This is a genomic window from Ruegeria sp. AB9 (genome assembly GCF_056542585.1).
The window spans coordinates 1-81,856 of sequence record NZ_JBQGAA010000017.1 but is presented as its reverse complement, the minus strand read 5'-3'; the positions used below and the strand labels follow the sequence as shown (position 1 = coordinate 81,856).

At 57.0% G+C, this 81,856-nt stretch carries 87 protein-coding genes and 3 pseudogenes; 39 read left to right on the top strand and 51 right to left on the bottom strand.

All coding sequences use genetic code 11. The annotated features are described in order from the left end of the window. The 4 genes and pseudogenes from ACR0K5_RS22270 to ACR0K5_RS22255 all read right to left on the bottom strand — a co-directional run. Positions 1-255, bottom strand: a 255-nt coding sequence (locus ACR0K5_RS22270) for a transposase (RefSeq protein WP_480631734.1), incomplete at its 3' end; no start/stop codon positions are given. Between the two features lie 62 nt (positions 256-317). Then, positions 318-677 (bottom strand): annotated as a pseudogene (locus tag ACR0K5_RS22265) (TrlF family ATPase); the annotation flags it as partial. 330 nt (positions 678-1,007) lie between these two features. Then, positions 1,008-1,538 (bottom strand): hypothetical protein, encoded by a 531-nt coding sequence (locus ACR0K5_RS22260; protein WP_480631733.1) that lies wholly within the window; start codon positions 1,536-1,538, stop codon positions 1,008-1,010. After that, on the bottom strand, positions 1,538-2,365 hold the full coding sequence (locus ACR0K5_RS22255; protein ID WP_480631732.1) for a hypothetical protein: 828 nt from the start codon (positions 2,363-2,365) through the stop codon (positions 1,538-1,540). The genes ACR0K5_RS22260 and ACR0K5_RS22255 overlap by 1 nt, the downstream gene beginning before the upstream one ends. A gap of 158 nt (positions 2,366-2,523) precedes the next feature. Between ACR0K5_RS22255 and ACR0K5_RS22250 the strand changes: the two genes are divergently transcribed. Then, positions 2,524-3,195, top strand: a complete 672-nt coding sequence (locus ACR0K5_RS22250) for a hypothetical protein (RefSeq protein ID WP_480631731.1) — start codon at positions 2,524-2,526, stop codon at positions 3,193-3,195. A 238-nt stretch (positions 3,196-3,433) separates the two neighbouring features. Here the strand turns inward: ACR0K5_RS22250 and gyrB are convergent, their stop codons facing one another. Continuing rightward, positions 3,434-5,851 (bottom strand): DNA topoisomerase (ATP-hydrolyzing) subunit B, encoded by a 2,418-nt coding sequence (gene gyrB / locus ACR0K5_RS22245; RefSeq protein ID WP_480631730.1) that lies wholly within the window; start codon positions 5,849-5,851, stop codon positions 3,434-3,436. 114 nt (positions 5,852-5,965) lie between these two features. Then, positions 5,966-6,538 (bottom strand): TetR/AcrR family transcriptional regulator, encoded by a 573-nt coding sequence (locus ACR0K5_RS22240; protein ID WP_480631729.1) that lies wholly within the window; start codon positions 6,536-6,538, stop codon positions 5,966-5,968. 100 nt (positions 6,539-6,638) lie between these two features. Here ACR0K5_RS22240 and ACR0K5_RS22235 point away from each other — a divergent pair, with 100 nt between their 5' ends. Beyond that, positions 6,639-7,205 (top strand): carboxymuconolactone decarboxylase family protein, encoded by a 567-nt coding sequence (locus tag ACR0K5_RS22235; RefSeq protein WP_480631728.1) that lies wholly within the window; start codon positions 6,639-6,641, stop codon positions 7,203-7,205. On the opposite strand, the gene recF is transcribed toward ACR0K5_RS22235, so the two are convergent. From recF to mutM, 6 genes are all read right to left on the bottom strand, one after another. Then, the gene (gene recF, locus ACR0K5_RS22230) at positions 7,202-8,299 is read right to left on the bottom strand and encodes a DNA replication/repair protein RecF (RefSeq protein WP_480631727.1); all 1,098 of its coding nucleotides are present in this window, start codon (positions 8,297-8,299) and stop codon (positions 7,202-7,204) included. The two genes, ACR0K5_RS22235 and recF, sit on opposite strands and share 4 nt — an antisense overlap. 57 nt (positions 8,300-8,356) lie before the next feature. Next, positions 8,357-9,478 carry a DNA polymerase III subunit beta gene (gene dnaN / locus ACR0K5_RS22225; protein ID WP_155146635.1) on the bottom strand — a complete coding sequence of 374 codons (1,122 nt, stop codon included), beginning with the start codon at positions 9,476-9,478 and terminating at the stop codon, positions 8,357-8,359. Positions 9,479-9,704: 226 nt separating this feature from the next. Further along, positions 9,705-11,090, bottom strand: a complete 1,386-nt coding sequence (dnaA, locus tag ACR0K5_RS22220) for a chromosomal replication initiator protein DnaA (RefSeq protein WP_480631726.1) — start codon at positions 11,088-11,090, stop codon at positions 9,705-9,707. 556 nt (positions 11,091-11,646) lie between these two features. Further along, positions 11,647-11,910: a 30S ribosomal protein S20 gene (gene rpsT, locus ACR0K5_RS22215; RefSeq protein ID WP_480631725.1), complete on the bottom strand. Its 264-nt coding sequence runs from the start codon at positions 11,908-11,910 to the stop codon at positions 11,647-11,649. A 223-nt stretch (positions 11,911-12,133) separates the two neighbouring features. Further along, positions 12,134-12,910 (bottom strand): enoyl-CoA hydratase, encoded by a 777-nt coding sequence (locus ACR0K5_RS22210; RefSeq protein WP_480631724.1) that lies wholly within the window; start codon positions 12,908-12,910, stop codon positions 12,134-12,136. A 66-nt stretch (positions 12,911-12,976) separates the two neighbouring features. Continuing rightward, positions 12,977-13,828: a bifunctional DNA-formamidopyrimidine glycosylase/DNA-(apurinic or apyrimidinic site) lyase gene (gene mutM / locus ACR0K5_RS22205; RefSeq protein WP_480631723.1), complete on the bottom strand. Its 852-nt coding sequence runs from the start codon at positions 13,826-13,828 to the stop codon at positions 12,977-12,979. A gap of 86 nt (positions 13,829-13,914) precedes the next feature. Between mutM and ubiE the strand changes: the two genes are divergently transcribed. Together ubiE and ubiB are read left to right on the top strand one after the other, a co-directional pair. Next, positions 13,915-14,667 (top strand): bifunctional demethylmenaquinone methyltransferase/2-methoxy-6-polyprenyl-1,4-benzoquinol methylase UbiE, encoded by a 753-nt coding sequence (gene ubiE, locus ACR0K5_RS22200; protein ID WP_480631722.1) that lies wholly within the window; start codon positions 13,915-13,917, stop codon positions 14,665-14,667. Between the two features lie 3 nt (positions 14,668-14,670). After that, positions 14,671-16,200: a 2-polyprenylphenol 6-hydroxylase gene (gene ubiB, locus ACR0K5_RS22195; protein ID WP_480631721.1), complete on the top strand. Its 1,530-nt coding sequence runs from the start codon at positions 14,671-14,673 to the stop codon at positions 16,198-16,200. A 97-nt stretch (positions 16,201-16,297) separates the two neighbouring features. Here the strand turns inward: ubiB and ACR0K5_RS22190 are convergent, their stop codons facing one another. After that, positions 16,298-17,473, bottom strand: a complete 1,176-nt coding sequence (locus tag ACR0K5_RS22190; protein WP_480631720.1) for an acetyl-CoA C-acyltransferase family protein — start codon at positions 17,471-17,473, stop codon at positions 16,298-16,300. Positions 17,474-17,589: 116 nt separating this feature from the next. On the opposite strand from ACR0K5_RS22190, the gene ACR0K5_RS22185 reads away from it, so the two are divergent. From ACR0K5_RS22185 to ACR0K5_RS22160, 6 genes are all read left to right on the top strand, one after another. Further along, the gene (locus ACR0K5_RS22185) at positions 17,590-18,153 is read left to right on the top strand and encodes a helix-turn-helix domain-containing protein (RefSeq protein ID WP_480631719.1); all 564 of its coding nucleotides are present in this window, start codon (positions 17,590-17,592) and stop codon (positions 18,151-18,153) included. Between the two features lie 110 nt (positions 18,154-18,263). Continuing rightward, complete coding sequence (locus ACR0K5_RS22180; protein ID WP_480631718.1) at positions 18,264-19,451, top strand: glycine C-acetyltransferase; 1,188 nt, start codon at positions 18,264-18,266, stop codon at positions 19,449-19,451. Continuing rightward, a complete protein-coding gene (locus tag ACR0K5_RS22175; RefSeq protein WP_480631717.1) occupies positions 19,448-20,398 on the top strand; it encodes a PLP-dependent cysteine synthase family protein in 951 nt (316 codons plus the stop codon). Before ACR0K5_RS22180 ends, ACR0K5_RS22175 begins: the two co-directional genes overlap by 4 nt. 19 nt (positions 20,399-20,417) lie before the next feature. Further along, positions 20,418-21,446 (top strand): L-threonine 3-dehydrogenase, encoded by a 1,029-nt coding sequence (gene tdh, locus ACR0K5_RS22170; RefSeq protein ID WP_480631738.1) that lies wholly within the window; start codon positions 20,418-20,420, stop codon positions 21,444-21,446. A 64-nt stretch (positions 21,447-21,510) separates the two neighbouring features. Beyond that, a complete protein-coding gene (locus ACR0K5_RS22165) occupies positions 21,511-22,395 on the top strand; it encodes a tryptophan 2,3-dioxygenase (protein WP_480631716.1) in 885 nt (294 codons plus the stop codon). 3 nt (positions 22,396-22,398) lie between these two features. Then, positions 22,399-23,226, top strand: coding sequence for an alpha/beta hydrolase (locus ACR0K5_RS22160; protein ID WP_480631715.1), 828 nt, complete (start codon positions 22,399-22,401; stop codon positions 23,224-23,226). A gap of 69 nt (positions 23,227-23,295) precedes the next feature. Here ACR0K5_RS22160 and infB read toward each other — a convergent pair whose 3' ends face one another. From infB to pip, 6 genes are all read right to left on the bottom strand, one after another. Further along, positions 23,296-25,770 carry a translation initiation factor IF-2 gene (gene infB / locus ACR0K5_RS22155; RefSeq protein ID WP_480631714.1) on the bottom strand — a complete coding sequence of 825 codons (2,475 nt, stop codon included), beginning with the start codon at positions 25,768-25,770 and terminating at the stop codon, positions 23,296-23,298. Positions 25,771-25,778: 8 nt separating this feature from the next. Next, positions 25,779-26,402, bottom strand: coding sequence for an RNA-binding protein (locus ACR0K5_RS22150; protein WP_480631713.1), 624 nt, complete (start codon positions 26,400-26,402; stop codon positions 25,779-25,781). A gap of 22 nt (positions 26,403-26,424) precedes the next feature. Beyond that, entirely contained in the window at positions 26,425-28,047 is a 1,623-nt protein-coding gene (gene nusA / locus ACR0K5_RS22145) for a transcription termination factor NusA (protein ID WP_480631712.1), read from the bottom strand. Next, complete coding sequence (rimP, locus tag ACR0K5_RS22140) at positions 28,047-28,637, bottom strand: ribosome maturation factor RimP (protein ID WP_152459779.1); 591 nt, start codon at positions 28,635-28,637, stop codon at positions 28,047-28,049. The genes nusA and rimP overlap by 1 nt, the downstream gene beginning before the upstream one ends. Before the next feature lie 158 nt (positions 28,638-28,795). Next, positions 28,796-29,617, bottom strand: coding sequence for an ABC transporter substrate-binding protein (locus ACR0K5_RS22135; protein WP_480631711.1), 822 nt, complete (start codon positions 29,615-29,617; stop codon positions 28,796-28,798). Then, on the bottom strand, positions 29,614-30,591 hold the full coding sequence (pip, locus tag ACR0K5_RS22130; RefSeq protein ID WP_480631710.1) for a prolyl aminopeptidase: 978 nt from the start codon (positions 30,589-30,591) through the stop codon (positions 29,614-29,616). Before pip ends, ACR0K5_RS22135 begins: the two co-directional genes overlap by 4 nt. 48 nt (positions 30,592-30,639) lie before the next feature. On the opposite strand from pip, the gene ubiG reads away from it, so the two are divergent. Further along, positions 30,640-31,386: a bifunctional 2-polyprenyl-6-hydroxyphenol methylase/3-demethylubiquinol 3-O-methyltransferase UbiG gene (ubiG, locus tag ACR0K5_RS22125; RefSeq protein ID WP_480631709.1), complete on the top strand. Its 747-nt coding sequence runs from the start codon at positions 30,640-30,642 to the stop codon at positions 31,384-31,386. A gap of 395 nt (positions 31,387-31,781) precedes the next feature. Here ubiG and ACR0K5_RS22120 read toward each other — a convergent pair whose 3' ends face one another. Genes ACR0K5_RS22120 through ACR0K5_RS22105 form a run of 4 tightly spaced genes read right to left on the bottom strand, consistent with a single transcriptional unit; the run spans position 31,782 to position 34,125 of the window. Next, on the bottom strand, positions 31,782-32,222 hold the full coding sequence (locus ACR0K5_RS22120) for a MarR family winged helix-turn-helix transcriptional regulator (protein WP_480631708.1): 441 nt from the start codon (positions 32,220-32,222) through the stop codon (positions 31,782-31,784). A 12-nt stretch (positions 32,223-32,234) separates the two neighbouring features. After that, complete coding sequence (locus ACR0K5_RS22115) at positions 32,235-33,065, bottom strand: carbon-nitrogen hydrolase family protein (protein ID WP_480631707.1); 831 nt, start codon at positions 33,063-33,065, stop codon at positions 32,235-32,237. Then, entirely contained in the window at positions 33,065-33,322 is a 258-nt protein-coding gene (gene grxC, locus ACR0K5_RS22110; RefSeq protein ID WP_480631706.1) for a glutaredoxin 3, read from the bottom strand. Before grxC ends, ACR0K5_RS22115 begins: the two co-directional genes overlap by 1 nt. A 38-nt stretch (positions 33,323-33,360) precedes the next feature. Further along, a complete protein-coding gene (locus tag ACR0K5_RS22105; RefSeq protein WP_480631737.1) occupies positions 33,361-34,125 on the bottom strand; it encodes a double zinc ribbon domain-containing protein in 765 nt (254 codons plus the stop codon). On the opposite strand from ACR0K5_RS22105, the gene ACR0K5_RS22100 reads away from it, so the two are divergent. Further along, entirely contained in the window at positions 34,106-34,936 is an 831-nt protein-coding gene (locus tag ACR0K5_RS22100; protein WP_480631705.1) for a methyltransferase domain-containing protein, read from the top strand. The two genes, ACR0K5_RS22105 and ACR0K5_RS22100, sit on opposite strands and share 20 nt — an antisense overlap. A gap of 56 nt (positions 34,937-34,992) precedes the next feature. Beyond that, complete coding sequence (gene hemH, locus ACR0K5_RS22095) at positions 34,993-36,042, top strand: ferrochelatase (RefSeq protein WP_480631704.1); 1,050 nt, start codon at positions 34,993-34,995, stop codon at positions 36,040-36,042. A 72-nt stretch (positions 36,043-36,114) separates the two neighbouring features. Here hemH and ACR0K5_RS22090 read toward each other — a convergent pair whose 3' ends face one another. Then, complete coding sequence (locus ACR0K5_RS22090; RefSeq protein WP_117870963.1) at positions 36,115-36,297, bottom strand: hypothetical protein; 183 nt, start codon at positions 36,295-36,297, stop codon at positions 36,115-36,117. Between the two features lie 139 nt (positions 36,298-36,436). Further along, positions 36,437-37,036: a L,D-transpeptidase gene (locus ACR0K5_RS22085; protein WP_480631703.1), complete on the bottom strand. Its 600-nt coding sequence runs from the start codon at positions 37,034-37,036 to the stop codon at positions 36,437-36,439. A 169-nt stretch (positions 37,037-37,205) separates the two neighbouring features. On the opposite strand from ACR0K5_RS22085, the gene dalA reads away from it, so the two are divergent. After that, positions 37,206-37,721, top strand: a complete 516-nt coding sequence (gene dalA / locus ACR0K5_RS22080) for a divisome-associated lipoprotein DalA (RefSeq protein WP_480631702.1) — start codon at positions 37,206-37,208, stop codon at positions 37,719-37,721. Positions 37,722-37,777: 56 nt separating this feature from the next. Here the strand turns inward: dalA and ptsN are convergent, their stop codons facing one another. From ptsN to ACR0K5_RS22045, 7 genes are all read right to left on the bottom strand, one after another. After that, a complete protein-coding gene (gene ptsN / locus ACR0K5_RS22075) occupies positions 37,778-38,242 on the bottom strand; it encodes a PTS IIA-like nitrogen regulatory protein PtsN (protein WP_117872900.1) in 465 nt (154 codons plus the stop codon). Positions 38,243-38,300: 58 nt separating this feature from the next. After that, positions 38,301-38,864 (bottom strand): ribosome hibernation-promoting factor, HPF/YfiA family, encoded by a 564-nt coding sequence (gene hpf, locus ACR0K5_RS22070; RefSeq protein WP_152459767.1) that lies wholly within the window; start codon positions 38,862-38,864, stop codon positions 38,301-38,303. A gap of 252 nt (positions 38,865-39,116) precedes the next feature. Continuing rightward, positions 39,117-39,875, bottom strand: coding sequence for an LPS export ABC transporter ATP-binding protein (gene lptB / locus ACR0K5_RS22065; RefSeq protein WP_480631701.1), 759 nt, complete (start codon positions 39,873-39,875; stop codon positions 39,117-39,119). Next, positions 39,875-40,315: an LptA/OstA family protein gene (locus ACR0K5_RS22060; RefSeq protein WP_480631700.1), complete on the bottom strand. Its 441-nt coding sequence runs from the start codon at positions 40,313-40,315 to the stop codon at positions 39,875-39,877. Before ACR0K5_RS22060 ends, lptB begins: the two co-directional genes overlap by 1 nt. Before the next feature lie 54 nt (positions 40,316-40,369). Continuing rightward, a complete protein-coding gene (locus tag ACR0K5_RS22055) occupies positions 40,370-40,969 on the bottom strand; it encodes an LPS export ABC transporter periplasmic protein LptC (protein ID WP_480631699.1) in 600 nt (199 codons plus the stop codon). Positions 40,970-40,980: 11 nt separating this feature from the next. After that, the gene (locus ACR0K5_RS22050) at positions 40,981-41,949 is read right to left on the bottom strand and encodes a KpsF/GutQ family sugar-phosphate isomerase (protein WP_480631698.1); all 969 of its coding nucleotides are present in this window, start codon (positions 41,947-41,949) and stop codon (positions 40,981-40,983) included. Continuing rightward, entirely contained in the window at positions 41,946-42,560 is a 615-nt protein-coding gene (locus ACR0K5_RS22045; RefSeq protein WP_480631697.1) for a ribonuclease D, read from the bottom strand. The genes ACR0K5_RS22050 and ACR0K5_RS22045 overlap by 4 nt, the downstream gene beginning before the upstream one ends. 133 nt (positions 42,561-42,693) lie before the next feature. Between ACR0K5_RS22045 and ACR0K5_RS22040 the strand changes: the two genes are divergently transcribed. The 8 genes from ACR0K5_RS22040 to ACR0K5_RS22005 all read left to right on the top strand — a co-directional run bounded on the left by ACR0K5_RS22040 (position 42,694) and on the right by ACR0K5_RS22005 (position 49,862). Further along, positions 42,694-42,951 (top strand): metal-sensing transcriptional repressor, encoded by a 258-nt coding sequence (locus ACR0K5_RS22040; RefSeq protein WP_480631696.1) that lies wholly within the window; start codon positions 42,694-42,696, stop codon positions 42,949-42,951. Between the two features lie 3 nt (positions 42,952-42,954). Next, a complete protein-coding gene (locus ACR0K5_RS22035; protein WP_480631695.1) occupies positions 42,955-44,274 on the top strand; it encodes an MFS transporter in 1,320 nt (439 codons plus the stop codon). A 52-nt stretch (positions 44,275-44,326) separates the two neighbouring features. Continuing rightward, positions 44,327-44,755 carry an Lrp/AsnC family transcriptional regulator gene (locus tag ACR0K5_RS22030; RefSeq protein ID WP_480631694.1) on the top strand — a complete coding sequence of 143 codons (429 nt, stop codon included), beginning with the start codon at positions 44,327-44,329 and terminating at the stop codon, positions 44,753-44,755. Between the two features lie 73 nt (positions 44,756-44,828). After that, on the top strand, positions 44,829-45,527 hold the full coding sequence (locus tag ACR0K5_RS22025; RefSeq protein WP_480631693.1) for a transglycosylase SLT domain-containing protein: 699 nt from the start codon (positions 44,829-44,831) through the stop codon (positions 45,525-45,527). A 9-nt stretch (positions 45,528-45,536) separates the two neighbouring features. Then, on the top strand, positions 45,537-47,624 hold the full coding sequence (gene flhA, locus ACR0K5_RS22020) for a flagellar biosynthesis protein FlhA (RefSeq protein WP_480631692.1): 2,088 nt from the start codon (positions 45,537-45,539) through the stop codon (positions 47,622-47,624). After that, positions 47,621-48,394, top strand: a complete 774-nt coding sequence (locus ACR0K5_RS22015; RefSeq protein WP_480631691.1) for a flagellar biosynthetic protein FliR — start codon at positions 47,621-47,623, stop codon at positions 48,392-48,394. The genes flhA and ACR0K5_RS22015 overlap by 4 nt, the downstream gene beginning before the upstream one ends. Further along, positions 48,391-49,479, top strand: coding sequence for a flagellar type III secretion system protein FlhB (gene flhB / locus ACR0K5_RS22010; RefSeq protein WP_480631690.1), 1,089 nt, complete (start codon positions 48,391-48,393; stop codon positions 49,477-49,479). The genes ACR0K5_RS22015 and flhB overlap by 4 nt, the downstream gene beginning before the upstream one ends. 29 nt (positions 49,480-49,508) lie before the next feature. Then, positions 49,509-49,862 carry a hypothetical protein gene (locus ACR0K5_RS22005; protein ID WP_480631736.1) on the top strand — a complete coding sequence of 118 codons (354 nt, stop codon included), beginning with the start codon at positions 49,509-49,511 and terminating at the stop codon, positions 49,860-49,862. A gap of 33 nt (positions 49,863-49,895) precedes the next feature. Here the strand turns inward: ACR0K5_RS22005 and ACR0K5_RS22000 are convergent, their stop codons facing one another. The 9 genes from ACR0K5_RS22000 to ACR0K5_RS21960 are packed head-to-tail and all read right to left on the bottom strand — an operon-like array spanning position 49,896 to position 54,425. Then, on the bottom strand, positions 49,896-50,402 hold the full coding sequence (locus ACR0K5_RS22000) for a flagellar basal body-associated protein FliL (protein ID WP_480631689.1): 507 nt from the start codon (positions 50,400-50,402) through the stop codon (positions 49,896-49,898). Between the two features lie 9 nt (positions 50,403-50,411). Beyond that, a complete protein-coding gene (gene flgH / locus ACR0K5_RS21995; RefSeq protein ID WP_480631688.1) occupies positions 50,412-51,143 on the bottom strand; it encodes a flagellar basal body L-ring protein FlgH in 732 nt (243 codons plus the stop codon). Then, positions 51,143-51,559 (bottom strand): flagellar basal body P-ring formation chaperone FlgA, encoded by a 417-nt coding sequence (flgA, locus tag ACR0K5_RS21990; RefSeq protein WP_480631687.1) that lies wholly within the window; start codon positions 51,557-51,559, stop codon positions 51,143-51,145. Before flgA ends, flgH begins: the two co-directional genes overlap by 1 nt. Continuing rightward, positions 51,559-52,344 carry a flagellar basal-body rod protein FlgG gene (flgG, locus tag ACR0K5_RS21985; RefSeq protein ID WP_480631686.1) on the bottom strand — a complete coding sequence of 262 codons (786 nt, stop codon included), beginning with the start codon at positions 52,342-52,344 and terminating at the stop codon, positions 51,559-51,561. Before flgG ends, flgA begins: the two co-directional genes overlap by 1 nt. A 21-nt stretch (positions 52,345-52,365) precedes the next feature. Beyond that, positions 52,366-53,076, bottom strand: coding sequence for a flagellar hook-basal body complex protein (locus ACR0K5_RS21980; RefSeq protein ID WP_480631685.1), 711 nt, complete (start codon positions 53,074-53,076; stop codon positions 52,366-52,368). Next, entirely contained in the window at positions 53,076-53,348 is a 273-nt protein-coding gene (locus ACR0K5_RS21975; RefSeq protein ID WP_480631684.1) for a flagellar biosynthetic protein FliQ, read from the bottom strand. The genes ACR0K5_RS21980 and ACR0K5_RS21975 overlap by 1 nt, the downstream gene beginning before the upstream one ends. Positions 53,349-53,352: 4 nt before the next feature. Then, the gene (gene fliE, locus ACR0K5_RS21970; protein WP_480631683.1) at positions 53,353-53,643 is read right to left on the bottom strand and encodes a flagellar hook-basal body complex protein FliE; all 291 of its coding nucleotides are present in this window, start codon (positions 53,641-53,643) and stop codon (positions 53,353-53,355) included. 12 nt (positions 53,644-53,655) lie between these two features. Continuing rightward, positions 53,656-54,042: a flagellar basal body rod protein FlgC gene (gene flgC, locus ACR0K5_RS21965; RefSeq protein WP_480631682.1), complete on the bottom strand. Its 387-nt coding sequence runs from the start codon at positions 54,040-54,042 to the stop codon at positions 53,656-53,658. Continuing rightward, positions 54,042-54,425, bottom strand: a complete 384-nt coding sequence (locus tag ACR0K5_RS21960) for a FlgB family protein (RefSeq protein WP_480631735.1) — start codon at positions 54,423-54,425, stop codon at positions 54,042-54,044. Before ACR0K5_RS21960 ends, flgC begins: the two co-directional genes overlap by 1 nt. An 87-nt stretch (positions 54,426-54,512) precedes the next feature. Between ACR0K5_RS21960 and ACR0K5_RS21955 the strand changes: the two genes are divergently transcribed. From ACR0K5_RS21955 to ACR0K5_RS21930, 6 genes are all read left to right on the top strand, one after another. Beyond that, a complete protein-coding gene (locus tag ACR0K5_RS21955) occupies positions 54,513-55,850 on the top strand; it encodes a FliI/YscN family ATPase (protein WP_480631681.1) in 1,338 nt (445 codons plus the stop codon). Between the two features lie 87 nt (positions 55,851-55,937). Further along, complete coding sequence (locus ACR0K5_RS21950; protein WP_480631680.1) at positions 55,938-56,777, top strand: flagellar motor protein MotB; 840 nt, start codon at positions 55,938-55,940, stop codon at positions 56,775-56,777. Between the two features lie 91 nt (positions 56,778-56,868). Next, positions 56,869-58,164: a flagellar hook protein FlgE gene (locus ACR0K5_RS21945; RefSeq protein WP_480631679.1), complete on the top strand. Its 1,296-nt coding sequence runs from the start codon at positions 56,869-56,871 to the stop codon at positions 58,162-58,164. A gap of 32 nt (positions 58,165-58,196) precedes the next feature. Continuing rightward, positions 58,197-59,648 carry a flagellar hook-associated protein FlgK gene (gene flgK / locus ACR0K5_RS21940; protein ID WP_480631678.1) on the top strand — a complete coding sequence of 484 codons (1,452 nt, stop codon included), beginning with the start codon at positions 58,197-58,199 and terminating at the stop codon, positions 59,646-59,648. An 8-nt stretch (positions 59,649-59,656) separates the two neighbouring features. Continuing rightward, entirely contained in the window at positions 59,657-60,658 is a 1,002-nt protein-coding gene (locus ACR0K5_RS21935; RefSeq protein WP_480631677.1) for a flagellin, read from the top strand. Next, complete coding sequence (locus ACR0K5_RS21930) at positions 60,655-61,749, top strand: flagellar basal body P-ring protein FlgI (RefSeq protein WP_480631676.1); 1,095 nt, start codon at positions 60,655-60,657, stop codon at positions 61,747-61,749. The genes ACR0K5_RS21935 and ACR0K5_RS21930 overlap by 4 nt, the downstream gene beginning before the upstream one ends. Before the next feature lie 41 nt (positions 61,750-61,790). Here ACR0K5_RS21930 and ACR0K5_RS21925 read toward each other — a convergent pair whose 3' ends face one another. The 8 genes from ACR0K5_RS21925 to ACR0K5_RS21890 all read right to left on the bottom strand — a co-directional run bounded on the left by ACR0K5_RS21925 (position 61,791) and on the right by ACR0K5_RS21890 (position 69,196). Next, positions 61,791-62,438 carry a DUF1523 family protein gene (locus ACR0K5_RS21925; protein WP_480631675.1) on the bottom strand — a complete coding sequence of 216 codons (648 nt, stop codon included), beginning with the start codon at positions 62,436-62,438 and terminating at the stop codon, positions 61,791-61,793. An 11-nt stretch (positions 62,439-62,449) separates the two neighbouring features. Beyond that, a complete protein-coding gene (locus ACR0K5_RS21920) occupies positions 62,450-62,716 on the bottom strand; it encodes a hypothetical protein (RefSeq protein ID WP_480631674.1) in 267 nt (88 codons plus the stop codon). Beyond that, complete coding sequence (locus ACR0K5_RS21915) at positions 62,717-64,054, bottom strand: DUF6638 family protein (RefSeq protein WP_480631673.1); 1,338 nt, start codon at positions 64,052-64,054, stop codon at positions 62,717-62,719. 57 nt (positions 64,055-64,111) lie between these two features. Then, entirely contained in the window at positions 64,112-64,387 is a 276-nt protein-coding gene (locus ACR0K5_RS21910) for a hypothetical protein (protein WP_480631672.1), read from the bottom strand. Then, positions 64,377-64,745, bottom strand: coding sequence for a hypothetical protein (locus tag ACR0K5_RS21905; RefSeq protein ID WP_480631671.1), 369 nt, complete (start codon positions 64,743-64,745; stop codon positions 64,377-64,379). Before ACR0K5_RS21905 ends, ACR0K5_RS21910 begins: the two co-directional genes overlap by 11 nt. After that, a complete protein-coding gene (locus tag ACR0K5_RS21900) occupies positions 64,742-66,673 on the bottom strand; it encodes an AAA family ATPase (protein ID WP_480631670.1) in 1,932 nt (643 codons plus the stop codon). The genes ACR0K5_RS21905 and ACR0K5_RS21900 overlap by 4 nt, the downstream gene beginning before the upstream one ends. Positions 66,674-66,730: 57 nt before the next feature. Then, positions 66,731-67,849 carry a hypothetical protein gene (locus ACR0K5_RS21895; protein ID WP_480631669.1) on the bottom strand — a complete coding sequence of 373 codons (1,119 nt, stop codon included), beginning with the start codon at positions 67,847-67,849 and terminating at the stop codon, positions 66,731-66,733. A gap of 267 nt (positions 67,850-68,116) precedes the next feature. Next, positions 68,117-69,196: a hypothetical protein gene (locus ACR0K5_RS21890; protein WP_480631668.1), complete on the bottom strand. Its 1,080-nt coding sequence runs from the start codon at positions 69,194-69,196 to the stop codon at positions 68,117-68,119. Positions 69,197-69,480: 284 nt separating this feature from the next. Here ACR0K5_RS21890 and ACR0K5_RS21885 point away from each other — a divergent pair, with 284 nt between their 5' ends. The 9 genes from ACR0K5_RS21885 (at position 69,481) to ACR0K5_RS21845 (ending at position 79,696) form a co-directional block, all read left to right on the top strand. Further along, positions 69,481-70,956 carry an NAD-dependent succinate-semialdehyde dehydrogenase gene (locus tag ACR0K5_RS21885; RefSeq protein ID WP_480631667.1) on the top strand — a complete coding sequence of 492 codons (1,476 nt, stop codon included), beginning with the start codon at positions 69,481-69,483 and terminating at the stop codon, positions 70,954-70,956. 106 nt (positions 70,957-71,062) lie between these two features. Beyond that, positions 71,063-72,091: a GlxA family transcriptional regulator gene (locus ACR0K5_RS21880; RefSeq protein ID WP_480631666.1), complete on the top strand. Its 1,029-nt coding sequence runs from the start codon at positions 71,063-71,065 to the stop codon at positions 72,089-72,091. Between the two features lie 89 nt (positions 72,092-72,180). After that, the gene (locus ACR0K5_RS21875) at positions 72,181-73,320 is read left to right on the top strand and encodes an aromatic ring-hydroxylating oxygenase subunit alpha (RefSeq protein WP_480631665.1); all 1,140 of its coding nucleotides are present in this window, start codon (positions 72,181-72,183) and stop codon (positions 73,318-73,320) included. Then, positions 73,317-74,858, top strand: a complete 1,542-nt coding sequence (betC, locus tag ACR0K5_RS21870) for a choline-sulfatase (RefSeq protein WP_480631664.1) — start codon at positions 73,317-73,319, stop codon at positions 74,856-74,858. The genes ACR0K5_RS21875 and betC overlap by 4 nt, the downstream gene beginning before the upstream one ends. After that, positions 74,842-75,642 carry an SDR family NAD(P)-dependent oxidoreductase gene (locus ACR0K5_RS21865; protein WP_480631663.1) on the top strand — a complete coding sequence of 267 codons (801 nt, stop codon included), beginning with the start codon at positions 74,842-74,844 and terminating at the stop codon, positions 75,640-75,642. Before betC ends, ACR0K5_RS21865 begins: the two co-directional genes overlap by 17 nt. 10 nt (positions 75,643-75,652) lie before the next feature. Then, positions 75,653-76,588, top strand: coding sequence for a 3,5-dioxohexanoate:acetyl-CoA acetone transferase (gene kce, locus ACR0K5_RS21860; RefSeq protein ID WP_480631662.1), 936 nt, complete (start codon positions 75,653-75,655; stop codon positions 76,586-76,588). An 11-nt stretch (positions 76,589-76,599) separates the two neighbouring features. Then, the gene (locus ACR0K5_RS21855; protein ID WP_480631661.1) at positions 76,600-78,018 is read left to right on the top strand and encodes an aminobutyraldehyde dehydrogenase; all 1,419 of its coding nucleotides are present in this window, start codon (positions 76,600-76,602) and stop codon (positions 78,016-78,018) included. Beyond that, positions 78,018-78,758 carry an SDR family NAD(P)-dependent oxidoreductase gene (locus ACR0K5_RS21850; RefSeq protein WP_480631660.1) on the top strand — a complete coding sequence of 247 codons (741 nt, stop codon included), beginning with the start codon at positions 78,018-78,020 and terminating at the stop codon, positions 78,756-78,758. Before ACR0K5_RS21855 ends, ACR0K5_RS21850 begins: the two co-directional genes overlap by 1 nt. Beyond that, entirely contained in the window at positions 78,758-79,696 is a 939-nt protein-coding gene (locus tag ACR0K5_RS21845; protein WP_480631659.1) for a 3-hydroxyacyl-CoA dehydrogenase NAD-binding domain-containing protein, read from the top strand. Before ACR0K5_RS21850 ends, ACR0K5_RS21845 begins: the two co-directional genes overlap by 1 nt. 477 nt (positions 79,697-80,173) lie before the next feature. On the opposite strand, the pseudogene ACR0K5_RS21840 reads toward ACR0K5_RS21845, so the two are convergent. Then, positions 80,174-80,365: pseudogene (locus tag ACR0K5_RS21840) on the bottom strand (transposase); the annotation flags it as partial. Here ACR0K5_RS21840 and ACR0K5_RS21835 point away from each other — a divergent pair. After that, the gene (locus tag ACR0K5_RS21835) at positions 80,283-80,570 is read left to right on the top strand and encodes a hypothetical protein (RefSeq protein WP_480631739.1); all 288 of its coding nucleotides are present in this window, start codon (positions 80,283-80,285) and stop codon (positions 80,568-80,570) included. The pseudogene ACR0K5_RS21840 and the gene ACR0K5_RS21835 overlap by 83 nt on opposite strands. Before the next feature lie 371 nt (positions 80,571-80,941). After that, the gene (locus tag ACR0K5_RS21830; RefSeq protein ID WP_480631658.1) at positions 80,942-81,259 is read left to right on the top strand and encodes a putative quinol monooxygenase; all 318 of its coding nucleotides are present in this window, start codon (positions 80,942-80,944) and stop codon (positions 81,257-81,259) included. 377 nt (positions 81,260-81,636) lie between these two features. On the opposite strand, the pseudogene ACR0K5_RS21825 reads toward ACR0K5_RS21830, so the two are convergent. Further along, positions 81,637-81,856, bottom strand: a pseudogene (locus tag ACR0K5_RS21825) (IS110 family RNA-guided transposase); the annotation flags it as partial.

The following is an 81,856-nucleotide window of genomic DNA, read 5'->3' as shown; positions in this document are numbered from 1 at the left end:
GCCGTGTTCGGCAGCCAGACCCGCCATCATCCGGGCGAAGACGCCCTTGTCACTCCACCGTTTCCAGCGGTTGTAATGCGTCTTGTGCGGGCCGTAGGCAGCGGGCGCGTCGCGCCAGCGCAAGCCATTGCGATTGATGAATATAATCCCACTCAATACGCGTCGGTCATCGACCCGTGGTTTGCCGTGTGACTTGGGAAAGAAGGGGTCAAGTCGCGCCATCAGCGTCTCACTCAACCAGAAAAGGTCAGACATGTTCACCGCTCGTTTTGAGCCCCGTGAAACACGAGGTTAAGCGGAAATCAATGGGTCCTGAGCCTAAGCGCGTCAAACTCCACAGCGCCTTTGATCCAGGAGAAGCGATTATCGGCAGGCTGGCCGACGGATTTCTGGTCATGGGAGTCGCTACCATGGAGACACGGTTTGCACCCGTTGTAGCGAGCCCTTAGCTCTTCGAGCGCCACGCCTCGCTGACCGATCCAAAACTCCCGCTGCGCCGGGCTGCTCGAAAAGATGATGTGCGCGAACTTTTCAATTTCCTGACGGATAGTGGCGTCAGCGGCTTGCCTGACTCCCGACGAGCCTTCCCCGGAGCCGCCGGCGACTGCGATAAGGATGTTCTTCTTCGCCTATTCGCTTTCATCAATTACCTTCCGAAGCTGGTCAAAGTTGACTTTCCGGTGAACTTACCATCTCTGCCGCCGTCGGGACCGGGCGCGAATGGCGTCACGCCTTCGCCTAACCAATCGACTGAAATCTTGACACAAAGGTCTTCAAAATCATCGTCGCTGAGTTCGTGTAGACGGAAGTCTCTGCGCATAAATAGCCTGAATTAGAAATAGTCTGCTCAACCCTAACGTTAGGGGATAGGAATTCACTAAGTCAAACCGTTTTACATTTCGTTTGTTAGTCATGATCGCAATTTGAATGCTGGCTTTCCTTGTTGGCGTACCGAATCCCCTTTAGTCGCGTAGTTTCTCATAGAGGAATTAATTCAGTAACTTGTGTCAACTTTCGAAGCCTTCTGCTTCTTCTGCAATCGCGTCTGTCGACACATCCTCAGCAGTCGGTTTTTCTTGCTTTATCCTCGGTGCGGCCTTCTTCCAAACAGCGAGGTTCGAGCCCACTTCGCCGTAAAATAGAGGAACAACATCTTCTAAGTCAGATATGAAGTTGGCCTGTTGTGTGAACCGCCCGCCGAGGCGCTTGGATAAGAAAACGTGGAAGCCGTGCGTAACCAGGTGGTCCTTGCCTTCTTGGCAGATATCAATGTCTTCCCGGAGTTCTGAGGCCAAGTGCTGCGTCGGCTCGCTGGCGCCAGGCCAAAGCAAACGAATATACAGCCCTTCCATATTGTCGACCTTGATCTGTCGCAGCAGCCAATTCAGCCTGGCTTTAGTCGACTTCTTATCTTCAGGCGCTCGGATGGTCATACCTACGTCGACACATCGCCGCTTCAGGTCTGCGGTGACTTCGATAGGGGCGGCCGTATCCGGGACATCTAATGTGCATTGGAGCTGGTGGCGTTCGCGAAGCATCAGCAGCTCATCTTTTTTCGCTGAGCCGGATCGTTGATGTGCTTGCGCGACAGTTTTTCACTGACGGATGTTTCGACCAATCGGCTCAATATCAGCGACAGGTCTCGGGTTTCCTGATGCCAAGCGTCAATCACGACCTGAGCTTCGGGCGACCGCGCTGGAATGACACCGCCGGAAGACACTAGTTTGTTGAGATCACCCCATTCCTTGGGCATCCTATGGAAGCCCTGTACGCCAGCGCTCTCATGGTTGAGGAAGCGCCGAAGCTCATTCAGCAACAGTAGCTGGTCCTTGTCCTCGACTTGCTCATTGCTGATCAGCAACTCCGCGGTCGTGACTACATGCATCCATGACCAGTGATATACGGGAATCTTGGACCTGCTCTTCCTGACTTCCTCAACAGGATGCGCGGTCGGCGTAGTCGCGAATTGATTGGATATCGTGATGACGCAATCGACGCCGTTCTCTTTGGCAAGAGCACGGTATCTTTCAATTTGCTCAGCATCGAGGGTGTTGTTCCCAACTTTGGTTTCTATAAGGGCCTTCCACTCCCGGGACCCAACCTTCAGAACAATCAATCCGTCGGGTCGATCCTTGATTGTCTTGGATTGGTTCTTGAACACAACCTCAGTGAATGCACGTACCTGAGCCCGTTTCCCGCGCTTCTGGCCTACTGATTGGAGCAACGCGGCTCCCAACTCTTCAATCTGAACCATGCAGGCCAGCACAATGGACGTTGTGCGACCTTCCTTTGAAGTGGTTGAGAGAACGGGGAACAAACGTGCAGCTTCGCCTTGAGCCAGGTAATCTGGCAGCTTCTCAGTCATCTACATGCCTACAACTTGAAATTGAATATTATGTCTCAAATAGACAGCTCCAGCAGCTTTCCGTCAAGTTTTCAATGAAGTACCGTTCTCAGAACGAATAAGGGAACGGCCTCTAGCGTGCTTGATAGACCACGCTCTGATAGGAGCAGCGCAATTCAATGAAGTTTCACTCGGATTGGAAGTTCACCCAATGGCAGTCTGTCGAACGAGTTGCCAACAATGACTTAACGCGGGTCGTCGCATTGGTGCCAATCATTGGTTATCTCATCCTATTCAACGACCAAATTGCGGAAATCGCTTCATTTCGGGTGATCGCTGGAGTTGAGCTTGGCGCAGAAACACCGTTTTTTCTAACTGGTGTAGCAAAGATGAGGCTGGTTTTCTTTGGAAGTCTGCTCCTTCTGATTTCCAACCTAATATTTAAGGCCTTTCGCCCACATGTCTTGGAGCTTGCCAAGGGAGACATGGAGTTTGCAGCCAGAGTGGGAGAACGCTACAGCGTCCATGAACTTGCAGCAATGGAAGCACAAGTATTTTCCGATCATTGGAAACCGAGATTGCCTTTGTTCTGGAAAGTGCACGACAAGTTCAGGAACAAGAAGCCGCTGGTTTCAGGCTACCGGCCTGATGTGCGAACATTTATGTTCAACAAGCATGGCGACTACATCAGCTACCTTTCGCGAGAATGGTGGACCGGCGAGATGCATACATTCCGTTTTGCGCGCTTCGTGTCACTAAGTCTGGGTGTCGCCGGAATTTTACTATTAGCAATTCCGACGCTAGATATCACGCTAGCCGTGGTCAGAGACGTTCTTCTGAAACTTTGGTAAGTTGGTTAGCGGCCGCATCTGATGTCGGTTCAAGAACAAGTGGCTGCGTTGGGCTGGAAGCGGCAAACTTCAAGCTTCACGGGAGCCACGATCATGGCATGGATCCAACTAAGATTTGCACTGTGCACAATTATCTTTGGATGCCAAATTCAGTGGGTGTCTATTGCGCCCAAAGTTTTGGGCCAAAGATGCAAATCTTTAGGCGAAATGCAAAGCTATGGGCGCACCTACAACCTGATCAGAAATCCAGATTTTCGACACTCAAAGCGTTTTGCTGGATGAATTCCCGGCGAGGCTCCACGACGTCGCCCATCAACTTGGTAAACAAATCATCGGCCTCAACCATGTCATCCACGCGCACCTGCAACAGCGTACGTGCATCAGGGTCCAGTGTCGTTTCCCACAATTGATCCGGGTTCATCTCGCCCAAGCCTTTGTAGCGCTGCAACGACAGGCCCTTTTCACCCTCTTCCAGGATGGCGCGCAATAAGTCCAGCGGGCCGTGGATCATCTGGCTGCGATCACGGCGGATCAAGGTGGCCGGAGTGTTATAGACCTCTTGCAGACTCTGCGTGAAGCTTCCGGTCTTGCGGGCCTCACCCGAGCGTAGCATCGGGCCGTCCAGCGTGCGAACCTCTTCGACACCACGCAGAATACGGGCCAATCGGATGCCGTGATCCTGTGTGATCCGGCCCTGCCAACCGCGCTCGTATTCCAGCGCGATCAGATCCAACCGTGCTGCGACCTTGTCCGCCACACCTTGCAGGTCAGCATCAACAGCGCCGGGCACAAAGGCTCCGGCAACTGCGGCCTGTTCCAGAATGTGGCGCGGGTAATGCGTCGGGAACGCATCCAGCACACGTTTCAGCTGACGCGCCTCGTCGACCACGCGGGTGAGGTCTTGGCCAATGATTTCTTCACCCGAGCCGAGTTTCAGAACCGCGCCCTCGACGCCCTGATTGATCAGGTAGTCATCCAGAGCGGCCTGGTCCTTCAGGTATACCTCTGACTTTCCGCGTGAAACCTTATAGAGTGGTGGCTGAGCGATGTAGAGGTACCCCCCCTCGATCAACTCCGGCATCTGCCGATAGAAGAAGGTCAGCAGCAACGTCCGGATATGCGCGCCATCTACATCCGCGTCGGTCATGATGACGATCTTGTGGTAGCGCAGTTTCTCGATGTTGAACTCATCGCGGCCAATGCCCGTGCCCAACGCCATAACAAGGTTGCCGATTTCCTGAGACGACAGCATCCGGTCAAACCGGGCACGTTCGACGTTCAGGATTTTCCCGCGTAGCGGCAGAACCGCCTGTGTCAGCCTGTCCCGACCCGTCTGAGCGGAACCACCGGCCGAGTCACCCTCGACCAGAAAGACTTCGGTCTTTGACGGATCCTTCTCGGAACAGTCCTTCAACTTACCAGCCAGGTAATTCACGTCCATCGCAGTCTTGCGGCGGGTCAGTTCACGGGCCTTGCGCGCAGCTTCCCGGGCCAGCGCCGCTTCGATGATTTTGCCAACGATGCCCTTGGCTTCGTTCGGGTTTTCTTCAAACCACTCCGCCAGTTTCTCGTTCATCAAACTTTCGACCGCCGGGCGGACTTCGGATGAAACCAGCTTATCCTTGGTTTGAGATGAGAATTTCGGATCGGGCACTTTGACCGACAATACACAGGTCAGACCCTCACGTGCGTCGTCGCCGGTGAAGCTGACCTTTTCCTTTTTCGCAATACCACTGGACTGGGCGTAGTTATTGATCGTCCGGGTCAGCGCGCCGCGGAAACCAGCCACATGGGTACCACCATCCCGCTGCGGGATGTTGTTGGTGAAGGGCAGAACCGTCTCGTGGTAGCTGTCATTCCACCACATCGCGATCTCGACACCGATTTCGTCGCGTTCACCCTTGATATAGATCGGTTCGGGCATGGCCGGAGTTTTAGACCGGTCGAGGTATTTGACGAATTCTTTGACGCCGCCTTCATAGAACAGCTCGGTTTCCAGCCGCTCTGCGGGGCGTTCATCGATCAGGATGATCCGCACCCCCGAATTCAGGAAGGCCAGTTCGCGCAGACGCTTTTCCAGAGTTTCAAACGAGTATTCGAGGTTCGAGAACGTGTTCGTTGACGCCAGAAACCGCACTTCGGTCCCTGTACGATTGCCACACTCACCGACAACCTTCAGATGTTCCGCTGTTTCGCCACCCTCAAAGCGCGCAACGTGCTCCTTGCCCGCACGCCAGATACGCAGCTCCAGCCAATCTGACAGCGCGTTAACCACCGAAACACCCACACCGTGCAGACCACCCGAAACTTTGTAAGAATTGCTGTCGAACTTACCGCCAGCGTGCAGTTGGGTCATGATGACCTCGGCTGCGGACACGCCTTCTTCGGGGTGGATATCAACCGGAATTCCGCGACCGTTGTCGCTGACCGATACACTGGAATCCGCGTGGATCTTCACCGTCACATGGTCAGCATGACCCGCCAGGGCTTCGTCGATCCCGTTGTCGACGACCTCATACACCATGTGGTGCAGTCCCGAGCCATCATCCGTGTCCCCGATATACATGCCGGGGCGCTTGCGAACAGCCTCCAAGCCTTTGAGAACCTTGATGGAATCAGCGCCGTATTCTTGGGGGGCCTGTGCGTCTTCGGACATTCAGTCAGTACCTATATTATTTTGGTAACTTATACGTTTTCTGGTGGGGATTGTCACGCGATCCCCCAACATTTTGTGTTTGATCGCGTTGTTTTTTGCCTTTCCGAATCCGGCTCACAAACGGTCAATATCAAAAGCGATATCCGCCGCGATTTCCAGTGCATCGACATCCTTGCGTTCGGCCGACAAACGCAACCCAAGAATGTCCGACTGATACCGCGCTGCCAGCCGATCTGGATCATGTTCGGGCCGGATTTCACCAGCATCCTGAGCGCTGCGAAACAGCTCAGCGAAACATGTTTTCATTTCTGCCATGTGACGCGCAGCCTGACCCGCGAGTTCGTGATCCTTCGCTTGCAACTCCGCATATGTCTTTGCCAACATGCAGGCTTTCGTCGGGTTCTCGACCGCCTCAATCACCAATCGAGGTTGCGCTTTTAGCGCTTCTTTCGGGCCCAGTCTTTCCGCGAGGGCCTTCAGGCGCGCCACACCTTCCTGCGTGTAGCTTTCAAGCGTTAACGCATAGAGCGCATCCTTCGATCCGAAAGCCGCATAAAAACTACCGGGTTTCAGTTTCAATTCCCGCTCCAGATCCTTCAGCGATGTACCAGCCCATCCCTGACGCCAGAAGATATCCTTCGCCTTCTCGATCAACGCGCCACGATCATATGCGGGTTTTCGGGGCATCAGCATCACCTATTCTTGAACGTTCGCTCAAATATATACTTGAGTGATCGCTCAAGAAACCCTAAATACGACCCATCACGCCAGAAACAGGAGTTCCAATATGGCCAATTTCCCGTCTCATGACCTCGAATCCGCACCCGAGGCGTCCAAACCGTTGCTGGAAAAGTCACAGGCAGCCTTTGGCCGTTTGCCCGGTCTGCACAAGGTGATGGCGGAAAGCCCTCAGCACCTTGAGGGCTATCAGGTTCTGCACGGTCTGTTCCTGCAAACTGATTTTGACAACGATGAAAAAACCGTCGTCTGGCAGACCATCAACGTGGAAAACGAATGCCATTACTGCGTGCCCGCACACACCGGCATCGCAAAGATGATGAAGGTATCAGACGCGATAACTGAGGCTTTGCGCAATGAAACCCCACTGCCTTCGCCCAAGCTCGAAGCGCTGCGCACCTTCACCCTGCAAGTGATGGAAACCCGTGGCAACCCGACCGAGGAACAGCTTCAGGCGTTCTTCGACGCGGGCTATTCGCATCGTGCGGTTCTGGACGTAGTGCTGGGCCTGGCACAAAAAACCATGTCAAACTACGTCAACCACATGGCCAAAACACCGGTCGATGAAGTCATGCGCGGTTTCCTGTGGGAGCGCAAAGTCAACGAACCGGCCTAAGCCGCCACGACTGATCCGTCATCGCCTTCGGTCACGATCAGCGTCTGGGCCCGGTCACCCAACTCTGCAAACAGTTCAGGCCCGGTGCCCGTCATCCAGGCCTGAGCACCCAACGCGCAAATTTCGTTGTAAAGTGCTGCGCGCCGACCCGCGTCCAGATGGGCGGCCACCTCATCCAGCAAGACAATCGGCGGCGCACCCACCATCTCGGCCAATGCACGCGCGTTCGACAGGATCAGTGAAACCAGCAGTGCCTTTTGCTCACCGGTCGAACAATCCTTGGCTGAAACGCCCTTGGCGGCAAACACACCATAGAGATCCGACCGATGCGGCCCAACCAAAGTCCGGCCCGCCGCCAAGTCTCTAAAGCGGCTTTCCTTGAGAGCTTCACGCAAATCATCAACCGACTCGGGCATCGCGCCTTCGGTTTGCACCAATTCCAACTCGGCAGAAGGAAAAGTCGTTTCTGCTTGTTCCTGTGCGGCGCGCAAATGATTAAGCGCCGTTACCCGCGCTGTATGAATACGGTGCCCCATCTCGGCCAACTGGCCCTCAAGCGCGGCGTACCAATGCGCATCCCGCACCTGCTCTTTCAGCAAACGGTTACGCTCGCGCATCGCTTTTTCGTAAGCCAGCGAAGCCTCTGCATGAGACGGATCAAAACTGAGCGCAATGCGATCAAGAAACCGGCGCCGACCTTCGGCCCCTTCAATCCACAGGCGGTCCATGGATGGAACCAGCCAGACCACCCGCGCAAGTTTACCCAGATCAATCTGGGTGGCGGGTTTTCCATCAATCCTCACCTGCCGTGCGGCACCACCCTCAGACCAGGTTTCGATTTCGAAATTCTGACCCTGCGATTGCAACAGTCCCGACAGTTTCCAGCCCAACGCCTCGGGCCGCCGCGTCATCTCGGCCGCGCTTGCCCGCCGCATCCCGCGACCGGGTGAAAACAAGGATACTGCTTCCAGAATATTGGTCTTGCCCGCCCCGTTCGGCCCGTGAATCGCCACCGGCCGCCCGTCCAAAGGCAACCGCGCCAGCTTGTGAGACCGAAAATGCGAGACCGTAAGCTCGGTCAGGGCCAATCCCATGACCCCTCCCTTCATCTTTTCAAAAATACTCCCGCCGGAGGCATCGCGCGTCCGCGATCAGACGCGCATTGGCATGACGACATAAACTGCGCTCTGATCATTGCCTTCGCGCATCAGGGTCGGATCACCGGCTGAATTGAACATGAACACCGCATTCTCTCGATCCACTTGCGAGGCGATCTCCAGCAAGTACTTGGCGTTGAACCCGATCTCCAGCCGCTCGTCGCCATAGGCCACGGCCAGTTCTTCCTCTGCCGCGCCACTATCCGGTGCGTTCACCGACAGGACCAGCTTGTCGCCATCCAGTTGCAGCTTCACCGCACGCGACCGTTCCGAAGACACCGTCGCCACCCGGTCCACGGCCTGTGCGAACTCGGCAGCATCCACTTCCAGCTTGCGTGTATTTCCCTGCGGGATAACGCGTGTGTAATCGGGGAAGGTACCATCAATGACCTTCGACGTCAGGGTGATATCCGGCGTGGCAAAGCGGACCTTGGTTTCGCTGACTGACACGGCGATATCCATCTCGTCATCATCCAGCAGCTTGCGCAGCTCGCCCACGGTTTTTCTGGGAACGATAACGCCTGGCATGTCCGCCGCACCGTCTGGCAGATCGGCATCGATCCGAGCGAGACGGTGACCATCGGTGGCCACACAGCGCAGCACCTTGCCGCCTTCTGACCCGTCGGCCACATGCATGTAGACACCGTTCAGATAGTACCGGGTTTCTTCCGTCGAGATTGCGAATTTCGACTTGTCGAACAACCGGCGCAACAGCGCGGCGGATGCGGTGAAATTCGATTGGTATTCCGAGGACGCCATAACCGGAAAGTCCTCTTTCGGCAGTGTCGCCAAGGAGAAATTCGATCTGCCGGCCTCAACCGTCAGACGCCCTGCTGCGCTGTCCGCGGTCAGCGTGACCAACGCTCCGTCGGGCAGTTTGCGCACGATCTCATGCAGGGTGGTTGCAGCAACTGTCGTGGCCCCTGCTTTTTCGACCTGTGCCGGGGCCTTGTCGACCACTTCGATATCCAGGTCGGTCGCCCGAAACAGGGCCTGATCGCCTTCCGCCTCTATCAGCACGTTCGCAAGTATGGGAATGGTATTGCGACGTTCCACAACGGATTGGGCTTGCGAAACGGCCTTGAGAAGGGTGCCGCGTTCGATGCTGATCTTCATACCCTCAGTTCCTCTGACTTGCGTACCGACATGGGCGGGACTGGCACGTTAGCGGTTCCACCCTGAGGCACAAGGATTTTTTACGGATTTCTGGGTTGGAATGCCCCCAGCGTCAAGGGCAGCGTGCCCCATACGCCTCAGTTCTGTTCCAACCGTGGATTAATGCGCACAAGAATTCGCCCCGGGCGCGAAGACCCGGGGCGTTTTCTTGCAATGCAGGCGCAAATCAGGCTTCGAGTGACCGGCGCAGCATTTCCACATCCTCGGCGATCTGACCATCGGTCAGCTTCAGCTCTTCAATGCGCTTCACGCCGTGCATGACGGTTGTGTGGTCGCGCCCACCAAAACGGCGGCCAATCTCAGGCAGGGACCGGCTGGTCAATTGCTTGCACAGATACATCGCCACCTGACGCGGACGCGCGTAGGAACGCAGTCGCTTGGGTCCGATGATGTCGGACAGGCGGATGTTGTAGTAATCCGAAACCTTGCGCTGAATCTCTTCGACCGTGATCTTGCGCTCGGACGCGCGCAGAACATCGGCCAGACAATCCTGCGTCAGTTCCATGTCGATCTCGCGGCCAACCAGCGACGCGAAAGCGAACAGGCGGGTCAACGCGCCTTCGAGCACGCGCACATTGGTCGAGATACGATGGGCCAGAAACTCCAGGACACCGTCAGCAATGGTCAAGTCAGGATAGGTCGAGCTGTATTGCTGCACCTTGTTTTGAAGAATGCCAAGACGCAGTTCGTAGTCGGTCGGGTGCAGGTCGACCACCAGACCACATTGCAGGCGGGATTTTACCCGATCTTCCAGATCCTTGATCTCGCCCGGGGCGCGGTCGGCCGAAATGATGATCTGTTTGTTCTGATCCACCAGTGCGTTGAACGTGTGGAAAAACTCTTCCTGTGTAGAATCCTTGCCAGCGATGAACTGCACATCATCAACCATCAAAACGTCTACCGAGCGGAACAGGTGTTTAAAGTCCATCATCCGACGCTCGCGCAGGGCTTGCACGAACCGGTACATGAACTGTTCCGCTGAAAGGTACAGAACGTTCAGTTCAGGATGTTTGGTTTTCAGCTCCCATGCGATGGCGTGCATCAGGTGGGTTTTACCCAAGCCTACGCCACCATACAGAACCAGCGGGTTAAAGGTCACCGGGCCACCTTCGGACACACGACGCGCAGCAGCGTGGGCCAGTTCATTGGGTTTGCCGACTACAAAACTGTCAAAGGTAAAGCGGGAATCCAACGGCGCAGCCTGCAGCGACTCCAATGCGTCCTGTGCTGTATCCACGACAGGCGCGGTGACAGGTTCAGGCTGCGCTTCAGGTGCTGCTGTTGCTGCAGTCTTCGGACGCACAGGCGAGTTTGCGGCAACGCGGAAATCCAGGCGCCGCACAGTTTCACCTGCGGTATTCAGTTCGTACAATATGAGGTCAGCAAAATTCTGACTAACGTAATTGCCCATAAAATTGGTCGGCACGGAGAAAACCGCCACGCCATCCTGAAGCTCTTTAAATTCCAAAGGCTCGATCCAGGTCGTGTAATTGTTCCGACCGATGGCCTTTAGCAATTTGTTGCGTAGTAGTCCCCATTTCTCTTGTGTCATTCAGCGCCTCACGCATCCCATTCTTATTGGCCTGTCGGCCTTATTCATACGAAGCCGGTTTTCCGGTCATGTATTCACGCGCCCAAAGGTGTCCCATCACCAAACCTGACGGCTTGGCGGGACTGTCCCGGAAAGCTTGTACAACCTCTGGCTTGACGCTCAGCAATATCTGAGCGCCCCGTTAAGCGGGTTGCACGTCGCAATCTCAATTTTTAGACAGGGCCGAGATTACCGGGTAAAACCCGGAAATCACGGCAGATCGGCAGCCTGGCTCATGCCAGTCGTCGACAATTGTCCCCAGATCGTTCTGATGCCCGTCAGTTCGATCGGGTAAACAGCCTGTCCCCCCAAGCGAGTGAATCGCTGACATCAGTGGTAGCAATTCGAAGCGGGGCGCGGCAATGAAACTCTGTTATTGACTCGGTTCTTTGGCCGAAAGAATCTCTCGGTTTCGTGAAGGCGCGGTTTTCTGGCAACACGAAAAAAGGCGCCGCATTGTGCGACGCCTTTCAGAATAGTTCAGCCATTCTGACGTGACCTAGGGTCACCCAGAAGCTTAGCCCAGCGCTTTGACGCGCGAGGACAGGCGCGACATTTTGCGGGCCGCAGTGTTCTTGTGGAAAACACCTTTGGTAACGCCGCGCATCAGCTCGGGCTGAGCTGCACGCAGAGCTGCGGTCGCTGCGTCCTTATCGCCGGACGCGATTGCTTCTTCGACTTTACGCAGATAGGTGCGGATGCGCGAACGACGCGCTTTGTTGATTGCGAAACGCTTGTCATTCTGACGAGCGCGTTTTTTTGCCTGAGGCGAGTTAGCCATGTGATTCTGACCTTCGTTCGGTACGGTTATCTTGTGTTGCGCGCCACGGACATATCCGCACCGGATCAGAAATCACGAGTGTGAGTCGGGCCAGGCGGGCCGCACGCGCATGTATAGCGGCGGTCTTTAGCCAAGTTTACAGGGTTTGCCAAGTCGATTCTTCGAACCATGGCCGGGAATAAAGGGGCGGGCTTAGGCCCACCCAGCTTAGAGGCCCTGCGCGTTACTTGTCGCGGAATTGCGCTGTGCGCTTTTCCAGGAACGCTGCCATGCCTTCTTTCTGATCTTCGGTTGCGAACATCGAATGGAAGACACGGCGTTCGAACAACATACCTTCGCTTAGCGGAAGCTCGTAGCTGCGATTCACCGCTTCTTTCGCGGCCAGTGCGGTCAGCTGTGATTTTTCAGCAATTTTCTGCGCCGCACCTACAGCTTCTTCGATCAGTTTCTTGGCGGGTACAACGCGGCTGACAAGGCCCGCACGTTCAGCTTCGTCCGCATCCATGAATCGCCCTGTCAGGTTCATGTCCATCGATTTGGATTTGCCGACAAACCGCGTCAGACGCTGACTTCCACCCAGACCGGCAATAACGCCCAAATTGATCTCGGGCTGGCCAAACTTGGCGGTGTCCGCCGCGATGATGAAATCGCACAGCATGGCAAGTTCACACCCGCCCCCCAATGCATAGCCTGCAACAGCTGCGATGATTGGCTTGCGGATTGCGGTGACACGATCGTTCGCGTCGGCAAAGAGGTTGACGTTGTAAACGTCGACAAAACTCATCTCGGACATTTCCTTGATGTCCGCGCCAGCCGCGAAGGCTTTGTCCGATCCGGTGATCACGATGCACCGCACCTTGTCATTGCTGTCCGCATCTTCCAGCGCGGTGCAAAGCTCACCCAGCAACTGAGTGTTCAGCGCGTTCAACGCGTCCGGTCGGTTGAGTTTGATAAGAGCGACGTGGTCTTCGATTTCGACGATGATCGTCTCAAAAGCCATGAGGTGAAAGCTTCCGGTTGTTCCGTTCAGGTACGATTCCTTACCACGCGAAAAACTTGGATCAAGTTATCTTTGGCATTGCGCACAATAGAAGGATGAGCGACCGGACTGGGTGATTCTCTTGATCGGCGCGCCGCATCCTTCGGTTCGGCATGCCTCGCCCTCGCGACCGTAGACATCAAATCTGTGCTGAAAATATCCAAGCTCTCCATCGGCTTGGCGGAAATCCCGCAGGGAGGAACCCCCGGCTTCGATGGCGTCCTGCAACACCTGCCGGATGATCGGAACAAGCGCCGCAACGCGGGGTGCAGAAATCTGACCGGCTTTGCGACGTGGCGACACTCGGCCGCGATAAAGAGCCTCGCAAACATAGATATTGCCCAAACCGGCAACGATTCCCTGATCCAGCAGGGCTGATTTGACCGGAGTGTTCTTGCCTTTGAACGCGTCGATCAGATGTTGGTCATGAAAATCGTTGCCCAATGGTTCGGGCCCCAGAACCGACAGCAGCTTGTGATCTTCAGCAGTGACGGTTTGCAACAGGTCCATCGCACCAAACCGGCGCGGATCATTGAAGGTGATGCGCGCCCCGTTGGCCATATGAAAGACCACATGATCATGCTTTTGCGCGGCAGGATGTTCATGCACGAACTGGCCCAAGGGATCTCCCGACACTGTCATCCGCCCCGACATACCCAGATGGATCAACAGTGTCTCACCGCTGCTGAGATCCGCCAGGATGTACTTCGACCGCCGCCGCAGGCGATCCACCCGCTGCCCGGTCAGCCGTTCTGCCATGCGCTCGGGGAACGGCCAGCGCAGATCGGGGCGATTCACGTCTGCCCGTTCGATCACAATCCCTTCCATTGCAGGGCTCAGACCGCGTCTTACTGTCTCGACCTCAGGTAATTCGGGCATTACACGGCTCCTAATTCAAAGGGCCGCATTGTGCCCGCCTCTCTTGGCCCTATAACAGAGGCGAAATTCGACAAACGGCAAGGCAAATGTCCGACAACAGCGACAAGACCACTCATTTCGGGTTCGAAACCGTGCGCGAGGCCGACAAGGCCGGGCGCGTGCAGGGCGTGTTCAACTCGGTTGCCTCGAAATATGACGTGATGAACGATGTCATGTCGATGGGCATCCACCGAGTCTGGAAAGACGCGATGATGGACTGGCTGGCCCCACGCCCCGGTCAACGTCTGCTGGATGTGGCGGGCGGCACCGGTGACATCTCATTCCGGTTCCTCAAACGCGCAGGCTATGGCCACGCGACCGTGCTGGACCTGACCGAGCCGATGCTGGTTGAAGGCCGGCAGCGCGCCGAGGCCGATCAGATGTCGGACAGTCTGAACTGGGTCGTAGGCGATGCCATGGCCCTGCCGTTCGAAGACAATACATTTGACGTCTATACGATCTCATTCGGCATTCGGAACGTCACCCGCCCGCAAGATGCTCTGAACGAGGCGTATCGTGTGCTGAAACCCGGGGGCCGCCTGATGGTTCTGGAATTCAGTCAGCTGCCCAGTGACGGGCTGCAGAAACTGTATGACCTTTACAGCTTCAATGTCATCCCGCGTATGGGGAAACTGATCGCCAATGACTATGACAGCTATCAGTACCTGGTCGAATCGATCCGAAAGTTTCCCGATCAGGAGACATTTCTGAACATGGTTCGCACCGCAGGCTTCGAAAATGCCAAATACCGCAACCTGAGCATGGGAATCGCTGCGCTGCATTCCGGCTGGAAAATCTGACACATGCGCGGCCCTCATAATATCATCCGCCTGATCCGTACAGGCGCCACGCTCGAGCGCACAGGCGCCATGAATGTGGTGCTGGATGCGTTCGAAGCTCCGCGCGCGGTTCGCATTCTGGCCCACGCATTAGGCAAGCCCTTTCAATGGCTTGGCTACAAAGGCGACCCCGACATGCCGCCCGCCACCCGAGCACTGACGGCACTGGGTCCTGCCTATATTAAATTCGGGCAAGTGCTTTCGACCCGTCCCGACGTCGTCGGAAATGAACTGGCAGAGCAACTGCGCGTTCTGCAAGACAAGCTGCCCCCTTTCTCTAAAGCCGAGGCCATGGCCGAGGTCGAGAAAGAGCTTGGCCAACCGATCTCAGAGATGTTCAGCGATTTCAGCGAACCCATCGCTGCTGCCTCAATCGCTCAGGTCCACAAGGCCAAGCTGGCCAGTTCCGGAGAAGACGTGGCCGTCAAGGTCCTGCGTCCCAACATCGAACGTGCCTTCCGCAAGGATGTGGATGCGTTCTACTTCGCAGCCCGCATCGTCGATTTGTTTGCGCCGGGCGCGCGCCGACTGCGTCCGATGGATGTGATCGAACATTTCGACGGTGTTGTGCGCGGCGAACTGGACCTGCGTCTGGAAAGCGCCGCCGCATCAGAATATGCCTCCAACACCAAGGACGACGCCGGTTTCTGGCTGCCGCCCGTTGTGTGGTCCCTGTCGGCGCGCCGTGTCATGACGCTCAGTTGGGCAGACGGTATTGCACTGGGTGACAACGAAGCGCTGGATGCCGCAGGCCACAACCGAAATGATCTGGCAGAACGTGTCCTGCGCCTGTTCCTTCTGCATGCCCTGCGCGACGGCTATTTCCACGCCGACATGCACCAGGGCAACCTGAAGGTGGCCGCGAACGGAGACATCATTGCCTATGACTACGGCATCATGGGTCATATCGATGAGTACACCCGCCGGGTCTATGCCGAGATTCTTTTCGGCTTCATTCGCCGCGACTACAAACGCGTGGCCGAGGTTCATTTCGAAGCCGGCTACGTTCCCGCCAATCAGGACGTAGACGAGTTTGCCCGCGCCCTGCGCGCAGTGGGCGAGCCCATCTTCGGAATGGACGCCACGCATATTTCCATGGGCCGATTGCTGAGCTATCTGTTCGAGGTCACTGAACGGTTCGGGATGGAAACCCGAACCGAGTTGATCCTGCTGCAACGCACCATGGTTGTCGTCGAAGGCGTCGCACGCTCATTGGATTCTCATATGAACATCTGGGAAGTTGCGCGCCCCGTGGTCGAAGACTACATCAAACAGTCCATCGGCCCCCGAGCGGTCCTGCGGGACTTCGGCAAAACGGCCATGGTTCTGGCTCGCTTCGGCCCGCGTCTGCCGGCACTGGTCGAAAACGCACTGATCGCGCAGACACAGAGGGACGAACCGCAGACACCCACCCTGTGGTCCCTTTTTCTGCCCGCCACGATCGGCGCCGCAGCAGGTGCAGCGCTGGTCTTGCTGGTCAACGCGCTCAGCTGAACCAACCCGCCTGCTTCATCTGGCCACAAATATCCTCGGGGGGAATCGCGCCCTGGCGCGATGGGGGGGCAGACAGCCCCCCCGTACCACTTCCGGGTCAGAGCCGCTCGATGGCGATGGCAATCCCCTGACCGCCCCCGATGCACATGGTGATCAACCCTTTGGACGCACCAGTACGTTCCAGCTCGTACAGTGCTTTCAGCGTAATGATCGCACCCGTGGCCCCAACCGGATGACCCAACGCGATCGCACCGCCGTTGGGGTTCACCTTGCTCGCGTCCAATCCAAGCTCCTGATTCACGGCCAGAGCCTGCGCCGCGAAGGCTTCATTGCTTTCGATCACGTCGAAATCTTCCGCTGACAGGCCCGTCTTCTTCAACAGGTTTTGCACTGCTGGAACCGGGCCGATGCCCATGACTTCTGGCCGCACGCCTGCATGCGCATAACCAATCACGCGCGCCTTCGGTTTCAAACCGGCCCTTTCGGCCGCATCCGCTGTCGCCAGCACCATCGCCGCCGCCCCGTCATTGATGCCCGAGGCATTCCCAGCCGTCACACGCCCGTCCTTTTTGAAAACCGGACGCAGACCGGCCAACGCTTCGGCGGTCGTCGCCTTTGGATGCTCGTCGACTTTGAAATCGACCATGTCCCGCTTGACCTTGACCTGAACCGGCGTGATCTGGCTTTCGAAGTATCCAGCCTTGATCGCCGCAGCCGCACGTGTCTGGCTGGCCATGGCGAACTCATCCATCTGTTCGCGGCTTATCTGATGTTCATCCGCTACGTTTTCGGCCGTCACCCCCATATGTCCTGTGCCGAAGGGGCAGTTCAGCGCGCCCAGCATCATGTCCAGCGAGGTGACGTCGCCCATCTTCGCGCCCCAACGCGCCTGCGGGACGATGTAAGGGCTTCGTGACATACTCTCTGCTCCGCCCGCGACGGCAAACTCAGCGTCGCCGAGCATCAACGACTGCACCGCCGAAACTATCGCCTGAGCACCCGAACCGCACAGACGATTCACGTTCATCGCCGGCGTGCCATTGGGAACGCCCGCCTGCATAGCGGCAACTCGCGACAGGTACATGTCACGGGGTTCAGTGTTGATCACATGACCGAACACCACATGCCCGATCTGAGCGCCATCTACACCCGAGCGCTCAAGGGCCGCTTCCGTTGCAACAGTGGCCAGATCAATCGGCGCGGTTGAAGCCAGCGCACCACCAAAAGTGCCAATCGCGGTGCGGGCACCGTCGAGAATAACGATATCGCTCATGAGCTACTCCTCCTGAATTTGACCACAGTATGCACGCGCAGAATCACACTGTCGCCCTAGACGTCCCGTCACAGGGGGAATTGACATTACATTACGCAACACGCATGGATTCCGTCATGACGGAAAACACAGACGATATCCTGAACCTTTTACCCGCCCGCTTGAAAGAGGCACGGCGGGCCAAGGGCCTGTCCTTGGAAGCAGTCGCCAATCTCAGCGGCGTTTCGCGGTCCATGGTCAGTCAGATCGAACGTGGAGAAAGCAGCCCGACGATCTCGACCCTGTGGAACCTGACACGCGCCTTACAGGTGGATTTTGCTGGTCTTTTGGAAGGCACAAAGGCCACTGACCAGATCGAGGTGCTCAGAAATTCCGAAGTGCCCAGTATCGACAATATGGGGCAGAATTGCCGAATTCTCATCTTGTCACCGCCCGAAGAGGCCGGAGGTCATGAAGTTTATGATATTGAGTTCGACGAAGACGGGGCATTGAACAGCCAACCTCACGCCCGAGGCGCGCGTGAACAACTCACTGTTCTGGAAGGCGCGGTCACAGTCACCTCGGGCAATGCCGTGGCTGAGCTGAACCAGGGAGACACCGCCCGATATGCTGCTGACATTGCGCATTCCATCTGTGCCAAAGGACCGGCCCGGGTTTTCCTGATCGTAAAGAACGCCTGATATCAGCAAATTTCCGCCTTCACGGAAATTTTTCCTTCATATTGTAATTCCCCTATTTGGGAAATTCATCCGCTATGTTAGATGTTCGACTCATTTGAACGGAGGTCGCAATGGCAGATGCATTCCTGTCCCATATCACGGACACACTCGCGCGGATCGAAGCTGAGGGTCTTTATAAACGCGAACGAATGATCACCTCGCCCCAAGGCGGTGAAATTACTGTGGGCGGCGAACAGGTGATCAACCTCTGCGCCAACAACTATCTGGGTCTGGCTGATCACCCCGCGCTGATCGAAGCCGCAACGAACGCGATGGGTCCGAAAGGCTTTGGCATGGCGTCGGTCCGGTTTATCTGCGGCACGCAGGACATACATCGCGAATTGGAACAGCGTCTTGCCAATTTCCTGAACAAGGATGACGCCATCCTGTTCGCCGCCTGTTTCGATGCCAATGGCGGGCTGTTTGAGCCTCTTCTGGGACCGGAAGACGCCATTATTTCGGATAGCTTGAACCATGCCTCAATCATCGACGGCGTTCGACTGTGCAAGGCCAAGCGCTATCGCTATCTGAACAACGACATGAACGACCTCGAAGCCTGGCTGAAACAAGCGCGTGAGGACGGGGCGCGGCACATCATGATCGCGACCGATGGCGTATTCTCGATGGATGGCTATCTGGCCAACCTGCCGAAGATTCGCGAATTGGCCGACAAGTACGATGCAATTGTCATGGTTGATGACTGTCACGCCACCGGTTTCATGGGCCCGAACGGTGCAGGAACACCGGATTATTTCGATGTAGATGTCGACATTCTGACGGGAACCTTGGGCAAGGCACTTGGGGGGGCAATCGGCGGTTATATCGCCGGGCCGCAGCCAGTGATCGACCTGCTGCGGCAGCGGGCGCGGCCCTATCTGTTCTCAAACTCGCTGCCGCCCTCCATCGTCGCTGCCGGACTGGAAGCGATCCGTCTGGTCGAAGAAGGCGACATGCTGCGCGCGCAATTGTTCGGAAACGCCAAGTACTGGCGCGCCGGTTTGGAAAAGCTGGGCTTTGACCTGCTGCCCGGTGAACACCCGATCATCCCGGTGATGCTGGGTGAGGCGACACTGGCGCAAGAAATGGCTTCTCGGCTGTTTGAGGAAGGCGTCTATGTTTCGGGGTTCTTCTTTCCGGTTGTCCCACGAGGGCAAGCGCGGATCAGAACACAGATGAATGCGGCTCTGACAAAGAATGAACTGGACCGCGCTTTGGCGGCTTTTGGCAAAGTCGGCAAAGAGCTTGGGATTATCGAATGATCCTGCCTTCGGTCATCGACGTGATCGGCGACACCCCAGTGGTTGAGCTGTCGCGCGTGTGTGCCCAGCTGAAGTTGAACGGGCGGATCGTAGCCATGCTGGACTACTTGCTGCCAGGTTTCTCGAAAAAGGACCGCGCGGCAAAGTCCATCGTCGAAACGGCGCGCGCAGACGGTACACTGTCACCGGGTCAAACGGTGGTTGAGTTGACCTCGGGCAATATGGGCACCGGGCTGGCTATTGTCTGCGGTGTTCTTGGGCATCCTTTCGTGGCGGTCATGAGCGCCGGAAACTCGGTCGAACGCGCGCGTATGATGCGGGCATTGGGGGCCGAAGTTGTGATTGTGCCCCAAGCCCCTGGCAGCAAACCCGGCGAAGTCTCCGGGGCTGATCTTGAACGGGTCGACGTCGAGGCCAAACGTATCACTGCAGAACGTAGTGCATTTCGTGCGGATCAGTTTGGTCATTCGGGAAACCCTAAAGCCCATGAAACTGGAACCGGGCCAGAGATCTGGGCGCAATCCCAAGGCGCCGTTACTGCATTCTGCGACTTTGCCGGATCTGGCGGAACGCTGGCTGGCGCGGCAGAGTATCTGAACCGGCACGGCGTGCGGTGCTATGCCGTAGAACCTAAGGGGGCACGCGCCTTGGCCGGCGAGACGGTTTCGACTCCGGACCACCCCATTCAGGGCGGCGGCTACGCCATGGGTGATCTGGTGCATCTTAAGGATACCCAATTGGCCGGGCACCTTGCAGTGTCGGGAGACGCCGCGAGAGACTGTACCCGGCTTCTGGCCCGAACCGAGGGGATATTCGCCGGCTATTCTGCGGGTGCAAACCTTGCCGCTGCGATTGAACTGCTTCGCGGCCCCGAGGAAGGCGGATGCGTCGCAATCGTGATGTGTGACAGCGGCCTGAAGTATCTTTCGACCGATTTGTGGGAGTAAACGCATGCGACCCAACACGATGAAAGCACTGGAAAAGTCCAGGCCCGAAGAGGGGCTGTGGATGGTGCGAGCCCCGGTCCCTGAAATTGGCCCGGATGAAGTGCTGATCCGCATTAACAAGACGGGGATCTGCGGCACGGACATCCATATCTGGAACTGGGACGAATGGGCCTCTCATACCGTTCCGGTCCCAACAATCACCGGCCATGAGTTTGCCGGGAAGATTGTTGAGATCGGACGCAATGTGACGGGACTGGAGGTCGGTCAGCGCTGCTCGGGCGAAGGGCATCTGATCGGCACGGACAGCCGCCAGAGCCGCGCAGGCAAGTTTCATCTGGACCCCGGTACTCGGGGCATCGGAGTGAATGAACAGGGCGCATTTGCTGAATACCTGAAACTACCCGCTTTCAATGTTGTCCCTTTGCCCGACGATATCACGGATGAGATCGGAGCCATCCTAGATCCGCTGGGCAATGCAGTGCACACAGCCCTCAGCTTTGATTTGTTGGGTGAGGATGTTTTGATCACGGGTGCGGGTCCGATCGGCATCATGGCCGCCGCTGTGGCTCGCCACGCGGGTGCTCGTAATGTGGTCATCACCGACATCAATGCTGATCGTCTGAAACTGGCAGAACATGTGGTTCCTTCGGTTCGAACTGTCGATGTGTCCACCGAAGATTTACAGGACGTTATAGCCGATCTTGGGATGAAAGAAGGGTTCGACGTCGGGCTTGAAATGTCCGGCTCACAAGCTGCCTTGGACCAAATGGTCGAGGCACTGGTGATGGGCGGAAAGATCGCACTGCTGGGGATTCCTCCGGGCAAATCTCCGGTCGACTGGTCACGCATCGTCTTCAAAGCGATCACGATCAAAGGCGTCTATGGGCGCGAGATGTTCGAGACGTGGTACAAGATGATCGCCATGCTGCAAAACGGTTTGGATGTGTCCCGGGTAATCACGCACCGCTTTGCGGTTGATGAATTCGCTGAAGGATTTTCAGCAATGAAATCAGGTCTCTCGGGTAAGGTTGTGTTGGATTGGACCTAACTCGCTGGAAAGTTACAACCTCAGCCCCTAGACAGGTGCAAGACTTGCACAAGGGAGGCATGAGATGGGCGAGGACAAAGACAATCGTCTGTTGCAACGTGGTATAGAAGACACCCTGGTTACCGATTTTGCCGAAACACATCGCAAAAGCTATGGCGACTTCCTGCAACTCAAGACACTGCTGAACCTGCAAAAGACGTTTCAGGATCCGGCGCAACCTGACGAGATGCTGTTCATCATCATTCATCAGGTCAGTGAACTGTGGCTAAAGCTGATGCACCACCAACTGGTCGAGGTGCGTCGGTTCCTGCAACAGGACGAGTTTGGCCCTGCCATGAAAAACCTCGATCGCATCAAGGCAATCCAGCGACAATTGATTGCGGCGTGGGAAACTCTGCTAACCATGACGCCCGCCGACTATATGACGTTTCGGCATGCTCTGGGCAGCTCTTCCGGGTTTCAGAGCTATGGGTACAGGCAGATCGAGTTCATTCTTGGCAACAAGGATGCCTCGACCCTGAAAGTGCACGAGCATGATCCTGAGGTGATGGAGATGCTGACCGCCGCCCTGACCAAACCATCTCTGTATGACGAAGTGCTGCAGATGCTGGCCCGACAGGGGTTCGATGTTCCCAAGGATCTGGTCGAACGGGATTATTCCGAACCCTATTCCGGCGATCCACGTGTGGTTCAGATCTGGGTCGAAGTATTTCGTAATACTGAGAAATACTGGGATCTTTATGCATTGGCCGAAAAGCTCATGGACGTGGAAAGCCTGTTTCAACGCTGGCGCTTTGACCACGCCACAGCAGTTGAACGTGTGATCGGAATGCAACCCGGTACAGGCGGTTCCAGTGGAGTGGCTTTTTTACGGAAAGCACTTGAGTTGCGATTCTTCCATGACCTTTATGACGTGCGGACGGAATTGATGTACAGCGGGCAGGACTAAGGCATGCTCTACCGCGGATTTTCACAAGAAGAACTGGAGCGGGAGTACTCTCCAAGCGCGATGATTGGTGGTGACCTGACCCCCTATCTTGCCAGTTATCAAGCGCTGAGTGCGCAGGCCCGTGCCGAGTTGCCCGTTCAGGAAAACCTGATTTATGGTGACAGCCCGACCCATGTGCTGGATTTCTTTCCCGCCAAAGGGGCTGGCGCAGCGTTGCATGTCTTCATTCACGGTGGCTATTGGCAGGATCTCAGCCAACGCGAATCAGCCATGATGGCCCCGGCGCTGATCGAAGCTGAACAATCGTTCGCTGCGTTGAACTACACGCTCGCCCCAGATGCGCGACTGGACCAGATGATCAACGAATGCCGCGACGCGCTTCTGTGGCTTGCCTCACAAGCCGACCTACTGGGGTTCGACCCGTCCCGGATAACCTTGTCGGGGCACAGTGCCGGTGCGCATCTGGCAACCATGGTCATGGCAACCTCGGCCGGCGCTTTGGCCCGCGCCGGGCTGCGCGTGCGCGATGTGCTTCTGATCAGCGGCGTCTACGATCTGGAACCCATCAGTATGACGTCTGTGAATGATCCGCTGCACCTGACTCCGGTCGAGGTGAACGATCTGTCACCGATCCGCAACCTGCCCCGGCCCGGGCCACGCTATCATGTATCAGTGGGGGAAAGAGACACGAGTGAGTTCATTCGTCAAAGCCGCGACTACGCTGAACGGCTGCGCAAGGCCGGACACTCGGTCAGCTTCGCCCTGGAGCAAGGAATGCATCATTTCGACATCATCATGCATTCCGGCACATTCTTACACCAGACGAAATAGGCGGTTCCACAAAAGAAAACAGCGGCCCGATCTGAGCCGCTGATTTTTTGATTTCCATCCTGTGCGGGATCAGTCCAGCGTACGCGTGACCTCTTCGCGCTCGAAGATTTCGATCACATCGCCCGCGCGGATATCGTCGTAGTTCTCGAACGCCATACCGCATTCCTGACCCGACTGAACCTCGGCCACTTCGTCCTTGAAGCGTTTCAGCGTCTTCAGCGTGCCTTCGTGGATCACAACGTTGTCGCGCAGCAGGCGGACGCCAGCCGAACGACGCGCCACGCCTTCGGTTACCAGACAGCCAGCAACCTTGCCGACGCCGGTCACCTTGAAGACTTCGCGGATCTCGGCATAGCCGATGAACTTTTCGCGGATCTCGGCGCTCAGCAGGCCCGAAGCGGCGGCTTTCACGTCGTCCACGAGGTCATAGATCACCGAGTAGTACCGGATCTCGACGCCCTTTTGGTTCGCAGTGTTCCGCGCAGACGCATTTGCACGCACGTTAAAGCCAAAGATCGGCGCGCCTGATGCTTCGGCCAGGCCGACATCCGTCTCGGTAATCGCGCCAACACCCGAGTGCAGGACGCGCACGCGCACCTCCTCGTTGCCGATCTTTTCCATCGCCTGAACGATGGCTTCAGCAGAACCCTGCACGTCCGCTTTCATCAGAATCGGCAGCTCGGTAACGTTTTCGTCTTCCTTGGCCTTCTGCATCAGCTGTTCGAGGGTCGTTGCAGCACCCGCAGCCGCGCGCTTGTCCTTGGCCGCCTGCTCGCGATATTCAGCAATCTCACGGGCTTGCGCTTCGGTCTCGGTCACGTTCAGAACGTCGCCCGCTTCCGGTGTACCGTTCAGACCCAGAACCTCGACCGGAACCGACGGACCAGCTTCCTTAACGCGGTCACCCTTGTCGTTGATCAGCGCACGGACCTTACCGTATTGCTCACCCACGACGAAGATATCACCCTGACGCAACGTGCCGTTCTGAACCAGAACCGTTGCGACAGGACCACGACCCACGTCCAGCTGTGCCTCGATCACGGCACCTTGGGCGGCGCGGTCGGGGTTGGCTTTCAGTTCCAGAATCTCGGCCTGCAGCGCGATGGCTTCCAGCAGTTCGTCCAGACCCTGACCGGTGATGGCGGACACTTCAACGTCCTGAACCTCACCCGACATTTTCTCAACGATCACTTCGTGTTGCAGCAGATCGGTGCGTACCTTGTCCGGGTTTGCATCCGGCTTGTCGACCTTGTTGATCGCCACGATCATCGGCACTTCGGCCGCTTTGGCGTGGTTGATCGCCTCGATCGTCTGCGGCATCACCGCGTCGTCGGCAGCAACAACCAGAACCACGATATCCGTGACCTGAGCACCGCGCGAACGCATCGATGTAAAGGCCGCGTGGCCCGGCGTATCCAGGAAGGTCAGCGTGGTGCCGCCATCGGTTTTTACCTGATAGGCACCGATATGCTGGGTGATGCCACCGGCCTCACCAGCAACAACACGCGCGTCGCGGATCGCATCCAGAAGCGATGTTTTGCCGTGGTCGACGTGACCCATGATGGTGATTACCGGCGGACGCGGCTGCAGATCGTCTTCGCTGTCTTCGACCTCTTTAATGACGTCTTCAACATCCGAATCGGATACGCGAGTGACCTTGTGGCCAAATTCTTCGATGATCAGCTCGGCGGTATCGGCGTCGATGGTCTGGTTCTGCGTGACCATCATGCCCATTTGCATCAGCGATTTGACAACGTCAGCCACACGCTCGGCCATACGGTTGGCCAGTTCCGAGACCACAATAGCCTCAGGCAGCTGTACGTCGCGGATCACCTTTTCCCGCTCAACGGTTCCGCCCATGGCTTTCTGACGCGCACGCTCCTGCTTGCGCTTCATCGCCGCCATCGAACGTTGACGCCCGCCTTCCCCGCCGGTCGCCTGACCCAGTGTCAGCTTACCGGAACGACGGTTGTCGTCGCGCCCTTTACCACGTCCGCGCTGTTCGCGTTCGCGGTCCTGTTTGCGCGGTGTAGCCGCAGGCGCAGGTTTGCTCGCCGGGCTGCGGGCCGCTTTAGGCTCTTCGGGTGCAGGTGCCGCTGCAGCGCGCTTGGCGGCTTCTTCAGCCTCTTTGCGCTTGCGCTCTTCATCCTCGGCCTTCTGGCGCGCGCGCTCTTCCGCTTCGCGTTGCTCGCGTTCTTTGGCTTCCTGTTCCGCTCGGCGGCGAGCACGCTCTTCTTCGCGCGCCTTTTCAGCGGCCTCGCGAGCAGCGGCTTCTTCAGCCTCGCGCGCTTTGGCAGCTTGCAACGCCTTCATGCGGCGCGCCATTTCCGCGTCGGAAATACCCGCAGGACGACGCGACGGATCACCCGAAGGTGCAGCACCGCCACCCGGCTTTGCCGCGCCCGGCTTGGGGACCACCACGCGTTTGCGTTTGGTTTCCACCACGACATTCTTGGTGCGTCCGTGGCTGAAACTCTGTTTCACATTTCCGGGGCGTGCCCCGCCACGAAGACCCAATGTCTTTTTGCCGTCATTATCGCTCATAAAGCTCTTTACCCTTCCGCGCGGCCCCTGCCGCCGTCATCCGTTTCGCGCAAGCCACGCAGGCGCTGCGCTTCCTCTACAACACGTTTGGCGAGTCCGCCAGAGGCCAAGGCCGCATGAATCACCGTTTGGCGCCCAAATGCCTGCCCTAATTCGTCTGCCGTCAGCCAACCGATGTATTTTCCAAAGTGCGGCGTACTGAGTTTGGACTTGCCGCGCCCCGATCCATCAATGGCCTGAATCAGCACCTGCGCCTCTTCCCGGTCCAGCCACGTCTTGACCTTTTCGTACCCGGCAACCGCGTCGCCGGATTTTCGCGCCAGACTGAGCAACTCAATCACACGACGCGCAATCTGTTTTTCGACCTCTTCGGTCAGGTCCTGAGGCACGGTCACCTGTGCCTTGAAACCCCGCGCAAACAGTTTCTTGCCAACCGCCTTGTCCAGAGCGGCGCGATCCGCCGCCACATAGACCCCACGCCCCGGCAGTTTCGCCGCGACATCGGGGAAAACCTGACCGTCCGGCCCCGTCACAAAACGGATCAGCCCATATTTGGGCTGAACTTCGCCTGTGGCGATGCACTTGCGCTCGGGCCCTTCAGACCGATCCTTATGGACGCCACCGCGACTCATACGCGCCACCCGAGACCTGAGATCAGGCCTCGACCTCCTCGTCTTCTGCCGCATCGCCGTCGACGTCTTCTTCCGCCTGCTCCAGCTCGGCCGGATCAACCCAACCCAGCAGGATACGCGCGGTCATGACCATGTCCTGCGCTTCTTCCAGCGTGATGCCGAAAGGTTCAAGTACACCGTCATCCTTGATGCGTTCGCCGTCGACCGTGGTCCAGCCACCGGCCAGTTCCCAGTCGGCGCAGGTTGCGAAGTCTTCCAAAGTCTTCACGTCGTCCTTGGCGAGTGCCTCTACCATCTGGGGTGTCAGGCCTTCAAATTCAATAAGGCTGTCCTCGGCACCCAGAGCACGCGCGGCATCCAGTGCAGCTTTGGCCTGTGCCTCCAGATATTCACGGGCGCGGGTCTGCAGTTCCTGTGCGGTGCCTTCGTCAACACCATCGATCACCAGCAATTCTTCTATCTCGACATAGGCCACCTCTTCGAGGTTGGTGAACCCTTCAGAGACCAGCAACTGAGCAAAGAACTCGTCCAGATCCAGTGTTTCCATGAACAGCTGGGTGCGGGCTTCGAATTCTTTCTGACGGCGGGCCGATTCTTCGGCTTCGGTCATGATGTCGATGTCCAGATTGGTCAGCTGGCTGGCCAAACGCACGTTCTGGCCACGGCGACCGATTGCCAGCGACAACTGCTCTTCCGGCACAACGACTTCGATCTTGCCAGCTTCTTCGTCCAATACCACCTTGGAGACTTCGGCGGGTTGAAGCGCGTTCACCAGAAAGGTCGGCTGGTCTTCGTTCCACGGGATGATGTCGATTTTCTCGCCCTGCAGTTCGTTCACAACGGCCTGCACGCGGCTGCCGCGCATACCAACGCAGGCACCAACCGGGTCGATCGAGCCGTCATACGAGATCACGGCAATCTTGGCGCGCGAACCGGGGTCACGGGCCACGGCTTTGACCTCGATGATGCCGTCATAGATTTCCGGCACTTCCATCTTGAACAGCTCGGCCATGAATTCCGGCGCGGTGCGCGACAGGAAGATCTGGTGGCCACGCACTTCGCGACGGACTTCCTTGATATAGGCACGCACACGATCATTCGGGCGATAGCTTTCGCGGCCGATCTTGTCGTTGCGGCGCAGAACGGCCTCGGCACCGCCCAGATCGACGATAACATTGCCGAATTCCTCACGCTTGACGGCACCGTTGATAATGGTGCCCGCGCGATCCTTGAATTCTTCATACTGACGATCCCGCTCGGCTTCGCGAACCTTCTGCAAGATAACCTGCTTGGCGGATTGCGCTGCGATCCGGCCCATTTCGACTGGCGGAACCTCTTCAACAAAGACGTCACCAACTTCGGGCGATTCCATATACTGTTTCGCCTGCTCGACGGTCATCTCGGCCTGATAGTTCTCCAGCTCTTCATCCTCGACCACGGTGCGGACGCGGGTAAAGGTCGCCTTGCCGGTCTTACGGTCGATCGACACGCGGATGTCCATCTCGGCGCCGTAACGGCTCTTGGCGGCACGGGCGAGCGATTCTTCCATCGCTTCGACAACCAGACCGGGGTCGATCATCTTTTCGCGGGCCACGGCCTCGGCGGTCTGCAGCAGCTCCAGCTGGTTGGCTGAGGTGATTGCCATCAGTTCGTCTCCTCTTCGGACCCTTCGGTCTCAATCTCGTCGAAAGCGTTTTCGTTCAGGGCACCAGCGTCTTTGCGCTGGCGCAGCATTTCCTTGATCAGATCATCGGTCAGGACCAGCTTGGCGTCGCTCAGCCAGTCGAATTGCAGACCGATTGTGATCGTCTCATCGCCCTCAGGGATGTTGATCAGAACCTCATCCCCTTCGATCCCGGCCAGTTCTCCTTTGAAACGGCGGCGGCCGTCGATCAGTTCAGCGGTCTCGATCTTGGCCTCATAGCCTTCGAAGGTCTCGAAGTCCTTGAGACGGGTCAGAGGGCGGTCGATGCCGGGGCTGGACACCTCCAGCGTATAGGCGTCAAGGATCGGGTCCTCGACATCCAGCGTGGCGCTGACCGCATTGGAAATCTCGGCGCAATCGTCCACTTCGATACCGCCATCGGGCTTGTCAGCCATGATCTGCAGCGTGGTCTGCTTGCCGCTCATCAGGCGGATGCGGACCAGCTCATACCCCAGATCCTCGATCACGGGGGTGATGATCTCGGCCAGTCGCCGGTCAATGGCAGCTTTGGCAATAAGGTCGTTTGTCATCAGGTTCTCTACCCTTCAGCCGGGCACAAAAAAACGGGCGCGCGGCCCGTCGAACTTTCCGGTGGAGCCCCGGACCGAAGCCCGACACGCCGCTGTTGAAACTGCATATACGCAGGATGGTCCGAGTCTGCAACCCCCGGCGGGATTGGCAATTGGAATTACACCATCCACCACCGTTCGGCGATGCGTCCGTCGTCCAATGCGCGCTGCGCCCCGATCTGGCGCGGCATCCCCACATGCGGGGCCACGGCCAGCGCCATTTCCGATTCGCTGGGGTGATAGCGCAGACCGCGCTGGCCCTTCAGATCATCGCTTTCGGGCAGGGCCGCTACATCCACATAACCGTCCCGCAGGGCCTCAGCCCGGACGCGGGCATCGGGAATGACAATGATCTCGAACGTGTCAGCCCACCCGGCGATGCCGTCCTTGTAATGTCCGGCAACCTTGCGGCCCAGGAAATGGCGATCATCCTCGGCCCGTTCGACACAATAGCAGCCGGTGCCATTGGCCGCGTGCAGAGGCGTCACACCCTGCTCGCCCCGCGTGATGACAAAACGGCTGTCGGCCAACAGAAAGGGTAGGCCCGGGTTGGCCGCAGCCAGTTCTAACCGCACCAAGTCAGGTGTCAGCGCCTCGGCCTCACCAACCTCGCGCAGCATCGAAACCACGTCGGCGACATTTAGCGCCGCGCCATCGTGGAACGCTACGTCGCTGCGAAGGTCAAATCGCCAGACGCGCGCGTCTGAATCGGCCTGCCAGCCAGTCGCCAATTCGCCGCGCAAGGTACCGTCGGGTGCAATCTCGGTCAGAGTGTCGAACACGGCCCCGCGGGCCACCTGTTCCAGACTGTCATCACGCGGCACCGCCAGCCGCAACGTACCTCCGGCCTTCGGCGTATCCGCCAACGAGGCCCCCGTTGCCGCCAGCAATGCAGCAGCGGCGCCAGAGGCAAAAAGAGCTCGGCGGTCAATTCGGGTCATGCCAAACCCTCCGCCACGCGATCCATGATTCGCACCAGTTCAGCGCTGATACCAGGCTCTGACAGGGCGTGACCCGCCTGACGAACCATCTTCAGCTCGGTGTTGGGCCAGCGTTCGGCCAGCGACCACGCGGCCTGGGGTGGACAGATCATGTCATAGCGTCCTTGCACGATGTGGCCGGGAATATGCGCGATCCGATCCATCCGGTCCAGAATCTGTCCGTCCGTTTCCAGAAACGCCCTGTTGGTGAAATAGTGATTCTCGAGCCGCGCAAAGGTGCGCGCGTATTCGCCGGGGCTTTCACCCACGGATCCATTGGTGTGGATCGAGGCCAGCGCATTCTCCCAATGCGACCAAGCACGGGCGTAAAGGATCTCCGTCGCACGGTCGCCCGAGAAAAGGCGCTTGTTATAGGCGGCAATGGTATCCGCAAGTTCAACCTCGGGCAGCAGTGAGGTGAATTTTTGCCATTGCTCGGGCCAGAACCGCCCGGCGCCGCCACCATAAAACCAGTCCAGCTCGGCCTGAGTCGCCAAAAACACACCGCGCAAAACCAACCGGCTGACCCGGTCGGGATGGGTCTGGGCATAGATCAACGCCAGAGTTGCCCCCCAGCTTCCGCCAAAAGCGATCCATTCTTCTATGTCGAACAGATTGCGCAGGCGTTCGATATCAGCGACCAGATGCCACGTCGTGTTGTCTTCGACCGAGGCCGTAGGGCGCGATCTGCCACATCCGCGCTGGTCAAACAGAATCACCCTGTATGCCTGCGGATCAAAATAACGCCGCATTGCTGGGCTGCAGCCACCACCCGGACCGCCGTGCAGGATCACAACGGGAATTCCATCAGGATTGCCGCATTGTTCCACATAAATGCGGTGCCCATCGCCCATATCGACCATCCGCTGATCGAATGGATCGATCGGCGGGTACAGATATTGAACTGCGCGCTTTTGGTCCGGGTACTTGTCCATTATGGCCCTATATAGTCCTTAAGCGTAAAAGAGCACACGGAGACAGGAATGCAAGCGCATCCGAACACAGTGGACCCGTCCGAGATCGCAAAATTCGAAGCGATGGCCGCGGAATGGTGGGATCCGCATGGGAAATTCAAACCTTTGCACATGCTAAATCCGTGTCGGCTGGACTATATCACACAGCAGATCGCCGGAGAATTTGATCGCGACCTGAAATCCCCGAAGCCATTCGAGGGCCTGCGCCTGCTGGATATCGGCTGCGGCGGCGGGCTGCTGAGTGAACCGATGGCCCGCCTAGGGGCCGAAGTCGTGGGTGCCGACGCCGCTGAAGGCAACCTGCCCGTGGCACGCATTCACGCTGAACAATCCGGGCTGGACATCGACTATCGCCACACCACGGCCGAGGACATGGCCGCCGCATGCGAGCAATTCGACGTGGTACTGAACATGGAAGTGGTCGAGCACGTGGCCGACCCGCTTGGCTATCTGGCCGCCACGCAGCAATTGTTGAAACCCGGCGGATTGCAGGTGTGTTCGACGATCAACCGCAACCCGAAATCCTATGCGATGGCCATCTTCGGGGCCGAGGTCGTCATGCGCTGGCTACCCCGCGGTACGCATGAATGGAACAAGTTCATCACCCCCGATGAGCTGTTCGACCTGCTGCGCCAAGCTGGGCTGGAGCCGGTGGACCGAAAGGGATTCGTGTTCAATCCGATCCTGTGGAGCTGGTCGATCTCGGACCGGGATTTGAGCGTGAATTATGTGACGGCGAGTGTGAAGCCTAGATAAATCTGCATTATGATGAAAATGATGAGTAACTGGACAAACAAGTGGTTTCTTCCGCTCTATGATCGAAACCCGTTTTTTGGAAGCGTGTTGGGCTTAGCGTGCATCGTTATTGCGCTGGTTGCGATTAGCGTGTTGATGCTTACGCTTGAAGAGATCATTGGAGTTCCAATGCCAATTTCCGGGTTAGTATTGGCGCCTATTCTCATTATGTTAATGAAGCCAATGTTTATGGTGATGTGCCTAGCGTGCGAGTTCCTATGGAGCAATTTTGGGGTTTATTCTCTTCTGAAGGTGAAGGGTTGCCCTATTCGCAACAGTTATGAGCCTAAGGACTAAAGAAAGTCGTCTCGCACCCTCAAAAACCCAGTGCTGGCGCAGAGTAATACCTTCCGCCCCTACTCCCCCTCCAACTGCAACCGCAAATCCCGCAGCACGGGCAGGGTGCTGCGCACCCGTTCCAGCCCCAGCTCTCCGACGACACGGTTGATCAGCGGGGCAATCGAGGAAATCGCCTGATCGCGCGCGCGACGGCCGGCGGGGCTGATCGCGACCATCTTGCGGCGGGCGTCGTCCCAGTCGGGGCGGATGTGGATGTATCCGGCCCATTCCAACTTGGCCAATGTGTTGGTCATCGCGCCGCGTGTGACATGGAAGGTGTTGGCCAGTTGCGCCGGGCTGCGCTCGTCGGCGACAAAAGCCAGATGATTCAGCACCGAGAAATGCGAAATTTCCATGCCCTTGGGCAGCACCCGGCTCAGCCGGTTCCGCAACAACTGATCTGCGGTCAGGATCTCGCTGAACAGCGTGACCGCAAGGGCATTGGTGTCTTCTGTCATTGTTCAGTTCAGTCAGGGTCCAGTGAAAGACCGAGTGTGAGTCAACGAAGGCACGCGACCGCGCGCCTCTGTCACAGAACTATCATCCAAATCGAAAATGTGAATGCCCGGATCTGTGCCTGCGTCGATCAGCACCTCTCCCCACGGGGCGACAACCATGCTGTGGCCGTAAGTATATCGCGTTTTTCCGCGCTTCTTCGGGTGTTCCCCCGTTTGCGCGGGGGCCAACACCCAACACCCGGTCTCAATCGCCCGGGCCCGCAACAGCGATTCCCAATGCGCGGCACCGGTGACCGGTGAAAACGCAGCAGGCACAGTCAGAATCCGTGCGCCCGCCTGTGCCAAAGCCGCGTACAGGTATGGAAAACGGATGTCATAGCAGATGGTCAGACCCACATTGCCAAAGTCGGTCTCGGCAATGACTGCTTTTCCTCCGGGGCGGTAGTTTTTTGATTCGCGGAACGTCTCGGTCTCGGTGACCTGTACGTCGAACATGTGGATCTTGTCATAACGCGCCGTGATCTGACCCTGTGGGTCGATCATGAAGCACCGATTCGCGAACCTGCCATCAGCGTCATGGGTTTTGATGCCCAGTGATCCGATCAACAACCACACGCCCAGCTTGGCGGCCTGGTCCCGCAGACCAGCCAGGGCGATGTCGTCTTCTTCGTGCTGCAGTACTTCGTTTTGTCGCGTCGTACTTGTTGACACGCAATTCGTGACTTCTGGCGTCAGGATAAAGCGCGCGCCCCGCCCGGCCGCTTCGGCCATCATGGCGCACACCATGTTCAGGTTTTCAGCCGGATTGTCCGAAGAAGTGATCTGCAGCAGCGCGGTCTTCATCAGGCTGCGAGCAGACGGTCAAGCTTGCCTTGCCGCTCCAGCTCATAAAGGTCGTCACAGCCGCCCACATGTTGGGTTCCAATAAAAATCTGTGGCACGGTGCGTTTGCCGCCTGCACGTTTGATCATCTCGGGTTTGCGCTTGGGGTGCAGTAGAACGTCAACTTCCTTGAATTCAACGCCTTTCTGCTTCAGCAGGCGCTTGGCCGCATGACAAAAGCCGCAGAGCGGCGAGGTATAGATTTCTACGGGCTTCATTTTCCGTTCCCTTTGGGTTTCGTGCAATCTTGGGCGAATTAGGCATCCTTGGCAACGCGTGCCAGTGCCAACACGAAAATATGATTTGCCCCTGCGGCCTGACATGCACGCGTACAAGCCGCCAGCGTTGCGCCGGATGTCATAACGTCATCCACCAGCAAGATGTCCCTGCCCTTCAAGTGCTGTGAGCGTCTGGGATGGATGCCAATTGCACCTTCCAACGCTTTACGCCTCTCCTGTGCTGTTTTCCCGTCCAGCACCGGCGTCCGTCGTTTTCGCACCAGCAGATCCGGGACGCATTCCAATCCAGTTTCTCGCCTCAGGTTTTGAGCAATCAGCGCAGACTGGTTGTAGCGCCGTTTTAGCAGTCGCGACCAATGCAACGGCACCGGAGCAATCACCATTCCAGGCCGCAGAAGCTCGTGCCCGGTCTGCGCCAACCACCGCGCAGCGGGTCGGGCCAGTTCAGGCCGGTCACCATGTTTCAGGGCCAGGATCAATGACCGTGCCTTCCCGTCGTACAGCAACGCGGCGCGGCCCGCCCTCCAGGGTGGCGGGGCTTTCAGGCAATCGTCACACTCAACTCGAAACCCATCTGCATCACCAATCACTGGCACACCACAGCTTTCGCAAACCGTACCACCGATGAATGGCGTGTCGCGCCAACAGGCCCCACACAGGCCGAAATCGGAATCCGTCAATTCTCCGCAGCCCATGCAACGCGGCGGATAGATCAATGCAAGGATGGTTTGAATCCGCTGCGCGATGCGATACTTGCGACCTATGAAACTGCCCGAGCCCACCGCACCCTCTCTGTTCGACCGCAAGACCATTCTGCTTCACCGCGCCCGCGCGCAGGACGAAGCCTTGTTCCTGCACCGTACCACCGTAGATGAAGTTCAGGATCGTCTCTCGATGGTTAACAAAGCCTTTACGGCGCCTGCGGTTGTGACGCCATTCCCACAGCTTTGGACGGGTGTTTTTCCTGATGCCGCCGTCATCGCTGATGACGACGTGCTGGCGCTGCAACCCGGCACGTACGATCTGGTGATTCATGCGATGGCGCTGCATTTGGCCAATGATCCGGTCGGACAGCTGATCCAATGCAACAGGGCTTTGAAACCAGACGGGTTGTTGCTGGTTGTGTGCCTGGGGGGTGAGACCCTGAACGAGTTGCGCGCTGCATTGGGTCAAGCCGAAATTGAGGTCACGGGCGGGCTCAGCCCACGCATTGCGCCTATGGCTGAGTTGCGCGATCTGGGCGGTCTTCTGCAACGGGCCGGTCTGGCATTGCCCGTGGCAGATGCCGTACCGCTGGCGGCAGAATACCGCGATATTTGGCATCTGATGCGCGATCTGCGGGGCATGGGCGAGACCAACGCCTTGTCTGCTCGGCTGAAGCGCTTGACAGGGCGGGCCGTGTTCAAGGCCGCGCAACGTATCTATTCGGATCACTTTTCGACAGAATCAGGCCGCCTGACCGCAACGTTCGAACTGATCTGCCTGACCGGGTGGTCCCCTGATGACAGCCAACCCAAACCTTTGCGCCCGGGTTCAGCCCAAATGCGCCTTGCAGACGCCTTGCGTACGGAAGAGGGCAAACTGCCGGATTGACGCGCAACCAAATCCCTTTATCTCAGGCCGGAACACCAAAACTCAGGAATTCCCACATGTTTGATGCCACTCGCCCCGCTCATGCCCCTGCCGACCATCCAAAGGTCAAGATGGGTCGCGTTGGCATTTTGCTGGCCAATCTGGGCACGCCGGATGATTACAGCTACTGGCCGATGCGCCGTTATCTGAACGAGTTCCTGTCGGATCAGCGGGTCATTGATTATCCGAAATGGAAATGGCAACCGATTCTTCAGGGGATCATCCTCAGCAAGCGCCCATTCAGTTCGGGCGAAGCTTATAAATCGATCTGGAATCACGAAAAGGGCGAAAGCCCGCTGATGACGATCACCAAAGATCAGACCGCCAAACTGCGCGACGCGATGCAGGATCGTTATGGCGAGCAGGTGATGGTCGATTTCTGCATGCGCTACGGCAATCCGTCGACCAAATCCAAAGTTCGCGAGATGGTGGCCGCGGGCTGTGACCGTATTTTGTTCTTCCCGCTTTACCCGCAATACGCCGGCGCAACGACAGCCACCGCCAATGACCAGTTCTTTCGTGCGCTCATGGACGAGGCCTGGCAACCTGCCACGCGAACCGTACCTGCCTATTTCGACGAACCCGGTTATATCGACGCGCTGGCACAATCGGTTGAACGTGCTTATGCCGCGATGGAAACGAAACCTGATATTCTGGTCTGTTCGTATCACGGCATGCCTGAACGGTATCTGCAACAGGGTGACCCCTATCATTGCCAGTGCGCCAAAACGACCCGCCTGCTGAAAGAACGGCTGGGATGGTCAGATGATCAGCTTGTTTCGACATTCCAGTCGCGATTCGGCCCCGAGGAATGGCTGAAGCCCTATACGGTGGATCATGTGGCGGATCTGGCGAAGCAAGGCAAAAAGAACATAGCGGTCATTGCGCCCGCATTCTCAGCCGACTGCATCGAAACGCTGGAAGAGATCAACGAAGAGATCAAGGAAAGCTTTGAAGAAGCTGGCGGCGAAACCTTCGCCTATATTCCCTGCCTTAATGACGACGCGGCGCACATAGCCGCATTGGGCAAGGTAGTCGAAGACAATTTGCGTGGCTGGCTGGACTAACAGGCACGGCCTAGGAAAAACAAAAAAGGCGGTGGATTGCTCCACCGCCTTTTTCATGAATTCCGTGTCGAATTAGCTTGCAGCAACAGCAGCAGCAACAACAACCAGCAGGATCAGCGGCAGCAGGATGCCTTGCGACGAACCCTGAGTTTCTTCAACAACAACCGGTGCTTCAACAACCGGCTCTTCCAGGTTGCCAGCATATGCGGTCGAAGCAGCAGCAGTCAGTGCAGCAGCGAGAACGAGTTTCTTCATATTAACCTCCAGAATTTGCACAGTTCCAATGCCCGGAACCGCACATCTAAGACTTACCTCGTGGTTTTTTCTAATCAGCATTAACGCCGGAATGCAATTGCAACTTGACCGCTAAGCGGGTTCCCACACGAAAATGTCGTCATATTAGCAACACTTGCGTGCCGACCTTCGCCATTGAGAACAGCTCGGCAATGTCGTCGTTGAACAGGCCAATGCAGCCATTCGACGACCGCCGCCCAATTTTACGTGTGTCGTGCGTTCCGTGAATACGGTAGTACTTCCAACTCAAGTATAAAGCGTGTGTTCCCAGCGGGTTATCCGGGCCCGGCGGGATATAGTCAGGCCATTCCGGGTTTCGCTTTTTCATGGACGGCGTCGGAGACCAGCTTGGGCCCTCAACTTTACGTATCACGCTGGTACGCCCGCGACGGGTCATTTCTTCGGTCAGAGGAACCGATGACGGGTAGAGTTTGTATATAGTTTGATCATCTGACCAATAATGCAGCGCCCGTGACTGTGTATCTACCAGAATGGCCCCATTTCTGGTGTTTGAGAAATAAGGTTTCCAGTCCAATGCCCGGAATCCTGAAACATTGCGACGTACAGCTGGCTCAGGCTCGGGCGCAGGGCGCAATGGATCCCCGGGTATGTACTGCGCCAGCGCAGGTGTTGCCAGCGTGGCAGAGGCTCCTGCCAGAAAACTCCGGCGAGTGGACAAGAGAATGCGCTTTTTGACCATGACAACGGGTCCTGTGTTTTGGTGAAGTCTGAAATCCGGGACATTCTATTGCCAGAATGCTTCAGTCGCAAATCAAACCGGCAGAATCACGCAAGTAAAGGCTATTGCGCGTTTGCCCAGAGCCGTCAGGCGCGCTATGCCGTGTGTTGACACAATAATCAGGTCGATCATGACGCGTATCGTTTCTTTATTCTTGATTTGCTTTGTCGCGCTTGCGGCATGCACAGACACTGGCCCCACGACCTTTGGCGCGGATGGCCGCCCTTTGCCAACGGTTTATAAGATCCGCGGCAATCCGGAAAAACTGCAATTCCGGATGCTTGATTCGGTCAATGCCTTGCGTCAGGCACAGGGCCTGCAATCTGTACAGCTGAACTCGCAGCTGAACGCTGCCGCAGCGACTCATTCCAAGGACATGGCCCGGCAAAACCGGCCCTGGCACTTTGGATCGGACGGCTCCTCTCCGATTGATCGGGCTGCACGGGTCGGTTATTTCGGCACATTCCTGGGTGAAGCCATTTCCGAGACCTACGAAACCGAGACGGAAACCCTTGCCGCGTGGATGCAGGAGCCCGGGCCGCGATCCGTCATTATGGACCCAAAGGCGACTCAGATGGGATTCGCCTGGCATCAGGAGAACGGCGGCAAAATCTGGTGGACCCTGGAAATGGGAACCGGCGGCTGATCCGAAGACAGATGCAATAAAAAGGCCCCCGGTTTTCGGGGGCCTTTTTTTGAGGATTACGCCGCTTGCATGGATTGTGCTTCGGTCAGGATCGCATATAGCTTGACCGGATCGGGGTTCGCCCGAAGCTTGGTGCACACCGACGTATCCCGCAGCGTGCGTGAGACAAGAGCCAGCGCTTTAAGATGATCAACTCCCGCCTCTTCCGGTGCAAACAGTGCAAAGGCGATGTCCACGGGCTGACGGTCAACCGACCCGAAATCGATGGGCTTTTCCAGCATGACGAACACACCCGAGACCGAATCAAGCTCGGGCAGACGTGCGTGCGGCAGTGCCACGCCATGCCCTACACCGGTTGGGCCGAGGCTTTCCCTCTCAAGCAAGCAGTCGACGACCGCCTGAGAATCGAGACCCAAGTTAGCGGCTGCTACATCGCCAATTTCCTGAAACAGCCGCTTCTTGCTGGAAGCGGCGGATAGTACACGTACTGCTTCGGGCTTCAGTATGCTCGAAAGCTCCATGATCACGCTCCATGGCGCCGCACCCGCCTCGGCGGATGCGGCCCCGTATCCTTGCCTGTTACGGATCGATCCAGCCGATGTTACCGTCTTCGCGACGATACACGACGTTCAATCCATCCTTGTTCTCATTTCTGAACACCAGCACCGGGGCACCGGCAAGTTCCATTTGCATCACGGCTTCACCAACACTCAAAGATGGAATTTTTGTTTCCATCTCAGCCACAATCATGGGCTGCAGCGACTCAGGTTCATCAGCCGCGTCCGATTCGTCAGAGGCGAGGATATAAGAGGACGCCCCAAAGAGTTCAACCGGCTCGGACCGATCCTTATGGTGGTCCTTCAGGCGACGCTTATAGCGACGCAGTTGTGTTTCCATTTTATCGCAGCATGCCTCGAACGCCGCATAAATTTCGGTTGCATGCGCCTTGGCCTGGGCGGTCAGCCCCGTGGACAGGTGCACCGTTGTTTCGCATACATATTCATGCGCCGAACGGGAAAAGACGACGTTGGCGTCCGTAGGCCGCTGGGCATATTTACCCACTACCTCGCCCAGTTCGGTCTGCACGTGTGTCTGCAGCGCCGCACCGATGTCGATCTGTTTTCCGCTGATTTGGTAACGCATGTGATCTCCTTCACAATTCACACCCATTCTGACGTCTCATTACGCGACGAACTTGTTTTTATCGGGTGGGGGGTCGAGACACTTTCCGCGGTTGCCTTAACACCAGCCCTTCAGCGAAGGGACATCGATCTCCAGACTGGAACCGGGTAAATGCCATGGGACAATTGAGGCAAGAGACGGCGGAAGAGTCAATCAAAACAGGTGTGTATATACGCGATTTCCGTCATGCATCCGACGCAGACCAGCACAAGCCTATGAAATACGGAAGTTTTCGCCAAGATAAACACGGCGCACATTCTCGTTTTCGACAACCTCATCAGGTGTCCCCGACATCAAAACCTGCCCGTCATGCAGAATGTAGGCGCGATCTACAATTTCCAGCGTTTCCCGCACGTTATGGTCGGTGATCAGGACACCGATTCCTCGCTTTTTCAGGTCAGCAACCAAATGCCGGATATCGCCAACACTGATCGGATCAACACCCGCAAATGGTTCATCCAGCAGCAGATATTTCGGGTCAGCGGCCAAACACCGCGCAATCTCAACGCGGCGACGCTCGCCGCCAGAAAGGGCAAGGGCTGGTGCGCGCCGCAGGTGTTCAATCGAGAAATCCGACAACAACTCTTCCAGCCGTTCCTTACGCCTGTGTGCATGAGGAACAGTGATATCCAGTACTGAAGCGATGTTGTCCTCGACACTCATGCCGCGAAAGATCGACATCTCCTGCGGCAGATACCCAATGCCCATCCGCGCACGCCGATACATAGGCAGGGTCGTAACGTTCTGACCATCTATTGTAACTTTTCCGGCCTCAGGAAAAACAAGCCCCGCCACGGAATAAAATGTCGTGGTCTTACCCGACCCGTTAGGTCCCAACAGGGCAACGACTTCGGACCGGTTCAACGTCATCGAAACGTCGCGGATCACCGTTTTCTTTCGGTAAGATTTCCGCAGCTTCTCAATCCGCAGCCCGGAACTGCCTTCGGCAACCGACAAGTTTGGACGCGCCATCAGTTATTTCCCTGCTGAAGGATCGTCTTGACCCGTCCGGTCATCGTCGCAGTGCCCGTTGTCAGATTGGCGTTCATCTGGTCGCCGCTGATGATGCTGGGACCTTGCGTCAGCAGAACATTACCTTTCATCACGATCACACCGGAATCGATTGTGTACTCTGCCCAATCACCCTCCGCCGCATCCGGTGGGCTGACCAGAACAACATTTTCGGTGGCTTCCATCCGCTCGATGGCCGAGCGTTCCTCATTATAGATCACCAGAACCCGCTCGGCGGTCAGCCGCATTTCGCCCTGAATTACAATGACATTTCCAAGGAACTCGGCAGAGCCGTCATCCTGGTTGACGTTCAACGTTTCGGATGTCACCTCGACCGGAAGGCTCGGATCGGCGTTCGCAGATCCAAAAGCCACCTGTGCTTCTTGAGCACTCGCAGACATGGCCCCCGCGATCAAAGCGAGGCACAAAGGAACAAATCGAAAATCGAACACAGGTTATCTTTCTGCTTTTTCAGGCTCGTATACCAGCTTCACACCGTCTGTAAAAACAATATGGACCGGTCCGTCCTTTTTTTCAGTCCCAAAGATCATGCGCCCGGCGGAAAAGTTGCCGATTGGTCCGGTTCCATTGACCTGCCCCGGTGTGTCGCCCCGGATTTCGTCCAGAGACGTGTTGAGCAGATCCGTTGTGACCTGAAGGCCATCGGCAGTGGTTATCACTACATCACCGACGAAAGTTGCCGTACCCTCATCAGGACGGATCAGACCGGAATTGGAATCCAGAAATATCGCTCCCCCACTGAGAAGCCCCAATCGGCCCCGAAACTCGGATGCAGTCGGAGTCTCGTTTTCGCTGCCCTGTTTGGCTTGTGTCGCTTCGATATGGACATCTTCGCCTTTACGGGTTGTCCCGCGATAATTCGGCTGAGTGACGACCTGTTGTGCCAGCCGTTCGTCAATGTCCTTTTCTTCAAACGGCACCGAAACGTTGGTTTCGATGCTGCGCGACAGCAGGAAAACGGTGGACAGCATCAGAATGGCCGCAAGCGGCAACAGTACCTTCAGGAACTGCACCATGCGGGAATATCTGTCCACTTCAGCCTCCTTCAGCCCAGACCGACGCGCAGGCAGTCGTGAATGTGCAACAGACCCAGAGCTTGACCCGAGGAAGCCTCGTCAACCACGAACAGCGACGTGATCTTGCGCTCATTCATGATCGCCACAGCCTCTTCAGCCAATGCGCCCGGGGTTATGGTGGTCGGATTGGCTGTCATGACCTGCTCGGTCGTTTTGTCCAAAAGACCATCCATGTGCCGCCGCAAATCACCGTCAGTAATGATACCCGACAATTGCCCCTGTGCGCCCGTAACACCGGCCACGCCAAACCCTTTTTGGCTGATTTCTATCAACGCATCGCTCATCGGGGTGTTCGCCGCGACCAGAGGCAGAGCGTTACCGGTATGCATCAGGTCACGTACCGTACTCAACTGCGCGCCCAACTTGCCGCCTGGATGGAAGGCCCGAAAATCCTCGGGGCGGAAATCGCGATACTTCATCAGCGCAATCGCCAGCGCATCACCCATAGCAAGCGTCAGCGTGGTCGAAATCGAAGGCACCATGCCAAAACCGCAGGCCTCACCCATTGATGGGATCAGCAGATGCACATCCGCTTGTTTCATCAACGTGCTTTCGGGTTTACTGGAAAGCCCGATCAGCGGAATACCGAAGCGGCGCGTAAAGGCCAGCAAGTTGGCCAGTTCAGGTGCTTCGCCCGAGTTTGAGATCGCTAGAACCACGTCGCCCTTGGACACCATACCCAGGTCGCCATGGCTGGCCTCAGCCGGGTGTACAAAGTAAGCGGGTGTGCCGGTGCTCGCCAGCGTGGCTGCGATCTTGTGACCGATATGACCCGACTTACCGATCCCGCTGATGATGATGCGTCCGGTGGCCTGCAGGATCAGTTGCACGGCCTCGGCAAAATGTTCGTCCAGACTGTCGGCCAGAACGTCCAGCGCGCGGGCTTCATCGGTGATGACCTGTCGGGCGGTTCTCAGGAATGCTTCGGTATCGGTCATGAGTGCGCAAAAATATCCGTTTCGGGCCAACCGGCAAGATCCAGCTTCGCACGCATCGGCAGGAAATCAAAACAGGCCTGCGCCATCTCGGTCCGGTCTTCGCGGGCCAGCCGCTTGTTCAGCTCGTCCCGCAAACGATGCAGATAGAGAACGTCCGAGGCTGCATAGTCCAACTGAGCATCCGACAGGGTTTCAGCGCCCCAATCGCTCATCTGCTGTTGTTTCGATATATCGACACCAATCAGTTCCTGACACAGGTTCTTGAGCCCGTGGCGGTCCGTATATGTGCGCACCAATCGGCTCGCGATCTTGGTGCAGTAAACAGGTGCGGCCAAGGCTCCGAAGGTGTGATACATCGCGGCGATGTCAAACCGACCAAAATGGAACAGCTTCAGCACATCGGGGTTTTCCAGCATGGCACACAGGTTCGGTGCCTCTGTCTGACCTTTTTCCACCTGAACGATATGGCTGTTGCCATCGCCGCCCGACATCTGGATCACACACAAGCGGTCGCGATGTGGGTTCAACCCCATGGTTTCACAGTCAATGGCCACAATCGGGCCCAGATCCAGCCCATCCGGCAGATCGTTTTTGTACAAATGGTTCGCCACGCGACTATTCCTTTGTGCATTATCGCCCCCGAGATAGGCGGTTTAGTCCTTAAACTCAACGCCGTCCAAAAGTCGCGGGCCATTCGACGCCAAATGCTTGACCATATCCCCATGCGGGGGATAAGGATAACCTATGTCAAATCACGCCCACGAGTCCCATCCACAAATCACGGCCCGGCTGAAACGCGCCCATGGGCATCTGGCCAAGGTCATTGCCATGCTGGAGGGGCAGGCCCCTTGTTCGGACATCGCCCAACAGCTTTTTGCTGTTGAAAAGGCCGTCACCAATGCCAAACGCGCTCTGATCCATGATCACATCGACCATTGTCTATCCTCCGACGAGGATGGCAGCGGGATCGAAGATTTCAAAGCGATTACAAAGTACCTCTGACCCATGCTGAGCATTCTGAGAAACCGCACCTACCGGCACCTGTTCGCCGCCCAGATCGTCGCCCTGACCGGAACCGGGTTGGCCACGGTCGCGCTTGGGCTACTTGCCTTTGATCTGGCCGGGGATGCTGCAGGCCTTGTTCTTGGCACAGCATTGACGATCAAGATGGTGGCCTACGTCACCGTTGCACCGCTCGCTGCCGCATTTGCCGAGCGCCTGGATCGTCGCAAGATGCTGGTCGTGCTGGACTTGGTCCGCGCGGCTGTTGCGGTGTGCCTGCCTTTCGTTACGGAAATCTGGCAGATTTATGTGCTGATATTCGTGCTCCAATCGGCCTCGGCAGGCTTCACGCCCGCCTTTCAGGCCACGATTCCGGAAGTGCTGCCAGACGAAGCCGAATACACGCGTGCATTGTCGCTGTCGCGCCTTGCTTACGATATGGAAAGCTTGCTGAGCCCGATGTTCGCCGCCGCATTGCTGCTGCTGGTCAGCTTCAATAGCCTGTTCTGGGGCACTGCGCTGGGTTTTGTTGCATCAGCAATGCTGGTCGTCTCGGTCGTCCTTCCCTCGCCCAAGCCAAGCGAACCCCGCGGCATATATGACCGCACCACACGCGGCATTCGTATTTATCTGAAAACACCCCGACTGCGCGGTTTGCTTGCGCTCAGCTGGAGCGCGGCCGCACTTAGCTCCATGGTGATCGTCAATACCGTGGTTATCGTACGCTCCAATCTGGGCCTGTCGGAAAGTGCCGTGGCCATTGCCCTGGCGGGGTTCGGAGGCGGATCGATGCTGGCGGCGTTTACCTTACCCCGCCTTCTGGATCGGATTGAGGACCGTCGGGTCATGGTCGCAGGGGCCGTTTTTGCCACAGGCTCCATGGCCATTGCCGCAATATTGGCCGCAACGGTTCCCCTGTCTCTGGGTCTTCTGACTGTGCTATGGGCATTTACCGGGTTCGGATACTCCACCACGTTGACGCCCTCAGGTCGCCTTTTGACCCGGTCGGCCCACGCTGAAGACCGCCCCGCTGTCTTCGCCGCACAGTTCACCCTGTCGCATGGCTGCTGGCTGGTGCTTTACCCGCTGGCCGGGTGGCTGATGACCATGTTTGGGTCGACCGTCACGCTCAGCAGCATGGCGACGCTGTCCGTGGCCGGTGTGGTAAGTGCAATCAGCCTTTGGCCGCGCCTCGATCAAGAGCCGATCACCCACGATCACCCCGACCTGCCTCACGATCACCCGCATCTGGCCGGGTCAAGCCCACACGCGCATCCGATCATCATCGACGACCTGCACCCACGCATTCCGCGCGAACCTTGAGCAAGGGCTTCCATCTGATCTAAACCCGGACTTACCACAAACCGGAGCCCCAATGGACCAGCTTGACCGTCGCATCATCGCCGCCCTGCAAGCCAACGCGCGCGCCTCGACCACGCAGATCGCCACCACACTGGGTGTCGCCCGGACAACCGTACATGAGCGAATCAACCGGATGGAACAGCGCGGCGTAATAGAAGGGTACTCCGTGCGTCTCGGGTCTACGGAAGACACGCCGAAAGTGCAGGTCATCGTCATGCTCGAGGTGCAGCAAAAGGAAACCACCCGGATCATCAAACGGCTCGAGGCCTACCCGGAGGTCAAACTATGTCTGTCGATTAACGGAGAGTTCGACCTGATGCTATCGGCAGAGGCGCCCAGACTGGAAGATCTGGACATTCTGGTCGACGATCTGGCGAAGATTCCCGGCGTCCTGCGCACCAACACCAGCGTTGTCTTCGGGCGCAGAATCGACCGAAACTGAAGCCGCGATAACTCTCTGTAAACCGATTATTGGCTAGCTTGGCCGGGACAGATCAGAATCCCGGACCGGCAGAATGCCAAATCACAAGATCCCGCTTGTTCTCATGCTCTGGCATGTGCTTCTGGCACAGGCAGGATTTGCCATGTCAGATGCCAATACCGGTGACCTGTGCGATCAGGCTGCACACCGCGCCGCTTTGTCCGAAGGAGTGCCGCTGGACGTGATGCGCGCCATTACACGTGTTGAGACCGGGCGCTCACTGGACAGCCGATTGCAGCCCTGGCCCTGGACGATCAATGTCGAAGGTCAGGGATACTGGTTCAAGTCCGAGGTCGAAGCCAAGACCTACGTGTTCAAGATCTTCAAAGCGGGCGCGCGTAGCTTTGATGTGGGCTGTTTTCAGATCAACTATCTCTGGCATGGTAAAGCATTCCGATCGATTGACGCGATGTTCGATCCGAATGAGAACGCGACGTATGCCGCCCGGTTCCTGAAAGACCTGCATGCCGAGTTTGGCTCCTGGCCTGCCGCCGCAGGGGCTTATCATTCCCGCACGACTTCCTTGGCGGAAGCTTACAAAGGGCGGTTTCAAGCGGTACTGGCGCAGCTTGAATCCCCCGCCCAGCCTCGGATTGCGGCCGTGCCCCGCGATCCCTTCACCGGGGCCGGACTTCCTTTGATCCCCACACAGACGGTTTCACCCTACACCGGCGCACTGGGGTCTTTGGTGCCAGCCGCGAGCACTGCAACCGCCTTCATCGCCTTCAACTAGGAGCAATGCGTGCCAAAGATCGACGTCAGGTCCCTGTTTTCACCAACTGTTCTGCTGGCTATAGCGCTGATGACAGTCATCGTCATGATGATCCTACCCATGCCGGCCTGGGTGCTGGATGTGGGGTTGGCCACCTCTTTTGCGCTGGCCATCCTGATCTTCACTTTGACATTGTTCATTGAACGCCCGCTGGATTTTTCATCTTTCCCGACGATTTTGCTGGCGTCTCTGATGTTGCGCCTGTCGCTGAATGTGTCTTCGACGAAACTGATCATCGGCCAGGGGCATACAGGCCCGAATGCGGCAGGAGACGTAATCGAAGGATTTGCCAGTTTCGTCATGGGCGGCAGCATCTTTCTGGGCCTCGTGGTTTTCGGTGTGCTGCTGATCGTGAATTTCATGGTCATCACCAAAGGTGCCGCCCGCATGGCCGAAGTTGGCGCGCGCTTTGCGCTGGATGGGATGCCGGGTAAACAACTCGCCATCGACAGCGACATGTCCGCCGGGGCAATCGATCATCAGCAAGCCAAGGAACGGAGAGAACGGGAACAACAGGAGACAACATTCTTCGGTTCGCTCGACGGGGCGTCGAAATTCGTTAAGGGCGACGCCATCGCCGGGCTTCTGATCACGTTGCTGAACCTCGTTATGGGTCTGATCATGGGTGTTATCGTGCACGGGATGCCCGTGGCCTCGGCGTTCGAGACCTACGCGATCCTGACCGTCGGCGACGGGCTGGTGTCCCAAATCCCTGCCGTTATCATCTCGATAGCTTCCGCACTGCTGCTGGCACGGGGCGGTACTCAGGGGGCCACGGACACCGCGATCTTTTCTCAACTTGGCCGCCACCCAGCCGCGCTGTCTACCGTCGCCGTGCTGATGGTTCTGTTCGCGCTGGTGCCCGGCCTCCCGTTTCTGCCGTTCATTCTCGGCGCAGGTGTACTGGGATATGCGGCTTACAACGTTCATCGAAATCAGCAAAATACAGACGCATCAACACAACTGTCTTCGACCGAAACCGAAGCGCCAACATCTCATGCAATCGGAGATATTCTGGACCTGGATGATGTGCATCTGGAGTTCGCCCCGGATCTGGTCAGCATGGTGCTGAACCCGGGCACCGGGCTGGACGCCCGTATTGCCAACATGCGCACCTATGTGGCGTCAACCTTTGGCCTGATCCTGCCCGAAATCCGCCTGACCGATCGCGCCGACCTCCCGACTGGCACATATGTGATAAAGGTTCAGGGCGTCGAACAGGCGCGCGGCGTGTTGAACCCCGATCTGATCCTGGCACTGGTACAGGACGGGTTTGACCTGCTGCCGGAAGGCAATGACGTGACCGAACCGGTCTATGGTGCGCCGGCACGGTGGATTCTGCCGAAGGATCAAGAGGACGCGGCGCTGAGCGGCGCCACTATTGTCTCACCGCCGGAAATTCTGGCCACTCATCTGCTTGAGATCATCAAACAGAACTTCTCGCGCCTGCTGACACTGAAATCTCTGCGTCGCCTACTGTCCGAGATGACTCGCCTGAGCGATCCGGTACGCGCCGAAGCCAACCGCAAACTGCTGGATGAACTGATCCCCGACAAAGTGCCCATCGACACTTTGCACGCAGTTCTGCGCCTGCTGCTCGATGAGCGTGTGTCGATCCGGAACATGGCACTGATCCTGGAAAGTGTGGCCGAGGCGCGGCTGACCACAACCCAACCCGAAGGCATCTGCGAACTGGTGCGCCAGCGTCTTGGCTTTCAACTGGTCGCTGACATGAAGCGTGAGGACGGCTCGATACCCCTGATCCAGTTGGCCCCTGAATGGGAGGACACATTCGCTTCTTACCAGATCGACGCCCCAAATGCCGGCATGGACGTTGCGCTGCCCCCGAACGTGTTCAACAAACTGGCCGATGGGGTTGTAAGCAGCATTGCCATGTCAGCCGATAACGGCCTGTTTCCCGCCGTCGTAACCTCGACCCGGCGGAGGCGTTTACTGCGCACGATCATGCACGCGCGCGGCGTCTCCAACCCAGTTCTGTCCTTCGAAGAAATCGGGTTGGAAGCCAAACCCGCTCTGGTTGGAACCATCGCAGCGTGATTGCTCTGCCACCAGAGTTGCAGTCGCAGTTGGCCGGGGGTCTCTGGCAGGCTTTTGTCGTGTTCTTACGTGTCTCTGCTCTTGTCTCGCTGCTGCCAGCTTTCGGTGAACAAAGCATTCCAACGTGGGTAAAGCTTGGTGTTTCTGTCGCTTTTACCCTGATCATACTACCCGCTGCACCTCTTTCCAGAATTGAACCCAGTCTTTTGGCGACAGTGCGATTGGTCGGGACCGAAGTTCTGATCGGGCTTGTCCTGGGGATGGGGTTACGTCTGTTCGTACTCGCGCTGCAAACCGCCGGGTCAATTGCGGCGCAGTCCACGTCATTATCGCAATTGCTGGGCGGGGCGGCAACCGATCCGGTCCCCGCTATGGGATATCTGCTGACCCTGGCAGGGCTGACACTTGCAGTAATCATGGACCTCCACGTTCGGGCCGCGCAATTTCTGATCCAAAGTTACATCTTGTTTCCAATAGGATTAGCACCCGGCACTACGGATGTGTCGCGCTGGGGTGTGCGTCAGGTTGCAAACAACTTTGGGTTGGCTTTTGCCCTGGCAACACCATTCGTCATCGCCTCCTTGATCTACAACCTGGCACTTGGAGTCATCAACCGGGCGATGCCGCAGCTGATGGTGGCTTTCGTGGGTGCTCCAGCGATTACCTTTGCCGGGCTGTTTCTGCTGTTCGCCGGTACACCGCTGATCCTTTCCGTTTGGTCTGACGCACTGATCTCCTTCTTCGCAACCCCGATCGGAGCGCAAAGATGAGCACAGGTGATGATGACAGCGACAAGTCATACGAGCCGACACCGCAAAAGCTGCTGAAAGCGCGCGAGAAAGGTGAGGTACCCAAATCCAACGACCTGTCGGTAGTAGCGGCATATACCGGGCTTCTGATCGCGCTTTTGACAGTCGGGCAAAACACTGCCGAGCATATGGGCACAGTACTCATGGTACTGATTGACCAGTCCGACGAAATCGCGCGGCTTCTGGCGGCTGGACCATCGCACGCTCCGGTCGCAGGGATTTTGAAAAGCGCCCTGCTACCTGTGGTTTTGCTTTTCTGCCTTCCTGCCGCGGCTGTTCTGCTGAACCTGATCGCACAGCGCGCTCTGATCTTTGCGCCCAGCAAACTCAAACCAAAACTCTCGCGCATCTCGCTGGTTGCGAATGCCAAGAACAAGTTTGGGCGCGGCGGTTTGTTTGAGTTTACCAAAAGCGCGGCCAAACTGGTGATTTATGGCACCTGTCTTGCTCTTTTTCTCAAAGCCAACCTAACCGAGATTCTGTCTGCCAGCGCGACCACCGCAAAGTCATCCATACTGCTGATGATGAACTTGCTGTTTCGCTTTCTGTTTATCGTGATCGCAATTGCCCTGGCCATCGGTGTTGTCGATTTCCTTTGGCAATATGCCGAGCACATGCGCAAGAACCGTATGTCGCGCAAGGAAATTCAGGATGAAACCAAGGACGCCGAAGGCGACCCCCATGTCAAACAACACCGTCGCCAGCGCGCACAGGAAATCGCCACCAACCAAATGTTGGCAGATGTCCCCGGCGCGGACGTGGTGATCGTGAACCCCACCCATTTTGCTGTAGCTCTGAAATGGGCAAGGCTCGCAGGCAGCGCCCCTGTTTGTGTCGCCAAAGGTGTGGACGAAGTGGCCGCCACCATCCGCTCCGCCGCCGGAGAGGCTGGCGTCCCTATCCATTCAGACCCTCCCACAGCACGCGCGCTTCACGCGACCGTGGACATCGGTCGGGAGATTGCTGAAGAACACTATCGGCCCGTTGCGGCCGCGATCCGGTTTGCCGAAGCGATGCGAAAACGTGCGAAGGAGCAAATTCGATGAAACACACGCAGCTACCCGACTTGGAAAAAGTGACCGACGCCGCATTTCAGAAGCAGTTTCAAGCGCTGCGTCCTATCCTTGAGACCGAAGCACGAATCCAGCAACAGCTTGCCAGGTTAGATACTCAACTCACTCAGGCGCGCCACGACGGCGCCACGACGGAAGGCTATCAGATTTCAGGAACCGACGTCCTATGGAATAGCTGGGAATCCGCGGCGCGCAGGCAATTGAACCTGCAACTTGCACGGGCCCGCGCTCAGAAACTGGCCGGACTTGAAGCGCTTCGCGCTGCTTTTGGACGAAAACAAGCCGTAGAAACCTTGCTGACGCGAGTTCAGCAAGAAAACCGTCAAGCAATTGCCGGAATGCAAATCGGGCAGTAGCTCGACTGACGAGGCAGCTCCGGCAAATCAGCGTTAGCTGTCTTGTCGGTTTACACTCAAGATCAACACTTTGGACACATCTTCGCCAAAGTCTTTGCGCGCCACTTCCAGCAGTGAGTTCCGCAGAACATCCAGATTTCTGGATTCTGTAAAAATCCCGTCAAAACCACCCGTGTTCGCATGGTCAAAAAGAACCTGGAGAAATCCATCCCTCAGTTTGGGCTCGTTGGCATAAAAGGTTTCTGTAATGGCCGAATTCGCCTCAAGGCTCAGCGACAGCGTTACCATGGCTTCAATCTGGTCGTTTTTGACAAGGGGGACGACAAACTGTTTGGTCATTTTCAGATAACCAAAGCCGTCTCCCTTTTCTTTTTTCTTCGATTTTTCCGATTTTTTACCAACTGCTTTATCCTCTTTTTCCGTTTCCTGTGCAGAAACTGCTTCTTCGGATATTTTCACAGGAGCAAAAACCAAACCCGCGCCAATACCCGCACCAAGCCCGACAATCAGGAAAATCACCGGTATCAATTTCGCGATCACGATCCCACCTCAGAATGGCAAAAGAGAATCAAGAACTTGCTGGCCATAGCGAGGTTGCTGAACATCCGTAATCTGCCCTCTGCCGCCATACGACACGCGGGCCGACGCAATTTTGTCGTAGGTGATTTCATTTTGGCGCGAGATATCCTGCGGGCGGACATATCCCGCCACCAGCAGTTCACGTAACTCGTAATTGACCCGCAGTTCCTGCGATCCCGATATCGAGAGAACTCCGTTCGGAAGCACATCCAGCACTGTTGCAGCAACTCGCAGCGTCAGTTTTTCGTTTCGCCTGACCGATCCTCGACCAGAGCTAGAGGAAACTGCTTCGATTGATACAGCTTCGTCCAGCGATGCACCGTCTGGTAAGTTCTTCTGTACACGCTGAGGCAAGCCGAAGAGGCCAGGAACCTCTAGGTTCTCCGAACCAGATCTGGATCGTCTGGTGTTGTTGGAAATCTCGGCTTCTTCATCCAGCTCAATGACTACAGTCAGGATGTCACCTTTCTTGATCGCGCGCTGATCGCCCAGCAACGAATGCTGCCCGCCACTCCACAAAGAGGATCGGTCAACGTTTCGTTGGGGTTGCGTATGTAACGGCAAACCCGGCCATAACATTGCAACCTGTTCCGGGGAATCCTCGTTAGGTGTGAAACTTGGCGGTTTGCCCAAATGATCCAATCGACCACATGCAGACAAGGCGAAGGCCGTGAGGAGAAGGGTTTTTGGCAGTCCGTACATCACTTTACCTCGATTTGACCGTCTGGGCGAATTCGGCCCGTTACGGTTGTTCGGGACGAAAGGTTCATGACCCGAATTCGATCCCCGGCTGCACCGCGCCCCAGGGCTCGGCCTTCTGTGGTGATCGACAAAGGTTGGCTGCTGAACACCAGCACAACCAGATCGTTGCGATCCACGATGGCAGGCGGCCCAACATCGGCGTCACGAATTGGACGACCGGGATAGAGCGCCACCCGAGCTTCCTGTCCGATCAAAAGGTCAGGTTCGGTAACCGCACCGGCAATATCTGTTGGTTTCAACTCGAGATCGGCCCCAGAGATGATTTCCTTGGCCCGGATCGTGCGTGTCGAAACCACAATATCGGCTTGCACGGCAATTGGAGCCATAAGCGTCAGAAAATGAATAAGACGTCGCATCACCGTACCTGAGTTGTCGCACTCATCATCTGGTCCACTGCCGAGATGACTTTGGCATTCATCTCATAACCCCGTTGCGCTTCGATCAGCTCGGTAACCTCGCGTACGGCGTCGACCGAACTGTGTTCCAGATATCCCTGCCGCAAAATTCCCAAACCATCTTCGCCGGGTGTACCCAGAACCGGAGCACCAGAGGCTTCTGTATTCTTGAACAAATTGCCTCCAATGGCTTCCAGCCCTTTGGCGTTCGAAAAACTGGTCAGAGCAAACTCACCAAGCGACTGACCTTCAGGAGAATCGTCAAAGTATGCGTAGACTTCACCTGATGCATTGATCGAGATAGAACGCGCATCATCAGGAATGGTGATTTCAGGTGAAACAGCAAATCCGTCAGAGGTCACGATCAGCCCTTCTGCCGACCGTTTCAGGCTACCATCGCGCGTATAAGCAGTTTGACCGCTGGGCAGGGTCACCTCGAGATATCCACGACCTTCGATCGCCACGTCCAGATCACTCCCGGTGGCCGACAAAGCGCCTTGTTCCAACTGCACTGTCACTGCTGCAGGTCGCACGCCCAGGCCCAGTTGAATACCCGTGGGCAAAACCGTTCCGTCCGATGCGTTCACAGCCCCGGCCCGCGCCATCTGCTGGTAATGCAGGTCGGCGAATTCGGCTCGCCGGGCGTTGTAGCCGGTGGTATTCATATTCGCCAGGTTGTTCGAGATCGTCTCGACCCGCATCTGTTGCGCGGTCATACCGGTGGCGGCAATTTTAAGGGCCCGCATGTCTAACTCTCCTCATCCAATTCAGCGTATCAGCGCCTTGAGCGCTCCACGCACGCGTTCGTCTTCGCTCTCAAGAAAACTCTGCCCCAGCTCATAGGCGCGCTGGATCTCCACCAGGCGGGTCACCTGCTGAATGGCGTTCACATTTGAACCTTCGAGAAAGCGATGCAGCACAACTGGTTCGTCGACCGGGTTGATCGCGCTGTTGGTCCGGAACCGCGTGTTTCCTTCGCGTACAAGGTCCTGTGTGTCTGCGACATTGAATACACCCAACTGGCCTAGCAGTTGACCATCGACACTCAGCGTTCCATCGCTGCCAACATCAATTGATGCTGCGTCGGGCGGGATAAACACCGGTGCGCCATTGGTATCGAGCACGCGCGCGCCATCCATCGCGACCAAACCACCTTCGGCATTCGGAGAAAAACTGCCCGCCCGCGTCAGCCGGTTGCCATCCCGGGTTTCAACCATGAAGAACCCGTCGCCTTCGATGGCGAAATCAAATTGCCCGCCGGTTTCCGTAAGCATACCCTGTTGCAGTGACGTATTGCGCGCCTCGGCTCGGCTCATGGAAAGTGAGGGGTTGCTCGGCATGTCCCGTACGAACTCTGAGAAAACCAACCCCTGCTGGCGGTAACCGGTCGTGTTGGCATTGGCGATATTGTTCGCCACCAGACGCATTTCGTTCATTAGCCCGGACTGGCGGGACAGGGTGACATAAGCGGTGTCCATCAGCGACCTCCTGCGATTAATGGAACAAGCATTCCGGTAAAAAACGTAACAAGCGTCTGAGTCATGAACCCCATCGAAATCCAGAACACGACGACGATGGCGATCAGTTTGGGAACGAAGGTCAGCGTCATTTCCTGAATCGACGTCAGCGCCTGAAACAGGCCGACAATCAGGCCCGAGACCAGGGCGACGGCCAGGATCGGGACGGACGTGATGACCGCAACCCAAAGGGCCTGACGCACGATGTCATAGAAGAGACCTTCGCTCAGCATGGTATCAGACCGGCATCCGCAGGATTTCCTGATAGGCCTCGACCACCTTGTTGCGGACGATCACGGCGGTTTCCACCGCCAGTTCCGTCTGCGCCAGCGCCTGCACCAGAGCGTGCGGATCGGCCTGACCGGTCATCGCGGTCTGGGCCATCTGCTCGCCGTGTTTCAGCGTCGCGGCGAAATCCTGAAACGTGGACCGCAGCCCCTGCGCCATTCCGGCGTGATCCGGGTCGGCCTGCGTGGCCGGGCGGGCAACCGCGTAGTTCTGCGCGGCGGTGAGTGATCGGATATCCATTCTGGCTGTCCTTTATTTGCGAAGTAAATCCATCAGCGATGACGACATCTGCCGGGTCTGGTCGAACATTTTGAGGTTGGCCTCGTAACTGCGCTGGGCCTCGCGCGCGTCGGCAATCTCGATCATCAGATCGACATTCGAGCCGAAATAGTGCCCGCTTTCATCCGCCATCGGATGGCTGGGGTCGTGAATGCGCGATAATTCGCGCCGATCAAGCTGCACGCGGCCCGCCTGAACCATGGCCTTGCCGTCTTTCTGAACTGTTTCAAACGGCACGGTCTTGCGCCGGTATCCGGGCGTATCAGCGTTCGAAATATTCTCGGACACATGGCGCAACCGGGCCGCCTGCGCACGTAAGCCGCTGACCGAGGCGGTGAGGGAATGGGAAAAATCGCTCATCACCCGCGACCCAGGCTGGTGCGCAGAATGCCGATGGACGAACGGTAGATCGCCAGAGCACGGTCATGCTGACGTTTCACATCGACCGCTTTCAGCATCTCTTCCTCAAGCGAGACGCCATTGCCGTTGGGGTCCCCCGACGGCGCAGCGGCCTGTTCGGCCCAGCGCGCCGCGCCATCGCCGTTCAGATGCCCCCGCCGGGTGGCGGACATCCCGGTCGCAGGGCCTGCGTTTTCGAAAGCGGTCTGAAAGGGTTCGAGATCGCGGGGCTGATAGCCCGGCGTATCCGCATTGGCCATGTTGCGCGCGATGACAACCTGCCGTTGTCCGGCATGGGTTGCCATTGCGTACGCTGTCTTAAAGACGTTCAGGTCATAGAACATCGGGGCTTCTCCCTCGATCAATTTCAATCAAGGCTTAACCCCGATTCCTTTAGAAACCGTTTTCAGAACTCAGTTGGAGAACCCAAGATGTCCGATCTCGACCCGATGCTTGTGAAACACGAATTCGATAGGATGACTGCGGTCCGCCATGTGGGTCTGGTCAGCGACGTCGCACAAGGGTTGATCGAAATTTGCGGTCTGAACGAACATGCGCGAACCGGAGACTTGCTGACATTGCAGCGGCGCGCGGGGCCCGATCTTGCTGGCGAGGTGCTGCATGTCGGTGCTGACCAAGTCCATATGATACCGGGTGCGGCTCCGGACGGGGTCAGCCTGGGGGACCGTGTGTATCTTGATCCCTCACCGGGTTTCGCACCCGGAATGCACTGGCTTGGGCGGATCATTGATCCGTTTGGCAAACCGCTGGACGGAAATCCCCTGCTGAACGGGCCACAGGATCGCGATATCATGCAAGCACCTCCGCCTGCGGTAGCGCGTAAGCCGTTGGCAGAGCGAATGGCCACGGGATTATCCGTTCTCAACACACTGCTGCCGATTGTGCGCGGTCAGCGTGTAGGATTATTTGCAGGATCGGGTGTGGGAAAATCGACGCTGCTGTCGACACTGGCGCGATCCATGCAGGCCGACGTGGTTGTGGTGGCTCTAATTGGTGAACGTGGGCGAGAAGTAAACGAATTTGTTGCCCGCGCCATAGGCCCGGAAGCCATGAAACGCACAATCGTGGTGGCCGCCACGTCTGACCAATCTGCATTGGCGCGCAGGCGATGTGCTTGGTCGGCCATGTCAGCGGCAGAATTCCTGCGCGATCAGGGGCTGAGTGTTCTGTTTCTGGCCGATTCGGTGACCCGCTTTGCTGAAGCGCACCGTGAAATTGCCGTTGCCATGGGAGAATCCCCGTCGCTCAGAGGGTATCCAGCCTCGGTCACACCCCTGATTGCCAATCTGTGTGAACGCGCAGGCCCCGGCACACGGGAACAAGGTGATATCACCGCCGTATTCAGCGTGCTGGTCGCGGGCTCGGACATGGATGAACCCATCGCCGACATCCTGCGCGGTGTACTGGACGGGCACATCGTACTTAGCCGCGACATTGCGGAGCGCGGGCGGTTCCCGGCCATCGACCTCAGCAAATCCATATCCCGCAGCTTGCCAGAAGCCGCGTCCGAGGCCGAGAATCAGATGATCAGGGAAACCCGAAAACTTGTCGGCAGCTACGAGCAGTCTGAAGTGATGATCAAAGCCGGCCTGTATGCAGAGGGATCAGACCCCCTCTTGGATCAAGCCGTCCGCGTTCATGAAGAGTTGGACGCGTTCTTCGGAAAACCTGATTCTGAGGGGATCGAAAACAGCTTTAACCGCCTGTCTCTGATCCTGCGCCGTGCCTCTGCCGGGATGCCTCGTTAGGGGAATTCCGAACAGTTTTAAGTGTTAAGGCCACCTTAAGACCTGCCCGTCTACGCCTGTAGTCGGGTGATAGAAAAGGTGGTGGAGATGGGTGCGCAATCCAATGCGGCGCCAATCATCATCAAGAAGAAGCGTGTATCAGGTGGCGATGGCCATCACGGTGGCGCGTGGAAAGTCGCGTATGCCGACTTCGTTACGGCCATGATGGCCTTCTTCATGTTGATGTGGCTGCTGAATGCAACAACTGAACAGCAACGTAAGGGGTTGGCAGATTATTTCGCGCCAACAATACCGCTGAGCCCCGAATCCGGCGGCGGCGACGGAGCCTTTGGAGGCAACAGCATGTTGTCCGAAGACACGCTGTTGCGAGACGGTCAGGGCGCAACGACCAGATACCCGACCGAGTCGCATCAGGCCCGCGGTTCAATCGGTGTAAACACCGATGGCGGCGGCAAAGGAAACGAGGAAGGTTTCGCTACGTTAGAGGCGCAACTGTTGGGGCGTACCGGGGAAAGCGAGGTCTCGGACAAACTTCTCAAACATATCGTCACGCGTGTCACCGATGAAGGTTTGGTGGTGGAGCTGTTCGACACCGACGATCAGGCATTGTTCGAATCGAGATCCGACACACCAACCCGTTTCCTGCGGGCGCTAGCCCTGATCATCGCCCGATCCTCGGATCTGGTTACCAATTCGATCGCTGTCGAAGGGCATGTCAGCGCTTCTCCGGTCGTACAGGCGCGCAACACAGCCTGGAATCTATCCACCGCCAGGGCACAAACGCTACGTCAATTACTGCAGGACAAGGGCGTTGTGGCACAAAGAATGGATCGCGTTACGGGCCATGCAGACAGAGAGTTGTTCACCGACAATCCCATGGCTGCGCGGAACAACAGGATAGAAGTGATCTTCCTGCGCCAACCCTAAACGATAGAGCGCATTTTACATGTTAGCGCGCTGTTAAGGGGCAGCGCGTTACCTGTTGCATCAAAGACGGACACAACAGAAGGGCGCACCCATGACCATATCCTCTTCGCTCAATGCCGGTGTGGCGGCGCTGAAAGCCAACGCCAACAGGCTGGCGACGATTTCCGACAACATCGCGAATTCTTCGACCTATGGGTACAAGCGGGTCGAGACGGATTTTCATTCTATGGTCACGTCAGGTCAGGGTGGCAGCTATTCGGCAGGCGGTGTGCGCACGACAAGCCAGCGCATGATTGATCAGCGAGGGCCTCTGGTCACAACCAGCAACTCAACCGATCTGGCGGTACGCGGGCGCGGCATGTTGCCTGTGCGCCCGAGCTCTCAGATCGGGAACAACTCGAACGAGATGTTGCTGACAACAACCGGGTCATTCCGCACCAACGAAGAAGGATACCTGGTTACCGAGTCTGGCCTTGTTCTTCTTGGATGGCCCGCTTCGCCTGACGGCACCATTCCACCGGTTTCGCGCGACACTCCCGCTGCACTTGAACCCATTCAGCTGAGCGTTAACCAGCTATCGGGTGCGCCCACCACGCAAATGAACTTGCGAATGAACCTGCCAGCCACAGCGACTGATGCAGGTGCTCCTGGCGACATTCAACCTTTGTCAGTTGAGTATTTCGACAATCTCGGCAAATCCGAGAGCGTCGATATCGAGCTGATCCCAACTGTTCCGGCAACCGGCAGCAGCAATGAATGGACAATGGTTCTGCGCGATTCAGCATCGGGCGGCGCAATCATCGGGGAATACACGCTGACCTTCACCGACAACCGAACGGCGGGCGGAACTCTGGCCAGCGTCACCCCTGTTTCCGGTGGTGCTTATGATCCGGCAACGGGCAGTGTCATGGTCAACGTTGCCGGAGGACCGATGGAGGTCAATATTGGCCTGATCGGGGATGCAGATGGCATAACTCAGTTGTCTGATACGTTTGCGCCTGTTTCGATCACACGTGATGGTTCTGCCGTTGGAACAATGACCAGCGTTCAGGTCGATGAGAACGGCTATGTCTACGCCTTCTACGACACTGGCGTCAGTCGCCGGATGTACCAAATTCCTCTGGCGGATGTTCCCAATCCCAATGGCCTGACGGCGTTGGACAGCCAGACCTACGCCCCGTCCCGTGAAAGCGGTACGTTCTTTCTGTGGAATGCAGGCGAAGGTCCTACCGGAGATCTCGTCTCGTTCGCGCGTGAAGAATCCACCACGGATGTGGCCACCGAGCTGACTTCCCTGATCCAGACACAGCGCGCCTATTCTTCCAGCGCCACAGTGATCCAGACGGTGGACGAGATGCTGCAGGAAACGACGAACCTGAAACGTTGATCAGGCTTTGACCAAAGGAAAGGAGCGGCCTCATGAACATGTCTACGGCATTCAATAACGCGTTGGGCGGGCTGACTGCGGCCAGCCGCGGGGCCGCTGTGGTGTCCGGGAATATCGCAAATGCACTGACCCCCGGCTATGCACGCCGGTCCCTCGAACTGACAACAAGTCCAATATCAGGAAATGGCGTACGCACAGTAGGCGTTATCCGGCATCAGGATCCGGTTTTGACCGCCAACAGACGCTCGTCTGACGCTGAACTCGCCCTTCGATCGGCCGTTTCAGGTTTTCATTCACGATTCGAACAACTGGTGGGGTCTCCTGCTGGCGGCCCCTCGCTATCCACACGCCTGTCTTTGTTGGAAAACAGTTTTATCACAGCGGCCAGTCTGCCTGACTCGATCGAAAGGCTGGATCAGGTTGCGCGCTCGGCCCGCGATCTGGCCAATGAGTTGAACACAGCATCAGAGGGCGTGCGTCAGGCACGCTCGGATGCGGATCGAATAATTGGCGGGCAGATCGACAGCCTGAATCAGACACTGAAAGATATCGAAGACCTGAACGCCAAGATTCCTGCCATACAGAACTCTGGCGGTGATATCGGTGCCCTTCTGGATCAGCGGCACGTCTTGATCGACCAGGTTAACGCCCTGATCCCGATCAATGTCGTGCCCCGCGCCAACGATCTGGTGTCACTGTACTCAAACGGCGGGTTGATCCTGCTGGAAGGCAAAGCTTCGGAATTTACCTTTTCTACGACGGGCGAAACAAAGCCCCACATGACTGTGGCAAATGGTCTGTTGTCCGGTTTGGAAATGAACGGCAACCCGGTACGGACAAGCGGCGAAAATGCTCAAATCCGCGGCGGGGCGTTAATGGCGCAGTTTGCCGTCCGCGACGAGCTGGCGGTTGAGGCGCAAGATCAGCTTGACAGTGTTGCGAGAGACTTGATCGAGCGATTTGAAACACCCGGTTTGGACTCATCGATCCCTGCGACAGATCCTGGTCTGTTCACCGACAACGGCAACCGGTTTGATCCGGCGGCAGTTGTCGGTCTCGCATCACGGATTTCACTCAATTCGAATGTGGACCCTGACAAAGGTGGCGATAGTTGGAAACTGCGCGCGGGTCTGGGCGCCATATCGCCGGGCTATCCGGGGCAAGCCTCTCAATTGCGCGCATTCGGGGACATTTTGAACGACGCACGTCCGGTGCCTGGCGGGATTTTAGGCACGGGAAACATGCGCGCCGCCGAACTGATCGAGGCTTTGTTGTCGAAAGCAGGTGCGAACGCGCATGCCGCGGATCAACGCATGACTTTTGCAAGCAACTCCCAACAGCAAATGGCGCAGATCGAAGCCGAACACGGCGTGGATTCGGATCAGGAACTGCAGCGCCTCATGCAAGTCGAACAGACTTATGCTGCAAACGCTCGAGTCATCTCGGTTGTGGATGAGCTTCTGGAAACTCTTCTGAGGTTGTGATTATGAATATGACTTCTATCGGTGACTTGGCGCGAGGGATGACCCTGCGAACACGCGCAACAGATATCAAAACCCAGATCGAAACCCTTTCTAATGAGATGTCCTCCGGGCAGGTACAGGACATCTCAGGTCGGCTTGGCGGAGATTATTCGCAAATTCTGGATCTCGACCGCAACCTCTCCAGACTTGACGCCTTTGGCATCGCAACGTCCGAAGCGGCTCTGTTCACGGATGCCATGCAATTGAGCCTGACAACCTTCGGAGATTCGGTTGGAGACATGACCGCATCTTTACTGGCTTACGGATCCGCTAATCAGCCCGTGAACCATAAACAAGCGTCAGAACAGGCAAAAAATGAACTCGACACGATGATCTCGGCACTGAACACACGCGTAGGTGGACGCAGCCTGTTTTCCGGCACTGCCACTGATGTGTCGCCCCTGCCGTCTTCAGACGATCTTCTGACAGCGCTGAAGTCACAGTTCACCGGGCTTGTGACCATCTCCGATATCAGGCTGGCGGCAGACACCTGGTTCAAAGACCCGGCCGGATTCGACGCGGTGATTTACCGGGGGGCAAGCATCACACTCTCTCCGATGCAGATATCGGACAACGAAAACGTCACGCTGCCGATCACGGCAACGGACCCGGCATTCAAGACAGCTCTCAGGGATGTCGCTGTAGCGGCACTGGCTACTGACAGCACATTGGCGCTTTCTCCTGATCAACGCACCGCTTTGTTCACTCAATTGGGTGTCGATCTGGCCAACGCGCAGGGCGCCACAGTGAAACTGCGGGCGGAAGTTGGTACGGTCGAGGCTCGTATCGAGGAGGCAGCAACGCGCAATTCGGCAGCCCGAACCAGCTTGGAATTCAGTCGGAACGAACTGATAGCAGCCGATCCCTATGAAACGGCGGCGAGGCTGCAAACAGTGCAGTTTCAGTTGGAAAGCCTGTATTCGGTAACCGTTCGCAACGCGAACTTGTCGCTGGTGAACTTTCTGAGATGAGGGCGCTGATACTTCTCCTGATCTTCCTTCCCAGCATGGCCTGGGCAGGCGCGATCCGTCTCAAGGATCTCGTGGATTTTGACGGTGTGCGGGGTAACGACCTTGTAGGTTATGGCCTGGTCGTCGGTTTGAACGGAACCGGTGATGGGTTACGCAATGCTCCTTTCACCGAAGAGATCATGTCCAACATCCTGGAACGTTTAGGTGTCAACGTCACAGGTGAAGATTTCCGGCCCAAGAATGTTGCCGCTGTTTTGGTGACTGCCAGTTTGCCACCTTTTGCCAGAGTGGGCGGTCAAATTGACGTAACTGTTTCCGCGATAGGCGATTCAAACAGCCTGCTGGGCGGAACGCTGATCATGACCCCGCTGAACGCGGCCGACGGGCAAATCTATGCGGTTGCACAGGGCACCATCCTTGCAGGCGGCGTATCTGCTGAGGGAGAGGCAGCCTCGGTTGTGCGCGGAGTGCCAACCTCGGGCGTTATCCCGTCCGGCGCAAGAGTCGAGCGTGAAATTGATTTCGACTTGTCTACTCTCACTCAAATGCGTCTAGCTTTAAGAGAACCAGATTTCACCACAGCCGCACGTATCGAATCCGCGATCAACACCGAGTTCAACAGAGCCGTGGCAATCATGCGGGATTCAGGCACGGTTGAACTGAACGTTGCGGCGACACAGGCAGTATCAACGGCACATGCCATAGGGCGCATTGAAAACATTCTGGTTGAGCCGGAAACAAAGGCGCGAGTGGTGGTCGATCAACGGTCTGGCACCATTGTCATGGGGCAGGAGGTCCGAATTTCGCGTGTGGCTGTCTCTCAGGGCAATCTGACGCTGACGGTTCAAGAGGCGCCAATTGCCGTTCAGCCCAACCCGTTTGCCAGAGGTGAAACAGTGGTCGTTCCACGAACCATCGCCGGAATCGAAGAAGAAGAGGGAACTGGCCTCGCAGAAATCCCCGAGGCCACAACACTTTCCGAGGTTGTCGCAGGTCTGAACGCGCTGGGAGTCTCGCCTCAGGATATGATCGACATTCTGAAAACGATCAAAGCAGCAGGCGCACTGCACGCTGAATTCGTTGTCAGATAGGAGAACAGCACCAGTCAAATGGCGGGATCAGATGCCCGCCATCACTTGGATTTCCAACTATCCAGCCAGCGGCGGAACCCATTGCGTTTCTCTTCGATTGCGTCACCGGCGGCATAGAGTCCGTCTTCCATATTCTCAAGCATCGGATCGATGCGGCGTTGCCGGAACCGGCGCCAGCGCACCCAAATCGCCCAGACGATAGCAAAAAACACCGTTAGAAAAATGATGTTGAACCACGGGATCAGCCGGACATCCGGGCTATCCACCGGGCGCACCGAGACCACATTGGGGAAGATCGACATAAGCTGATTGCGCCAGCCATAATGGCGCAAGACCACCCATTGCGGGTTATCTGCAGTCGATACGAGGTCGGTCAGTTCAGCCTGCAGGTTCGAACTGTCGAGCTTGAAATAGGGCGGCCAGCCCCATCCTGTATCCTCGTTGCGATAGACGCGCGGCTTTCCGTTGGGTCGGAAGGTTTCGACAAAGCGCACATCGCGGTTGGTGGTCTGCGCCCCTTCCTGACCGGTATCCTGCTGTGCCCAGAAGATCGAGTTCTCACCGAAATCGACGCGCCGCACCTCGGTCTTCACGATCCGCACCACATCCTGCTGCGGCAAAGTGTATTCCAGCACCGAGGCGACTAGCCCCCAGAACACGAAGATGAATACCCATTTGACATAGACCATCTATCCGGCCCTCATTTGAAATTTGTAATATAGATCAGCAGGGCAATGGCCCCAAGCGGGATGACATAGACACCCAGCAGCAGTTTCTTGCGGAACGATTTGTCATATTGCCGCATTCCCCGCTCGAGGAAAGCCTCACGATCACCGTTCAGCCCCTTTTTCTCCCAATGTGCGATCAGCTTGCGGCGACGGACGAGTCGAGAATAAATCGACAACCCGACATAGATCACGGTCAGAACGATCAGTAGAGGGATTAGAAAACGGATTGCGACGAGCATTCAATTCCTCCCTACTGCGCCCCACGGACCGACGCGCGTGATGATGTCATCGCTGATCCGGTCATTACCACTCATGTCCGGTTCATGCCCGAACAGCGCGGCGCGGGCACCCTGCTTGTCCACCTGATACTCGCGCGCGAGGAAGTCGGCAACATAGGCCTTCTTGCTCTCGGGCCAGCCAGAATAGGTGCGGTAGAACAGCTCCTTGTGGCAGATGAACATTTGGCGCGGGTCCAGCGGGGCCAATTCGGACAGCAGCATATTCACCAGATCCCTGTTCGGCGTATCGGCGGCACGCAGTGTGTAGAAATAGGCCAGATGATCCGAAGTGATACGCGGCCATGGCCCCCCGTCGCTCGCCCAGCGCAGCAGTTGCGCAAGGCCGTGATAGGCCTCGGGCAGGCGATCCGAGTGATTGCGCGCCAACCGTCGCATGTCGCTTCGGTCCAGCCCGGTCAGGTCGACATCGGCATCCGCAGCCGCATCAACGGTCAGGAAATCCATCTTCTGCTGCAGGATCGCGGCAGCATCCACGCCGCGCACTTTGACAATCGGTTCGACCAGATCGTTGTAGTCCAGAAACTTGGCAATCTGGTTCCGTTGCGACGGGTCAAACGTGTACTTGATCGGCAGGTCGCTGGGCTTTTCACCCATACAAATCGCCGCCGGGTGGTCCATATCCGGGAACAGGTAGAGCCCGCCGAAATGCGCCGTCCAAAAGTTGCGCTGCTCAAAATCCGTATGGCGCAAGCGGACAGGGTTGCGGGTGACGTCACCGGTTTCCTTGGCTGTCTCGATCATCTTGGCGACCAGTACATCGTCGAACCAGGCGTCCTCTTCGGTCTTGAAGCGCTCGACCATGCCCGCCAGTTGCTGTGCCTTGCGCAGGGTGCCGCCAGCGGTGTCGGCTTCGATCTCGATCTTGCGCAGGTTCAGCAGGTCGCGCGGTGTGGTGAGTTTGATCACCGAGTTCACCAATTCTCCGGCCACCGCATCGGTGGCGGTCAGGGCGAATAGCTGCGCCTCGTTCATCTCGATGAATTCGCGCAGGATTTCGCGCGAGGTCGAGAATTTGACGTTCAGCAAAGGCGCGCGTTTCTGTTCGGTCGTCAGCAGGATGAACTGCCGGTTGACCCCGTTGGGATTGAGGTAGAGCTCATCCTCCAGCTCAATCCCCACCTCCGGCGAGTAACCCGAGATATCGACATGGAAATCCGAAAGCTGAGTGGTCTTGCCCGCCAGATGCTGTAACGCGCGATTATAGCGCTCGACCAGAGCCGGGCTGGAGATGTGGACGAGATTGCCAAACATCAGGCCTTTTTCGATGAGGCGGATCAAAGGAGCACTTGCGCAATCCGAATACGCCCTCCAAACTCAAAACTCCCAACTGGAAAATCAATCATTGTTCAAATCTTCCTTCGAATATGATCGAAGTCGTTTTTCGCGGTAAGTCCAGCCGAGAATATCCGGCAATTCAATGGCCATGAATGCAATTCCCGCAAGTGAGAGGAAGTACTTTCTAAAAACACTCCATGGTGTTTCATCTTCCGCTAAAACCGGGCTAGCAGAAAACGGCCATATCTCTCCGAACTGGAAATACACAATGAGCCACGCACCCAAGGCAGGTAGCGCCAAAACTCTCATGACACGGTTGAACCCTTTAGCTTTCACTCAGTTCACTCCTTGCCTCTGAATCTTCGCGGGAGTTCACAATTCGCGCTCGCATCAATCCAAAACTGGTTCCCGCTATTAACATTGCAGGAATGAACCAGAAAACAGCTCTTTCCAAAAACATCGCAGGCATCTGGCCCGGACCGAAGGCATGTAACAACGACTCGGGGTTGTCCAACGAGGCGCCGTTTATCCAAATCTCAAATAGAGAACTCAACACATAGCAAATAGCAAAAATAATAAGGCACAGTTTGGCGAAAGAACCAAACGTACCGGGTCGCTTGCGGGCTACGGCTATCCCGAAAAAGATACATGCCGCAATCAACGTTGCGAGGATGAGAACGAAACCTCCGGTCACCCCCTCCCCTCCAAATACCGCCGCTTGGCCTCTTCCATTCGGCCCATCTCACGCACGGCGTTCTCGATGGCGACCTCGTCGCTCTTGTCGGCATAGCGGAACTCGCTGTCGGCGTAGCGGTTGATCTCTTGCATCACCATCTCCACCGTGATCGGCTGGCGCAGGTCCTCGATCATCGCCTTCTTGGTGTCGTAGTCGCGGAACAGGAACAGGTCGGGGTTTTCCATCCATTCGTCGGGCAGTTCGAAATCCATCGCGCGGACCTTGACCGCGTCAGTGATGTTCTTGATGGCGCGACCGGTGAAACGTTCATCCGCCTGTTGGATCGCCTTGAGGTAGGTGCCCAGCTTGGCGATGGTGTCCATCTGGCCGACATCGCCGGACACCCGGTCATAGACTTGCAGCAAGGCGTCCTCATGCGGGCGGGAATGGCTTTCGAAGCTGGCGGCGACGGCCTTCTTGATCTCTTGCGCGGCATAGGCGTCGTGCGCGCCCAGTGGGATGTCGTGGTTGCGGCCCATCAGCAGGTGCAGGATGTCAATGTAATCCTCGCGCGTTTGCGGCCCGTCCACCAGGAACCGCGCCCCCGCCCGCTGGCGCAGGGCGTCATCCACATTCTCGGGGTAGTTCGAGAACATGCCAAAGGTGCAGTTGCCGCGCACGACGGTATTAGCGCCGGCAAAGCTCTCCATGAGCACGGCGGTGATTTCCAACTGCCCGGCCGACGACTGCCGGTCGCCGCGCTTGCCCGCCAGCTGGTCGATATCGTCGATGGTGCCGAAGCCGATGACCGAGGGGTCGATGATCGTATTGATAAAGGCCTTGGCGTTCTGGCCGGATTTACCCTGATAGCTATCGATATTGTCGGTGCTCAGGTTCTGATAGCGGAATGGATAGCCTGCGTTCTGGCAATAGTCGTTGATCAGCCCGGCCATCATTTGGATCAGAGTGGTCTTGCCGGTGCCCGGTTTGCCGTCGCCCATGAAGGTAAAGATGAACCCGCCGAGTTCCGCAAAGGGGTTCAGGCGGCGGTCGAAATCATAGGCCATCACCATCTTGGCCAGCTTCATTGCCTGATACTTGGCGATATGGTTGCCGACCACCTCGTTCGGTTTCTTGAACGTCATGGTCAGGGTGGTGGATTTGGCTTTGGAGGCCGGTTCAAAGCCCCGGATCGTCAGGTCGTCCGCCTCGACATGCCAGGCGGCGTTCTGGAACGGGGCCAGATGGCCTGCGGACACTGCGCGCAGGGCGGCCTTTTCCATCAGTTGCTCGGCATAGGCGCTGGTTGCTGCGATCAGATGGGCGTCGTCGGGGGCGTTTTTGGCCAGCACCTGATCCAGCTCCCACAGCGCACCGTGCAGGGCGAGCTGACCATTGTCGGTCAGAACCTCTTCGATCTCACCTATGTCGACTGTGGTTTCGCCCAGATGCGAGGACATCAGATAGGCCAGCGCATTGCCGAAGGTGTGAGAGGTAATCAGAGCCTCTGCCGTCAACAATTCCGAAAATTCGGTCTTTCGCGCTGCATACAGATCGCCCGCCAGATTGGCCCGTTTCAGATCGCCCAGCGGGGTCTGTTCCGCATACGCTTCGGCAACGGCCTGAGCAATGGCAATCGCGCGGCGGATCGCCTGTTGCGTGGTTGCCTGCGGTGGAGAAACAAGCGCATCGCCATCATCCGACGCCTCGATCCGTTCGACCAGATGCACCCCATCGGCGCGTACGGTTCGGCGTGTCACCAACCCCGGTGTCGTCGAGCGAAACCGCCGTCCTGTCGGAACGCCCGGAGATCGCTCGACCGTCGTCTCTACTCCCTTCGCAATCCGCGGTGCGTGTTCGAATCCGTTCAGCAGGGCGGTCGCCGCCGGATAATGTTTGCGAATGTCGTCTTCGCGCAATTCCATCTGATCTGACGTCAAACTCATTTCAAAAACCGCCCTTGCTTCATCTTTTCAAAAATACTCCCGCCGGAGGCAAAAAATCTAATAACGCAACACCTGCCCGGCCTTGCTGACGACGAACTTGCGCACATCGGCAAAGCCTGGCGGGTTGCGCTCGGCCAGAACCTGAAACGGGCGCTGAGGCAGGATAATCGACCGCTGGGTGCGTGTGGCTCCGGTCTCGGCCCCCTGCCCGCCGAACGGGTCCAGCGCAAAAACTTCACGCTCCACGGTCGAGAACCAACCGGCGCGTTCTTCGATGACGTCTTCGCTTTCCAGTTCCTCTGTGGTCCAGGCCAGCGCCCAATCCTGACCTTGCGGAGACTGCGCGTCCTCCAGCACCTGCCGCAAGGGGCCGGACTGCTCAGTGAACGCCGAGGAATACATCGGCCCGACATGGATACGGCGTAGATGTTTGGGATGCAGGTCATCAAAATCCTGATCGAAGCCTTTGGCGATGGTCACCAGTTTCAGCCCGCCCAGAGATTGCGCCATCAGATGCGCCTGAACCTCGGGCCAGCGGCGCTGGTCCTTGGGCAGGGCGGTTTTGCCGCTATCCTCCAACTGCATCAGGTAGATGACCGGCAGGTTGATCTGACTGTCATAGACCGCCCAGTGGATCATGAACCTGCGCCGATCCCCCTCATTCCCGATCCAGTGGCACTCGGGATCGTTGCGGGACCAGAACAGCTGACCTTTCAGCAATTCCTCGTAATAGAGCCTTTGAGAAAGCGCGAATTGCAGCTTGGTCGGGATTTCCCGGTCGCCAATGATCGTCCGTACCATGTCGGTTTTCAGATCATCTTCCGAGGGCATATTCGCCAGATGCACCTGCGCCTGCTGCGCGTCATTGGCCATGGTCAGCAATTCAGCCGCCACCGGAAACCCGCTGTCGCGCTTGTCCATCGCAAGGCTGCCAAAGAACCGCCCCGTATCGCGCCCGACCAGCAGGTATTTCATGCTGAGCGCACGGAAGGTGTAGAGCAGCCCCGAGAGGTAGCGCGATACGATCCGCACCTCTTGTTTCGAAATCGCGCCCTCCGCCTCCATCGTCGCGGCCACGCGCAGGAGATGAACGGTGATCACCTCGAATTTACGGAAATAGCGACGCGAGGCGAAGGTGTCGGTCAGGCCGACATGGTCTTGGGTGGGGTCAGTCATTTAGTTTGTTGACCAATTAGTTTGTCGATCAATGAAAGATACACGTCGAATACCAACCAAACCCCGCCCCAGATTGCCAACATTGCTGAAACTCCAAAAAGACCGAGAGCGAAGATCAATGGGACCATAAACAACGTCATTCTCAAATCGGGGCCGAGGTGCACGGGAGTCAATTGAAGCAGATACCCGAATAAGATGAGAAGCGCTCCGAAGAGCGCGACGCATAGTGCCGCGCTAAGCATCTTTAGTGGCGCTCGGACTAAGGTTTCACCCACCATACAAATTCTTATCATGCTTCTCGACAATCGAGGCAAAGCGACGGGCAAAGCGTTCATCCGCCTTGGCCTTTTTCTCCAGCACGTCGCGGGCAAAGACCATGTGGTCCTCATGCGCCTCAAGCATGTCGGCCATTTTCTGATTGGTCGCGGTGCCGATGGCGGCCATCGCCGTCTGCGCCTCTTGATCCGTCTGCACGCCGATCTCGTTGATACGGTGGGCCACGTCCTGCTGCTGCGCGGTTTTCAGCGATTTGGTCAGGGCGTCATACAGCACCACGCGCTGCTGCGTGTCTGTCTGCAACTTGTTGATCAGCACCATCTGCGTCGCCGCCTGGTTTTGCAGTGAGTCGACCCAGGTCTTGCCCTTTTCGATATAGCGTTCGAGCGTCTGGGATTTGGCCAGCTTGACCTGCTCTTCCTGAACCTTGGCGTTATATTGCTTGTTCAGCTCGGCCAGTTCAGTCTCTAGCTGGGTCCGCGCGGCGGCGTCCTGTTCGACGCTGATCTTGTTTTCCAGCGTAATAATAGCCGGGTCCATGCCCTGAATCTCTGCGCGCAACGCCTCCAACTCGGCCACGGTCGCTTCGCGGTCGTCCAGCGTACCGCTCAGGTTGTCCTCGACCTTGACACGCTGTTCTTCCAGCACGGACAACTGCCCTTCCAGCAGCTTCACGATGACGTCCGATTTGGCGATCAGATCCTGCAGCTTATCGTCGATATTGGCGGTTCGCATCCGTTCCTGCCGCAGCGACTCGGATTTACCTTTCGAGAAGATGCCGACGAACGACTCCCACCCGGTTTTCGAGCGCATCTCATCGAAATCCTTGGAGAACGCGTTGGTGACGTCGTCCAAGCCCATGATCAGCTCGGCAATATTGGCGTTCATCACCTCGGTATGGGCGTGCACATCCTCAAGCGTGGCGTTTTCGATGTCGATATCCGCCTCAGCCGTGCCAATCTTGGCCCGCGCGGCATCAATCCGCGAGGTCAGGCTTTCAATCTGCGACTGGCTTTCGCGCACCTTGGTCTGCGTTTCTTTGATCAGCGCCTCAAATTGCTGGTTCGACATCGTTCCTATCCCTTTTTTCTTCTATTACCCAATAAGATAGGGAATGTTATGCGGATTTACATCCCCTGAGCCTCAAAATTCACCCAGACTTTGGCAAACTCCTCAGTAAAAAGAAAGGCGAGACCGCCGATTGACGCGAACAGATTTCGAGTGACTTTATTAACTTAACTTGTTAATTGTTTTTTTGATCAAATCTGGATTGATTCCACGTCCAGAGTGGCCATAGACAATTGTGACACCACCTGTTTGGGTGCGCGCAATCCAATTCATGCCGGAGGCTTATCATGCTGGACGCAACGACCGATCTGAAGTCAATTCTGAAGAACCCCGAATTGCTTGTCACCAAAGCCTATATCGGCGGTCAGTGGGTAGATGGTGATAATGGTACGTTCGAAGTGACAAACCCCGCGCGGGGCGATGTGGTCGCTGAGGTGGCCGATGTCAGCCGTGCACAAGTCGCCGGAGCAATCGCACAAGCCGAAGCCGCGCAGAAAGAATGGGCCAAACTGACCGGCAAGGAACGTGCAGTCATCCTGCGGCGCTGGTTCGATCTGATGATGGAAAACGCCGAGGATCTGGGCAAAATCCTGACCGCTGAACAGGGCAAGCCACTGGCAGAGGCTGTCGGTGAGATCGGCTATGGTGCGTCTTTTATCGAGTTCTTTGGGGAAGAGGCCAAGCGTGTCTACGGCGAAACCATCCCGGGGCACCAGCGCGACAAGCGGATCATGGTGATGAAGCAGCCGATTGGCGTCGCGGCCTCGATCACGCCCTGGAATTTCCCAAACGCCATGATCACCCGCAAGGCAGGGCCAGCATTGGCCGCAGGCTGTGCTTTTGTTGCACGTCCGGCCGCAGAAACCCCTCTGTCTGCGCTGGTTCTGGCGCTACTGGCGGAACAGGCCGGCGTGCCCGCAAGCGTGTTCAACGTTGTGCCCTCCTCCCAGGCCAGTGAGATCGGCAAGGAATTCTGCGAAAACCCCGGCGTGCGCAAGCTGACCTTTACCGGCTCGACTGAAGTGGGCCGCATTCTGCTGCGTCAGGCGGCTGATCAGGTCATGAAGTGCTCGATGGAGCTGGGCGGCAATGCACCGTTCATCGTGTTTGACGACGCCGATCTGGATGCGGCGGTCGAAGGCGCGATGCTGTGCAAGTTCCGAAATAACGGACAGACCTGCGTCTGTGCCAACCGTATCTATGTACAGGCCGGTGTCTATGACGCATTCGCCGCCAAGCTGAAAGCGGCGGTCGAAGCGCTGAAGATCGGCGATGGCTTGGCGGACGGCACCACCACCGGCCCGCTGATCAACGCTGATGCGGTGACCAAGGTCGAAGAACACATCAAGGACGTCACCGACAAGGGCGGTGCGGTTCTGACCGGCGGTCTGCCCCATGATCTGGGCGGCACCTTCTTCCAGCCAACGATCGTGACCGGCGTGACTCAGGATATGATGGTGGCGCAGGACGAAACCTTTGGACCTCTGGCACCTCTGTTCAAGTTTGAGGATGAGGATGACGTCATCGCCATGGCCAATGACACGATCTTCGGTCTGGCCTCGTATTTCTACGCCAAGGACCTGAGCCGCGTCTATAAGGTGGCGGAAGCACTGGAATACGGGATCGTTGGCGTGAATACCGGCATCATCTCGACCGAGTTGGGCCCGTTCGGCGGCGTCAAGCAATCCGGACTGGGCCGCGAAGGCAGCCATCACGGTATGGAAGATTACCTGGAAATGAAATACGTTTGCTTGTCTGTCTGATCAGATATGGCCATCGCTTCAGGGCGGTGGCCTTTTTTGCACCTGGAACTCCGCAGCGACGTGAAAACGCAACTGCTACCCAGATGCAGGTATCTGCGTTTAGGCCATGCTGAAGAAAAATGAATTAACTGAGATTCTGGTTCTGGTCACGCCGCATTTCAACCTTGCGGCAACAATGGCGTTTCTGGACCCGTTCCGGGCTGCCAATTACCTTGCTGGAAAGCAACTTTTTCAATGGCAGTTGGCAAGCGAAACGGACGCTCTTTGCCGGGCCAGCAATGGTGTGGAGGTCGCGGTCAGGCCACTTGGATCTTTGAAGCACACACGGCCTGACATAGTCTGTGTTTCCAGCAGTTGGACTCCTGAAGCATTCACCAGTGAACCCCTGCTATCCGCAATACGCAGATACGCGCGAACAGGCAGTTATGTTGCCGGGATCGATACTGCGGCGTTCATTCTGGCCGAGGCTGGCCTTTTGCGGGGGCGACGCGCAACCGTTCATTACGAGCATATCGACGCTTTTGGGGAAAAATACCCGCAGATTGATGTTTGTGAGGATCTGTTCCTTCACGAAGGCAGCATCGGAACCTGCTGTGGCGGCGCTGCAACCGGAGAGTTTGCCTTATTCCTGATGCATGGGATTGTCGGCGAAGCGCTGACAAACGACTGCGCGAAATATCTGTTCTATAGAAACCTTCGGGGATTGGGTGCACATCAAACCAACAATCAATTGGAGCCCCTGGGAAATACTGCCCCACCCAAGGTCCGCAAAGCCATCGCGATAATGGAACGGCACTTGGAAACACTGATCAGCATTCCCGAGCTGTGTAAGCTGGCCGGAGTATCCCAGCGCCAACTGAACCGCCTCTTCCGGGAATACGTGAAAACCAGCCCGCATTTGTATTATCGGGATATCCGGCTGGATCGGTCGCGGGGGCTGGTCACGCAAACCGAGTTGCCCATTTCCGAAATCGCCATGGCCTGCGGGTTTCCCAATCCGGTTCACTTTGCACGCGCCTACAAACAACGTTTTGGCCTGCCGCCAAGCAGGGACCGGATTGATGGCAGGGTGCCGTTCGAATTCCGGGCCTGGCCGATGTTCCGCCCAGCAGGGACATTATCAAATGGCGAATAAAGTTCAATTGATGTCCATATGACTGCCATCTCCAAATTCATTTTGACGGATCATACCTTTGCAACCCGGCAGGCAAAGGAGTGTCCGATATGACAGACCTACCGACCCAGGCTCAATTCGCGGCCATCGACGAAGGATATTCCGCAGATGCGGGTAACTCGCAATCTCTGAAAGCTGATGCCTATGTCCAGCAGGAGTGGTTTGCAGCCGATCAGCGTGAAATCATTGCGAAGTCCTGGCAGTGGGTCTGTCACGTAGAAAAGCTGCGGCTGCCGGGGTCGTTTGTAACCATCGATATAGCCGGGCAACCCATTGCCGTGGTTCGGGATCGCGAAGGCGCCCTGCGAGCGTTTTACAATGTCTGCAAACATCGCGCACATGAGTTGTTGAAGGGTGAGGGTACCACCACCCGCATCATGTGTCCCTATCATGCCTGGGTTTACAAACTTGACGGCCAGTTGGTACGCGCACCGGAAACCGAACATCTTGAGAATTTCAGTACCGGTGAAATCTGTCTCGACCAGGTTAAGGTCGAGGAATTCGCTGGCTTTGTTTACGTCAATCTGGACCCGACCGCGGCTTCGCTGAACGAGCAGTCAGGCAATCTGGAAACTGAAATTCGCCATTGGGCACCTGATATAGACCAACTCACCTTTGGTCACCGCCTGACCTATGACATCAAGTCCAACTGGAAAAATGTCGTCGACAATTTTCTGGAATGCTATCATTGCCCCACCGCACATAAGGACTTCTGCGATCTGGTGGATATGGACACCTACAAGGTGACCACGCATGGCATCTATTCAAGCCATATGGCGGATGCGGGGAAGACCGCAAATACGGCCTATGATGTCTCGAACGCTACTGTGCGCACGCATGCTGTCTGGTGGCTGTGGCCGACAACATGTCTGATGAGATATCCGGGACGGTCCAGCATGATTGTTCTGAACATCATTCCCGTAGGGCCGGACCGGACCTTGGAAACCTACGATTTCTTTCTGGAAACGCCCGAACCAGATGAAGGCGAACGGGATGCGATCCGCTATCTGGATGAGGTTTTGCAAGTCGAAGACATCGGCCTGGTGGAAAGTGTACAGCGCGGTATGAGCACGCCCGCGTTTACCCAAGGGCGAATCGTCAATGACCCGACGGGTTCGGGTAAGTCCGAGCACGCGGTGCACCATTTTCATGGCTTGGTTCTGGAGGCCTATGCCGGGGCCAACAGATGACACGACCCAACATCGTGGTCATCATGGCGGATCAACTGGCACCGCAATGGACTGGAGTCTATGGCCACCCGATCGCCAGAACTCCGCATATCGATGCGCTGGCCGCACGGGGCATGCGATTTGATGCGGCCTATTGCAATTCGCCGCTTTGCGCACCGTCTCGGTATGCGTTCATGTCAGGCCAATTGATCAGCCGCATCGCCGCCTACGACAACGCAAGCGAGTTTCGCGCCTCGGTGCCAACCTTTGCACATTACCTGAGGGCACTGGGATATCGCACCTGCCTGTCCGGCAAGATGCATTTCGTCGGCCCCGATCAGAAACACGGGTTTCAGGATCGTGTCACTACCGATATCTACCCTTCCGATTTCGCCTGGACCCCAGATTGGGAGGCACCGGATGAGCGCATCGACAAATGGTATCACAACATGCAGACGGTCAAGGAAAGCGGTGTCGCCATTGCCACTTTCCAGACCGATTACGACGACGAGGTCGGCTTTGCGGCGCGCCGTTGGCTGATTGACCGAGGACGCGAGCGCGCGGCAGGGGATGCAACACCCTTTTGTATGATAGCCAGCTTTATCCACCCGCATGACCCTTACGTCGCAAAGCCTGAATGGTGGGATCTCTATGATGATGACGAAATCCCCATGCCCGAATATGTGCCGGCGCTGGAGGAGCAGGATCCATTTTCGCGTCGGGTGATGGATGGGATCGAAGCCAGCATGGTGCCCCTGACAGCCACAGAGGTGCGCCGCACCCGCCGGGCCTATCTGGCCAATGTCAGCTATTTTGACAGCAAGGTCGGTGAAATCGTCAAAACTATCGATGACATCGGCGAACGAGACAACACCATCATCATCGTGACAGCGGACCATGGCGACATGCTGGGTGAGCGTGGGCTGTGGTACAAGATGAACTTCTTCGAACACTCTGCCCGTGTGCCGCTGATTATGGCCGGGGCTGGTGTGTCACGCGGCATTGCCGGGAATGCCTGCTCGCTTCTGGACCTGTTGCCAACTTTCATTGACATCGCCGGTGGTGACGCCGCGACTTTAGGCGAACCGGTGGATGGCCGTTCCCTGTTGCCGCTCGCACGTGGTGAAACCGACCCGGTGGATGAGGCGATCGGCGAATACTGCGCCGAGATGACACCCTATCCCGTTTTCATGATCCGGCGCGGGCCTCTTAAGTACATCCATTGTGATGCAGATCCCCCTCAACTTTACGATCTGGCCATTGACCCGCTAGAAGCGAAAAACGTGGCGGCCGATCCGGCCTATCAAGATTTTGCCGCCGACTTTGCTGCCCAAGTGGCTCAGCGATGGGACAGTGAAGAACTGCGTCGAAACATAATTGGCACGCAGAAATCCCGGCGCGCCCTACATGCCGCAATGGAGGCCGGGGCCGGAGAGCATTGGGACTACAACCCGCCTTCTGACGCCAGCCAGCAATATGTGCGCAACCATATGGACTGGACGGTTGCTGCCGAACATTATCGTTTGAACCCGAGGACCCCCGATGACAGGAAAACTTGAAGGTAAAACCGCCTTGGTCACTGGCGGACGTGGTGGCATTGGGCGTGCAATTGTTGCGCGGTTCCTTCGCGAAGGTGCCAGAGTCTATGCCGCGGATCTTACTCCACAAGGCTCTTTGGCTGAACATGACGAGGACGGCAGCGTCTTTGTCAAACTGGACGTCACCAAAGAGCCCGATGCTATCGCTGCGATGGATCTGGTGAAATCAGATGCCGGAAAACTGGATATTCTGGTCAACGCTGCCGGGATCGAGATTGAAAAAACCATCGAAGACACTTCGCTGGAAGAATGGAACCGTAGTTTTGCTGTGAACTGCACCGGCACGTTTCTGACTTCGAAATACGCACTGCCGCTAATGCGATCAGCGGCTCAATCGGGTACCAGCGCCAGCATCATCAATTTCGGCTCTTATGACGGATTCATCGCTGATCCGGGTCTTGCGGCTTACTGCGCCACCAAGGGAGCAGTCCATGCACTGACCCGAGCGATGGCCTGCGATCATGGACCAGAGGGCATCCGCGTCAACGCCATCTGTCCGGGCTACATCGATACGCCAATGCTGCAAAGCTTCTTTACGGGTGACGGATCTGGCGCTGGTGGGAAAACGATCGATCAGCTGCAACAAGCTGTGCGCGATGTTCACCCGATGCGGACCTATGGCACGCCGGATGACATCGCCAATCTGGTCAACTGGCTGGCCTCGGATGAGGCGCGCTATGCCTCGGGTCAGCTGTGGGTGCTGGATGGCGGCCTGTCAGCCCAGGTGCAGCAGATGAAGCTCTGAGGATCGCACCATGCCAAAACAGAAGTCCGTCATCATCACCTGCGCCCCGACCGGCGGCATTCACACGCCCACAATGTCCCAGCATCTGCCGATCACCCCCAGCGAGATCGCAACAGCGTCCATCGAAGCGGCCGAGTCCGGCGCGTCGATCATCCACCTTCATGCGCGCGACCCGAAAACTGGGAAGCCCGACCCGAATCCCGACTTGTTCATGGACTTCCTTCCGCGGATCAAACAGGCCACAGACGCCGTGATGAATGTCTCGACCGGTGGTGGATTAGGCATGACCCGCGAGGAGCGATTGCGCGCTGCTGTCAAAGCGTCGCCCGAGATGGCAAGCATGAACATCGGTTCGATGAATTTCGGCATCTTCCCGATGAAGGACAAGTATTCGGACTGGAAACACGCGTGGGAGCCCGAGTTTCTGGACATGACCCGCGATTTTATTTTCCGTAACACCTTCGCGGACATCGAATATTGCATAAAGGAACTGGGTCAGGGCCACGGCACTCGATTTGAATTTGAATGTTATGACCTGGGACACCTCTACAACCTTGCCTGGATTCGCGATCAGGGTTGGATCGACGGCCCGATCTTTGTGCAAATGGTGTTTGGTATTCTGGGCGGGGTTGGCGCCGATCTGGACAACTTGATGCATATGCACACGATCGCCAACAAGCTGTTCGGCGACGATTATGAGTGGTCGGTTCTGGCCGCTGGCCGCTTTCAAATCCCCTTTACAACCCAAAGCGCATTGCTGGGCGGCAATGTCCGTGTCGGGATGGAAGACAGCCTGTATATCGGTCCCGGTGAAAAGGCCGTATCCAGCGCGCAGCAAGTGCGGAAAATTCGCGACATCATCGAGAATCTTGGCTTAGAGGTCGCCACCCCAGCCGAGGCGCGCGCGCGTCTGGGGCTGAAGGGTGGCGATCAGGTTGCCTTCTGAAGGAGGGAAACATGCAGACAGAGTTGCTGATCAACGGCGAACTGGTTACCGGAGACGGTGCCGCACTGCCCATCATCGACCCCGCCACAGAGGCGGAAATTTGCAAGGTCCGTGAAGCCAGCCCGGAACAGGTAGAAGCGACCGTCCGTTCGTCCGAGGAAGCCTTTGAGAGTTTTTCGCGCAGTACACCGGCAGAACGTTCCGCGCTTTTGCTGGCTGTCGCGGATTGCCTGGAGGAGAACCAAAATGAACTGGCCGAGCTTGAAAGCTTGAACACCGGCAAACCCTGGCCCTCGGCCCGCGACGATGAAATGCCTTTGACCATAGATACGTTCCGTTTCTTCGCCGGCGCGGCGCGGACAATGTCAGGATCCGCCGCAGGGGAATATGTCGCAGGCCATACCAGCATGATCCGCCGCGACCCTGTCGGGCCTGTTGCGGCCATTGCACCCTGGAACTATCCGTTGATGATGGCCGCTTGGAAACTGGCCGCGCCAATTGCGGCGGGCTGCACAGTTGTTCTGAAGCCTTCGGAACTCACGCCTTTGTCCACCTTGCGCATCGCTGGACTTCTGAACGATATACTACCCAATGGAGTTTTGAATGTGATCCATGGTGCCGGCCCGACCATCGGCGACCAACTGATAAACAGCCCTGAGATGGAAGCCATTACCGTAACCGGCAGCCCGGCAACCGGAATGGCGGCGATGCGGGCTGCAGGCAATCAGATTCGTCACGTGCATCTGGAACTGGGTGGCAAGGCCCCGGTGATCGTCTTCGACGATGCAGATATCGAGGCCGTTGCAGAAACGATTCGATTTGGCAGTTTTTTTAATGCGGGTCAGGACTGTGCTCAGCCATGTCGCGTGCTGGCGCAAGATGGGATCTACGACAAACTGGTCGCGGCAATCGCGGCGCAGGTCAGCCAAATCAAGACCGGCGCGCAAAAATCGGACGGCACGGAAATGGGCCCGGTGATCTCATCCAGTCAGCGTGACCGCGTGGCAGGTTTCGTTGACCGGTCCCGGGCAAGCTGTGAGGTCGTAACAGGCGGCAAGGCAGGTGAAAGCGCTGGCTATTTCTACCAGCCGACCGTGTTGGCCAATGTCGACAATGATGCAGAGGTGGCCACTCAAGAAGTGTTTGGCCCCGTTGTCTCGGTCTCGCGCTTCAAAGACGCAAAAGATGCCCTGCGCATTGCCAACACTGGCCGTTATGGCCTGGCCTCTTCGGTCTGGACCGCCAATGTTGGTCGCGCAATGAAGATGACAAGCTGCCTGCGCTATGGCTTTACCTGGGTCAACACCCACGGAGTAGGGACACCGGAAATGCCTTGGGCCGCGATGAAAGGGTCCGGAACTGGCTGTGACATGAGCGTCTATGCGCTCGATGCTTATACTTCGATCCGTCACGTCATGGTGGCACACTGATGCGGTTGGCTGGGAAAAAGGCATTAGTCACCGGCGGTCGCCAGGGAATCGGGCGCGGCATTGTTGAGGCTTTCCTGACCGAAGGCGCTACTGTTGGCACATGTGGGCGCGGCAACCGGCCAGAGGGGCTGCCCGATGCCGTTACTTGGTGTAATGCCGATGTATCTGACGTAGAGCAGGTCGACGGGCTGGTGCAGGATATCGGTGCCGTCGATATTTTAATCAACAACGCTGGCGTGCAGGTCGAAAAGACGGTCGTGGACAGCACCGACGCTGATTGGGACCTGGTCATGGGAGCTAATTGCCGGGGCGTTTTCAATATCTGCCGTGCGTTTATTCCAGTCATGCCGCAAGGAGGATCGATCATCAATATCGGGTCGATTTCCGGTAAGGTGGCGGACCCATCCATGGCGCTCTACAATGCATCAAAGGCTTTTGTTCATGGGCTGACACGTTCGATTGCTGTGGATCATGGTCCCAAAATCCGCTGCAATGCGATATGTCCGGGGTGGATCGAGACGGGCATGCTGGATGCAGGATTAGAGCTGTCCGATGACCCGCAAGCGGCGCGAAAGGACGCGCTGGCCCGTCACGCGTCCCGCCGGTTCGGACAACCTGCGGACATTGCCGCCATGGCAGTTTGGCTGGCATCTGACGAGGCGGGCTTCGCCACCGGGCAACTGTTCACCATCGACGGCGGCATGACGGCTGCATCACCTATAAACACAGGACTGTTCTGATGGCAGATATCTCACATACCGCAGTTCTGGGCGCGGGCACCATCGGCGCCAGCTGGACGGCTTTGTTCCTGGCCTCGGGCCGATCTGTGACTGTCTACGACCCCGCCGATGACGTAGAAAGTGCCGTGCGTGCCTATATCGATCAGGCTTGGAGAACCATGGACGAACTGGGCCTGACAACACGAGGTGTTCCCGACCAGGTCACTTTTGTGCGTTCGGCTGGCGAAGCAGTTGAGGGCGCGGACTTTGTACAGGAAAACGTCCCCGAACGCCTGCCGATCAAACATGCAGTTTTTTCCGAGATCGAATCCGGCATCGCGCCACACGCAATTGTGGCAAGCTCGGCCTCTGGCCTGACGCTCGGCCAGATGCAGGCAGGTTGGCAAAACCCGGGCCGCTTCATTCTGGGCCATCCTTTCAACCCGCCCCATCTGATCCCGTTGGTTGAAGTGATGGGCAACAATCTGACCGACCCGGATACGGTCTCCGGGGCCGAGGCGTTCTACAAGGACATTGGCAAGGTCACCATCCGCGTCAACAAGGAAGTGCCGGGCCATGTCGCCAACCGCTTGCAAGCCGCAGTCTGGCGCGAGGCTGTCCATTTGGTGCAAACTGGCGTAGCCAGCGTCGGAGATATCGACAAGGCCATGTCCGCAGGACCCGGGTTGCGATGGGCAGCCATGGGGCCGACAACACTGTTCAGTCTTGGAGCAGGATCAGGTGGCCTGACTGCTTTTTGCGATCATTTCGCCGACACGTTCAATGGCTGGTGGGATGATCTGGGAACTCCGCAACTCACCCCAGAAGTGGCAGAAGTGCTTGCACAGGGTCTGGCCGACGCACACGGAGATACATCCGTCGAAAAGTTGGCAGCACTGCGCGACGCGAAAATTGTGAATATGCAGGCCGCTTTGGCAAAAGTGAAAGAGTTAAAGTAGCGCTCAAGGGAAAGGTGCACCCCAAATAATGGCCATGACACCTTTTACTTTTGTGTAAGCCTCATACCTACGCGAAAAGCTATAAAAGGAATAGATTCTATATCTCTGATGGAGAGGGAAGGCTCAATTTCTACTTCCTTATTCGTACGGTCCGGCTGAAGGTCGACCACAATTTGATATGTTGGTGACAAATTGTTTGGTTTTTCCGTTCCCTAATTTCACCTCTGAGAGAACCCAAGAGCGGTGAAGACCGAATAACCGGGGCCGGGTCCCAACAGTCCATTCACCTCTAAACATAGAATTTTGAGGATCGACAATTTGACGACAACCTGGATTTGCGTCCCTAAATGCAGAAAATTCTGGGTATGAAGTAAATCCATAACCCAATAGACTCTGCGCATATGGGCTTGTCGCAATTCCTACATAAGAATGAAACGCACCTTGTGCGGCAATACTAGGTTCTGGACTCATTGAATTTCAAAGCCAGTAGATGACGGTTGCGGCCAGGGCGATTGCTGAGAGGAAGGCCTTCGGACATCTGTCGTAGCGAGTTGGCACGCGCCTCCAGTCCTTCAGCCTGCCGAACATGATCTCAATCCGGTTACGCCATTTGTATCGGCGCTTGTCGTACTTCACAGTTCTCCTGCGCTGCTTTCGACCGGGGATACACCGTACTGAGCAAATTAGGTTGATATCAGCGCAAATTGCTGGCCTTGGGATCACGCTGGCCGCGCTGGAAGATACTCAGGAAAGTGAGTTGAGTGATTTCATGGAAAGTGTTGGAGGCCGGCTCGCAGAGAATGTACAGGCTGACCCTGAGCGCGCAGCAAACAAGCTGCATGAAGCGAAGAACAGATATCGATTCATTGCGTAAACCACTGACAAGTAACCGCCTCTTTTGTGGCGTATCCATTTGGGCAGTTTGAGCCCTGAGCCGCCATTACTGTGCCAGCTGAGTGCTGCGGATGCATTCGGCAGCTACGAACTGAAGTTGTGTGAAAACTCTGGCGGTTTGGTGCAAAAAGCCGAAAACACCCTCTACGGCACACTCTCGCGCGCTACTGAGAGAGCTTTTGCACAGGTGCCAAAAACTAGCGCGACGAGAGAGCTCGTGAGCCGGAGTTTTCACCCACCCTCAGCCCTAGGCAGACGCGTTCAAATCAAGCTGAATTTGCGACCCTCTAACGCTTTTGACATAATCTCCAATAGCCGTGAACATGTCCAAGGGATCGAGGGAGGCTGTGAATGACAAGGTATTTGGTCGCCGCGCACTTTGAGATCATTGAAGGCTCATTCGCGGATTTCATCGAGGGCGGACGCAAGGTTGCGTCGGCATCCGTTAAAGATGAAGAAGGCTGCGAGCGCTACGATGTACTCGTCTCGTCGGATGGAAGGCCCCAAGGAACAATGTTTGAGGTTTATCGCGACAAATCGGATCACCAAGCACATCAGGAAACCCCGCACTTTTCGGAATTCTGGAAAGTCACGGCAAATCACAGAGTCATTTGGACCGTGGATTTTGGAGGGTTGGACCGTCAGAGCGAGTTCGAAACTCCTAGGTGAAGAGTGGAATTAGGTCATAAGGCACGTAACAAGGCTACATCTCCAAGGCGTCCGCTTAGCCCGCCCAGCCACCGTTGGTCACATCGAGGCAGGCCGAAAGCCCGTCAGAAGTCGGTGAATGTCTGCTTCTCTAATTGGGCGTTTGGGTCAAGCTCGTTTTCCTTCGTTGTTTTGGACCGTTGTCACTCATCCGGGTCACGCTTCTCTTCGCAGTCTGTTTGACGCCTCGTGGGGCCTCGCTGCACGCATGTGTCGGATTGGTTGTGGAGAGCCTCGCTTTGAGGCGCGCTTGAAGGCGCAGCAGACATTTTCGGCTTCATCCACGAACCTCGTCCGGTGAGGACGATCCCGTTCGGGTTCGGTGTTGGGCGTTTAGATCATGCCTTACCCTCCACTTTCACCGGACGGAACTCGGTGCCATCTGCCCACATGCGGTGAAGCAGGACAGCCAGTTTTCGGGCGACAGCCACAACCGCGCGGCGACGTCCTTTGGTGCGCATCAAGCGCATACCCCATGACTTGATCTGCGATCCGGCCATGGTTCGCATCAACAAGGCGTTGGCGGCCGCATAGAGCGTTGCCCTGACATCTCGATCT

Coding starts and splice junctions, on each gene's coding strand:
- ACR0K5_RS22260 (WP_480631733.1), bottom strand. CDS start 1,538: ATGCTTCGCGAACGCCACCAGCTCCAATGCACATTAGATGTCCCGGAT.
- ACR0K5_RS22255 (WP_480631732.1), bottom strand. CDS start 2,365: ATGACTGAGAAGCTGCCAGATTACCTGGCTCAAGGCGAAGCTGCACGT.
- ACR0K5_RS22250 (WP_480631731.1), top strand. CDS start 2,524: ATGAAGTTTCACTCGGATTGGAAGTTCACCCAATGGCAGTCTGTCGAA.
- gyrB (WP_480631730.1), bottom strand. CDS start 5,851: ATGTCCGAAGACGCACAGGCCCCCCAAGAATACGGCGCTGATTCCATC.
- ACR0K5_RS22240 (WP_480631729.1), bottom strand. CDS start 6,538: ATGCCCCGAAAACCCGCATATGATCGTGGCGCGTTGATCGAGAAGGCG.
- ACR0K5_RS22235 (WP_480631728.1), top strand. CDS start 6,639: ATGGCCAATTTCCCGTCTCATGACCTCGAATCCGCACCCGAGGCGTCC.
- recF (WP_480631727.1), bottom strand. CDS start 8,299: ATGGGATTGGCCCTGACCGAGCTTACGGTCTCGCATTTTCGGTCTCAC.
- dnaN (WP_155146635.1), bottom strand. CDS start 9,478: ATGAAGATCAGCATCGAACGCGGCACCCTTCTCAAGGCCGTTTCGCAA.
- dnaA (WP_480631726.1), bottom strand. CDS start 11,090: ATGACACAAGAGAAATGGGGACTACTACGCAACAAATTGCTAAAGGCC.
- rpsT (WP_480631725.1), bottom strand. CDS start 11,910: ATGGCTAACTCGCCTCAGGCAAAAAAACGCGCTCGTCAGAATGACAAG.
- ACR0K5_RS22210 (WP_480631724.1), bottom strand. CDS start 12,910: ATGGCTTTTGAGACGATCATCGTCGAAATCGAAGACCACGTCGCTCTT.
- mutM (WP_480631723.1), bottom strand. CDS start 13,828: ATGCCCGAATTACCTGAGGTCGAGACAGTAAGACGCGGTCTGAGCCCT.
- ubiE (WP_480631722.1), top strand. CDS start 13,915: ATGTCCGACAACAGCGACAAGACCACTCATTTCGGGTTCGAAACCGTG.
- ubiB (WP_480631721.1), top strand. CDS start 14,671: ATGCGCGGCCCTCATAATATCATCCGCCTGATCCGTACAGGCGCCACG.
- ACR0K5_RS22190 (WP_480631720.1), bottom strand. CDS start 17,473: ATGAGCGATATCGTTATTCTCGACGGTGCCCGCACCGCGATTGGCACT.
- ACR0K5_RS22185 (WP_480631719.1), top strand. CDS start 17,590: ATGACGGAAAACACAGACGATATCCTGAACCTTTTACCCGCCCGCTTG.
- ACR0K5_RS22180 (WP_480631718.1), top strand. CDS start 18,264: ATGGCAGATGCATTCCTGTCCCATATCACGGACACACTCGCGCGGATC.
- ACR0K5_RS22175 (WP_480631717.1), top strand. CDS start 19,448: ATGATCCTGCCTTCGGTCATCGACGTGATCGGCGACACCCCAGTGGTT.
- tdh (WP_480631738.1), top strand. CDS start 20,418: ATGAAAGCACTGGAAAAGTCCAGGCCCGAAGAGGGGCTGTGGATGGTG.
- ACR0K5_RS22165 (WP_480631716.1), top strand. CDS start 21,511: ATGGGCGAGGACAAAGACAATCGTCTGTTGCAACGTGGTATAGAAGAC.
- ACR0K5_RS22160 (WP_480631715.1), top strand. CDS start 22,399: ATGCTCTACCGCGGATTTTCACAAGAAGAACTGGAGCGGGAGTACTCT.
- infB (WP_480631714.1), bottom strand. CDS start 25,770: ATGAGCGATAATGACGGCAAAAAGACATTGGGTCTTCGTGGCGGGGCA.
- ACR0K5_RS22150 (WP_480631713.1), bottom strand. CDS start 26,402: ATGAGTCGCGGTGGCGTCCATAAGGATCGGTCTGAAGGGCCCGAGCGC.
- nusA (WP_480631712.1), bottom strand. CDS start 28,047: ATGGCAATCACCTCAGCCAACCAGCTGGAGCTGCTGCAGACCGCCGAG.
- rimP (WP_152459779.1), bottom strand. CDS start 28,637: ATGACAAACGACCTTATTGCCAAAGCTGCCATTGACCGGCGACTGGCC.
- ACR0K5_RS22135 (WP_480631711.1), bottom strand. CDS start 29,617: ATGACCCGAATTGACCGCCGAGCTCTTTTTGCCTCTGGCGCCGCTGCT.
- pip (WP_480631710.1), bottom strand. CDS start 30,591: ATGGACAAGTACCCGGACCAAAAGCGCGCAGTTCAATATCTGTACCCG.
- ubiG (WP_480631709.1), top strand. CDS start 30,640: ATGCAAGCGCATCCGAACACAGTGGACCCGTCCGAGATCGCAAAATTC.
- ACR0K5_RS22120 (WP_480631708.1), bottom strand. CDS start 32,222: ATGACAGAAGACACCAATGCCCTTGCGGTCACGCTGTTCAGCGAGATC.
- ACR0K5_RS22115 (WP_480631707.1), bottom strand. CDS start 33,065: ATGAAGACCGCGCTGCTGCAGATCACTTCTTCGGACAATCCGGCTGAA.
- grxC (WP_480631706.1), bottom strand. CDS start 33,322: ATGAAGCCCGTAGAAATCTATACCTCGCCGCTCTGCGGCTTTTGTCAT.
- ACR0K5_RS22100 (WP_480631705.1), top strand. CDS start 34,106: ATGAAACTGCCCGAGCCCACCGCACCCTCTCTGTTCGACCGCAAGACC.
- hemH (WP_480631704.1), top strand. CDS start 34,993: ATGTTTGATGCCACTCGCCCCGCTCATGCCCCTGCCGACCATCCAAAG.
- ACR0K5_RS22090 (WP_117870963.1), bottom strand. CDS start 36,297: ATGAAGAAACTCGTTCTCGCTGCTGCACTGACTGCTGCTGCTTCGACC.
- ACR0K5_RS22085 (WP_480631703.1), bottom strand. CDS start 37,036: ATGGTCAAAAAGCGCATTCTCTTGTCCACTCGCCGGAGTTTTCTGGCA.
- dalA (WP_480631702.1), top strand. CDS start 37,206: ATGACGCGTATCGTTTCTTTATTCTTGATTTGCTTTGTCGCGCTTGCG.
- ptsN (WP_117872900.1), bottom strand. CDS start 38,242: ATGGAGCTTTCGAGCATACTGAAGCCCGAAGCAGTACGTGTACTATCC.
- hpf (WP_152459767.1), bottom strand. CDS start 38,864: ATGCGTTACCAAATCAGCGGAAAACAGATCGACATCGGTGCGGCGCTG.
- lptB (WP_480631701.1), bottom strand. CDS start 39,875: ATGGCGCGTCCAAACTTGTCGGTTGCCGAAGGCAGTTCCGGGCTGCGG.
- ACR0K5_RS22060 (WP_480631700.1), bottom strand. CDS start 40,315: ATGTCTGCGAGTGCTCAAGAAGCACAGGTGGCTTTTGGATCTGCGAAC.
- ACR0K5_RS22050 (WP_480631698.1), bottom strand. CDS start 41,949: ATGACCGATACCGAAGCATTCCTGAGAACCGCCCGACAGGTCATCACC.
- ACR0K5_RS22040 (WP_480631696.1), top strand. CDS start 42,694: ATGTCAAATCACGCCCACGAGTCCCATCCACAAATCACGGCCCGGCTG.
- ACR0K5_RS22035 (WP_480631695.1), top strand. CDS start 42,955: ATGCTGAGCATTCTGAGAAACCGCACCTACCGGCACCTGTTCGCCGCC.
- ACR0K5_RS22030 (WP_480631694.1), top strand. CDS start 44,327: ATGGACCAGCTTGACCGTCGCATCATCGCCGCCCTGCAAGCCAACGCG.
- ACR0K5_RS22025 (WP_480631693.1), top strand. CDS start 44,829: ATGCCAAATCACAAGATCCCGCTTGTTCTCATGCTCTGGCATGTGCTT.
- flhB (WP_480631690.1), top strand. CDS start 48,391: ATGAGCACAGGTGATGATGACAGCGACAAGTCATACGAGCCGACACCG.
- flgH (WP_480631688.1), bottom strand. CDS start 51,143: ATGTACGGACTGCCAAAAACCCTTCTCCTCACGGCCTTCGCCTTGTCT.
- flgA (WP_480631687.1), bottom strand. CDS start 51,559: ATGCGACGTCTTATTCATTTTCTGACGCTTATGGCTCCAATTGCCGTG.
- flgG (WP_480631686.1), bottom strand. CDS start 52,344: ATGCGGGCCCTTAAAATTGCCGCCACCGGTATGACCGCGCAACAGATG.
- ACR0K5_RS21980 (WP_480631685.1), bottom strand. CDS start 53,076: ATGGACACCGCTTATGTCACCCTGTCCCGCCAGTCCGGGCTAATGAAC.
- ACR0K5_RS21975 (WP_480631684.1), bottom strand. CDS start 53,348: ATGCTGAGCGAAGGTCTCTTCTATGACATCGTGCGTCAGGCCCTTTGG.
- fliE (WP_480631683.1), bottom strand. CDS start 53,643: ATGGATATCCGATCACTCACCGCCGCGCAGAACTACGCGGTTGCCCGC.
- flgC (WP_480631682.1), bottom strand. CDS start 54,042: ATGAGCGATTTTTCCCATTCCCTCACCGCCTCGGTCAGCGGCTTACGT.
- ACR0K5_RS21960 (WP_480631735.1), bottom strand. CDS start 54,425: ATGTTCTATGACCTGAACGTCTTTAAGACAGCGTACGCAATGGCAACC.
- ACR0K5_RS21955 (WP_480631681.1), top strand. CDS start 54,513: ATGTCCGATCTCGACCCGATGCTTGTGAAACACGAATTCGATAGGATG.
- ACR0K5_RS21950 (WP_480631680.1), top strand. CDS start 55,938: ATGGGTGCGCAATCCAATGCGGCGCCAATCATCATCAAGAAGAAGCGT.
- ACR0K5_RS21945 (WP_480631679.1), top strand. CDS start 56,869: ATGACCATATCCTCTTCGCTCAATGCCGGTGTGGCGGCGCTGAAAGCC.
- flgK (WP_480631678.1), top strand. CDS start 58,197: ATGAACATGTCTACGGCATTCAATAACGCGTTGGGCGGGCTGACTGCG.
- ACR0K5_RS21935 (WP_480631677.1), top strand. CDS start 59,657: ATGACTTCTATCGGTGACTTGGCGCGAGGGATGACCCTGCGAACACGC.
- ACR0K5_RS21930 (WP_480631676.1), top strand. CDS start 60,655: ATGAGGGCGCTGATACTTCTCCTGATCTTCCTTCCCAGCATGGCCTGG.
- ACR0K5_RS21925 (WP_480631675.1), bottom strand. CDS start 62,438: ATGGTCTATGTCAAATGGGTATTCATCTTCGTGTTCTGGGGGCTAGTC.
- ACR0K5_RS21920 (WP_480631674.1), bottom strand. CDS start 62,716: ATGCTCGTCGCAATCCGTTTTCTAATCCCTCTACTGATCGTTCTGACC.
- ACR0K5_RS21900 (WP_480631670.1), bottom strand. CDS start 66,673: ATGAGTTTGACGTCAGATCAGATGGAATTGCGCGAAGACGACATTCGC.
- ACR0K5_RS21895 (WP_480631669.1), bottom strand. CDS start 67,849: ATGACTGACCCCACCCAAGACCATGTCGGCCTGACCGACACCTTCGCC.
- ACR0K5_RS21890 (WP_480631668.1), bottom strand. CDS start 69,196: ATGTCGAACCAGCAATTTGAGGCGCTGATCAAAGAAACGCAGACCAAG.
- ACR0K5_RS21885 (WP_480631667.1), top strand. CDS start 69,481: ATGCTGGACGCAACGACCGATCTGAAGTCAATTCTGAAGAACCCCGAA.
- ACR0K5_RS21880 (WP_480631666.1), top strand. CDS start 71,063: ATGCTGAAGAAAAATGAATTAACTGAGATTCTGGTTCTGGTCACGCCG.
- ACR0K5_RS21875 (WP_480631665.1), top strand. CDS start 72,181: ATGACAGACCTACCGACCCAGGCTCAATTCGCGGCCATCGACGAAGGA.
- betC (WP_480631664.1), top strand. CDS start 73,317: ATGACACGACCCAACATCGTGGTCATCATGGCGGATCAACTGGCACCG.
- ACR0K5_RS21865 (WP_480631663.1), top strand. CDS start 74,842: ATGACAGGAAAACTTGAAGGTAAAACCGCCTTGGTCACTGGCGGACGT.
- kce (WP_480631662.1), top strand. CDS start 75,653: ATGCCAAAACAGAAGTCCGTCATCATCACCTGCGCCCCGACCGGCGGC.
- ACR0K5_RS21855 (WP_480631661.1), top strand. CDS start 76,600: ATGCAGACAGAGTTGCTGATCAACGGCGAACTGGTTACCGGAGACGGT.
- ACR0K5_RS21850 (WP_480631660.1), top strand. CDS start 78,018: ATGCGGTTGGCTGGGAAAAAGGCATTAGTCACCGGCGGTCGCCAGGGA.
- ACR0K5_RS21845 (WP_480631659.1), top strand. CDS start 78,758: ATGGCAGATATCTCACATACCGCAGTTCTGGGCGCGGGCACCATCGGC.
- ACR0K5_RS21835 (WP_480631739.1), top strand. CDS start 80,283: ATGATCTCAATCCGGTTACGCCATTTGTATCGGCGCTTGTCGTACTTC.
- ACR0K5_RS21830 (WP_480631658.1), top strand. CDS start 80,942: ATGACAAGGTATTTGGTCGCCGCGCACTTTGAGATCATTGAAGGCTCA.